This is a genomic window from Bradyrhizobium sp. SPXBL-04 (assembly GCF_051853035.1).
GTDB classification, from domain to species: domain Bacteria; phylum Pseudomonadota; class Alphaproteobacteria; order Rhizobiales; family Xanthobacteraceae; genus Bradyrhizobium; species Bradyrhizobium zhanjiangense.
Genome location: NZ_CP182472.1, coordinates 7,836,532 through 7,950,537, shown reverse-complemented (window position 1 = coordinate 7,950,537; position 114,006 = coordinate 7,836,532). Strand labels below are relative to the sequence as shown.

Genomic DNA, 114,006 nt, shown 5'->3' with positions numbered 1-114,006 from the left:
TCAATGTGTCGAGATAATGCCGTTCGGCGGCCGCGGCCATGGCGCCCGCGCCCTTGCCGGCGGCGAGGCAGATCACGCGTCCTTTGGGCGCGGGCCTTAAGTGCGGCGCCAGAATTGTGCTCGGATGGGCAGCGGCAACGGCGGCGTCGTAGAGCGCGCGGAGCAGGGGACGTCGGTCGATCATGACGAAGGCCTTGGGCAGACAGGGGAGATCGGCGGCATGCGCCGCCAGTTACATGCCTACCGCATCAGGTGCAAAAGCGTAAGCAGGCTTTGCGATCATTCGATTATGCAATCGCGTAATCACAATCGGCGCGCAAGCAAAAACCCCCTACGCGATCGGCGCAGGGGGCTTGTTATCGTCGCATGTTCAGGCGGCTAGCCGCCGGCGTCGGCGCTGATCACCTCGCCGAACAGTTCCCAGCGCTCGCCCTTGAACTTCTCGAGGCGGAGCTGGCTGATTGGCGCAAAGTCGTTCGACCCGGTGTTGATCTGGATACCCGGCAGCAGCGCCTCCGTGCGGAAGTTCTTCAGGCTGGCGGCCTGCTTCATGAGGTTCTCGCGCGTGAGATTATCGCCGCACTGCTTCAGCACCTGAACCAGCGTCTGCGCCACCGCGTAGCCGACGATGGTGCCCTTGTCGAGCTTGTCGCCGTCGGGGAAGTACTTGGTCATGAAGGCCAGAAACTCCTTCATGCCGGCATCGTTGCTCCATTCCGGATCCGACACGTCCTTCAGATAGTCGGCCGAGATGATGTCCTGGCCGTTCTCGAAGCCAGCGGGCTTCATTACGCTGCCGACGGAGGCCGAGACGTTGTTGAGGAAGTGCAGCGGCTTCCAGCCGATCTCGGCGTTCTTCTTGATCGCTTGCGCGGCGAATTTCGGCGTCGTGATGTTCATGAAGACGTCGGCACCGGTCGACTTCATCTTGACGATGTGGCTGTCGATGGTCGGCTCGGAGGTCTCGTAGCTCTCCTCGATGACGATCATCGAAGCGGCTTTCGCCCCTAGGCCGTCCTTGAGGCCCTTCAGATAGTCCTTGCCGTAGTCGTCGTTCTGGTAGAGCACGGCGATCTTGGCATCCGGCTTGTTCTTGAGCAGCCACTTCGCGTAGATCTGCGTCTCGCTCTGGTAATTGGGCTGCCAGCCCATGGTCCAGGGGAAGTTCTGCGGATCGTTCCATTTGGTGGCGCCGGTGGCGACGAACAGCTGCGGTACCTTCTTCGAGTTCATGTATTTCTGGATCGCCGTGTTCGGCGGCGTGCCGAGCGAGTTGAAGATGAACAGCACCTCGTCGCTCTCGACCAGCTTGCGCGCCTGCTCAACCGTCTTCGGCGGCGAATATGCGTCATCGTAGGAAACGAAATTGATCTTGCGGCCGTTGATGCCGCCCTCGTCGTTGATCTTCTTGAAATAGGCGGCTTCGGTCCGCCCGATGATGCCGTAGGCGGAGGCCGGTCCGCTATAGGGCATGATGTTGCCGATCTTGATCTCGGTGTCGGTCGCGCCGGTATCGTATTTTTTCTGGGCCGATGCAGTGGAGGCCGAGGCCGCAATGAGCGCGAGCGCCAGTGACGCGGCCGCAAGTTTGCCGGTGACAGCGGGCATTCCAATCTCCCTATTTTCTTGATGTGTGCGTCCTTCTTCTTGGCTTGATCGTTTTTGGTGACGCAGCCCGCAATTCAATACGATTTGCCCAAGAGCTTCAAGGAAAAGCCCCTGCGGCAAGGCCGCAGGAGCTTCGTCTTTAGTCGATCGGGGGTACGTCTTTAGCGATTGGTTAAGGTCAGCCGCCGACGTCGCCGCTCAAGATGTCACCAAATCGCTCCCAATGCTCGCCCTTGAAGCGGATCAGTTGCAGCTGCGAGAGGGGCGCGAAATCGGTGGCCGAGGTGTTGACCTTGATGCCCGGCAACAGGCCGGCCGGCTCGTAGTCCTTGATATTGGCGGCCTGCTTCATGATGTTTTCGCGGGTCAGATTGTCGCCGCAGGATTTCAGCACGTGCACCAGCCCTTGCGCGACGATGTAGCCGTACATCACCGAGGCGTCGGCGCGGTTGGCTTCCGGATAGTACTTATCCAGGAATTCGTTCCAGGCGATCATCGCCGGATCGCTCTTCCATTGTGCGTCGGTCGGGTCCTTGAAATATTGCGAGGAGATGATGTCCTGGGCGTTCTCGAAGCCGGCCGGCTTGATCACGCTGCCGATCGAACCCGATACGTTGTTGAGGAAGTGCAGCGGCTTCCAGCCGATCTCGGCATTCTTCTTGATTGCCTGTGCCGCGAATTTCGGCGTCGTGATGTTGAAAAACACGTCGGCGCCAGTCGCCTTCATCTTGACGATGTGGGAGTCGATGGTCGGCTCCGATACCTCGTAGCTTTCCTCCACCACGATCATCGAGGCCTTGGCGCCGAGCCCGTCCTTGAAGCCCTTCAGATAGTCCTTGCCGTAATCGTCGTTCTGGTAGAGCACGGCGATCTTGGCGTTCGGATGGTTCTTCAGGATGTACTTGGCGTAGATGATCGACTCGCTCTGGTAGTTGGGCTGCCAGCCCATGGTCCAGGGGAAGTCCTTCGGATCGTTCCATTTGGTGGCGCCAGTGGCGACGAACAGTTGCGGCACCTTCTTCTGGTTCATGTATTTCTGGATCGCGGTGTTCGGCGGTGTGCCGAGCGAGTTGAAGATCAGCAGCACCTCGTCGCTCTCGACGAGCTTGCGCGCCTGCTCCACCGTCTTCGGCGGCGAGTAGGCGTCGTCATAGGTGACGAAATTGATCTTGCGGCCGTTGATGCCGCCCTCGGCGTTGATCTTGCGGAAATAGGCCTCCTCGGTCTTGCCGATCACGCCGTAAGCGGAGGCTGGCCCGCTATAGGGCATGATGTTGCCGATCTTGATTTCGGTGTCGGATGCGCCGGTGTCGTATTTCTTCTGCGCCAGGGCTGTCGTGGACAGGGTGGCAGCCAGCACGAGGGCAGCCGAGAAGGCCCCCAATCGCACATGCATTGCAGGCATCTTGATCTCCCTAGGTAGGTTTGAATGTGCCGTGTTCTTGATCGGAAGCGATCGTTGCGCGTCGCTCTGGTAAGCATTCAATACCCTTCCCGGGCGGCCAGCAAGGAGAACGCCCCGCCGGAGCTGCCGCCGCGAGGCGATCTTTTTTGAGAGGACGTGGAATATTCCGGCGCTTGAGATGGGATGCGCTGTTAACCAGCTGCGCAGAAGTTGTCTTGTTAAATGTAGGCTATTTTGAATTGCGCGCTTGCGATGCTCAGTGTCCGATCTCGCTGGAGATGATGTCGCCGAACAGCTCCCACTTCTTGCCCTTGAAGCGCATCATCTGGAGCTGCTCGATCGGAGCGAAATTGTCCGGCGCGGTGTTGATCTTGATCCCGGGCAGCAGCGTATCGGGTTCGAAATCCTTCAGGCTCGCGGCCTGCTTCATGACGTTCTCGCGAGTGAGGTCGTCGCCGCACATTTGCAGCACCTTCACCATGGTCTGCGCGGCTGCATAGCCGAACACCACACCGGCATCGAGCTTGTTCGCCTTGGGCGCGTACTGGGCGAGGAAATTATAGAACTTCTTCATGCCGTCATCGGCGTTCCACTGCGGGTCGGAGCCGTCCTTGGTATAGCTCGCCGACAGGATGCCTTGCGAGATCTCGAGGCCCGCCGGCTCGATCACGCCGCCGACCGAGGCCGAGACGTTGGAGATGATGTGCATCGGATGCCAATTGATCTCCGCCGCCTTCTTGATGCCCTGCGCGGCAAATTTCGGGCTGGTGATGCTGATGAAGATGTCGGCGCCAGCCGCCTTCAGCTTTACGACGTGCTCGTCGATCGCCGGCTCGGAGGTATCGTAGGCTTCTTCCAGCACGATCATCGAGGCCTTGGACCCCAAGCCGTCCCTCAATCCGTTCAGATAGTCCTTGCCGAAATCGTCGTTCTGATAGAGGACGCCGATCTTTCCGTCCGGCTTCTCCTTCATGATGTATTTGGCGTAGATCCGCGCCTCGCTGACGTAGCTCGGCTGCCAGCCCATGGTCCAGGGATATTGCTTGGGATCGTTCCACTTGGAGGCGCCGCTCGCCACGAACAATTGCGGCACCTTCTTCTCGTTCATGTACTTGCGGATTGCGCTGTTAGTGGAGGTGCCGAGCGAGCCGAAGACCAGCAGCACCCCGTCGTTCTCGACCAGCTTGCGTGCCTGCTCCACTGTCTTCGGCGGCGAATAGGCGTCGTCATAGGAGATGAACTTGATCTTGCGGCCGTTGATGCCGCCCTCGGCATTGATTTTGTTGAAATAGGCCTCCTCGGTCTTGCCGATCGCGGCATAGGCGGAGGCGGGGCCGCTATAAGGCATGATGTTGCCGATCTTGATCTCGGTATCGGACGCGCCGGTGTCGTATTTCTTTTGCGCCAGCGCCTCGCTGCTCATTGCAGTGCACAACGCGAGTGCGGCAAAGAAGGCCGCAACCTGAAAACGAACGGCAATCATTGTTCTCCTACCCCGAGCTGGATCGGCGCCGCATTGAACAAGATTGGCGCTCGGCGTCAACAAAAAGCCCCCGCGGTCGCCCGCGGGGGCTTATCGACTTGAATTATTGCGTCAGCGTGTCATTCGGAGGCGACGTCGCCGCTGATGATCTCGCCGAAGAGTTCCCACTTCTCGCCCTTGAAGCGCTGCATCTGGAGCTGCGCAATCGGGGCAAAGTCGGTGGCGCTGGTGTTGATCTTGACGCCCGGCAGCAACGTGTCCGGAGCAAAGTCCTTCAACGACGCCGCCTGCTTCATGAGGTTGGCGCGGGTCAGATCGTCACCGCACAGTTCCAGGACCTTGGCCAGGGTCGACGCTGCGCCATAGCCGTAGACCATGGCGGTGTCGGTCTTGTCGGCACCCGGCATGTACTTGTCGACGAACTCGTTCCACTTCTTCATGCCGGGGTCGTTGTTCCACTGCGGATCCGTCGAGTCCTTGGCATAGGCAGCCGACAGCACGCCCTGAGCGTTCTCGAAGCCAGCCGGCTTCATCACGCTGCCGACCGAGATCGACACGTTGGTGAGGATCTGGAGCGGTTTCCAGCTGAGCTCGGCGGTCTTCTTGATGGTCTGGGCCGCGAACTTCGGCGTCGCATAGATCAGCAGCACGTCGGGATTGGCGGCCTTGATCTTGACGATATGGCCGTCGATCGACGGCTCGGACACCTCATAGCTCTCTTCCATGATGATCATGGACGAGGCCTTGGCACCGAGGCCGTCCTTGGTGCCCTTGAGGTAGTCTTTGCCGAAATCGTCGTTCTGGTAGAGGATCGCGACCTTGGCGTCCGGCTTCTCCTTCATCAGCCATTTCGCGTAGATCTGCGCTTCGCTCTGGTAGGAGGGCTGCCAGCCCATGGTCCAGGGGAAGTTCTTCGGGTCGTTCCACTTGGTGGCGCCGGTGGCGACGAAGAGCTGCGGGATCTTCTTGGCGTTCAGGTATTTCTGGATCGCGCTGTTCGACGGCGTACCGAGCGGGTTGAACACGGCCAGCACCTCGTCGCTCTCGACGAGCTTGCGGACCTGCTCGACCGCCTTCGGCGGCGAATAGGCGTCGTCATAGGTGACGAAGTTGATCTTGCGGCCGTTGATGCCGCCCTTGTCGTTGATCATCTTGAAATAGGCTTCTTCGGTCTTGCCGATGATGCCATAGGCCGACGCCGGACCGCTGTACGGCATGATGTTGCCGATCTTGATCTCGGTATCGGACGCGCCGGTGTCGTATTTCTTTTGGGCGAGTGCAGCGCCGGAGGTGAGGGCAATGGCCGCCGTTGCCGTGACCAGCGCGGCGGCTCGCAGTGTTCTTCCAAAAAGCAATTCGGTCTCCTTCGTTAAACGACTGTCGTGATGAGAGGTATTCAGGTCTTTCTGAGCTTGCCGGAAAGTTGCTGGCCCAGGATCGCGAGCTGCCTTGCGCCATGCGGCACGAGGTAGATGACGAGGAACAGGAGCACGCCGAACACAGCGCCGGAGAGGCCTTTGGAGATGCCCTCCGCGATGTTCGGCACGAAGATGATGAAGGCCGCGCCGACGAACGAGCCGGGCAGCCAGCCCACGCCGCCGACGACCATGCCGAGGAACAGCGAGATCGCGAGGTTGATCGTGAAGCTGTCCGGCGCCACAAACTGCACCGCGATCGCCCCCAAAGCGCCGGCGATGCCGGTGATGCCGGCGGACACGCCAAACGCCAGCGTCTTGTAGAGCGCGACGTTGACGCCCATCGAGGACGCCGCGATCTCGTTGTCGCGGATCGCCATGAAGGCGCGTCCCGAGCGGGAGCGCAGCAGGTTCACCGAGAAGACGTAGATCGCGAGCGTGACCGCAAGCGTGAAGTAATAGAGCCACATGTCCTGCGACATTGGCAGCCCGAACGGCGCGTCCGGCTTGGTGACGACGAGGCCCTGCACGCCGCCGGTCCAATGCTCGAGGAAGTTAAGCTTGAGCAGTTGCGGCATAGCTGTGGCGAGCGCGAAGGTCGCGAGCGCGAGGTAAACGCCGGAAAGCCGCAGCGCCGGCTGCCCGAACAGGAAGCCGAAGCCGAAGCAGACTACTCCGGCGATCGGCAGCGTGAGCGCGTAGTTGACGTTGAAGTACTCCATCAACACCGCGGTCGTATAGGCGCCGACGGCATAGAAGGCGCTCTGGCCGAGCGAGAACTGGCCGGAGCCGCCGGTCAGGATGTTCAGCGCCAGCACCGCAAGCCCGTAGATCAGCAGCATCGTCATCTGGAAGATGATGAAGTTCTTGACGAAGACGGGTGCGATCAGCAGCGCCGCGACCACCACCAGCGAGGTGGTCGTGCCCAGCGTCATGGCCCGCTTCGGAACGGCTTCGACCGTCTCGTGGCCTTCCGCGACGACTTCTTCTGCTGCGCTCATGATCAAACTCGCTTGACGATGTGCCGGCCGAACAGGCCAGCGGGTTTGACGACCAGGACGGAAATGATCAGCGCAAGCGCGATCGGAAGTTTTAGTTCATTGCCGACGCCGGGAATGTAGGTGCCGACGAGGTTTTCGAAGATGCCCATCAGGAAGCCGCCGACCACAGCGCCGAACGGGCTCGACAGACCGCCCAGCACCGCCGCAGCAAAGCCATAAAGCAGCACGCCGACCATCATGTTGGGCTCCAGGAACACGACCGGCGCGATCAGCATGCCGGCAATCGCGCCGATGGCAGAAGCCATGCCCCAGCCGAGCGCGATCATCCAGCTCGTGTTGATGCCGACGAGCCGCGCCGATTCAGGTAGCGAGGCGGCCGCCCGCATTGCGAGCCCGATCCGCGTGTACTGAAAGAAGAAGTAGAGCGCGACCAGGAGCAGCAGGGTGACACCGATCATGCCGGCCTGGTGGGTCGAGATCAGCTGACTACCCAGGAACGGCGAGGAGCCGAACGGGGTCGGGTACTGCTTGATGGTAAAATCCCAGATCAGGCCGGCCGAGGAGTTGATGATGGCGAACAGCGCGATGAAGCCGGCGACATTGGTCAGGATCGGCGCCTTGGCGAGCGGCTTGAACAGGATGCGCTCGATGGCGATGCCGCCTGCGAACGCGAAAGCCAACGTAAGGACGAAAGCGACCCAATAGGGCACGCCCCATTGCATCAACTGCCAGGAGATGAAGGTCGAGAACATCGCCATCTCGCCTTGCGCGAAGTTGAGATGGTCGATCGCCTGGTAGATCATGACCACGGCGAGCGCCATGCAGGCATAGATCGCGCCGGTGGCAATTCCGGCCAGGACCTGGTTGGTGAACAGCTCCATTGTCCCGGCTCCCTAAAACTTGCCCGATGTGATGTGAACTGCGACGGCGTCGTAGGTCCACCTCTCCCTTAGGGAGAGGTCGCGCCGAAGGCGCGGGTGAGGGGTCTTGGTCTCACGGTGAAGCTGCGGCCCCTCACCCGATTTGCTGCGCAAATCGACCTCTCCCCTGCGGGGAGAGGTATGCGGAGAGCGCGGATAATTCATTGCCATCATCCGCTCCCTCAGTAACCCAGATAGGATTTGCGGATTTCTTCGTTGTTCGCGATGTCCTTGGCTTTGCCCGACATCACGATGCGGCCGGTCTCGATCACATAGGCATGGTCGGCGAGTTCGAGCGCGAGCTGGGCGTTCTGCTCGACCACCAGGATCGTGACCTTGTCCTCGCGGTTGATCTTGCCGAGGATGCCGAAGAGGTCGCGGACCACCAGCGGCGCAAGGCCGAAGGAGGGCTCGTCGAGCAGCATCAGCCGTGGCCTCAGCATCAGCGCGCGGGCCACCGCGAGCATCTGCTGCTCGCCGCCGGACAGCGTGCCGGCCTGCTGGGTGTGCCGCTGCTTCAGCACAGGGAAATGCGCATACATGCGCTCGATGTCGGAGACGATGCCGGCGCTGTCCTTGCGGGTAATGGCCCCGAGCTGGAGGTTCTCCTCCACCGTCATGTTGGTGAAGGTGCCGCGGCCCTGCGGCACATGGGCGATGCCGAACCGCACGATGTTCTCGGTCGAGCGGTTGTTCAGCGGCTTGCCGTCGAACTCGATGCCGCCGGTCGAGCGCACCATGTTGCAGATCGCGCGCAGCGTCGTGGTCTTACCGGCGCCGTTGGCACCCAGCAGCGTCGTCAGCGAGCCCTCGTTGAGCGAGAAGGACAGGCCATGGAGCGCCTGGACCTGGCCGTAATAGGCGCGCAGGTCCTTGACGTTGAGCAGCGTCGTCATTGGTCCTTGCTCCCGAGATAGGCCTTGATGACGTCCGGGTCCGCCTGCACCTGGGCAGGCGTGCCTTCCGCGAGCTTCTTGCCGAAATTGAGCGCGACAACGTGGTCGGCGATCGACATCACGAGGCCCATGTGGTGCTCGACCAGCAGCACGGTCATGTGGCGATCGTCGCGAATGCGGCGAATGAGATCGCCGAGCACATAGACCTCTTCGTGATTGAGGCCGCCGGCCGGCTCGTCGAGCAGCAGAATCTTCGGATCGGCCGCCAGCGCACGGGCCAGCTCGACGCGCTTCTGTGTGCCGAAGGGCAGGCCGGAGACGACAGTGTGGGCGACATTCTCGAGGTCTAGATAGGCGAGGATCTCGTGCACCTTCTTGTTGACGCTGGTTTCGCTGCGGCGGACCCAGGCCAATTTCAGGGAGTCGCTGACGATGTCGCTGGAGGTCTTCGAATGGGCGCCGACACGGACATTGTCCATCACCGACAAATTCGGAAACAGCGCCACGTTCTGGAAGGTGCGGCCGATGCCGATCTCGGCGATCCGGTGCGGCGGCCGCGACAGGATGCTCACGCCTTCCATCAGGATGTCGCCGGACGACGGCTGGTAGAGCCGCGAAAGGCAGTTGAAGAGCGTGGTCTTGCCGGCGCCGTTGGGGCCGATCAATCCGAGGATCTGTCCCTTGTGCATGTCGAAGGACACGCCGTTGAGCGCGATGATGCCGCCGAACACGACGCTGACGTCGCGAACCGCGAGCAGGGGCGATGTCCCCCGCGCGAGCTGTGCCTGCGTCATCTCGTCTCGCCCACACTGAGCAGTGGGCGCAGGGGCGATGCGGACCGCTCCCGATGATGACAAAGGCTATCTGAATCCCTCGGCCACACGCGCAACTTTTCCTCCTGATTTCAGCTTTTTGCTGACGTCTTTTTTTGAATGCGGCATCAGACCCCCGAGTGCCGCTTCGATGTTCCTTACCATCGCAAGCAGACGCGGTCCAATGTCGTTGATCAAACGCTCTTCCGTGAAACGGAATGCGGGCGCGCCGCAATTGAATGCGTAGGGGCCGGTTCCGTCGTTGAGCTTGAGCGCGACGCCGGCGGCGCCGATGTCGTCGTGCCAGTCGCCGACGGAAATCGCAAAGCCGTATTTCGCCACGGTCTCGCCGGAGCGTTCCAATCCATCGCGCATCTTTGGCCAGCGGCTGCCGTAATGCTCGCGTAAGAGACGCGAGAGCTCTGCGCGATCGTCGGCGTCGAGCGCCCAGAAATAGGCGCGACCCATCGCACTGGTTGCAATCGGCACGCGCGAGCCGACGTCAAGTTGAACGCCGACCGTCTCGCTGCCGCGGCTCTGCCCGAAATAGATCATGCTGTGACGGTCGCGGCCGCCGACGGCAACCGCCCCGCCGGTCGCGCGCATCACTTCCTCGCGGAACGGCTCGGACAAATGCCGAACGCCGAGATTGGCGAGCGCGGCGTAACCAAGCGACATCGCCGCGGGTGCGAGCTGGTACTTCTCGAAACGGGGAACCGGCGTCAGATAACCGAGCTTCGTCAGCGTATAAGTCAGCCGCGACACGGTCGGCTTGGGCAGATTTGTCCGCGCCGCGATCTCCTGATTGCCGAGAAGGCCGTCATTGGGTTGGAATGCGCGCAATACGTCCAGTCCGCGGGAAAGCGCGACGACGAAATTCCGATCAGTCGCGGTCTTCTTTCCTGTACGCTTCATCCCTAATCTGCTTCTTGCGCGGAGTCGTTGACAACGTCCGTGCTTCAAAATAACCCTGCCGTCAAGATGCGGAATTAAATTCCGCACCGCGAAATCGAACAAAATTAAATCCCCACCAAGGAGGGACACCGTGAGCGAAGTGGTCAAGCTTGAGCGTCATGATGAAGTCGGGATCGTCACGGTCGACAGCCCTCCGGTCAATGCGCTGAGTGCCGCGGTCCGCGGCGGCATCTTGGAGTGCATCAAGGCCGCGGTCGCCGATCCCGCGATCAAGGGCATCGTTCTGACCTGCGCCGGCCGCACCTTCATTGCGGGCGCCGACATCACCGAATTCGGCAAGCCGCCGAAGCCGCCCGCCCTCAACGACGTGCTGTCCGAGATCGAGAATTCGCCGAAGCCGGTGGTCGCCGCGATCCACGGCACCGCGCTCGGCGGCGGCCTCGAGGTCGCGCTCGCCTGTCATTACCGCGTTGCGGTGAAAGAGGCCAAGCTCGGCCTGCCCGAGGTGAAGCTTGGCCTGTTGCCGGGCGCCGGCGGCACCCAGCGCCTGCCGCGCGCGGTAGGACCGGAACTCGCGGTCAAGATGATCGTCGGCGGTGATCCCATTGGTGCTGCGGAAGCGCTGAAGAACGGCCTGATCGAGGAGATCGTCGAGGGTCCGGCCTCGGGCGGCGAAGCCTTTGTGCGCAAGCTGCTGGCCGAGAAGCGCCCGCTGCGGCGCCTGCGTGACGACGATTCCAAGCTCGCGGCGGCCAAGGCCGACCGTTCGATCTTCACCAATGCCGTTGCGGCCATGACCAAGAAGTCGCGCGGCCTGGAGGCTCCGTTCGCGGCGGCCGACGCCGTCGGCTACGCCATTGACCTACCGTTCGACGAAGGTCTGAAGAAGGAGCGCGAGGGCTTCCTCAAGCTCGTCGCCAGCGACCAGTCCAAGGCGCAGCGTTATGCCTTCTTCGCCGAGCGCGAAGCTGCCAAGATCGCGGGTGTCCCTGACGGGACCAAATCGCGCTCGGTCAACCGTGTTGCCATTCTCGGCGCCGGCACCATGGGCGGCGGCATTGCTATGTCGTTTGCCAATGCCGGCATCCCCGTCACCCTGATCGAGACCGGCGAGGAGCAGCTCAAGCGTGGCATGGGCGTCATGCAGAAGAACTGGGAAGCCACCGCGGCGCGCGGCGGCATCCCGGCCGATGCACCCGCCAAGCGCATGGCTTTGATCAACGGCGTCGTTGGCATCGAGAATGTCGGCGATGCCGACCTCGTCATCGAGGCCGTGTTCGAGACCATGGCGGTGAAGAAGGAAGTGTTCGGCAAGCTTGACCAGTACGCCAAGCCGGGCGCGGTGCTCGCCTCCAACACCTCGTATCTCAACATCGACGAGATCGCCAAGTCGACCAAGCGTCCGCAGGACGTTTTGGGCATGCACTTCTTCTCGCCGGCCAACGTCATGAAGCTCTGCGAGATCGTGCGTGCCGACAAGACCGCGCCGGACGCGCTGGTGACTGCCGTCACCATCGCGCGCAAGATCGCCAAGGTGCCGGCCGTGGTCGGCGTCTGCGACGGTTTTGTGGGTAACCGCATGCTCGCCCAGCGCGGCAAGCAGTCGGAGAAGCTGCTGTTTGAAGGCGCGCTGCCGCAGCAGGTCGACGCCGTCGTGACCAAGTTCGGCATGCCGATGGGGCCGTTCGCGATGGGCGACCTCGCCGGCCTCGACATCGGCTGGCGCTCGCGGAAAGATCGCGGCATCAAGTCGGAGATCGCGGACGCGCTGTGCGAAGCCGGCCGCTTCGGCCAGAAGACCGGCAAGGGCTACTACAAATACGAAGCCGGCTCCCGCGCACCGCTGCCCGACCCGGAGGTCGAGAAGCTGATCGACGAGACGCTTGCCCGCCTCGGCCGCAAGAAGCGCGTCGTCAGCGACGAGGAGATCCTCGAGCGCATGATGTACCCGATGATCAACGAGGGCGCGAAGATCCTCGAAGAGGGCATCGCGGCGCGCCCCTCCGACATCGACGTGGTCTGGCTCTACGGCTACGGCTGGCCGATCTATCGCGGCGGCCCGATGTACTGGGCCGACACCGTCGGCCTCAAGCACATCGCCGACCGTCTCGCCTTCTACGCCAAGGAGACCAACGACCCCAGCCTCGAGCCCGCGCCGCTGCTGAAGAAGCTTGCCGCGGAGGGCAAGACGTTCGCCTCGCTCGCGGCGGCGTCGAAAGCGGCGTGATGGAGGCTTGCACTCTCGGCGTCATTCTCCGTTGCGCAATTGCGCAACGTAGATGGCCTGCAGGGCCAGGCCCGGAATCCATCTCGCCGCTGAGTGCGCTGCCAAATGGATTCCGGGCTCGCCCTTCGGGCGTCCCGGAATGACGGTTCATGTGGTTTCAAGGAAGCAATGACCCATCCCGGCGAACAGTTTTATCCCGATGGCGTGCGGTGGGACGACACCATCGTCCAGGGCACGCTTCCGGACTTGCTCGCAAAGGCCGCCGCTGACTACGGTCCGCGCACCGCGCTGGAGTTCCGAGACCGTCCGATCAGTTACACCGAGCTCGCCGCGATGGCCGAGCGCGCTGCCGCGGCGTTCCTGCGCGCCGGCTGTGGCAAGAACTCTTCCGTCGCGCTGTTCCTCGGCAACACGCCCGATCATCCCGTCAATTTCTTCGGGGCGCTCAAGGCCGGCGCCCGCGTCGCGCATCTGTCGCCGCTCGACGGTGAGATCGCGCTGACCCACAAGGTGTCAGACTCAGGCTCGCGCCTGCTGGTCACCTCCAACCTCGCAGCGCTGCTGCCGACGGCGCTGAAATTTTTGGAGAAGGGGCTGATCGATCGCCTGGTCGTCTGCGAGGACGATGATTGGGGCAAGGTCGGTACGCCGCAGGCCGCGATCCCCAGGGATCCCCGCGTCGTCACGTTCAAAGCCTTCATCGAGGGCGCGGCCGCACCGGCAGAGTGGCCATCAGTCACGGCCGACGACGTTGCGCTGCTGCAATATACCGGCGGCACCACCGGCCTGCCCAAGGGTGCCATGCTCACCCATGGCAATCTTACGTCCGCGGTGTCGATCTACGACGTCTGGGGCAGGCCGGCACGCGCCGCCCGCGGCGACGTGATCGAGCGCGTGATCTGCGTGCTGCCGCTGTTCCACATCTACGCGCTCACCGTCGTGCTCTTGTCCTCGCTTCGCCGCGGCAACCTGATCTCGCTGCATCAGCGCTTCGACGTCGAGGCCGTGATGCGCGACATCGAGGTCAAGCGCGCGACATATTTTCCGGGTGTGCCGACGATGTGGATTGCGATTGCCGCGCTGCCCGATCTCGACAAGCGCGACTTCTCCTCGCTCGCCAGCATCGGCTCCGGCGGCGCGCCGTTGCCGGTGGAGATCGCGAATTTCTTCGAGCGCAAGGTCGGCAAGAAGCTGCGCAGCGGCTGGGGCATGACCGAGACCTGCTCGCCCGGCACCGGCCATCCGCCTGTCGGCCCGGACAAGCCCGGCTCGATCGGCCTGATGCTGCCCGGCATCGAGCTCGACGTCGTCGCGCTGGACGATCCGAGACGCGTGCTGCCGCCGGGCGACGTCGGCGAGATCCGCATCAAGGGCCCGAACGTCACCAAGGGCTACTGGAACAAGCCGGAGGGATCGACTGATGCCTTCGTCGACGGCCGCTTCCTCACCGGCGACATCGGCTACATGGATGCCGACGGCTATTTCTTCCTGGTCGATCGCAAGAAGGACATGATCATCTCCGGCGGCTTCAACGTCTATCCGCAGATGATCGAGCAGGCGATCTACACCATTCCGGGCGTGCACGAGGTGATCGTGCTCGGCATCCCCGACCAGTATCGCGGCGAGGCCGCAAAAGCCTTCATCAAGATGAGGCCCGACGCAAAACCGTTCTCGCTCGACGAGCTCCGCACCCAGCTTACCGGCAAGCTCGGCAAGCATGAACTGCCGGCCGCGGTCGCCTTTGTCGACGATCTGCCGCGCACGCCGGTCGGAAAGCTGTCGCGCCACGAATTGCGCCAGCAGCAGAAGTCGTCACAATCCACCAAAACCGCATCAGGAGGTCGCTCTTGACCGACGCCGTCATCGTTTCCACCGCCCGCACCCCGATCGGCAAGGCCTATCGCGGTGCTCTCAACGCCACCGAGGGTGCGACCCTGCTCGGCCACGCCATCGGCGAGGCCGTCGCCCGCGCCAAGGTCGATCCCAAGGAGATCGAGGACGTCGTGATGGGCGCAGCCCTCCAGCAGGGCGCGACCGGCGGCAATATCGCGCGCAAGGCGCTGCTGCGCGCCGGCCTGCCCGTCACCGTTGCCGGCACCACCATCGACCGGCAATGCGCCTCGGGTCTGCAGGCGATCGCGCTCGCCGCTCGCTCGGTGATCTTCGACGGCGTCGAGATCGCGGTCGGCGGCGGCGGCGAGTCGATCAGCCTCGTGCAGAACGACAAGATGAACGGCTTCCACGCACAAGATCCGGCGCTGCTCAAGATCAAGGGCGAGGTCTACATGCCCATGATCGACACCGCCGAGGTCGTCGCCAAGCGCTACGGCATCTCGCGCGAGAAGCAGGACGAGTATTCGCTGGAGAGCCAGCGCCGCACTGCCGCAGCCCAACAGGGCGGCAAATTCAAGGACGAGCTCGCGCCGATCACCACGCAGATGGCGGTGACCGACAAGGCCACCGGTGCCGTGTCGATGAAAGAGGTCACGCTGTCGCAAGACGAGGGACCGCGCCCCGAGACCACGGCCGAAGGCCTTGCCGGCCTGAAGGCCGTGCGCGGCGAAGGCTTCACCATCACCGCCGGCAATGCCAGCCAGCTCTCCGACGGCGCCAGCGCCTCCGTCATCATGAGCGACAAGGAAGCTGCCAAGCGCGGCCTCAAGCCGCTCGGCATCTTCCGCGGCTTCGTCTCCGCCGGCTGCGAGCCGGACGAGATGGGCATCGGCCCGGTCTTCGCCGTGCCGCGCCTGCTCAAGCGTCACGGCCTCACCGTTGACGACATCGGCCTCTGGGAGCTCAACGAGGCCTTCGCCGTGCAGGTGCTGTATTGCCGCGACAAGCTCGGCATCGACCCCGACAAGATCAACGTCGATGGCGGCGCGATCGCGGTTGGCCATCCCTACGGCATGTCGGGCGCGCGCCTCACCGGCCATGCCCTGATCGAAGGCCGCCGCCGCAAGGCGAAGTACGCCGTCGTCACCATGTGCGTCGGCGGCGGCATGGGCGCGGCTGGGTTGTTCGAGGTGTTGCAGTAAGCGTCGTCCTGGCGAAAGCCAGGACCCATTACCCCGTGTCTTGATGTGAGGCACAGACGGCAGCCACCGACCGACACAATGACGGCCGGTGGTAATGGATCCTGGCTTTCGCCAGGATGACGAAGACATAATACGACGACGAGAGCACAGGAGGATCCGATGGATCTCGCATTCACGAAAGAAGAGCAGGCGTTTCGCGAGGAAGTGCGGCAGTTCTTCCGCGACAACGTGCCGCCGGACACGCGGCGCAAGCTGGTCGAGGGCCGTCACCTCAGCAAGGACGAGATGGTGACGTGGTGGCGCATCCTCAACAAGAAGGGTTGGGGCGTCAGCCACTGGCCCAAGCAGTATGGCGGCACCGGCTGGACCAGCGTGCAGCACTATATCTTCAACGAGGAGCTGCAGTCCTATCCGGCGCCGCAGCCGCTCGCCTTCGGCGTCAGCATGGTCGGCCCGGTCATCTACACCTTCGGCAACGAGGAGCAGAAGAAGAAGTACCTGCCGCGCATCGCCAACGTCGACGACTGGTGGTGCCAGGGCTTTTCGGAGCCCGGCTCCGGCTCTGACCTCGCTTCGCTGAAGACGAAAGCCGAGCGCCGTGGCGACAAGTGGATCATCAACGGCCAGAAGACCTGGACCACGCTGGCCCAGCACGCCGACATGATCTTCTGCCTCTGCCGCACCGACAACAACGCCAAGAAGCAGATGGGCATCTCCTTCATCGTGTTCTCGATGAAGTCGAAAGGCGTCACCGTGCGCCCGATCCAGACCATCGACGGCGGCCATGAGGTCAACGAGGTCTTCTTCGACGACGTCGAGGTGCCCGTCGAGAATTTGATCGGCGAGGAGAACAAGGGCTGGGATTACGCAAAATTCCTGCTCGGCAATGAGCGCACCGGCATCGCCCGCGTCGGCGTCTCCAAGGAGCGCATCCGCCGCATCAGGGATCTCGCCTCCAAAGTGGAATCCGCTGGCAAGCCGATCATCCAGGACCCCGCCTTCCGCGAGAAGCTCGCCGCCTGCGAGATCGAGCTGAAGGCGCTCGAGCTCACCCAGCTCCGCGTCGTCGCCGACGAGGGCAAGCATGGCAAGGGCAAGCCCAATCCGGCTTCGTCCGTGCTGAAGATCAAGGGCTCCGAGATCCAGCAGACCACCACCGAGCTCTTGATGGAAGTGATCGGCCCGTTCGCCGCGCCCTACGACGTGCACGGCGACGACGGCTCGAACGAAGCCATGGACTGGACCGCTCAGATCGCGCCGAGCTACTTCAACAACCGCAAGGTCTCGATCTATGGCGGCTCCAACGAGATCCAGCGCAACATCATCGCCAAGGCGGTGCTGGGGCTGTGATGGAGCGCGCAAGGCAATGACAGTGTCGTCCCCCGCGAAGGCGGGGGACCCAGTACGCCGCAGCAGTCGTGAGTACGGCCGGCGGCTGCGTTTACTGGATCCCCGCCTTCGCGGGGATGACGTCTGAGGGTGAGGCGACGGCAGGGCAATTCCCGCCGATTTGGAGAGAAACATGGATTTTGATCTGTCCGAGGAGCAGCGGCTTCTCAAGGAAAGCATCGACGGCCTCTTGACCGATTCCTACGATTTCGAGAGCCGCAAGAAGTACATGAAGGAGAAGGGCGGCTGGAGCAAAGCCGTCTGGCTCAAGCTGGCCGAGCAGGGTCTGCTCGGCCTGCCCTTCAGCGAGGCCGATGGCGGCTTCGGCGGCGGCGGCGTCGAGACCATGATCGTGATGGAGGCGCTCGGCAAGGCGCTGGTGCTCGAGCCTTATCTGGCAACGGTGGTGATCGGCGGCGGCTTCCTGCGCCACGCCGCCACCGACGCGCAGAAGGCCGCGCACGTACCTTCGCTTATCGATGGCAGCAAGACGCTGGCGTTTGCCCAGCTTGAGAAGAACTCGCGCTACGACCTCTTCGACGTCTCGACGACCGCGAAGAAGAAGGGCGACGCTTACGTCATCGACGGCGAGAAATTCGTCGTACTCAACGGCGAGAATGCCGATACCCTGATCGTCACCGCGCGCACCAAGGGCGAGCGCCGCGATCATGGCGGCATCGGCGTGTTCCTGGTCCCCGCCAATGCAAAGGGCGTAGCTAAGAAGGGCTACCCGACCCAGGACGGCCTGCATGCTGCCGACATCACCTTCACCGGCGTCGAGGTCGGCCCCGAGGCCGTGCTCGGCAATCCCGAGGATTCGCTCGCACTGATCGAGCGCGTCGTCGATGAGGCCCGCGTCGCGCTTTGCGCCGAGGCGGTCGGGCTGATGGACGAATCGCTCAAGACCACCGTCGAGTACATCAAGACGCGAAAACAGTTCGGCGTCGCGATCGGCTCGTTCCAATCGCTGCAGCACCGCGCCTCCGACATGTTCGTCGCGGCGGAGCAGGCGAGATCGATGTCGATGTTTGCGACCATGGCGAACGACTTCGAGAACGCTAGGGAGCGCAGCAATGCAATCGCGGCCGCTAAGGTGCAGATCGGCAAGTCGCTGAAATTCGTCGGCCAGCAGTCGATCCAGCTCCACGGCGGCATCGGCATGACCATGGAAGCGAAGATCGGCCACTACTTCAAGCGCCTCACCATGATCGAGAACAGCTTCGGCGACACCGACTACCACCAGCGCCGCGTCGCCGACGCGGGCGGGTTGATCTGACTGATCTAGACCACACGAAGACTGTCATGCCCCGGCTTGACCGGGGCATCCAGTACTCCGCGGCGGCAATTCGTTTACGCAACTTCAGCCGCAGAGTACTGGATCGCCCGATCAAGTCGGGCGATGACACCGAGTGTGCGGCCATAGCGGAGCCCAACAATGAAAAACACCCCGTTCGATCTCACCGGCAAGGTCGCCGTGGTCACCGGCTCCAGCCGCGGCATCGGCCGCTCCTCGGCTGAACTCCTGGCAAAGCTCGGGGCAAAAGTCGTGGTGTCCTCGCGCAAGGCCGACGCTTGCAAGGAGGTCGCCGACGGCATCATTGCAGCCGGCGGCGATGCCATCGTCATTCCCTGCAACATCGCGCGCAAGACCGAGGTCGAGGCGCTGATCGCGGGGGCGACCAAGCATTACGGCAAGATCGACATCCTCGTCTGCAACGCCGCGGTGAACCCGTATTACGGCCCGTTGCTCGACATCACGGATGAAGCCTTCGACAAGATCATGGGCAGCAACGTCAAGAGCAACATCTGGCTCTCCGCGCTCGCGATCCCGCAAATGGCCGAACGCGGAGGCGGCTCCGTCATCATCATCTCCTCGATCGGCGGCCTGCGCGGCTCCACCGTGATCGGCGCCTACGGCATCTCGAAAGCCGCCGACTTCGCGCTGTGCCGCTCGCTCGCGGGCGAATGGGGCCCGAAAGGCGTCCGTGTCAACTGCATCGCCCCAGGCCTCGTCAAGACCGATTTCGCCCGCGCGCTGTGGGAAGACGAAGCCATGCTCAAGCGCCGCACCGCCACCACGCCGCTCCGCCGCATCGGCGAGCCCGACGAAATCGCCGGCGCCGTCGCCTACCTCGCCTCGGACGCATCGAGCTTCATGACCGGCCAGACCATCGTCATCGACGGCGGCGTGACCACGGCGGCGGTGTAGGTCTTACTACTTGCAATTGTGCCGCGAGCACGCTTCCCTTACCCTACCCTGGAGGGGGAGGGTCGCTCGCGCAACGCGCGAGCGGGGTGGGGTGAAGCCGCACAAATGGTCTCAACATCGATCCGACGCGCCGCCGCGAAAAAGCTGAGAGCCAACACCACGCCGCACGAGCGGATGCTATGGCGCGCCCTCAAGGAAGTCCCGCTCGAAGGCTCGCACTTCCGCCGCCAAGCTCCAATCGGTCCCTACGTCGTCGACTTCTTCTTGCCAGCCAGGCGCCTCATCATCGAGTTAGATGGCGGACACCACAACGAAGACGATGTGGCTGAGCGCGATCGCGCACGGCAGAGCTGGCTCGAGAACGAAGGTTATCGCGTCATCCGATTCTGGAATTCGGAGATCGCTGCCGACCTGACTGCCGTGCTCGAACGCATCTATGTCGAGTTGTACGGGTCGCGCGAGGCAGAGACAGAACCCTTGAAACATCGCCGCCGGTAGCCACCCTTGTTTACCCTCCCCTGGAGGGGGAGGGTCGCTACGCATGCAGCGAAGCGAAATGCGTGGCGGGGTGGGGTGACAGACCATCCGCAGATGCGGTGCTCCCGTATGAACAGCGGCCTTCGTTCTGTCGACCTAAGCGAGACCGTCGTTGTGGCTTCACCCCACCCCGCCCGCGCGTCGCGCGGTCGACCCTCCCCCTCCAGGGGAGGGTAAGGAGAGCCGCCTTGACCTGTTGCCGGCAATCCCGTTTTCTTGCCGCGACACAATGATCCCCCTCCGGGATAACGCCAAGGTAAGCCGCTATGTCTTTCGTCCTCGCCATCGACCAGGGCACCACCTCCTCGCGCGCGATCGTGTTTCGCAGCGACATTTCCATCGCGGCGAAAGCGCAGCAAGAGTTTCCGCAGCATTTTCCGGCCTCGGGCTGGGTCGAGCACGAGCCCGAGGACATCTGGACCTCGACCGTGATGGTGTGCCGCGAGGCGATCGAGCAGGCCGGCATCACCGCAAAGGACATCGCTGCGATCGGCATCACCAATCAGCGCGAGACCACCGTGGTGTGGGACCGCGCCACCGGGCAGGCCGTGCACCGCGCAATCGTCTGGCAGGATCGCCGAACCGCCGACATCTGCGCCAAATTGAAAGCCAATGGCCGCGAGCCCGTGATCTCGCAGAAGACCGGCCTGATCATCGATCCCTATTTTTCCGGCACCAAGGTGGCCTGGATCCTCGACCACGTCCCCGGCGCGCGGGCGCGCGCCGCGCGCGGCGAATTGATGTTCGGCACCGTCGATTGCTATCTGCTCTGGCGCCTCACCGGCGGCAAGGTGCATGCCACCGACGCCACCAACGCCTCGCGCACGCTGCTGTTTAACATCCACACCGGCCAGTGGGACGACGAGCTCTTGGAGATCATCGGCGTGCCGCGCTCGATGCTGCCGGAGGTGAAGGATTCTTCCGCGCGCTTCGGCGAGAGCACGCCGGACCTGTTCGGCGGTGCCATCGCAATCTCCGGCATCGCCGGCGACCAGCAGGCCGCGACCATCGGCCAGGCCTGCTTCCGCCCGGGCATGATGAAGTCCACCTACGGCACCGGCTGCTTCGCGCTGCTCAACACAGGCACCACGCCTGTGGTCTCCAAGAACAAGCTGCTCACCACCGTCGCCTATCAGCTCGACGGCAAACGCACCTACGCGCTGGAAGGCTCGATCTTCGTCGCCGGCAGCGCGGTGCAGTGGCTGCGCGACGGCCTCGGCATCATCAAGCATGCCGCCGAGACCGGCCCGCTCGCGGATCAATCCGATTCCATGCAGAGCGTCTATCTCGTCCCCGCTTTCGTCGGCATGGGCGCGCCCTATTGGAATCCGCGCGTGCGCGGCGCGCTGTTCGGCCTCACTCGCAACACCGGCCCCGCCGAGCTCGCCCACGCCGCGCTGGAAAGCGTCTGCTACCAGACTTTCGACCTCTGGGCGGCGATGCGCGCGGACTGGCCGAGCTCGGAAACCGCCAGCGTCGTGCTCCGCGTCGACGGCGGCATGACGGCGTCGGACTGGACCATGCAGCGCCTTGCCGATCTGCTCGACGCGCCGGTCGATCGTCCCGTGATCCAGGAGACCACGGCCCTGGGTGCTGCCTATCTCGCCGGCCTCCAGGCGAGCGTCTATCCCGAGCCGACCAAATTCGCCGACAACTGGCGATTGGAGCACCGCTTCAAGCCGAACATGAGCGAGGCGACGCGGCAGCGGAAGCTCGCGGGATGGGCGCGCGCGGTGAAGGGCGTGCTGGCGAGCGACGAGGGGGAAGGGTAGGCACGTCCCCCTACTCGCATGGAGCGGAGCGCAATCGATTGCCTCCACACCGTCATTGCGAGGAGCCCTTGCGACGAAGCAATCCAGACTGTCTCCGCGGAAAGATCCTGGATTGCTTCGCTGCGCTCGCAATGACGGAGCGTGGACGCCGCCGTCCGCTCTTGCAATTGGCAGATCAATGCGCGCGGCCCGATGATGTCACCCTGAAGCTAGCCGTCGAAACTCACCGCCGTGGTGTTGGCGCCGCAGACCAGGACCGCGACGCGCTCACCGGGCGAGGGACGGTAGCGGCCGGAGAGCAGCGCGGCAAAGGCGGCTGCGCCGCCGGGTTCGGCCACCAGGCGCAGGTGCGACCACAGGGCGGCCTGTGCTTGCCGGATCGCATCATCGCTGACCAGGATGACGCGCTCGACATGAGCGCGCGCGATCGGAAACATCAATTCGCCGACGCGTCGCGGCGCAAGGCTATCAGCAGCGAGACCGCCCGCCGGTGCATCGACCGGGGCACCCGCCTCGAACGCATTATGCAGGGTGGGCGATTGCTCCGGCTCGACCGCCACGATGCGCGTCCGGCCGGCGAACCACGCCGCGATGCCGCCGATCAGTCCGCCGCCGCCGACCGCCACCAGCAGTGTGTCGATGCCGGGCGCGTCCTGTTCCAGCTCCAGGCCGACGCTGCCCTGGCCGAGCAGGGTCTCCGTCTGATCGTAGGCATGGACGGCCAGCGCGCCGGTCTGCGCGACATGGGCTTCGCTTGCGGCGAGCGCATCGGCATAGCGGCTGCCTGCGATCACGAGCTTGGCGCCATAGCCCCTGATCCGCTCGGCCTTGGCCGGCGAGGTGATGTCGGGCACGAAGATCGTAGCGGGAATGCCGAGCCGCTGCGCCGCATAGGCCACCGCCGCACCGTGATTGCCGCCGGATGCGGCGACGACGCCCGTCTCGGGCACCTGCCGCAGCAGCAGGTTGGCGAAGGCGCCCCGCGCCTTGAACGATCCGGAATGCTGCAGCATCTCCAGCTTGAACGTGACTGGCAAGGCCGCCAGGCCGAAATCCGCAAGATCGGCCTGAACGAGTGGCGTGCGCCTGATATGCGGGCGGATCACGGCCTCGGTCGCCGCAATCCGCTCCCGTGTGATGTTCGTTGTCGCTGTCATGATACCGTCCTTGATAGCGTATCGGAGGATTGACATCAATTAGGTAATTAGCAAAATGGCTAAATGAAATTTACCGTCGCCTTGCGCGCCCTCGCCAACGAGCGTCGCCTGCAGATCCTGGAATGGCTGCGCGATCCCAGGAAGCATTTTCGCGAGCAGGCCGATGGCGACCTGCTCGAGGACGGCGTCTGCGGATTGCTGATCGCCGAGAAGCTCGGCGTCAGCGCGCCGACGGTGAGCGAGCACATGCGGGTGCTGACGGCCGCAAAGCTGGTGCGCGCCAAGCGCATCAAGCAGTGGACGATGTATAAGCGCAACGAGACCGCGATCGCCGCCATCAAGCGCTCGATCCAGGACGGCCTTTGAGCGCGCGATTGCGAATGGTGCTGCCGCCGGTGCTATTGCAGCCGGCGCAATGCTCCATTTCCAAGATCTTCCTTGCGCGGCAGCGGTCTTGTCGTCGACACTGATCGGCCCTGCCGTGTCCAACCACTGGGAAGAGCGAGACCCATGTTCCTGATCGGCCAATATGATTCCCCCTTCGTCCGCCGCGTCGCGATCGCGCTGCGGCTTTACGGGCTCGCCTTCGAGCACAGGCCGTGGTCGACCTTCGGTGATGCCGACAGAATCGCGCCGTACAATCCGCTGCGCCGCGTGCCGACCCTGGTGCTCGACGATGGCGAGGCGCTGATCGAAAGCACGATCATCCTCGATTATCTCGACGATCTCGTCGGTCCCGAGAAGGCGATGCTGCCGCGCGGCGGCGCCGATCGCCGCAAGCACCTGCGCATCTGTGCGCTCGCCTCCGGTCTCGGCGACAAGGCGGTCAGCCTGCTCTACGAGCGCGTGCTGCGGAAGGAGCAGCTGGCGCTGTGGGTCGAGCGCTGCCAGGCGCAGATCGCGGACGTGCTCGCCGTGCTGGAGGCCGAGCGCGCCAAGGTGACGACGCCGTACTGGCTGGGTGATCGCATCGGCCATGCTGACGTCGCGGTCGCCTGCGTCGTCCGCTTCACCCGCGAGGCGCACCCGCAGCTGTTCGACGCGTCACGCTATCCGGCGCTGAGCGCGCATGCCGAGCGCTGCGAGGCACTGGCGCCGTTCAAGGAGATCGTGCAGCCCCTGGCCCCGCCGAAGGGGTGAGTTTCTTACCCTCCCCTGGAGGGGGAGGGTCGATCGCGCCCAGCGCGAGCGGGGTGGGGTGGTCTCTCACCACGGGCAGTGCGTGCGCGGACAGACCGTCACCCCACCTCGGTCCGCATTCCGCTTCGCTGCATGCGAACCGATCCTCCCCCTCCAGGGGAGGATGGGGACCGGGGGTGCAGGAAGAGTGAAAGGACACATCCGCTGGCGTTGCGTCACCGGGCACAGCAGCCGATGATGGAATATTACCCCTGTTTTGCCCGACGCCGCAACTCGTTTTCGGCAATACCGAAATTGTCCAGCCTTTTCAACCCCATCGCTACTGTGCATGGGGTTGTTTTCTCACTTTTTGTTTTGAGGCGCGCTTAACCGGCCCCCGCGCGCTTCTTCTGCCAGACGAGATGCACCGCGCAGGTGCAGCCCGGTGGATGCGAGGCGAGGTCTTTCGGCATCTCGTCATTCGCCGGTGTTGCCGCGAAGGCCTTGTCGATGCCCTGCTGCGAGGGAATGTAATTCAGCACCGGCGCCAGCCAGCGCTCGGCCTCCGCCACGCTCATCCCCTTGCGCGCGGCGTAATCCTCGACCTGGTCGCGCTCGATCTTGCCGACGCCGAAATAATAGCTCTGGGGATTGGCGAAATAGAGCCCGGACACGGATGAGCCCGGCCACATCGCAAAGCTCTCGGTCAGCTTCACGCCGGCGGTCGCTTCTGCATCGAGCAGCGCGAACAGCGTCGCCTTCTCGGTGTGATCGGGCTGCGCGGGATAACCGGGCGCGGGGCGGATGCCCTGATACTTCTCCAGGATCAGCTCCTCGTTGGTGAGCGCCTCGCTAGGTGCATAGGCCCAGAACTCGCGGCGCACGCGGGCATGCATGCGCTCGGCGAAAGCTTCGGCGAGGCGATCGGCCAGCGCCTTGCACAGGATCGAGGAGTAGTCGTCATTGGCTTTTCTGAAGCGGTCGGCGACCACATCCTCACCGATGCCGGCGGTGACGACGAAGCCGCCGACATAGTCGGGCACTCCGGTGCCGACGGGCGCGACGAAGTCGGCGAGCGCCGCGTTGAAGCGGCCCTCGCGCTTCTCGAGCTGCTGGCGCAGCGTGTGCAGCGTCGCAATGCTCTTGGTCCGGCTTTCATCGGCATAGAGCACGATGTCGTCACCTTCAGTATTCGCCGGCCAGAATCCGATGGTCGCACGCGCTCGGAACCACTTCTCCTTCACGATGGTGTCGAGCATCTTGCGCGCGTCGTCGTAGAGCGAGCGCGCGACCTCGCCGACCTTGGCGTCGTCGAGGATGGCGGGGAAGCGTCCGGCGAGCTCCCAGGTCTGGAAGAACGGCGTCCAGTCGATGTAAGGCACGAGCTCGGCGATGTCGTAGTCGTCGAAGCTCCTGATGCCGAGGAAAGTCGGCTTCACCGGCTTGTTCGCGGCAAAATCGACCGGCACGCGGTTGGCGCGGGCATCGGCCAGCTTCAGCCGCTTCTTGTCGGCCTGCGCGCGCAGATGCGCCTCTGAAATCTTCGCGTATTCGGCGCGCACCTCGGCGGCATAGGCCTCGCGCTTCTCCGGCGAGAGCAGCGCCGAGGCCACGCCGACGGCGCGGCTGGCGTCGTTGACATGCACGACCGGGCCGGCGCGATAGCTCGGGTCGATCTTCACCGCGGTATGCACGCGGCTGGTGGTGGCGCCGCCGATCAAGAGGGGCAGCTTGAGGCCTTCACGCTGCAATTCGCCGGCGAAGAACGCCATCTCGTCGAGCGAAGGCGTGATCAGGCCTGATAGCCCGACGATGTCGGCTTTCTCAGCTTTCACGGTCTCGACGATCTTGGCCGCCGGCACCATCACGCCGAGGTCGATGACCTCGAAATTGTTGCACTGGAGCACGATGCCGACGATGTTCTTGCCGATGTCGTGGACGTCGCCCTTGACGGTCGCGAGCACGATCTTGCCGGCGGACGAGGAGCCTTCGGTGCCGATGCCGCTGGCGAGGTTGCGCGCCTTCTCCTCCTCCATGAACGGCATGAGGTAAGCAACGGCCTGCTTCATCACGCGCGCGGACTTCACCACCTGCGGCAGGAACATCTTGCCGTCGCCGAAGAGGTCGCCGACCACGTTCATGCCGGCCATCAGCGGGCCCTCGATGACGTCGAGCGGGCGTGAGGACAGTTTTCGGGCTTCTTCGGTGTCCTGTTCGATGAATTCGGTGATGCCATGGACGAGCGCGTGGCTCAGCCGCTTCTCCACCGGCCATTCGCGCCAGGCGAGATCGGCTTCCTTAGCTTCCGTCTTCTTGCCGCGGAATTTTTCCGCCAGCGCCAGCAGGCGCTCGGATGCGCCGGCATCGCGATTGAGGACGACGTCCTCGCAGGTCTGGCGCAGCTCGGGGTCGATGTCGTCATAGACGATCATCTGCCCGGCGTTGACGATGCCCATGTCCATGCCCGCCTTGATGGCGTGATACAGGAACACCGAGTGCATGGCCTCGCGCACGGGCTCGTTGCCGCGGAACGAGAACGAGAGGTTGGAGACGCCGCCCGATACATGCGCGCCCGGCAGGTTCTGGCGGATCCAGCGCGTCGCCTCGATGAAGTCGACGCCGTAATTGTTGTGCTCCTCGATGCCGGTCGCGATCGCAAAAATGTTGGGATCGAAGATGATGTCCTCGGGCGGGAAGCCGACGCGGTTGACCAGGATGTCGTAGGCGCGCTTGCAGATCTCGGTCTTGCGCGCGAACGTGTCGGCCTGGCCGACCTCGTCGAACGCCATCACCACGACGGCTGCGCCATGGCGGCGGGCGATCTTCGCCTCGTGAATGAACTTGTCCTCGCCTTCCTTCATCGAGATCGAATTGACGACCGGCTTGCCCTGCACGCATTTCAGGCCGGCCTCGATCACCGAGAATTTCGAGGAATCGACCATCACGGGAACGCGGGCGATGTCGGGCTCGGCGGCGACGAGGTTGAGGAAGGTCACCATCGCCGCTTCGGAATCGAGCAGGCCCTCGTCCATGTTGACGTCGATGATTTGTGCGCCGTTCTCGACCTGGTCGCGCGCGACCTGCAGCGCGGCGGTGTAGTCGCCGGCGGTGATCAGCTTGCGGAAGCGGGCCGAGCCGGTGACGTTGGTGCGCTCGCCGACATTGACGAAGGGAATCGCATCCGTCAGCACGAACGGCTCGAGGCCGGAGAGCCGCAAGCGCGGCGCGATCTCCGGCACGATGCGCGGCTTGTGCGGGGCCACCGCGGCGGCAATCGCCGCGATGTGATCCGGCGTGGTGCCGCAGCAGCCGCCGACGATGTTGACGAGGCCGTCGCGCGCGAATTCGCCGATCAGGCGCGCCATGTATTCCGGGCTCTCGTCATACTGGCCGAACTCGTTCGGCAGGCCGGCATTGGGATAGGCGCACACGAGCGTGTCGGCGACGCGGCCGATATCCGCGATATGCGCGCGCAGGTCCTCGGCGCCGAGCGCGCAGTTGAAGCCGATGGTAACAGGCTTGGCGTGCCGCACCGAATTCCAGAACGCTTCCGGCATCTGGCCGGAGAGCAGGCGGCCGGATTTGTCGGTGATGGTGCCCGACACCATCACCGGCATGTCGATGCCGCGCTCTTCGGTGATCTCGGCGATCGCATAGAGCGCCGCCTTGGCGTTGAGCGTGTCGAAGATGGTCTCGACCAGCAGCAGATCGACGCCGCCGTCGATCAGGCCGCGGATCTGCTCGCCATAGGATTTGCGCAAATCATCGAAGGTGACGGCGCGGTAGCCGGGATTGGAAACGTCGGGTGAGATCGAGGCGGTGCGGTTGGTCGGTCCGATGGCACCGGCAACGAAGCGCGGCTTGCCGTCCTCGGCCTCGACGCGGCGTGCCGCGTTGCCTGCGAGGCGGGCGCCTTCACGCGCCATCTCGTAGACGATGTCGGTGAGGTCGTAATCGGCCTGCGCGATCGAGGTCGTCGAGAAGGTGTTGGTGGCGACGATGTCGGCGCCGGCACGCAAATAGGCGGCGTGGATGTCCTCGATCGCCTGCGGCTGGGTCAGGATCAACAAATCGTTGTTGCCGCGCAGGTCGCGATGAAAAGTCTTGAAGCGCTCGCCGCGGAAGGCCGCCTCGTCGAGCTGGAGATTCTGGATCATCGTGCCCATGGCGCCATCGAGCACGAGGATGCGTTCGCGCGCGGCGTTCAGCAGGGCAGTTCGCTTGGGAGAGGTGGCTACGGTCATCTGATCTTACGCAGCTTTCTGTGCGCTCTTGGCGCGAATGCCGAGCAAATGGCTGATCGCGAACACGAGATCGGCGCGGTTCATGGTGTAGAAGTGGAAGGTGTCGACGCCGTGCTTCGCCAGCTTCTGCACCTGGCCGGCCGCAACGGTTGCGGCCACCAGCTTGCGGGTCTCGGCGTCGTCGTCGAGGCCTTCGAATTTCGCGGCGAACCAGTCCGGCACGGTGGTGCCGGCGCGGGTGACGAAATTACGGGCCTGCTTGAAATTGTGCATGGGCATGATGCCCGGCACGATCGGGATGTCGATGCCGCGGGCGCGGACGCGGTCGAGGTAGCGGAAGTAGAGGTCGTTATCGAAGAACACCTGGGTAATCGCGCGCGTCGCACCCGCATCGACCTTGGCCTTCAGCGTGTCGATATCGGCGTCGAAGTCGCGCGCTTCGGGGTGCTTCTCGGGATAGGCCGACACGCTCACTTCGATATCGCCGTGCCGCTTCTTGATCCCCGCGACGAGCTCGGCCGAGCTCTGGTAGCCGTCGGGATGGCTGAAGTAGGGCGTGCCGATGCCGCCAACGGGATCACCGCGCAAGGCCACGATGTGGCGCACGCCGACCTCGTGATAGCGGTCGACGATCTCGTCGATCTCGCCGCGCGAGGCGCCGACGCAGGTCAGATGCGCCGCCGGCAGCAGCGCGGTCTCTTTCAGGATGCGGGCGATGGTGGAATGGGTGCGCTCGCGGGTCGAGCCGCCGGCGCCGTAGGTCACCGAGACGAATTTCGGGTCAAGCGGGGCCAGCCGGTTGATGGCGTCCCAAAGATTCCGCTCCATCTCCTCGGTCTTGGGCGGAAAGAACTCGAACGAGATCGCAGGCCGCTTCAGGTGCCCGTCTTGCCTGTTGTCTTGGCCAGGCGTCGTCACGTCAGTCATGGCACCACTCACTCCAATTTCAGGCGGCGATCCGTCTTGAGAGACCTAAAATACGGCAAAGCCCGTTTGATCGACAGCCCATCGATGATGGGAAATTGCCCACTACGGGGTGAACAGAAGGAATTTCGTTGCTATTTGCGATCTTGGTGGGAAATAGGTCGAGAGAACATAGTATTTTGATACAAAATGACTATTTCAAATAGTTGACTCTTCGGCGATCTCGATTTCGTCGGTGGGCAAGTCGAATTTAGTTATGCAGAAGTAATAATTGTCCCAACTGGACGTCTCAGCGTGTCCGCCGGTCCGTACACGTCAGGCCTGCGCAGCCTGCCGTTGCCGCTGCCCGGCACTCCATTACGTTAACGCGCCATGATCCCGCTCTCAGTCCTCGACCTCTCGGTCGTCACCACCGGCACCAAGCCCGCCGCGGCGCTGCGCAACAGCATCGATCTGGCGCGCCACGTCGATGGGCTTGGCTATGTCCGCTACTGGCTCGCCGAGCATCACAACCTCGCGTCCGTCGCGAGCCCCGCGCCCGACGTGATGATCGGGCAGATCGCGGCGGTGACGAAACACATCCGCGTCGGCTCCGGCGGCGTAATGCTGCCCAACCACGCGCCGCTGGTGGTGGCCGAGCGCTTCAAGATGCTGGAGGCGCTGTTTCCTGGTCGTATCGACCTCGGTCTCGGCCGCGCCCCCGGTACCGACGGCGCCACCGCCTACGCGCTGCGCAGCCGCCTCGATCGCCGCGAGGGCGACGATTTCCTGGAGCGGCTGCACGAGCTGATTTTGTGGGAGACCCGCGAATTCCCCTCGGGCCACCCCTACAACAATGTCGTCGCCATGCCCGACGACACCAGGCTGCCGCCGATCTGGCTGCTCGGCTCGAGCGATTATTCCTCCGAGCTCGCCGCAGAGGTCGGCATGGGCTTCGCCTTCGCCCATCACTTCGCCTCACACGATGCGATCGATGCGATGGTGCATTACCGCAACCGCTTCCAGCCCTCGGCCTGGCGCGCCCGCCCGCACGCAATCCTCGCGGTCGCGGCCATCACGGCCGACACCGATGAGGAGGCCGAAAGGCTCGCCAGCTCCTTCGACCTCAACCGCCTTCGCCGCGACCGCGGCCAATATCTTCCGCTGCCGAGCGTCGAGGAGGCGCTGGCCTATCCCTATACGGATGCCGAGCGCATCTCGATCCTCCGCAACCGCTCGCGCCTGTTCGTCGGCAGCCCGACAAACGTGCAGAAGAAGCTTCAGCCGCTGATCTATGCGAGCAAGCCGGACGAGCTGATGGTGATCACCGCCGTGTATGATCACGAGGCACGCAAGAAGTCGTATTCACTGCTGGCGGAGGCGTTCGGGCTGGCGAAAAGTGCGGCTTAGATCGTGCCCCGGACGTAGCGCAGCATGAAATGATGCGCTGCTGGGGCCGGGGCCCATCGCACGTCTGAGTATCGTGGGGCTGGGTCCCGGCTCGCGCTTCGCGCGTCCGGGACAGGAAGCTAATCCTGCGCCTCGCTGAACGTCGCACGGAACGGGTGCCCCGGATACACCCCGACGATGCGGAATTCGCGCGAGAAGAATTTCAGCTCCTCGATCGCGAAGGCGAGGCCCTTGTCATCGGGATGGCCGTCGACGTCGGCGTAAAACTGCGTGGCGAAGAAATTGCCGTCGACCATGTAGCTTTCGAGCTTGGTCATGTTGACGCCGTTGGTGGCAAAGCCGCCGAGCGCCTTGTAGAGCGCGGCCGGCAAATTGCGCACCCGGAAGACGAACGTCGTGACCAGCGGGCCCGAGCCTTGCGCGGCCCATTTCGGCTCGCGCGCCAGTACCACAAAGCGCGTGGTGTTGTGGGCCTCGTCCTCGACGTCCTCGGCGAGGATGTCGAGCCCATAGACCTTCGCGGCGAGGCGCGAGGCGATCGCCGCGACGGTCTTGTCCTTGCGCTCGGAAATGTCGCGGGCGCTGCCGGCGGTGTCGGCGTGCACGATCGGCTTGATGCCGAGCTTGCGGATGATGCGTCGGCACTGGCCAAGCGCATGGACATGGCTCTCCACGCTCTTGATGTCTTCTAGCTTGGTGCCCTTCACCGCCATCAGCTGATGCCGGACCGGCAGGAACCATTCGCCGATGATGAAGAGGCCGGAGGCCGGCAGAAGGTGATGGATGTCGGCGACGCGGCCGGCGACCGAATTCTCGATCGGGATCATGCCGAGATCGGCATCGCCCGACGAGATCGCCGACAGCGCGTCCTCGAAGGTGGCGCAGGGCATCGGCTCGGCGTCGGGATACGCTTCGACGATGGCGATGTGGGAATTGGCCCCAGGCTCGCCCTGGAATGCGATTTTCAGCTTGCTCATGGTCGGCCTTGTAACAGCGGCTCAGGATTTGGAAAGGATGCTACGCGCGGTTTCGAGATCGGGCGGCGTGTCCACGCCACGCGGCACGCTGTCGACGATCATGATGTCGATGCGCATGCCGGCTTCCACCGCCCGGAGCTGTTCCAGGCTCTCCTGGCGCTCCAGAGGCGATGGCGGCAGCGACACGAACCGTTCCAGCGCGGCGCGACGGTAGGCGTAAAGGCCGATGTGGTGGTAACGCGGTCCGTTGCCGTATGGGGCTGTTGCGCGGGTGAAATAAAGTGCCCGTAGCCGCCGCGGCCCGATCGGCGAGCCCACAGCCTTCACGACGCTCGGGGCGAGATCCTCCTCCTCGGTGTGGATCTGCGAGGCCAAAGTCACGATATCGACCGCAGGCTCGGCAAAGGGTGGCAGCACCTCGCGGATGGTCTGAGGCGTGATGGTCGGGAAGTCGCCCTGGAGATTGATCACGATCTCGGCCTTGCCGTCCGGATCGAGCTTTTGCATGGCCTCGTGGATGCGGTCCGAGCCCGAGGGGTGGTCCGGGCGGGTCATCACCGCCTCGCCGCCATGGGCGGTCACCACGGACGCGATCTCCGGCGTGTCGGTTGCGACCGCGACCCGGCCGATTGCAGCGGCTTCTGCGCGGCGCAGCACATGTACGATCATCGGCAATCCCGCGATATCGGCGAGCGGCTTGCCGGGCAGGCGGGTGGCGGCCATGCGGGCCGGGATCAGCACCAGGATGCGGGGATCGATCATTGGGTCAAGGGCCTGGAAACGGTGCGTTTTCCGCGCCGAGAAATGGAGTGGGGACGGGCTGAAAGCCGGGTCGCTTATACGGGTTGCCAGACCCCGGGCAAACCGATATCTCAATGGCAAAACTCGGGGAAACAATAAGGAACGTTTTGATTCTCCCGAGGCTCGTCCTGGCGGCCGCTTGGGCCGCTGTTTCCTTGTTGCGGTGGGGCCTGGCCGGAAATGGACTCTTTCGAACTCAATAAGATTCTCGGTGCCGTGCTCGGCACCTGTCTCGTTCTGCTGGTGACGAGCTTCACCGCCCAGGCGCTATTCTCCCCCAAGATGCCGGAAAAGCCGGGCTTCGAGATCGCAGTGAAGGAAGATGCCAGCCACGGCAAGGAAGGCGGCGGCGCCGCTGCCGCACCGTCCGAGCCGATCGAAAAGCTGCTCCAGACCGCCTCCGTCGAAAAGGGCGCGGCGGCCGCCAAGAAGTGCGGCGCCTGCCACACCTTCGAGAAGGGCGGCCCGAATCGCGTCGGTCCGAACCTCTATGGCGTCGTTGGCGAGCCGAAGGGGGAAGGCCGCGGCTTCAACTTCTCGGCTGCCATGAAAGCCAAGGGCGGGACCTGGACGTTCGACGACCTCAACAAGTTCATCGCCAATCCGAAGGGCTTCGTCCCTGGCACGGCGATGGGCTTCGCCGGTATCCCGAAGGATTCCGAACGCGCCGACGTCATTGCCTATCTGAATTCGCTGTCGGAGCATCCTCAGCCGCTGCCGACGGCGTCGAAGTAAGACGTCAAAAACCTATCTTGGAATACGCGGCCAGGCTGAAAAGCCTGGCCGTTTCCGTATCCGGGCCTCGCGGCGACGTTATCGGGGCTTTTGGCCGCATCTGAGAGGCAGTCCGGGCTTCCAAGATGAGGAAAAAGCAACATATTCGGTCGAAACCTCGCCTATATTGGGAACTTAAAGGAGTAGCCTCCTTCAAGACAGGAATGTTGATTTGGCCATCACCCGACGCGATCTCCTGCTCACCGGCACTGCGGCCGCAGCGCTCCCCGCCCTCGGTTCCGTGGGCAGCGTTTCCGTCATCGGCACGGCACAGGCGCAATCGGGTGAGCTGCCTTCGACTGGGCTTCCCTGGCGCCATGCGCTGTCGCTGTTCGGTGACATCAAGTATCCCGCCGACTTCAAGCGCTTCGATTACGTCAATCCGGATGCGCCCAAGGGCGGTGTCGCCCGCCTGATCTCGATCGGCACCTTCGACAATTTCAACCTCGCGGTCGCCGGCATCAAGGGCTCCCTCGCTCCAGCCGCGGCGATGATCTACGAAACGCTGATGACCCGGGCGCAGGACGAGGTGGCGACCGAGTACGGCGAACTTGCCGAGGCCGCACAACATCCGGACGATTTTTCCTGGGTGATCTATCGTTTACGCAAGGAAGCCCGCTGGCATGACGGCAAGCCGGTGACGCCGGACGACGTTATCTTCTCGCTGGAGACATTCAAGCAGCAGAGCCCGATGTACGCGTCCTACTATCGCCATGTGACCAAGGCGGAGAAGGTCGGCGAGCGTGACGTCAAGTTCAGCTTCGACGGGCCGGGCAACCGCGAATTGCCGACCATCGTCGGCGAATTGATCGTGCTGCCGAAGCATTGGTGGGAAGGCACCGACGCGCAGGGCCGCAAGCGCGATGTCAGCGCGACCACGCTGGAGATCCCGCTGGGCTCCGGCCCGTACCGGATCAAGGAATTCGTGGCGGGACGCTCGATCAAGCTGGAGCGGGTGAAAGATCATTGGGGTGCCAATCTCCCCAGCCAGATCGGCACCAACAATTTCGACGAGCTGCGCTTCGAGTTCTTCCGCGACAACATCGTGGCGCTGGAAGCCTTCAAGGCCGACCAGGCCGACTGGATCGCGGAAAACTCCGCCAAGCAGTGGGCGACGGCCTATGACTTCCCCGCGGTCGCGGAGAAGCGGGTGATCAAGGAAGAATTTCCGATCAACGATTCCGGCCGCATGCAGGCCTTCGTCGTCAACATCAGGCGCCCCCAGTTCAAGGACGCGCGGGTGCGGCGGGCCTTCAACTATGCCTTCGACTTCGAGGAGATGAACAAGCAGCTCTTCTTCGGTCAGTACAAGCGCATCAACAGCTATTTCGAAGGTACAGAACTTGCCGCGACGGGTCTGCCCCAGGGAGAGGAATTGCAGATCCTCGAAACCGTAAAGGACAAGGTGCCGCCGGAAGTTTTCACCACGCCTTACCAGAATCCAGTCGGCGGCACTTCGGAGGCCGTGCGCGCCAATCTGCGCGAAGCGGCAAAGCTGCTGAAAGAGGCCGGTTTCGAAGTGCGCGACCACAAGCTGGTGGACGCCTCGGGCAAGGTCCTGACGGTCGAAATCCTGGTGCAGGATCCCTCATCCGAGCGAATCGCACTGTTCTACAAGCCGTCGCTGGAGCGGATCGGCGTCAATGCGTCGGTTCGTACGGTCGATGATGCGCAGTACCAGAACCGGTTGCGCAGCTTCGACTTCGACATGATCATCGATCAGTGGGGCGAGTCGCTCTCGCCGGGCAACGAGCAGCGCGAGTTCTGGGGCTCGCAGGCCGCCGACATGCCTGGTGCGCGCAACACCATCGGCATCAAGAACCCTGCTGTGGATGCCTTGATCGAGAAGGTGATCTTCGCCAAGGATCGCGCTGGTCTCGTCGCCGCCACCCATGCGCTCGATCGCGTGCTGCTCTGGAATTTCTACGTGGTGCCTCAGTTCACCTATCCGTTCGCACGCTATGCCCGTTGGGATCGCTTCAGCCACGCCGAGCCAATGCCGAAATATGGACGGTCCGGCCTGCCGACGCTGTGGTGGTATGACGCCGAAAAAGCGGCGCGGAACGGAAAACGCGCTTGAGGGAGCCTTTGCGCATGGCGCAGCTTTCACGCCGGCAGGTACTTGCCCTGGGTGTCGCCGGCGCACTCGGTGCCGCCTGGCAGCGCGGCGCAACGGCGTCGGAAAGGCCGACCGAGGCCCACGGCATCTCGGCGTTCGGCGATCTCAAATATCCCGCCGATTTCCACCATTTCGATTATGTCAATCCGGGCGCGCCGAAGGGCGGCCCGTTCTCGCTCATCCCGTCGGTGAAATCGTATAATCAGTCCTACCAGACCTTCAACTCGCTCAACGCCTTCATCCTCAAGGGCGACGGCGCGCAAGGCATGGACATGACGTTTGCGCCGCTGATGGTGCGGGCAAATGACGAGCCGGACGCGATGTACGGGCTCGCCGCTCAATCCGTGCAGATATCGCCGGACCGGCTGGTCTATCGCTTCACGATGCGGCCCGAGGCGAAATTCCATGACGGCAGCAAGCTCACCGCCCACGATGCGGCGTTCTCGTTGAACGCGCTGAAGACCAAAGGGCATCCATTGATCATCGTGCAGATGCGCGACGTGGTGAGCGCTGAAGCGATCGACGATGCGACGCTCGTCGTGACCTTTGCCAAGGGACGTGCCCGCGACGTGCCGCTCTATGTCGCCGGACTGCCGATCTTTTCGAAGGCGTACTACTCGTCCCGCCCGTTCGATGAATCGACGCTGGATATTCCGCTCGGCTCCGGTCCGTACAAGGTCGGCAGGTTCGAGGTCAATCGCTACATCGAGTTCGAGCGGGTCAAGGACTGGTGGGCCGCCGACCTGCCGGTTTGCCGCGGCAGCTATAATTTCGACGTCGTGCGCTATGAATTCTATCGCGACCGCGACGTCGCCTTCGAAGGTTTCACCGGCAAGAACTATCTGTACCGTGAAGAATTCACCTCGCGCATCTGGGCGACGCGCTACGACTTTCCGGCCGCCAAGGATGGTCGCGTCAAGCTCGAGGTCGTGCCTGACGACACGCCCTCCGGTGCGCAGGGCTGGTTCATCAACACGCGACGCGAGAAATTCAAGGACCCTCGCGTGCGCGAGGCCCTGATCAACGCCTTCGATTTCGAGTGGACCAACAAGACCATCATGTACGGCGCCTATGCCCGTACGGTGTCGCCATTCCAGAACTCGGACCTCATGGCCGGCAACGGGCCTCCGTCGCCGGAAGAGCTGAAGCTGCTGGAGCCGTTCCGCGGCCAGGTTCCCGACGACGTGTTCGCGGCGCCCTTCACGCCGCCAGTCTCCGACGGCTCCGGGCAGGACCGCAGCCTGTTGCGCAAGGCGCAGCAATTGCTGAACGAGGCCGGCGTACCGATCAAGGACGGCAAGCGGGTGCTGCCGAATGGCGAGATCTTCAGGATCGAGTTCCTGCTGGACGAGCCCTCCTTCCAGCCGCACCATGCGCCCTACATCAAGAACCTGGGGACGCTCGGCATTGAGGCGAGCGTGCGCGTCGTCGATGCCGTGCAGCACAAGGCGCGCCAGGAAGATTTCGACTTCGACATGACGATCCAGCGTTTCAGCATGTCGGCGACGCCGGGCGATGCCATGCGCGCGTTCTTCTCGTCGCAGGTTGCCAACACCAAGGGCTCGTACAATCTCGCGGGCGTCGCCAGCCCGGCGATCGATGCCATGATCGAGAAGATCATGGCGGCCGACAGCCGCGAGGAATTGACGATCGCCTGTCGGGCCTTCGATCGCCTGTTCCGCGCCGGCCGCTATTGGGTGCCGCAATGGTATAACAAGACGCACCGGCTGGCGTATTGGGATCAGTTCAGCCATCCCCAGAAGCTGCCGCGTTACGCCAACGGCGTCGGTGCTCCCGACATCTGGTGGCATGATGGCGCCAAGGCGGCCAAGCTCGAGCAGGCGAAATAATCATGAGCGCCTATATTGCCCGCCGCATCCTCTTGATGATCCCGACGCTGCTGGGGATCCTCTTCGTGTCCTTCATCGTCGTGCAGTTCGCGCCGGGCGGCCCGGTCGAGCGCGTGATCGCGCAGCTCTCGGGCGCCGACACCGGCGGCAGCTCGCGCATTTCGGGCGGCGGCGATTTCGCGCAACGCGCCCCGGGGCAGTTAGGGGCCGGCGGCGATGCCATCAACTCGAAATATCGCGGCGCGCAGGGCCTCGATCCTGATTTCATCAAGAAGCTGGAGGCGCAGTTCGGCTTCGACAAGCCGGCGCCGGAACGCTTTCTCCTGATGGTGTGGAACTTCGCGCGCTTCGATTTCGGCAAGAGCTATTTCCGCGACGTCAGCGTGATCCAGCTGATCAGGGAGAAGCTGCCGGTCTCGATCTCGCTCGGGATCTGGCTTACGTTGATCACCTATCTGATCTCGATCCCGCTCGGCATCCGCAAGGCGGTCAAGGACGGCACGCGCTTCGACACCTGGACGTCGACCGTTCTCGTGCTTGGCTATGCCATTCCCGGCTTCCTGTTCGCTGTCCTTCTCATCATCCTGTTTGCCGGCGGCTCCTTCTTCAACTGGTTCCCCCTGCGCGGACTGACCTCCGACGGCTGGTCGCAGTTTCCCTGGTACTGGAAGATCATCGATTATTTCTGGCATCTGACGCTGCCGCTGATTGCCATGGGGCTCGGCGCGTTCACCACCATGACGTTCCTGACCAAGAACTCGTTCCTGGACGAGATTCGCAAGCAATATGTCATGACCGCGCGTGCCAAGGGGTGCGGCGAGGGCCGGGTGCTTTACGGGCATGTCTTCCGCAATGCGATGCTGATCGTGATCGCCGGTTTTCCCGGGACCTTCATCCACGCCTTCTTCTCGGGCTCGCTGCTGATCGAAACCATCTTCTCGCTGGACGGGCTCGGGCTGCTCAGTTTCGAGAGCGTGCTTAACCGCGACTATCCCGTGGTGTTCGGTACGCTCTACATCTTTTCGTTGGTCGGCCTCGTGATCAACCTGATCTCCGACCTGACCTATATGTGGATCGACCCCCGGATCGATTTCGAGGCGCGGGAGGTCTGATGACGATTACCGCGCCGACGCCCATCGAGACCACGACTCAATCCCCAATGGGGGAGGTCGTTCCGATCACGCGCAAGTCGTTCGCCCCTTCGCCGCTCAACAAGCGGCGCTGGCAGAACTTCAGGGCGAACCGCCGCGGCTACTGGTCGTTCTGGATCTTCATTATTTTGTTCGTGGTCTCGCTGTTCGCCGAACTGATCGCCAATGACCGGCCTTTCTTGATCAAGTTCGACGGCCGGCTCTATTGGCCCGCCTTCGTGACTTACTCGGAGACCACCTTTGGCGGCGATTTCGAGACGGCGGCCGACTACCGCGACCCCTATTTGCAGAAGCTGATCAAGGACAAGGGCGGCAGCATCGTCTGGCCGCTGATCCGCTATTCCTACGACACCCACAATCTCGATCTGCCGACGCCGGCGCCGTCGCCGCCGACCTGGATGCTGACCGAGAAGCAATGCAAGCCGGTGGTGGAGAAGAAGGGGCTGAAGAGCTGCCGCGACCTCGAATACAACTGGCTTGGCACCGACGATCAGGGGCGCGACGTGGTCGCGCGGCTGATCTACGGATTCCGCATCTCGGTGCTGTTCGGCCTGTGCCTTACCATTATCTCATCCGTCATCGGCATCGCGGCGGGGGCGGTGCAGGGCTATTTCGGCGGTCGGGTCGATCTCATCTTCCAGCGCTTCATCGAGATCTGGACAGCTATTCCCTCGCTCTACCTTCTCCTGATCCTGTCCTCGGTCCTCGTGCCCGGCTTCTTCGTGCTGCTGGGTATCCTGTTGCTGTTCTCCTGGGTCTCGCTTGTTGGTCTCGTGCGGGCCGAGTTCCTGCGCGGGCGCAATTTCGAATACATTCAGGCGGCGCGGGCGCTCGGTGTCTCCAATCCGGTCATCATGTTCCGCCATCTGCTGCCGAACGCCATGGTCGCGACCATGACGTTCCTGCCCTTCATCGTGTCGAGCTCGGTGATGACGCTGACGGCGCTCGATTTCCTGGGCTTCGGCCTGCCGCCGGGGTCGCCCTCTCTGGGCGAATTGCTGTCGCAGGCGAAAGCCAATGTGCAGGCACCTTGGCTCGGCTTCTCCGGTTTCTTCTCGGTCGCAATCATGCTGTCGCTCTTGATCTTCATCGGCGAAGCCGTGCGCGACGCCTTCGATCCGCGCAAGACGTTCAGGTAAACCAATGGACGCGATCAACCAGCCCCTGCTCAGCGTGCGCGATCTCTCGGTGACCTTCCACCAGGGCGGCTCCACCACGCTCGCGGTCGACAAGATCTCGTTCCAGATCAAGCGCGGCGAATGCGTCGCGCTGGTTGGCGAATCCGGCTCCGGAAAATCGGTCAGCGCGCTCTCGATCCTGAAGCTGCTGCCCTATCCGAACGCGTCGCATCCCTCGGGCAGCATCCGCTTCAAGGGCCAGGAGCTGATCGATCAGTCCGAGCAGCAGATGCGGGAGGTCCGCGGCAGCGACATTTCCATCATCTTCCAGGAGCCGATGACCTCGCTCAATCCGCTGCATACGATCGAGGCGCAGATCGGCGAGATCATCCAGCTGCACAATCCGACCAGCAATGCCGAGGCGCGCAGGCGGACGCTCGAATTGCTGACGCAAGTCGGCATTCCCGAGCCCGAGACGCGGCTGAAGAGCTATCCGCACCAGCTCTCCGGCGGTCAGCGCCAGCGCGTGATGATCGCAATGGCGCTCGCCAACGAGCCCGACCTCTTGATCGCGGACGAGCCCACCACGGCGCTCGATGTCACCGTGCAGGCGCAGATCCTGGCGCTGCTCGCCGAGATCCGTTCGCGGCTCGGCATGAGCCTGCTCTTCATCACCCACGATCTCGGCATCGTGCGCCGCATCGCCGACACCGTCTGCGTCATGAAGGGCGGTGTGATCGTCGAGCAGGGGCCGGTCGAGCAGGTCTTCAGGAGCCCGAAGCATCCCTATACGCGCGACCTGCTCGCGGCCGAGCCGAAGCCCGATCCGGCGCCGCCGCAGCCGGGTGCGCCGGTGGTGATGTCGGCCAATGAGCTGAAGGTGTGGTTTCCGATCAAGCGCGGCTTGATGCGCAAGACGGTGGGCCACATCAAAGCGGTCGACGGCGTCAGCGTCGCCGTGCGCAAGGGCGAGACCCTCGGCGTCGTCGGCGAGTCAGGTTCGGGCAAGACCACACTGGGACTCGCACTGCTGCGGCTGATCTCCTCGAACGGACGCATCGTGTTTCTGGGCAAGGACATCCAGGGCCTGCGCTTCAAGGAGATGCGGCCCTTCCGGCGCGACATGCAGATCGTGTTCCAGGATCCGTTCGGCTCGCTCTCACCGCGCATGTCGGTCGCCGACATCATCGCCGAAGGCCTCTCCGTGCATCAGCCGAATCTCTCGCGCGAGGAGCGCGAGGCGCGCGTGGTCAAGGCACTCGAGGATGTCGGGCTGAAGCCGGACACCCGCTACCGCTATCCGCATGAATTCTCCGGCGGCCAGCGCCAGCGCATCAGCATCGCGCGCGCGGTCGTGCTGGAGCCGGATTTCGTCGTGCTGGACGAGCCGACTAGCGCGCTCGACATGCTGTTCCAGGCGCAGATGGTCGATCTGTTGCGCGAGCTCCAGCGCAAGCGCGACCTCACCTACATGTTCATCTCGCACGATTTGCGCGTCGTCGCCTCGCTCGCCAGCCATCTCATCGTGATGCGCGGCGGCAAGGTGGTCGAGGAGGGACAGGCGGCCGAGCTCTTCAAGAACCCGAAGACGGATTACACCCGCGCGCTGTTCGCCGCGGCGTTCCGGCTGGAGACGGCCGGGAATGGGGCGGTTGCGACGTAGCGTTCGTCAGAGCCGCTTGATCGCGGCGACCTCGCTGCCGGCTTGCGTGATCCGCGCGAGCGCCGGCTCGATCGGCTCGATCACGGTCGCCATGTGGTGCGCATTGGCGTGAACCATGGAGCCGGCGTCGCGGACGATGGCGACATGGCCCTTCCAGAAGATCAGATCGCCGCGCACCAAGCTACCCCACTCATGCGGCTCCAGCGCGCGGCCGAGGCCGGCCTGCTGCATGTCGCTGTCGCGCGGGCAGCCGATGCCGGCAGCAGTGAGCGAGACCTGGACGAGGCCCGAGCAATCGATGCCAAAACTGCTCTTGCCGCCCCAGAGATAGGGCGTGCCGGCGAAGCGCTCGGCGACGGCGACGAAATCCGGCTCGCGATGATCGAGCGGGGCAAGATGCGTTTTCGGTAAGAACGTTCCTTCGCGCGTCACAGCGAAGGCCCCGTCCTCGCGCACGATCGTGAGCTTTGATCCCAGCACCAGCGTGTCCGCCGGCGGCAATTTGATCGAGGGGCCGGGGAAGGCAAATGTTCGCAGCGCGCTGACCACGTGGGTCGGGGCGGCCGCGGGCTTCATGAGCGCTGCATCCGGCAGCCAGCCCACATAGCCGTCGCCGTTGAGCTGGCCCCAGGCCCAGCCTTCGCCGTTGCGGTCGTAAATGGTGACGCGCTCGCCGCGCAGCGCCTCCGTCATCAGCGTCGCGTTCGACGATGGCTGCTCGCGCACCGGCGCGATCGCCTCGACCACCTCGAATTCCTCGCCGGTGACGAAGCGATCCGCCTCAACCTTGCCTTCGAGATATTTCGCGGCGATGTCGCCCCGCGCCGGCGTCAGCCGCAGGTCATGCATAGCGTTCGCTCAAGAGTGCGTAGATGGCGCGTGCGGCTTGGCACTCGCCGCCTTCGGGCCGCGCCGGCTTCGCCGACGGCGTCCAGCCATAGATGTCGACATGCAGCCAGCTTTTGGCATGCTCGACGAAGCGTTGCAGGAACAGCGCGCAGGTGATCGAGCCGGCGAAGCCGCCGGACGGCGCGTTGGTGATGGTCGCCGTCTTGGAGTCCAGCCAGGCATCGTAAGGCGGCCACAGCGGCATGCGCCACAACGGATCGTTCTCCTTCACTGCGCAACGCGCGACGTCGGCGGCCAGCGTCTCATCGTTGGTGTAAAAGGGCGGTAAATCCGGCCCCAGCGCAACGCGCGCCGCGCCGGTCAGCGTGCCCAGGTCGATCAGCAGCTCCGGTTTCTCCTCATCGGCCAGCGCCAGCGCGTCGGCGAGGACGAGGCGGCCTTCGGCGTCGGTATTGCCGATCTCGACCGTGATGCCCTTGCGCGAGGTGAAGATGTCGAGCGGGCGGAAGGCATTGCCGGCGACCGCGTTTTCCACGGCCGGTATCAGCACGCGCAGCCGCACCTTCAGCTTCGCATCCATCACCATGCGTGCGAGCGCGAGCACGTTGGCGGCGCCGCCCATGTCCTTCTTCATGATCAGCATGCCGCTCGACGGCTTCAGGTCGAGCCCGCCGGTGTCGAAGCAGACGCCCTTGCCGACCAGTGTCACCTTGGGATGAGCCGGATCGCCCCAGCCGATGTCGATCAGCCGCGGCGCGCGGCTGGAGGCCATGCCGACGGCGTGGATCAGCGGAAAATTCGTCTTCAGATCCTCACCGATGGTGCAGGCGAAGCTTGCGCCGAATTCGGCGGCGAGCGCTTGTGCGGCTGCGGCGAGCTGCTCCGGTCCCATGTCGTTGGCCGGTGTGTTGATGAGATCGCGCGCCAGCATCGCCGCATCTGCCATGCGATCGATTTCGGTCGCCTCGACGCCATCCGGCGGCACCAGCCGGACGTCGGGCCTGTCAGCCTTGCGGTAGCGGGAAAAGCGGTAGCTGCCGAGTGCGAAGGCGAGCGCCGCCAGCCGTGCATCGTGCGGCGCATTGGCAAAGCGATAGGTGCCCGGCGGCAGCAGGCCGGGCAGGGCGCCCGGCCGGAACAGGTCGCGCGATCTGGCGCCCTCGTCCTCGAGGCCGAACAGCACCTGTGCAATTGCGCCATCCGGCGCGGGCAGCGCGAGATAGCCGCCGGGCTTGGAGGCAAAGGCGCTCGCGGTGGCGAACTGGCGTTGCGCCGGCGGCAGCGCCTCAGCGACCTGATCCCAGCTCGATTTGGTAACGAAGGTGATCGGGATGGCGGTGGGCGACGTCTCGAAGACAGAAGGCATTGGCGGGTCCGGATCATCAGATCAAGCAGGTCGTAGGAACGAGACTTCGCAGAGTTTCGCCGCCGCCGCAATCGGCTTAGCTGTCACCGGTCAGCGAGCCGCTACTCGCAGTGCGGGGGCCATGCTAGGTTCCGAGGACGGCCGCCAGCTGTTGGAGTTCGCTGGCGGCCGACGAGCTTGCCGGGAGGAATTGCAATGGAATTCGTGTGGAGCGTGGTCACGTTCATCGGCCAGGCCATCGAGGCGATCTTCGGCTATGTCGAGCACCATCATTGGATCTTCGCGTTCCTCGCCGGCGGCTACGTCTTCTATCTCCACGACCGCTCCGTCCACGCGCGGTTCGATGCGCTGGACAAGCGCATCGATGAAATCCGCAAGCGGCTCGCCATCGAATATTGACCGGGCGGGACGAAGCCGCCGTCGGGCAGATCTCGTATTCACTGCGCGACGGAGAGTGCAATTGCCGCGGGACCTGAACGAACAGGTGAAGGTGCTCGGCCTCGATCTCGGGGCCGGCGGGAAGGTGCCGCCGCAGATGCTGCCGTGAGCGGCGTGACTTGGCCGATGTTAACTGGCCGTTAGGGTTAACAGTCTATTGCTGGCGCGTTCGGCTCGATCAATCGGCTCGAGAGTCAAAGCGTCATGCGTCAACGGTTCAGTCTTGCCCGGCTTCTTGCGTCCACCTCGCTGATCGCGGCAGTGGCTATGGGCCTCGGCGGCTGCACGGGCATGTCGAAGCTCTCCGAGGTCACGGGCTCGGTCGGGCCGCGGGCGGAAGCCGCTCCCGCCGATCCCGCGCGCGCTGTCGAAGTCTATGGCGAGCGCTATCGTGCCAATCCCAAGGATGCCGGCGCCGCGCTCGCCTATGGCCAGGCCTTGCGCGCCAACGGGCAGCGCGCCCAAGCCGTCGCCGTACTCGAGCAGGCGACCATCGCCAATCCCGGCAACAAGCCGCTGCTCGCCCAGTACGGCCGCGCGCTCGCCGACAACGGCAATTTCCAGCAGGCCTTCGACGTGTTGTCGAAGGCGCATTCGCCCGACAATCCGGACTGGCATCTGCTCTCGGTGCAGGGTACTGCGCTCGATCAGATGGGCCGGCACGAGGAGGCGCGCTCCTATTATGCGAGCGCCCTGAAGATCGCGCCGGGTGATCCCGGCGTCCTCTCCAATCTCGGCCTGTCCTACATGTTGACGAGGAACCTGCCCAAGGCCGAAGAGGCGCTGCGACAGGCTTACGCTTCGCCGCGCGCGAGCGCCCGGGTGCGGCAGAATCTCGCTCTGGTCGTCGGCCTCCAAGGACGCTTCGCCGAGGCCGAGACCATCGTCAAGGCGGACCTGCCGCCGGACCAGGCCGCGGCCAACATCGCCTATCTCAAGGAAATGCTGAACCGCAACGACGCCCCGCGCGGCGCACCGAAGCGGACCCCGGTCGCTTCGCTCAGCCAGCCCGATTGAACGGCCTGATCTTGAGCTTGACGTCGCCGGCGGACCGCGCGCCGGTCTCTCGCATCAGTGCAGCTCGGTGATCTTGATGCCCGTCGGTCCGAGAATGACGACGAACAGCACTGGCAGGAAAAACAGGATCATCGGCACAGTCAATTTCGGCGGTAGCGCAGCGGCCTTCTTCTCGGCCTCATTCATGCGCATGTCGCGGTTTTCCTGCGCCATGACGCGCAGCGAATGCCCGAGCGGCGTACCGTAACGCTCCGCCTGCTGAAGCGCGAGACAGACCGACTTGACGCCTTCGAGCCCGGTGCGCCGCGCCAGGTTTTCATAGGCCATCTTGCGGTCCTGCAAGTAGGACAGCTCGGCCGTGGTCAGCGCGAACTCCTCCGACAGCGCAATCGACTGGCCGACGATCTCGGTGGAGACCTTCCGGAACGCCATTTCGACCGACATGCCGGATTCGATGCAGATCAGCAGCAGGTCGAGCGCGTCGGGAAAGGCGCGCTTGATCGAGAGCTGGCGCTTGGAGATCGCGTTCTTGAGGAACAGCATCGGGGCCTGCAGGCCGAGATAGGCCGCGCCGACGCAGATGCCGATCTTGATCGGCATCGCCTGCTTCATGTGCGCGATCAAGAAGACGTAGACAGCGGCACCGACGAAGAGCCCGATCGGAGCGACCATGCGGGCAAACAGGAAGGTGATGTAGGGCGCCTGCCCTCGGTAGCCCGCCATGATGAGCTTGTCGCGGGCGGCTTCCTGCGCGAGCCATTTGGTGAGGTTGAAGTCCTCGACCACCTTGGAGACGAGCTGCTTCGGCGTCTGGCGCAGCGACACCTTCTCGCTCTTGTTGAGGCGCTCGCGCTCGCGCTGCCGCAGGCGCTCACGCTCGCTCGCCACCGCCTTCATGCGCTTGGAGAGTCCCTCGCCGGCAAACAGCGGCATCACCAGCGTATAGACGGTGGCGCTGGCGGCAATGGCCGCCAGCAGCATGGTCATGAAGCGGACGTCATGTAGCTTCGAAACGAGAAACTCGACCATACGGCACCGTCAGAAATCGAAGTTGATCATCTTCTTCATCACCATGACGCCGATCGACATCCAGACGACGCAGCCGACCAGCATCAGCTGGCCGGTCGGGTGGGTCCAAAGCAGCGAGATATAGTGCGGCGTCGTGAGATAGACGAGGAACATCACGATCGGCGGCAGCGAGCCGATGATGCCGGCCGAGGCCTTGGCCTCCATCGACATCGCCTGAATCTTCTCCTTCATCTTCTTGCGGTCGCGCAGCACCTTGGAGAGGTTGCCGAGCGCTTCGGAGAGGTTACCGCCCGACTTCTGCTGGATCGAGATCACGATGCCGAAGAAATTCGCCTCTGGGAGCGGCATGCGGTCATACAGCCGCGAGCAGGCCTCGCCGAGCGGCATGCCGATCGCCTGCGTCTCGATGATCTGGAGGAATTCGCTGCGCAGTGGCTCCGGTGAATCGGCGGCGACGACCTTGATCGACTCGAACAGCGGCAGACCGGCCTTGATTCCGCGGACGATCACGTCGACCGCATCGGGCAGTGCCGCCAGGAACTTGGTCTCGCGACGCTTCTTGAGGAAGCCCAGCGCCCAGCGCGGCAGGCCGAAGCCGCCGGCAAAGCCGAGGCCGGCGGCGCCGAGCAGGCCGCCTCCGACGAACAGAGCAGCCGCGAACAGCACGCCCGCCACGACGGCGGACACGACCCAGAATTTCTGCGGGGTCCAGTCGAGCCCCGCCTGCGAGAGGCGGACGCTGAGCGGGATTCTCTTCTCCTGCTGGCGCCGCGCCTCGAGATCCTTGAGCGAAGTCTCGACCTGCTCACGGCGCGATCGTTGGCTCTTCTCGGTCTGCTTGGCTGCGGGCGTGTCGGCACGCGCGATCGAAGCGCGGCGGTTTTCGGCCTTTTGCTCCCCTGACAGGAGTGGATAGAGGAAGACCCAGGCGATGCCGCCAACGGCGGCCGTGGCGAGAAAGGCGAGGGCGAGGACCTGCATGTTCATGACGCTGACCTGCTCACGTTGTCGGCGCCAATTCGGCGGCGTCGAGCGCGGCGGCAAGGCGCTTCTCTTCGCCGTAATAGCGGGCGCGTTCCCAGAATTTCGGGCGGCCGATGCCGGTCGAGCGGTGCCGGCCGATGATCTTGCCGTTGGCGTCTTCGCCGATCAGGTCGTAGAGGAAGATGTCCTGGGTGATGATGGTGTCGCCTTCCATGCCCATCACTTCGGTGATGTGGGTGATGCGGCGCGAGCCGTCGCGCAGGCGCGCGGCCTGGACGATGACGTCAATGGATGCGCAGATCATCTCGCGAATGGTGCGCGAGGGCAGAGAGAAGCCGCCCATGGTGATCATGGATTCGCAGCGCGACAGCGCCTCGCGCGGATTGTTGGCATGCAGCGTCCCCATCGAGCCGTCATGGCCGGTGTTCATGGCCTGAAGCAGGTCGAATGCCTCGGGTCCGCGGACTTCGCCGACGATGATGCGTTCGGGGCGCATACGGAGGCAGTTGCGCACCAGCTCGCGCATGGTGACTTGGCCTTCGCCTTCGATGTTGGGCGGGCGGGTTTCGAGCCGGACCACATGAGGCTGCTGGAGCTGGAGCTCGGCCGCGTCCTCGCAGGTGATGACGCGTTCGTCGTGCTCGATGTAGTTGGTCAGACAGTTGAGCAGCGTCGTCTTGCCCGAACCGGTGCCGCCGGAGATCAGCACGTTGCAGCGGACCCGGCCGATGATCTGGAGGATCTCGGCGCCTTCCGGCGAGATCGCGCCGAACTTGACGAGCTGATCGAGCGTCAGCTTGTCCTTCTTGAATTTGCGGATGGTGAGGGCGGGGCCGTCGATCGCGAGCGGCGGCACGATGGCATTGACGCGGGAGCCGTCGGCGAGGCGCGCGTCGCAGATCGGCGAGGATTCGTCGACGCGCCGGCCGACCTGGCTGACGATGCGCTGACAGATGTTGAGGAGCTGCTGATTGTCTCGAAAGCGGATTCCGGTGCGCTGGATCTTGCCCCCGACCTCGATGAAGACGGTGCCGGCGCCGTTCACCATGATGTCGGCGATGTCGTCGCGCGCGAGCAGAGGCTCCAGCGGGCCATAGCCGAGCACGTCGTTGCAGATATCGTCGAGCAGTTCCTCCTGCTCGGCGATCGACATCACGATGTTCTTGATCGCGATGATCTCGTTGACGATGTCGCGAATTTCCTCGCGGGCGGACTCGGAATCGAGCTTGGCGAGCTGGGCGAGGTCGATGGCCTCGATCAGTGCACCGAAGATGGTCGCCTTGACCTCGTAATAATTGTCCGAGCGCCGGCTCTCCATGGCGGGAGGCGGCGGCGCCTTGGCCGGGGCAAGCGATGGCGAGGCGACGGCCGGCGGGAGCGGGGCGCGCGACACCGTCGCCGCCGGAGCCTGGGAGGGCTCGGGCAACACGGCGCCGGGCTTGGGAGCCCGAAAGTCGGTGTCTGTTCCGCTACGCTTACCGAACACTTAACAACTCCATGCGGCGGCTTATTTTCCCCGCAACTTCTCAATCAGGGGTGAAAACAAGGACGACTTTTGTTTCTTCGTCTCGCTGCGGCCAGTCAGGCGCTGGGCGATCTGAAGGAACATCTCGATCGACTTGTGATTGGCCGAGATCTCCGCGATCATCTGGCCATTGTTGGCCGCCGAGCCGAAGATCTGCGGCTCGAACGGGATCGACGCGACCGGCTGGCTCTCGATCGCCTTGGCGAATTCCGTGGCGGCGATTTCGGGCCGTTTCGGGACACCGACCTGGTTCAGGCAGTAGAGCGGCGGCCGGTCGTTGGGGCGCGAGGCCTTCAACAGATCGAACAGGTTCTTGGTATTGCGCAAATTGGCGAGATCGGGCGCGGCCACGATCAGGATGTCGTCGGCTCCGATCAAGGCGCGCTTGGTCCAGCCCGACCATTGGTGCGGGATGTCGAGCACGATGCAGGGCATGGTGGAACGCAGCGTGTCGAACACGGCATCGAAGGCGTCGGAGCCGAAGTCATAGACCCGGTCGAGCGTCGCGGGCGCCGCCAGCAGGCTGAGATGGTCGGTGCATTTCGACAGCAGGCGGTCGATGAAGGCCGTATCGACGCGATCGGGTGAGAACACGGCGTCGGCAATGCCCTGTGGCGGGTCCTGGTTGTAGTCCAACCCGGCGGTGCCGAAGGCGAGGTCGAGATCGGCGACGACCGCATCCATCGCAAGATCGCGGGCGATCGCCCAGGCGACGTTGTGGGAGATGGTGGAAGCGCCGACGCCGCCCTTGGCGCCGACCACGGCGATGATGCGGCCGACCGCCTTGGCTTCAGGCGCCGAGAACAGGTTGCAGATCGAGCGCACGACGTCGATCGCGCCGACCGGCGCGAGCACGTAGTCGCTGACGCCACGGCGCACGAGCTCGCGGTAGAGCATGACGTCGTTGATACGGCCGATCACCACCACGCGGGTGCCGGCATCGCAGACGGTAGCGAGCTGATCGAGCCCGCCCAGGAGGTCGCTGCGACCGTCGCTTTCGAGCACGATCACGTTCGGTGTCGGGGCGGAGCGATAGGCTTCGATCGCCGCCGCCATGCCGCCCATCTGGATCTTCAGATGGGCCTTGCCGAGACGGCGATCCTCGCCGGCCGACTGCACCGCGGCAGCGGTCTCCACGGTCTCGCAGAAAGCCTGCACCGAGACACGCGGCGAGGGCGCAATATGCTCCTCGACCGGCGGGGGCGGTGTTTCCGGCTGCTCTTCTTGAGGCTGGCGAGCGTAGCTGATCATTTGCCGGTGTCGCTGAGTTTGGCCTTGTCGGCTTCGGGATGGAGGGTCGCCGTCGTCGTCCCCTTGCGATACTTCTCGAAGGTCGTGGTGCGACGCGCTAGATAGGGCGGTGTTTCAGCCCTCGGTTGCTCGAGGTCCGACGGATTGTCGACCATCGCCGCGAGGTTGCGCTGATAGGCGCAGCCGTAATTGTAATAGTCCTTGTTCTCGAACCAGCTCTTGTTCTTGATCGAGGGACCGATATCGTCCGGCCACAGGCCGCAGGGACCCGCGACCGCGGCGATCTTGGAGTAAGTGAGTCGGATCGGCGGCAGGAAGCGCTTGTCTTCCGGCTGGTAGGGGCGAACGATGACGCCGCGCGGCGGAACGCCTGCCGCCGCCAGCATCGCCTGGATCTCTCGCATGGTGTCCGCGACCGGTCGCGCGTTGGGCGTGCCGGATGGCACGTCGATGCGGATGGCGCCGGTGCCCTCGTGCAGCCAGGCCGAGGCAACGCCCATCACGTCGGCGCGCTGGGCAGCGGTCAAGCCGCCGCGCGCGTGGCCGACGAAGACGACGATCGAGCGGTCCTGCTCCTCGATCGCGATCGGATGGCGCTGCTTGTAATCGTCGGGAATGGAGGCGGTGACGGCTTCGTCGTGCTGGCAGCCGCCGAGCGCGAGCGCCATGCCGACGAGCGCGCCACCGAGGCGGATGGCGCGTTTGCGAAGCTGGGGTGGTCTTGTGATCATCGTGAAGTCCCCGTTCCGCTTCAGTCGGTGATGAAGCCGTAGGTGCCGCGGTAATTCCTGGCCGGTTCGGTCCGGCCGGGCACGCCGTAGATGCGGTTGATGTTGCCGAGCAACTCGACCTGCGGATCGGCAGGGGCGGCGAAGCCGTCATCCGGCCGCGACAGGTCCTTTTGCGCGACCGCGCGAACGACATAGGGCGTCACGATCACGACCAGTTCGGTTGCGTTGTTGACGAAGTCGCGGCTGCGGAACAGCGTGCCGAGGACCGGGAGCTGCATCAGCCCCGGCAGTCCGCTGACCGCCTGCTTGGTCTGCTGCTGGATCAGGCCGGCCATCGCCATCGCGCCGCCCGAGGGAATTTCCAGCGAGGTCTCGGCGCGGCGGGTCCGGATCGAGGGCACCGTCAGAGAGTTCACCGACGTCGCGCTCACGGCCTGGGACAGCGTGATCGCATTTTCGTTCGACAGTTCCGAGACCTCGGTCATCACGCGCAGGCTGATCTTGCCCTCGCTCAGAACCACGGGGGTGAAGTTGAGCGAGATGCCGAACTTCTTGAAGCTGATCTGGGTGGTACAGACATGCGTGACGGGATCGCAGGCATAGCCTGCCGGCACCGGGAATTCACCGCCGGCAATGAAGGTCGCCGACTCGCCGGAGATCGCGGTCAGGTTCGGCTCGGCCAGCGTACGGATCACGCCCGCGGTCTCCATCGCGCGCAGGGTGGCCTGCACGGTTGGCGTCGCGCCGAACTTCGTGGTCAGGTTGTTGCCGTCCACGAGGTTCTTGCCGAGAGCCGTGAACGGATTCGAGTTGGAGAAGCTCACCACAGAGGTGCCGTAGTTCAGGTTCGCGGAGAGGTCGATGCCGAGCTGCTTGACGATGTTGCGCTGGACTTCGGCCACCGTCACCTTCAGCATGACCTGGTCGCGGCCACGGACCACGATCGAGTTCACCACCTTGTCGGCGCTGCCGGCGAGTCGTGCGGCGAGATCGTTGGCCTGCTGCGCTTCCAACGGGTTCGCCGCCGTGCCGGTCAGGACGATGCCGTCGCCGAGGCCGTCGATCTGGATGTCGGAATTGGGCAGGATCTGCTTCAGCGCGGCCCGGACGCCGTTGAGGTCGCGCTTGACCGCGATGTCATAGGCCGCAATCTGCTGGCCAGCGGAATCGAAGAACACGATGTTGGTCTGGCCGACGGTGGCGCCGATGATGTAGGCGCGCTGCGCCGAGCGGACCACGGCATTGGCGATCTTGGGATCGGCGACCAACACGTCCTTGATGTCGCGCGGCAGGTCGATCACGACAGACTTGCCGATGCCGAGCGAGAGGAAACGCGCGTTCATCTGGCCGTCGGCCGCGACCGGCGCCACGGGACGGTAGTCGGCGGCGACCACCGGGCTGAGGGCCGGGTTTAGCGTCAGCGCGAGGGCGGCCGAAAACGACAGGGCGCGAACCAGTGAGGTTCGCATCGTCGCCAGATTTGCCCTGCATTTCATATCGACTGCCTTCATCTTGCTTTCGTTGTCTGACTTGGAATGCCGTAGCGAATGATCGAAACGCCGTCGCGCTTCTGTGCGGATTCGTCGAGCGTGATCTCGCTCATCTTGACGTCGGCTATGCTGCGCAACGCCAGCGACAGCGTTCCGGCCTGGCGGGCCGACGAAAGCGCCTGGGTCTGCGCGGGATTGAGCTCCAAGGTCACGGTCTTGCCGACCACCGTGTTCTGGCCGTCCTTCTCCTTCGGCGCCTGGTCGATGGCCAGGACGCGGATGTTGGTCAGGATGATCTCGGAGGTGACGATGTCCGGAGCACCGTTGCTCTGGTCCGGATTCTTGAGGCGGCGCGTGAGGATCACATCGACGCGGTCGTTGGGCAGGATGAAGCCGCCTGCGCCGGTCTCCGGCGAGATCTCGGTCGAGATCGCCCGCATGCCGCTCGGCAGGATGGCCGCCATGAAGCCGGAGCCCTCGGCCTTGACCAGCTTCTGGTCGCGGATCGGCTCACCCTGAATGAAAGGAGCGCGCGCGATCGAGCCGGTCACCTGGGTCACGCCCTCGGGACGTTCGTTGCGGCGGATGAAAGTAGCGCTGGCGGTCGCGGCCGGCCAGGTCTGCCATTGCACGTCTTCCGGCTTCACGGTCTGGCCGAGACCGATGTCGTTCTTGGCGACCAGGACGTCGACGGTCGGAAGCTGTGCGACCGGAGCCGGAGGCGGCGCAGAATTGTCCGTGCCGCTCGCCAGGTACGCGGCGACGCCGCCGGCGCAGATGGCGACGGTCAGGACGACAATGCGTGCCCTATTCATACGCTTCACTTTCCAACAAAACGCCGCGACGCTGCCGCCGCCGTGATCGGCAGTTGACCAGCTATTCGTCAAAGCATGGTTAATGAGGCGTATCTAAATCGCCTTAACGCCGGGTTTACCCGGTGCATTCAGCGCAGCGCGAGGTGAGCGAGATCGATCGCCTTCACCCATTCGGTCTCCGGGTAAACCATCAGCGCGCTCAGTGCGAGCGCGATGCCGTAGGGAATGCCGCTCTCCTTGGCGTGCAGCCGTGCGAGCCAGGCCTGGCCCGCCAGTCCGTAGGGCAGCGGCCATTGCCGGAACTGGAGCAGGAGCAGCGTCAGCGCCCCGCCGAACAGCGAGGCGTAGAGCAGAAAGTTCATCAGATGCGCAAAGCCGAACCAGAGTGCGACGGAGGCCGCGACCTTGGCATCGCCGCCGCCGACCCAGCCCATCGCAAAGCAGGTGAAGGCCACGACGAGCAGAAGTGCGCCGGCACCGACATGGCTCAGCATCTCATAAGGTGCCATGCCACCGGCGAGAGCGAGGGCGAAGAAGCCGGCGACCAATGCCAGCGACACGCGGTTCGAGATCGTCATCGTGAAGAGGTCGCTCGCGGCGGCGAATGCCATGAGAGCCGGGAAGAGCAGAAGGCGCGCAAAGTCGAGGATCATGGGCTGCGTCTTGAGGCCTGGTTGTGTCGCCGAAGCTGGCGGCGCGGATGCTAGCCGGCAGTGCTAAACAAACCGACAACGGCAGCCGAGTGGCGAGGCTGGCTCCGCCGCGAGCGTGCTCACCAGAGGCTGGCAATGCGCACGGCGAGCGCGACCGTCGCAAGCAGCAGCGCAAGGCAGACCCAATAGGCCGGCGAGCCGGTCTGCGCCGCCTCCGCCTCGTTCGCCGCGACCGCGGCATCAGTTCTGTACTCGCGCAACGCCACTGGAACTCGCCGTCTTCAGAAAAACAAAGGCCCCGGAGGTCCGGGGCTTTTGCGAATCGCTCGTCGGGTACTTACTTCAGCGACGAGCTGATCGAGCCGAACTTGGTGTTCAGCGAGCTGCCGAGATTGTTGACGACCGTGATGATGGCCAGCGCGATGCCGGCGGCGATCAGACCGTATTCGATGGCGGTGGCGCCGGATTCGTCCTTCGCGAAACGCGCAATCAAGTTCTTCATGAACAAAACTCCTTCTGGGTGGGATCGCCTCGTTCGGCGCTGTCTTTGACGCGACGAAGATGAGAGCCGAGCTCTTTCGGTAGCGTTAATTCAATCGCGCAAATCCGCTTGTCGCGCGATGCTTTTGGCCAGAGTGAATTTCGTCTTAAGGCGGCCGTTGAATTCGGCCCGGTTCCGAATGCAGCGCACGCGCCGGCCGGCTTCACCCTCCCTTAAATCTAGCGGAGTAGGCCTAGGCGGGACCAGCAATTCGGAAGTGAGGCGACGATGTCGAGCCTGCCCATGCAAGTCGCCCTGATGCTCGGCGAGACCATCGCGAAGGTGGTTCCCGTCACCCTGGTGCTCGCGGCAGTCTTCACCGTGCTCGAGCATTTCTGGGCCTGCAATCCCGGCGCGCCGTGGTGGCGCAAGCGGGAGATCATCACCGACATCTGCTACTGGTTCTTCGTTCCGGTGTTCGCGCGCACCATGCGGATCGGACTGCTGATCGTCGGCGCCGGCGTCGTCTTCAACATCCATGATGCCGACGAGCTCATCGCCTTCTACGACAATGGCCATGGCCCGCTGTCACAGCTGCCGCTGTGGGTGCAGGCCGTGCTGTTCCTGGTGCTGTCCGATTTCATGCTGTACTGGCTGCACCGGCTTTTCCATGACGGCGGGTTCTGGAAGTACCACGCAATCCATCATTCGTCGGAGGAGATCGGCTGGATTTCCGCGGCGCGCTTCCATCCCGTCAATCTCATGCTCGGGACGATCAGCGTCGACGTCGTGCTGCTGATGGCCGGTATCTCCCCGAACGTCATGATCTGGGTCGGCCCGTTCACCACCTTCCATTCGGCCTTCGTGCACGCCAACTTGAACTGGACATTCGGACCGTTCAGATACGTGCTGGCGACGCCGGTGTTCCACCGCTGGCACCACACCTCGCTGGAAGAGGGAGGCGACACCAATTTTGCCGGGACGTTCCCGATCTGGGACGTGCTGTTCGGCACCTTCCGTATGCCGGAGGGCAGGCTGCCGCAGGATTACGGCAAGGACGAAGCGACCATGCCGAAGGAAATCGGCGGCCAGCTCGCCTATCCGTTCCGCCACTAGGGCGGCGTCAACGTCTCCAGTGGGCTACAAAGCGCCGGTCCCTTCAAACAATAGTCGGCGAGTTTGCGGAACGTTCACGAATTAAGGGCAGGTTAGCCGGGTCGGGCACCGGCTCCGCTGTATCTGATCGTTTCTGCCGGTTTGTGACGTCCCGGGGGTAAGTATGCGTAAAGAATTGCTGCGCCGTCAGGCGCGCGTCTGCCTTCTGGTTGCGGCTGCGATGCTGGCATCGCCTGGTGCCGGCCTTGCCGAGCCCACCGCCGACACCATTGCCGTCAATGTCGACCAGGCCAAGCTGGTCCGGCTCCCCGGCAAGGTCGCGACCATCGTGGTCGGCAATCCCCTGATCGCGGACGTCACGCTGCAGCCCGGCGGCATGATCGTCGTGACCGGGAAGGGTTATGGTGCCACCAATTTCATCGCGCTCGACCGGGGCGGCGAGATCCTGGTCGACCGCCAGATCCAGGTCGAAGGTCCGAGCGACCGGCTCGTCACCGTCTATCGCGGGATCGAGCGCGAGTCCTACAGCTGCATGCCGCTTTGCCAGCGTCGCTTGACGCTCGGCGACAGCGACGCCTACTTCAACCACACGATGACCCAGGCAGGCTCGCTGAGCAACAATGCCAGCGGGGCTGCTGGCGGGGCCGCCAAGACCAACTAGCAGGACCGATTGGCGCTCTGCCCGGGCAGGATATCCGTGCCGCGTACGGAGAAGTCTTCGAACATGAAAAGGCCGTGCGTTGCGCACGGCCTTTTTTAATTCCTTGGCTCGCCTGAGCCGGCCCGGGTCAGTATCCGGGGGCCCGGAGGCTCAGCCCGCGGCGCGGAGGTTGTCCGCTGCCGACTTGCCGGAGCGGCGGTCGGCCACGATCTCGTAGGAGACCTTCTGACCTTCCTGCAGCGAGCCGAGGCCCGCGCGCTCGACGGCGCTGATGTGAACGAACACGTCCTTGCCGCCGTCGTCGGGCTGGATGAAGCCATAACCCTTGGTCGCGTTAAACCACTTCACGGTTCCCATGCTCACTGGGGTAGTCCCTTCTAGATAGCACAATGTAAGAGCCTGCTCGCGCAGGCAGGTTAGATCGAATTTTTGGAAGGGTCGTCAGCGTGTCTGAACCGGCTGTACCGGTGGATGCTAATGTCGTCCGGCCGAAAATCGATTAATTCATTTTATCGGAATTAAGGCCTCAAAACAATCCTGACACGCACGATTTTTTGATCCGCCGTGATGCCCACGGCGGATCAGCATACAGATCAGAACTTTACTTCCGCGCTCGCGCGCCGGGAGGCGACTAACGGCGGCGGAACTGGCCGCCGCGCTGCGCCCCACCCCGCGGCGGGCCGCCGGGCGTCGAGGGACGTTCGTCCTTGTGACGGAAAATCAGTCGGCCCTTCTCGAGGTCGTAGGGCGACATCTCCACCGTCACGCGGTCGCCCGCGAGTGTCTTGATGCGGTTCTTCTTCATCTTGCCGGCGGTGTAGGCAACGATCTCGTGTCCGGCGTCGAGCTGCACGCGGTAGCGGGCGTCGGGGAGGATTTCGGTGACCAGTCCTTCGAACTGGATCAGCTCTTCCTTGGCCATGTGGTTGTCTCCAGGTCGTGGACGACTAGTGCGAATGAGGATTGCGATTCGGTCGGCCGTTGGGACGACTCTCGCGACGCAAAAAGGCAACGCCTTGTATTCCATCAGGCTTGCCGGCGCTATGCGCGGGACGCTGTTCCGACCGATCGGCTGGTGAGGAATTCATCTTACCACCGGAATGGCGGCGGCGGCGAGACCCCTTCGACGTGTTGTGGTTCTCACCGGACCTGCCATCAACAGGCCGGCCCTCGACATGCCGTCCTTCGCCATGCCGTCCATCAGCATGTCTTGCGCCGTGCGGGCGCTGGCCGGGACGGCCTGGCCGGCCCGAGCGATGCTGCGCAGCAGCAGGCGCCTGGGCGGCCTCGCGGCCGGCGTCGGTGCGGTGATCCTCGCGCGGCAGCGCCACCCGGATCAGGCGCTCGATATCGCGGAGATAGCTGAGCTCTTCGCCGCCGGCCACGAGCGAGATCGCGGTGCCGTCGGCGCCGGCGCGCGCGGTGCGGCCGATGCGGTGGACATAGGTCTCGGGCACGTTGGGCAGATCGAAATTGATGACGTGGCTGATGCCGTCGACGTCGATGCCGCGGGCGGCGATGTCGGTGGCGACCAGGGTGCGGATCGCGCCCGAGCGGAACTGGGCGAGCGTGCGCTCGCGATGGTTCTGCGACTTGTTGCCGTGGATGGCGTTGGCGGCGATGCCCGCCTTGGCCAGCGTCTTCACCACCTTGTCGGCGCCGTGCTTGGTGCGGGTGAAGACCAGCGCGCGGTTGATCGGCTCGTCCTTCAGCAGCTTGGTGAGGAAGGCGGGCTTGGCCGAGAAATCGACCTGGAGTATGCGCTGGTTGATCCGCTCGGCAGTGGAGGAGACCGGGGTCACCGCGACGCGGGCGGGATCACGCAGCATGGCATCGGCGAGCTCGGCGATGTCCTTCGGCATGGTGGCCGAGAAGAACAGCGTCTGGCGCTTGATCGGCAGCTTGGCGACGATTTTGCGGATATCGTTGATGAAGCCCATGTCGAGCATGCGGTCGGCCTCGTCGAGCACGAGGAACTCGACGCTCGAGAGCTTCAGACCGTTGCTCTGCACGAGGTCGAGCAGGCGGCCGGGGGTGGCGACCAGAACCTCGACGCCGGGCATCAGCGAGCGGACCTGCCGGCCCATCGGCACGCCGCCGATGGCGAGTGTCGAGGACAGGCGGATGTGGCGGCCATAGGCGTTGAAGCTGTCGAGGATCTGGCCGGACAGTTCGCGGGTGGGCGACAGCACCAGCACACGGGCCGTCTTGGGCTGCGGCTTGATGCGGTTCTCGAGCAGGCGATGCAGGATCGGCAGCGCGAAGGACGCGGTCTTGCCGGTGCCGGTCTGGGCGATGCCGACGACGTCGCGGCCGGTCAGCGCCAGCGGGATGGTCTGGGCCTGGATCGGGGTTGGGGTGACGTAGTTCTCTTCACGAAGAGCGCGCGCGATGGGTTCGGCGAGGCCGAAATCCTGAAACGAAGTCAAAAGAGGGTACTTTCCATGTCAACAGCGGGCGCCCGGCGCATTCGGCGCGGCGCGCGCATAGGGTGTCGAGAAGACACCTGCGTGTTTGGGGTGTCGGATGGGCTTGGGAGATATGGGGCAAGCCAGAGGCCGGTAGGGCCTTAAGAACACGCAGCTCGCAACGACGGCTTGATTCGCAAGCAGTCTCGAGCGTTCATATGGAACATCGTAGGGGCGCTTTCAAGGCAAGCTCGCCTCAAACGGCGGTTGCGGTGCAGAAATAGTTATGCCGGAAATTTAGCCAGAATTGGCAATTTGCATAAAAAATAGACTGCCTGCCGCTTTCGCATACATTTCAGTTGCCTATGGTTTAGGCGGGCAGACTGCGGCTAAGCTTGGAATTCTGGTTATTTTATAAGTAAATCCAATGGCTTGAGAGGTGCTCAGTCCATGGCATGGTTCTTGCGAATCCGTTAATCGCAGGCGGCCGTGGGGCCGTTTCGCAGCGTTTTCACGTCTGCGTCAGGGAGATGACACACTCATGCTTAGCAAATCCACTCACGATATAGCGGCGTCATTTAGCCGCCGCGGGGTCCTCGCTGCGACCGCCGGACTGATGCTCGGTCTGGCTTCATTGACCGGCGCCAAGGCCGCGGACGACACCATCAAGGTCGGCGTGCTTCACTCCCTTTCCGGCACCATGGCCATCAGCGAGACCACGCTGAAGGACACCATCCTCTTCCTGATCGACGAGCAGAACAAGAAGGGCGGCGTGCTCGGCAAGAAGCTCGAAGCCGTCGTCGTCGACCCCGCTTCCAACTGGCCGCTGTTCGCCGAGAAGGCGCGCGAGCTGATCACCAAGGACAAGGTCTCGGTCGTGTTCGGCTGCTGGACCTCGGTCTCGCGCAAGTCGGTGCTCCCGGTCTTCAAGGAGCTGAACAACATCCTGTTCTACCCCGTGCAGTACGAGGGCGAGGAGAGCGAGCGCAACGTGTTCTACACGGGTGCTGCGCCGAACCAGCAGGCGATTCCCGCCGTCGACTATCTGATGAAGGAAGAGAAGGTGAAGCGCTGGGTGCTCGCGGGCACCGACTACGTCTATCCGCGCACCACCAACAAGATCCTGGAAGCCTATCTGAAGTCCAAGGGTGTCGCCCAGGAAGACATCATGATCAACTACACGCCGTTCGGTCACTCCGACTGGCAGACGATCGTGGCCGACATCAAGAAGTTCGGCTCGGCCGGCAAGAAGACCGCGGTGGTCTCGACCATCAACGGCGACGCCAACGTTCCCTTCTACAAGGAGCTCGGCAACCAGGGCATCAAGGCCAAGGATATCCCGGTGGTCGCTTTCTCGGTGGGTGAGGAAGAGCTCGCCGGTATCGACACCAAGCCGCTGGTCGGCCATCTCGCCGCCTGGAATTACTTCGAGTCGATCAAGACCAAGGACGGATCGAACGAGAAGTTCATCAAGGACTGGAAGGCCTATACCAAGAACCCGAAGCGCGTGACCAACGACCCAATGGAGGCGCACGTGATCGGCTTCAACATGTGGGTTAAGGCAGTCGAGAAGGTGAAGTCGACCGATCCGGACAAGGTGATCGACGCGCTTCCCGGCATCGAGGCGCCGAACCTGACCGGCGGCGTGTCGAAGATGCTGCCGAACCACCACATCACCAAGCCGGTGTTCATCGGCGAGATCAAGGGCAATGGCCAGTTCGATGTGGTCTGGAAGACGCCGGGCCTCGTTGCCGGCGATGCCTGGTCGAAAGAGCTGGACGGTTCCAAGGACCTGATCGGCGACTGGGTCGGCAAGAAGTGCGGCAACTTCAACACCAAGACCAACAAGTGCCTCGGTTCGGGCTCCTAATCCCGACCTGACGCTCCATGACACGATCGGAGAGGGCGGCGATCCCGCCGCCTTCTCCAACCATTTCTGCCGGGGTCATTCACAGTGCCAGCCCATTTGTCTGCCCGTCTCTGCTCGCTTGTGCTTTCGCTGTTTCTGATCGCGTTCGCGCTGCCGGCCTTCGCCGGTCCGTTCGAGGATGCGGTCGCCAAATTCGCCAATGACGATTTTTCCGACACGGAGGAGGCGATCGGTGCGGTCGCGAGCAGCGGCAATGCGCTGGCATTCCCGATCATCAGCGCGCTGCAGGACGGCCGCCTCATGGCCGATCCGGATAGCAAGAAGGTTTACGTCACCGGCGCCGACGGTAAGTCGATCGACGCCGCAACAGGCCAGTCCGTGGCCAGCGTTCCCGACAGCGCGAGCGCGGTTCGCCTCAACAACCGCCTGCGCCGCAGCGTGGACGCCGCGCTCGGCAGCCTGACGCTTCAGTCGCCCGATCTGTCGACGCGCCTCCAGGCCGCACAGTCGGTGTTCAAGTCGCATGAGGAGGCCGCGCTCGAGGCGGTCGAGGCCGCGCTGGCCAAGGAAGGCAATAGATCCGTCAAGACCGCGCTCGGCGAAGCCCGCGCGGCCATCCTGCTGTTCAAGTCGGACGCCACCGAGGTTGAGAAGCTGGAGGCCGTTGCCACCCTCAAGGCGCGCGGCGACCAGGAGGCGCTGGCGCTGCTCACCGGCATGGGCGACCAGCCGGCCTCGGTGAGCAAGGCTGCCGCGAGCGCGATCGGCTCGATCCAGAACTCGCTTGCGGTCTGGTCCATGGTGCAGAATGCCTGGTATGGCCTCTCGCTCGGCTCGGTGCTGCTGCTCGCGGCGATCGGCCTCGCCATCACCTTCGGCGTGATGGGCGTGATCAACATGGCCCATGGCGAGATGGTGATGATCGGGGCCTACACCACCTTCGTGGTGCAGGAGGTGATCCGCATCCGCTATCCCGGCCTGTTCGACTATTCGCTCTTGATCGCGGTGCCGCTCGCCTTCCTCGTCGCCGGTGCCATCGGCGTCCTGATCGAGCGCAGCATCATCCGCTTCCTCTACGGCCGTCCGCTGGAGACGCTGTTGGCGACCTGGGGCCTGTCGCTGGTGTTGCAACAGGCTGTGCGCACCATGTTCGGCCCGACCAACCGCGAGGTCGGCAACCCCTCCTGGATGAGCGGCGCGTTCGAACTCGGCCAGATCACTATCACCTATAACCGGCTCTGGATTCTCTGCTTCACACTCGCCGTGTTCGCGATCCTGCTCGCGATGCTGCGCTATACCGCGCTCGGCCTCGAGATGCGCGCAGTGACGCAAAACCGCCGCATGGCGGCTTCGATGGGCATTGCGACCTCGCGCGTCGATGCGCTCACTTTCGGGCTCGGCTCGGGCATTGCCGGCATCGCCGGCGTGGCGCTATCGCAGATCGACAATGTCAGCCCCAATCTCGGCCAGAGCTATATCATCGACAGCTTCATGGTCGTGGTGTTCGGCGGCGTCGGCAATCTCTGGGGCACCCTGGTCGGCGCCTTCACGCTCGGCATCTCCAACAAGTTCCTGGAGCCGGTCGCCGGCGCCGTGCTCGGCAAGATTGCCATCCTGGTTCTCATCATCCTGTTCATTCAAAAGCGGCCGCGCGGCCTGTTCGCGCTCAAGGGCCGTGCGGTGGAAGCATGACTCCTCACATGCTGACGCGCTCGCTGGACCGCAGTGCGACGATCTTCCTTGCTGTCGTCGCAGCCTGCGGCATCCTCATCCCGCTCTCCAACCTGCTGCTGCCCGCGGGCTCGTTCCTGCAGGTGCCGACCTATCTCGTCGCGCTCTGGGGTAAATATGTCTGCTACGCCATCCTCGCGCTCGCGATCGACCTGATCTGGGGCTATTGCGGCATCCTCTCGCTCGGCCACGGTGCGTTCTTCGCGCTCGGCGGCTACGCCATGGGTATGTACCTGATGCGGCAGATCGGCACCCGTGGCGTCTACGGCAACCCGATCCTGCCCGACTTCATGGTATTCCTGAACTGGCAGAAGCTGCCCTGGTACTGGTACGGCTTCGACATGTTCTGGTTTGCGGCCCTGATGGTGCTGGTCGTGCCGGGCCTGCTCGCGTTTTGCTTCGGCTGGCTCGCCTTCCGCTCCCGCGTCACCGGCGTGTATCTGTCGATCATCACGCAGGCGATGACCTATGCACTGTTGCTCGCCTTCTTCCGTAATGATTTCGGCTTTGGCGGCAACAACGGCCTGACCGACTTCAAGGACATCCTCGGCTTCAACGTGCAGGCGGAGGGTACGCGTGCCGCATTGTTCGCGCTGAGCTGTCTGGCGCTGATTGCAGGTTTCCTGATCTGCCGCGCCATTGTCTCCTCCAAGCTCGGCAAGGTGCTGATCGCGGTGCGCGATGCGGAATCGCGCACGCGCTTCCTCGGCTACCGCGTCGAATCCTACAAGCTGTTCGTGTTCACGGTGTCGGCCTGCATGGCCGGTGTCGCCGGCGCGCTCTACGTGCCTCAGGTCGGCATCATCAATCCATCCGAATTCGCGCCCGGCAATTCGATCGAGGCGGTGATCTGGGTCGCGGTCGGCGGCCGCGGCACCCTGGTCGGTGCTGCGCTCGGCGCCATCGTCGTCAATTACGCCAAAACCTTCTTCACCTCCGGCGTGCTGGCGCCGTACTGGCTGTTCATGCTGGGCGCGCTGTTCATCCTGGTGACGCTGCTGCTGCCCAAGGGCATCGTCGGCACCTTCAATGCCTGGTGGGACTCCTCGAGGGAAAAGCGCACCGCTGCAGCCATTGCGAGCGCTGCGGCCGAAGACGGCGTCACCGAACCCAAGATGGCGGAGTAGGGCGATGAACGTCATGGACACCCGCGCAACCTCCGCAATGCTCTACCTGGACGGCGTGCACGTCTCGTTCGACGGCTTCCACGCCATCAACAATTTGTCGCTGACGCTCGAGCCCGGCGAGATGCGCGCCATCATCGGTCCGAACGGCGCCGGCAAGACCACGATGATGGACATCATCACCGGCAAGACCAAGCCGGACGAGGGCACCGTGCTGTTCGACGGCGTCACCGATCTGACGCGGCTCGACGAGACCCGCATCGCCGAGCTCGGCATCGGCCGCAAGTTCCAGAAGCCGACCGTGTTCGAGAGCCAGAGCGTGCAGGACAATCTCCTGCTCGCGCTCAACGTCGATCATTCGGTTCGCGGCACGCTGTTCTGGCGCGGCAGCAAGGCGGAATCCGAGCGCATCGACAAGGTGCTGGAGACGATCCGCCTCACCGAGGCCCGCAACCGCCTCGCCGGCAGCCTCAGCCACGGTCAGAAGCAGTGGCTCGAGATCGGCATGCTGCTGGCGCAGGATCCGAAGCTGCTCCTCGTCGACGAGCCGGTCGCAGGGATGACCGACGTCGAGACGCATCTCACCGCCGAGCTGCTCAAAGAGATCAACAAGACCCACACCGTGATGGTCGTTGAGCACGACATGACCTTTGTGCGCGAGCTCGGCGTCAAGGTCACCTGCCTGCATGAAGGCACCGTGCTGGCGGAAGGCACCATCGACCAGGTCTCGTCGAACGAGCGGGTCATCGAAGTCTATCTGGGACGCTGAGCGATGCTTGAGGTCAAGGACATCAACCTGTTCTACGGCGCTGCCCAAGCGCTGCGCGGCGTCTCGATCTCGGCCGAGCCGGGCAAGGTGACTTGCGTGCTCGGGCGCAACGGCGTCGGCAAGACCTCGCTGTTGCGCGCCATGGTCGGGCAATATCCGATCTCCTCGGGCGCGATCGTGCTCGACGGCAGCGACATCACGGGCCTGAAGCCCTATGAGCGGGCGCGCAAAGGCATCGGCTTCGTGCCGCAGGGCCGCGAGATCTTTCCGCTGCTCACGGTCGAGGAGAACCTCAAGACCGGCTTCGGCCCGCTCAGGCGCGAGGACAAGCACATTCCGGACGACGTATTCTCGCTCTTCCCCGTGCTGCAATCCATGCTCGGCCGGCGCGGTGGCGACCTCTCCGGCGGCCAGCAGCAGCAGCTCGCGATTGGGCGCGCGCTGGTGATGCGACCAAAGCTGCTGCTGCTCGACGAGCCGACCGAGGGCATCCAGCCCTCGATCATCAAGGACATCGGCCGCGCCATCTCTTACTTGCGCAACCTAGGCAACATCGCGATCGTCCTGGTCGAACAATATCTCGACTTTGCCTGCGAACTCGGCGACAGTTTCGCGGTGATGGATCGCGGCGCGGTGAAGTTCACCTGCGACCGCTCCAATCTCGACGCGAGCGAAATCAGCCGCCAGATGGCGCTGTAAGCCATTCTGCCGCGACCGGCTGGGGAGGCGGATGCGCAGCGACGTTTCGGTCACAGCAACGGTTTTCGAGGCCAACCGCGCCCGCGGCGCGGTACGCTTCGACGTCCATGCACGCGATGGCATGACGCGGCGCGGGACCTTGCATGAATCCGGCTCCCTGCGCGTGCGCTTTCCCTCGCCGGAAGGCGAGGGGCTCTCCGGCGTGTTCGTCAACACGGCCGGAGGTGTCGCCGGCGGCGATCGCTTCGACATTGACATCACAGCCGCTGACGCTGCGCGGCTGACGCTGACGACGGCGGCCGCAGAAAAGGTCTATCGTGCGCAGGGCAAGGCGGCCGAGCTCAATATCGCGCTGAGGGTCGGCGCAGGTGCGCATCTGTCCTGGCTGCCGCAGGAAACGATCCTGTTCGACCGGGCTCGAGTTCATCGACGCTTCGACATCGCGCTCGATGAGGCAGCTTCGCTCCTGCTCTGCGAGATCGTGGTGTTCGGTCGCACCGCCATGGGCGAGCGGATGGAGCAGGGCGAGTTCGTCGACCGTTGGCGGCTCTCTCGCGGCGGCGGGCTGGTGTTCGCCGAAACCGTCAGGCTGGATGGTCATATCGGTGAAAAATTGGCGCGATCCGCCGTGGCCAAGAGTGGCGCCGCGATCGGCACGGCCCTGATCGTGCCTGGCGACGAGGCGTTGGTCGAGCGCATTCGCGAGGCCTCGGAATCGTTCGCCGGCGAGGTCGGGATATCCGCCTGGAATGGCTTTGCAATGGCGCGGTTCTGTGCCCAAGATGCGGCGCGTTTGCGCGCCGACATGATGGCCGTGCTGGCGCGCACCGGCGCGGCCCTGCCGCGGCTCTGGCTGAATTGACGTGTTGAACGGAAGAGATGTCGCATGAATCTGTCTCCCCGCGAAAAGGACAAGCTTCTGATCTCGATGGCGGCCATCGTGGCGCGCCGTCGGCTGGACCGCGGCGTCAAGCTCAACCATCCCGAGGCGGTCGCGATCATCTCCGACTTCATCCTCGAAGGCGCGCGCGACGGCCGCACCGTCGCCGAGCTGATGCAATCCGGCGCGCAGGTGCTGACCCGCGACCAAGTGATGCCCGGCATCCCCGAGATGATCCACGACATCCAGGTCGAGGCGACCTTTCCGGACGGCACCAAGCTCGTCACCGTGCACGAGCCGATCAGGTAGGAGCGAGAAGCATGATCCCCGGCGAACTCTTCATTCAGGACGGCGAGATCGAGCTCAATGCCGGCCGCAAGACCGTGACGCTGACGGTTGCCAACACCGGCGACCGCCCGATCCAGGTCGGCTCGCACTACCATTTCTTCGAGACCAACCCGGCGCTGAAGTTTGACCGCAAGAAGTCCCGCGGCATGCGCCTCGACATCGCCGCCGGGACCGCCGTCCGCTTCGAGCCCGGCCAGACCCGTGACGTCCAGCTCGTCGCCATGGCCGGCAAGAAGACCATTTATGGCTTCCGCGGCGACGTGATGGGGAAGCTGTGATCTCCGAAGGAACGAGCCTGGTGCGGCACGGTTGAGGCGAAAACGGAGGTCTTTGCCATGCTGACACCGATCCGCCTTGTCTCCGAAGCTGCCGAGCTCGCTGCGCATCGCCACAACGGCATGGCGCGCAAGGGGCGCGGCAACGAGCCTTATATCAATCATCTCGCCGAGGTCGCGAACCTGCTGGCGACCGCGACCGAGGGTGCCGATGCCGAGCTGGTCGCGGCCGGCTGGCTGCATGACGTGATCGAGGACACCGACACCACGCGCGAGGAGCTGGCGCAGAGATTTTCCGCGCGTGTCGCTTCCCTCATCGCGGAATGCACCGACGACATGAGCCTGCCAAAGGCCGAGCGGCGGCAGCTTCAGGTGCTCGAAGCGCCGAAGAAATCCCCCGGCGCAAAACTGATCAAGATCGCCGACAAGATCAGCAATACAGAGGCGCGCATTCAAACCGACCCGAGCGCCGAGGAGCGGGACGATCTCGCCGATTACATCGGATGGGCCACGCAGGTCGTTGCAGGCTGCCGCGGCGGCAATGCGTGGCTCGACGAGAAATTCGATGATGCCGTGAAAGCAGCGAGATCCTTGCTGTGACTGACCAGATATTCAAACGCAATCGGGGCTTGTGATGTCCGTCAAGATCAAACGTTCCGTCTATGCCGACATGTTCGGCCCGACCACCGGCGACAAGGTGCGGCTGGCCGACACCGACCTCATCATCGAGGTCGAGAAGGATTTCACCACCTACGGCGAGGAGGTGAAGTTCGGCGGCGGCAAGGTGATCCGCGACGGCATGGGGCAGTCGCAGGTCACCAACCGGCAGGGCGCGGCCGACACCGTCATCACCAATGCGCTGATCGTCGACCATTGGGGCATCGTGAAAGCCGACGTCGCGATCAAGGACGGCATGATCTCCGCGATCGGCAAGGCCGGCAATCCCGATATCCAGCCCGGCGTCACCATCGTCATCGGCCCCGGCACAGATGTTATCGCAGGCGAAGGCAAGATCCTCACCGCCGGCGGCTTCGACAGCCACATCCATTTCATCTGCCCGCAGCAGATCGAGCACGCGCTGATGAGCGGCGTCACCTCGATGCTCGGGGGCGGCACCGGTCCCTCGCACGGCACCTTCGCCACCACCTGCACGCCGGGGCCGTGGCACATCGCGCGGATGATCCAGTCGTTCGACGCGTTCCCGGTCAATCTCGGCATCTCCGGCAAGGGCAACGCCTCGCGGCCCGCCGCGCTGGTCGAGATGATCAGAGCCGGCGCCTGCGCACTGAAGCTGCACGAGGATTGGGGCACGACGCCGGCGGCAATCGACAACTGCCTGTCGGTCGCCGACGATCACGATATCCAGGTGATGATCCACACCGACACGCTGAACGAATCCGGCTTCGTCGAGGATACAATCAAGGCGTTCAAGGGCCGCACCATCCATGCCTTCCACACCGAAGGCGCCGGCGGGGGTCATGCGCCTGACATCATCAAGGTCGCCGGCCTGAAGAACGTGCTGCCGTCCTCGACCAATCCGACGCGGCCGTTTACGCGCAACACCATCGACGAGCATCTCGACATGCTGATGGTGTGCCACCACCTCGATCCCTCGATCGCGGAAGACCTGGCTTTCGCGGAAAGTCGCATCCGGAAAGAAACCATCGCCGCCGAGGACATTCTGCACGATCTCGGCGCGCTCTCGATGATGTCCTCGGACTCGCAGGCCATGGGCCGTCTCGGCGAGGTCATCATCCGGACCTGGCAGACCGCCGACAAGATGAAGAAGCAGCGCGGGTCGCTGCCGCAGGACAGAGGCAAGGACAACGACAATTTCCGCGTCAAGCGCTACATCGCCAAATACACCATCAATCCCGCGATCGCCCATGGCGTGTCGAAACTGATCGGCTCGGTCGAGAAGGGCAAGCTCGCTGATCTCGTGCTGTGGTCGCCGGCCTTCTTCGGCGTCAAGCCGGACTGCATCGTCAAGGGCGGCAGCATCGTCGCGGCGCCCATGGGCGATCCCAACGCCTCGATCCCGACGCCGCAGCCGGTGCACTACCAGCCGATGTTCGGCGCCTTCGGCAAGGCGCGGACGGCGTCCTCGGTGGTGTTCACCTCGAAGGCCGCGGTCACCGGCGGTCTTGCGCGAAAACTCGGCATCGACAAGAAGCTCTATGCCGTCCAGAACACCCGCGGCAAGATCTCCAAGAAGAGCATGATCCACAACGACGCCACGCCCAATATCGAGGTCGATGCGGAGACCTATGAGGTCCGCGCCGACGGCGAGCTGCTGACCTGCGCCCCCGCCGAGGTGCTGCCGATGGCGCAGCGATATTTCATGTACTGAAATAGCACCTCAACGTATGTCCCCGGATCAAGTCCGGAGACGGCTTTTCCGCTGTTGCGTTCGATCCGGCCTGGTCTAATGTCCGGCCCGGTATCGTACCCTGAGAAGAAAAGCCGGGAGGATTTCTCGTGATCTATGTCGTTGCCACCTTGACCATCAAGCCCGAAACGCGCGCCGAATTCATTGCAGCCGCCACCGCCTGCATCAAGGAGACGCGGAAGGAGCCCGGCAATATCGCCTACGATTTGCACGAGAGCGTCACCGATCCCAGCAAGATGGTATTCGTCGAGCAATGGGAGAATGCCGAGGCGCTGGTGCCGCACCGCGCCATGGAGCACATGAAGACGTTCGGCCGCGTCGCGGTGAAGTGCTTCACGGCGCCGCCGAAGATCGAGGTGATCACGCCCGAGAAGGTCGAGACACGGTAACGAGGTAAACGCATGATCCGGGCGACGCAGGTCAAGGGGCAGCACCGCTTCACGGAACCCCCCGCGGATACGGTCGTGCTCGATTTCGACGATCGACACCGCCGCCGCATGGCGATGACGGGGACGCGCGGGCTCGAATTCCTGCTCGACCTGGAGCACGCCGTCGCGCTGCGCGGCGGTGACGCGCTGGTGCTGGAGGACGGCCGGCTGGTGGAGGTGGTGGCGGCGCCCGAGCCGCTGCTGGAGATCCGCGGTCGCGATCCGCACCATCTCATCCGCGTCGCCTGGCATCTCGGCAATCGCCATCTGCCGACGCAGATCATGGCCAAAGCCTTGCGCATCCGCCGCGACCACGTCATCGAAGCCATGGTGAAGGGTCTTGGCGCCCGCGTGATCGAGATCGAGGCGCCGTTCGATCCCGAGGGCGGCGCCTACGCCGATGCCGGCCACGCGCATGGGCACGACGATCATGCGCATCACGATCACGGCCATCACGATCACCATGATCATCACGGTCATGATCACCACCATCATGGCCATGCCGCGCATGACCATGATCACGATCATCACCATCATCACGACGAGCATTGCGACCACCCCGACCATCACCACGGCCACAAGCATGCTCATGAGCACAAATGAGCCGGTCAGCCCCGCTGACCTCGCCAGGCGCGAGGCGGCGGCGCTGTACCGGTTGATGACCTGGCTGTCGCCGGCATTCCCTGTCGGCGGGTTCTCCTATTCCAGCGGCATCGAATGGGCGGTCGAGGCGGGCGATATCACGGACACCGCGACGCTGGCGGACTGGCTCGACGCGATGCTCGGCGACGGCTCGGGCCTTTGCGATGCGACGTTCCTGGTCCATGCCTATCGCGCCGCGGAAGCGGGCGAGACCACCACTTTGAATGATATCGCCGAGCTGGCCGCCGCCTTCGTGCCGTCGCGCGAACGACAGCTGGAAACGACCTCGCAGGGCCGTGCCTTCATCGACATCGCCCGCGCTGCGTGGGATGCCGATGGCCTGGATGCCATGGTTGCGGCATGCCGTACGCCCCTGGTCTATCCCGTCGCGGTCGGCGTGGTCGCCGCGATGCACGGGGTGCCGCTGGCGCCGACACTCCACGCCTTCTTGCATGCGCTGGTCTCGAACTGGATTTCCGCGGCCAGCCGTCTCGTTCCGCTCGGCCAGACCGACAGCCAGCGTGTGCTGGTGAGGCTGGAAGCCGCCGCCGCCGCGACCGCCAATCGTGCGCTGAATGCGACATTGGACGATCTCGGCAGCGCGACCTTCCGCGCCGATCTCGCCAGCCTGCGGCACGAGACACAATATACGCGGCTGTTCCGATCGTGAGCTTGCTGCGCCACATTCAGCCGTCGTCCCGGCGCAGGCCGGGACCCATAACCACGAATCTTCGTGGAGATGGAGGGATGCGGCCACAGCCCGCCCTATCAACCGGGTTCGGTGGCTATGGGTCCCGGCCTGCGCCGGGACGACGTTAGGAAAGAGCGAGCGACATGTCGAAATCTCACGGACCCTTGCGCGTCGGTGTCGGCGGCCCGGTCGGATCGGGCAAGACCGCGCTGATGGACCTGCTCTGCAAGACCATGCGCGAGCGCTATGACATCGCCGCGATCACCAACGACATCTACACCAAATGGGATGCGGAATACCTCGTGCGTTCGGGCTCGCTGACGCCGGACCGCATCGCGGGGGTCGAGACCGGCGGCTGCCCGCACACCGCGATTCGCGAGGACGCCTCGATGAATCTCGCGGCGGTGGCGGACATGCGCGCGAAATTCCCGGACCTCGATCTCGTGCTGATCGAGTCCGGTGGCGACAATCTGGCTGCCACTTTTTCCCCGGAGCTGGCCGACCTCACCATCTACGTGATCGACGTTGCCGCCGGCGACAAGATCCCGTCCAAGGGTGGCCCGGGGATCACCCGGTCAGACCTTCTTGTCATCAACAAGATCGACCTGGCACCGCATGTCGGAGCCTCCCTGGAAAAGATGGAGACGGATGCCAAGCGCATGCGCGGCCAGCGTCCCTTCGTCATGACCAACCTGAAGAAGAGCCAGGGTCTCGATCGCATCGTCGGCTTCATCGAGACCAAGGGTGGCTTAAAACGGGACGCTTAAAACGCCGGGGCCCGACGGACGCGACGACTTAGCGCAGGCGTTTTTGCCCCAATACCCCGGGGCAGGGCCGCAACCGCGGAACAAATTTCGGACACGGCGATTAACTACCTCTTGGCCCCCAAGGGGCAAATCCATGCCGGCCGGACCATCGGCCGGACGGATTAAGCTTTTCAGCCGACCTACGTTGCGTACTGATGCCTCCTCCTCCATTATCTCCGCCACTGGGGGTTCACCCTGTTTCGGCACATGGCCGTTCGAGCGGCATTCATATGCTCCGTGTTTATTGCCGACCTCCTGCATTCGCCTGAGTAGTCGAAGTGGTCCGGCTGGGTTTCATCATTGGCTTCATCGCTCTGCTCGGAGCCTTGCTCTCCGGGCTTGCGGCCTATCGCGTTCACGATCAGGAGCTGGCGCTGGACCGGATCGCGCTCGCGCGTGCGATCGACGTTCACGCAAGCCTGGTCCAGGATCGCCTCACCGAGCGGGAGCTGCTCGCGCGTGTCGCCTCCGGCCTGTTCCGTGCGCCATCCGTGATCAAGCCGAGCATGCTGGAGCCGCTGCGCTCGGCCATCTACGCCTTCAAGACCGACTTCGTGGTGGCCGGCTGGATTGCCCGGTTGAAGCCGAACGAGCTTACGGCGGCGCAGGCTGCCATTGCCGGCGCCGGCTTCCCCAATCCGCGGATCCGCATGTTTGACGACAAGCCGATCAATTCCGCCGATGTCACCCAGCCGATCGACGTGCTGATGGACCTCGAGCCGCGCAGCAACGAGACCAAGGCACTGCCTGGCCGCAGCTACGATCAGGATCCGGTTCGCAGCGCCATGCTGACGCGTGCCCGGGTCGAGAAGCGGTCGATCGCCTCAGACCCGATTCCGCTGCTCCGCGGCAACGGCCCAATCGGCGTCATCGTGGCCGCGCCCGTCATTCCCGAAGGTGCAACGGAGCCGGCCGGGTTCGTCACATTTTCCTACGAGCTTGCTTCGCTGATGTTGACCAATGACGACATGTCGTTGTTCTCGGTCGCGCTCAGGGATCCGCGCAGGGACGGCGGCGAGCTCGTTGCCAATGACCAGGGCGTGGTCTCCACGCGTATGACGGCGGCGGACGGACTGGCGCCGTCGGCCATGCGCACGGTGAGCTTCGGTGGCCGTGACTGGCAGCTCGCCTATTACGCGAAGACCAATTCGGCGCGTCGCGCCGAGCAGACCGCCATCATCGTCGCGGCGATCGGCCTCGCCATCACCGCGATGGTGTGCGGCCTGTTCGGCTATGTCGCCTACAACAATCTGCGGCTCAGCCGGGAAATCCAGGTGCGGATCGGCTTCGAGCGTCGGCTCACCGCTGTCATCGACGAGCTCAACCACCGGGTCAAGAACATCCTGGCGGTGATCCAGTCGATCGTGACACGCACGCTGCGCCACGGCTCGGATATCGACGTCGCGCGCGAGCTGCTGATCGGCCGCATCCACGCCATGTCGAACGTGGTCTCGCTGCTCAGCGAGAGCCAGTGGCAGGGTGTCAAGCTGAAGGGCCTGTTCGAAGCGCGCGCCATCCCGCATGCCGATCGCATCGCCGTCACCGGTCCCGACATCGCGGTCAGCGCGCGCGCGGCGCAGAGCCTGTCGCTGCTGTTCTTCGAGCTCGCCTCGCATTCCGACGAAGGCCTGTCGCTGGTCGGCAAGCATCCGCACATCACGGCCAATTGGACGGTGACGGGCGAGGAGCCCGACGAGATTTTCAATTTCCGCTGGGAGGAGTTCAACACCAGCGAGGCGACGCGCCGCCCGGATTCCGATTTCGGCCTGATCCTGCTCGACCGCGTCGCGCCCGAGGCGCTCGGCGGCACCGCCAAGCGCTACTTCACCGACGTCTCCTACGTCTACGAGCTCATCGCGCCGATGGAGACGGTGGTCGACATGACCGAGCGCGATCGTACCGACAAGATTTCGGCCCCGGTCAGGCCCGTGCGGTGATGCGAGGTCAGCCCTTCGGTCGCAGCACCAAATCGACCAGATTGCGCGCGTAAGCCGGCGTGATCGGTGCGATGCCGAAGACATAGCGGTAGAACAGGCCGCCATAGATTGCGTCGTAGAGATCCTCGGGCAGTCCCTCGGCCAGGATGCTGCCGTCCTTCTGGCCCGCCGCGATCATCTCGACCAGCGCGTCGCGGCGGAACTGCAGATAGCGGGCGTAGAACAGCTCGGCGGAGCCGGTCCTCGAAATACATTCGGAGATCACGGCGAGCTGCACCTTGCCGAACTCGCCCTGGAGCGCCTCGGCATAGGCCGCGGCATGGCGGCGTGCACGCGCCGCGGGCGTTCCGGAGCTCACCGGCGGCAGCGGCAGCATCTGCGCGGCGTGGTGGAGAAAGGCGTCGATCAGAAGCGCCTCGCGGGACGGCCACCATTTGTAGATCGTCATCTTGGAGACGCTGGAGTGCCGCGCGACCGCGTCGATGGTGGTGGCGGCAAGGCCGGTGGTGGCCATCAGCGCATAGGCGCTTTCGAGAATGGCGTTGGTGGTCTCGATCGATCGCGGCCGGCCGCGCCGGGGCGCGCCGTCGGCCTCATCACCCTCGCTGTTCGCCGTCACCACGTCCGGTCTCCTTGCAACCCGCTTCTGCTCCGCATAGCGCAGCCGCGGCCGCCGGCCTAGAGCATGATCCGGAAAAGTGTGTAGCGGTTTTCCGAAAAGATCATGCTCAAACAATAACCTAAAGTGCGATGACGATTCATCCTGATCTCACTCGCTTTAGTGGAATCGGATGCGCACCCGCTAGGCCTGTTGCCGCAAGGCGGCGGGCAGGTCCTGCCACTTCGACCAGGCGATGTAATAGGCGACCGCGGTCATCGCGGCGAAGCCGGCGAGGCTCACGACGACCTGCATCACCACCATATTGGGCCCGGTGATCAGGATGAGATGACCTGCAAAGGACAGGAATACGCCGACGCAGAACACGGCGAGCCATTCCTCGCCGCACCTGATGACCGCCTGTAGCGGCTTCAATTGCAGGCCGGGATGATCGGCCGGAATGAGATGGGTCGCGAGGAAGGCGAGCGCAAGGAAGTGAAGCACGCGATAAGGCGCGAGGTTTTCCTTGTCGGTCGGCGCGATGCCGTTGAGGAGGACGTCCGGCAGATAAGCGGCAAGCGCCGGTGAATGGCGCATCAGGGTGACGGCCATCGCGAAGACGAGATAGGTCCCGGCGAGGATCCGCAGCCAGGGCATGCCGCGCAGCGCCCGCCCGGGCGCGCCCGTCACAGCGAACCAGCCGCCCAGCACCATCAGCATCTGCCAGCAGAGCGGATTGAAGGTCCACTCCTGGTCCGGATAGACCCGGAAATTCCAGTCGAACCAGCGTGCGGCAAGGTACAGCGCGACCGATGCCGCGAGCGTCACGTTCGGCCGCCGCAACAGGCCCCACAGCACAAGCGGAAAGAAGGCCATCAGCGGGACCATCAATTGCAGGAGGTCGAGGTTCAGCGGCTCCTCCTGGAGCACGAGACCGCGGATCAGGATGCGCAGCGGATGCTCGAGAATCCCCGAGATGTTGTATTCGTGGATGATTTCCGGTGCCATCGATTGCGAGGCGACATAGGCGATGGCGTCGATATAGATGACGAACAGGACGACGTAGGCGGCGTAGAGCCGCCAGACGCGTCGAAAGATGCGCGTCGCCGCGACGACGTAGCCGCGCTCCAGCGCCATCCGGCCGTGGATGATGGCGACGCCATAACCGGCCACGAACACGAACAAATCCGCGGCGCCGCTGAAGCCGAAGTTTCGCAGCGTCAGCAGGTTGACGACGTTGTTCGGGATGTGATCGACGAAAACCGACCAGTTGGCGATGCCGAGTGTCAAATACAGTCTGGCGTCGGGTTGAAATGCGGCGAGGTTCGCCTTGACGGACGGTTTCATCACGAAAAAACTTTTGGAATCAGGGGCGACGCTTTTAGCGGCAACCGCCTGCCCATCCGAGTAGCGTTTGCGTGATGGCGGGGGCATTCGTGCCGGATGGCGCAAAATTGCGTGGGACCGCCCGGACCGATTTGCGATAGATGGGGTCGGAGGACTTACGACGAAATTTTCTAACCCGCTCTGACCATTATTCGGCAGGTTCGGCCGACGCCTCGTCTGCTGCGCCAGCACGGCTCGCCATGATTCCGAGTGCGACCCCACCGATCGCGAGTATCGGCAACAGCCGCTTCACACCGATGGCACGCACGATCTGAAGTCCCGTAGCGAGCAGCATGGGGTCCGCAAGCATGCTCTGTGCCATCGACTTCGCGGCGCGCTCGGCCGCGATCTGGGCGCGCTTCTGCACCTCGCGCTTGTAGCCCCAATAGCTGCCGGCAGCGGTGAGCGTCAGCAGGAAGAAGATGCCGGCCCCCGCGAGGCAGGCCTGAACCGGGCCATATTTCTCCAGGACCGAAATGAAGGCCGCGGCGCAGAGGAAGCACGTGGTGATGAAGAGCGCGAATGCCGTGCCTGCGGCCAGCGAGGTCAGTCGCACAGTGGTGCCGGTGGATGCACTGATCCCATCGATGATGCGCTGAAACATGGCCTTGCTCCTCAAATCCCCCACAAGCCGAACCGCCACACGCCGGCAACGGGCGCGGCAGCGCCGCCGTCTCGAGATCCGTTCCGCAAACCTACCGCCGCCAGGCGGCGCCGATCAGGAAGCCGATGCCGAGGGCGAGCCCGACGGTCGCGAGCGGCCGCTGCGTGATGGCCTCTTCCAGCGTCTCCTCGATCGAACCGTAGGCGTCTTGCGCAGCCTCCATCATCGCGCTGCCGCGGTCGGACATGTCGTCCATCGCGGAATCCATGTTCTCGCGCGCCTGGCGATAGCCGCGGCGAGCCTGCCTGCTGGTGGAATTGGCGAAGGTATTGAGCGCGTCGGTGATCTGTTCGGTGAGGGCGGCGATATCGCTTTTCACGGCTGCTACATCCTTCTCGAGGCGTTCCCTGGTGGCTTTGTCGGTCCAGTCCTTCATCCCGGCTTCGGCATTGGTCGTGGACATCGGGAGCTCCAAACTGTTGACGGCTGAGATAGCCGGAGAACGTTTCGTGGTCGGGGAAGTTCCGTTCACGGAAACCGCTCAGGCCTGCGGCAACTGCGGCGAATCCGCCGGCAACAGATGCTCCTTGAGGATCAGGCCAACGATCAGGAACGGCGACGCCAGGAATGCGCCCATCGGGCCCCACATCCAGGTCCAGAATGCCAGCGCGAGCAGGACCGCAAGCGCATTCAGCGCCAAGCGCCGGCCGATGATGGTCGGGGTGATGAAGTGCCCTTCCAGGAAGGTGAGGCCGCCGAAGGCGAGCGCCGCCATCAGCGCGCCGCTGATGGTCGGGAAGGCGACCAGCCCCACCATGACCAGTACGGCGAACATCGCGATCGGCCCGATGATCGGAATGAAGTTGAGCGTTGCCGCAAGTGCGCCCAGGCCGGCCGGATTGGGCATGCCAGTGAGCGCGCAGATGAGGCCGGTGGCGACACCGACACCGATATTGATGACGGTGACGGTCAGGAGGTAGTTGCCGAGATGGACCTCGATCTCGTTGAGAATACGCAGTGTACGCAGCCGCGCGTCGTGATTGCTGAAGTTCATGATCATCGCCCGCCGCAGGTCGCGCCAGCTTGCGATGAACAGAATGAGGGTGACGAAGAACAGCAGAAATTCAGTAAAGGTCGGCGACAGAAATTCCAGCGTCGGCTGCACCCACTCGATCTTCGGCAACTGGAAGCTGGGGAATTCCTCCGAGCCGCCGACCATGGCTTGCAGCTCGCGCCACAGCGCCAATGGCCGGTCGAACACGTGCAGCTTGTCCTTCAGTTGCGCGCCGAGCTCCGGCAGGTGCGTGCTCCATTCCATCACAGGCGAGGCGATCAGCGCGACCGCGAACGCGACCACTGCCGTCCCCGCGATAACGATCAGGACGGCACCGAGCGCGCGCGGCACCTTGCATCGCTCGAGGAAGCTCGCCGCCGGCGACAGCATGGTGCCGATGACGAAGGCCATCACCACGGGCAGGAAGAACGCTTTTCCGACATAGAGCACGGTGACGACCGCAATCAGCAGGAGGCCTGCGAGTGCGAAAGCGACGAACTCGGTGCGGCGGATGACCGGTGGCAGCTCACTATGGCTGTCGGGAAGCGGTTCACCGTCGCTGTTGCCGGGAATCAGACGTTCGCTGGGAAGGACGCGCACAATATCTCTCCCGCACGCGCAACTCGCGATCCGCGCGCCCATCGACGATCCGACAACGTGCTGGCTGAGCAAGGGTTCCGTCGCGGCTTCGTGAAGACGCGCTCGCTTGACTGTGACGTCGCTGCCGCAGAGTTCGGCGGAACCTGAGTCGGCCCGGTCGCGTTTGTTGGCGACAGCATCACCCAGATGCACACATCCAACGGGGCAGCTCATGACAAGGTTCTCTCTCGTCCGCCGCTTCTCACCGCGCGCCGTCACTGCGTTTGCCTTCGCAAGCGCACTGCTCATCATGCCCTTTGGCGGCGCGCGTGCGCAAACCCTCGGCTTCGTGCCGATGCAGCCGCAGTCGTATCCACAGGACCAGAGCTATTCACAGGCTTATGGAAGCGAGGCACCGCAAGCCGCAGACGAGGACGCCCGGCTGCCCGATCGGCTGCGCAGGCAGATCGTCAGCTTCGACAGGAGCGAGCCGGCCGGCACCATCGTCATCGATACCAACAACACCTATCTCTACTACGTGCTCGGCCAGGGACGCGCGATCCGCTATGGCGTTGGTGTCGGCCGCGAGGGCTTTACCTGGGCGGGCGTTCAGAGCATCAGCCGCAAGGCCGAGTGGCCGGACTGGCATCCGCCGGCCAAAATGATCGCGCGCCAACCCTATCTGCCGCGCTTCGTGGCGGGCGGTCCGGGTAACCCGCTCGGTGCCCGTGCGATGTATCTCGGCTCGAGCGAATACCGCATCCACGGCACCAACGATCCCAGCACCATCGGCAAGTTCGTCTCGTCCGGCTGCATCCGCTTGACCAATGAGGACGTCATCGACCTGTTCGGCCGCGTCAATGTCGGGACGAAGGTCGTGGTGCTGCCAAAGAACGCGCCGCTGATGGCCAAGGGAAGCGACAAGGGAGGCGATTCCGTGCGCAAGCACCCGGCCATGACGACGCTGCCCTCGGGCCACCAGGCGCTGAACATCTCGGCGTCGTCGGTGAACTGAGAGTTGAGTGAGGCTACATGAAAAGACGTTCGTTCGGTAAACTGGTCGGTGGTGCGGCGGCCTTGTTCACCGTCACCGCCCTCGGCCTCGCGTTGACGCCGTCGGCGCATGCGGAGGATTTCTTCTCGGCGCTGTTCGGCGCGTTCGGCGCACGGCCTCCCCAGATCCGGACGCCGTTCCCAAACGATGACATGCCCCGCTACGACATGCCGCGCCAGCGAGCCGCCTATGGTGGCGGCGCCGCCTATTGCGTGCGCGGATGCGATGGCCGCTATTTTCCGGCGCAAGGAACGGATGCCGAAAGCAAGGCGCAGTCCTGCAAGAGCTTCTGCCCGGCGTCCGAAACCTCGCTGGTCTATGGCAGCAACATCGACGATGCCACGACGGAGAACGGAAAGTCCTATTCCGATCTGCCGAACGCCTTCCGCTATCGCAACGAGATCGTCGCGGGCTGCACCTGCAACGGCAAGGATCCGGTCGGGCTCGCCCAGGTCAAGGTCGAGGACGATCCCACCTTGCGCAAGGGCGACATCGTCGCGGGCGCTGGCGGCCTCGTGGTCGCAACTCGCAACGCAAACGACCGCCGCGGCGTCGCGATGAATTTCTCGCCGCTGCCGGAATCCGTCCGCGCCAGATTCCGTCAGGTGCCGGTGGTGGCGAAGGAGTAGGGGGCGAGTGAGCGACGGCTGGTGCTTCAATCTCCGCCGTCGTCCCGGACAAGCGCGCCCAAAGCGCGCGCCGATCCGGGACCCATAACCACAAGATTGGGTTTGGCGAAGATTCGTGGTTGTCGGCTCGCGCCAAACCACTCCCTCCCGGCCCCCCGCGCGCAACTGCGCACTCGGCCAGGACGACACGGAAGATGTGGCGCCAGTCCCGACTCCAATCAGCCCTACGCCGCCCGGATCTTGCCCAGGAAATCGCTGACCTGCTGACCGAGTTGGCGGCTCTGCGTCTCGAGCGTCTCGGAGGCCTGCTTGACGTTCTCGGCGGCACCGGCCGCGGTGTCGGCATCGGCCTTCACGCCAGTGATGTTGTCCGAGACGTTCTTGGTGCTCTGCGCCGCATATTGCGTGCTGCGGGTGATCTCCTGGGTCGCTGCACCCTGTTCCTGCACGGCGGCGGCGATGGCGGTGGCGACCTCGTTCACTTCGCCGATTATGCCACCGATGGCCTGGATCGCATTGATGGCATCGCCCGCGACCTTCTGGATGTCGGCGATCTGCTCGGAGATTTCCTCCGTTGCCTTCGCGGTCTGGCTCGCCAGTGACTTCACCTCGGACGCCACCACGGCAAATCCGCGCCCCGCTTCGCCGGCACGGGCGGCCTCGATCGTGGCATTGAGCGCGAGCAAATTGGTCTGCGCCGCGATGGTGTTGATCAGCCCGACCACCTCGCCGATGCGCCCCGCCGACTGCGCCAGCCCTTGCACCGTGCTGTCGGTTTCGCGCGCTTGGTTGACGGCGCGACTGGCGATGCCTGCGGCATGTGCGGCCTGCTGGCTGATGTCATTGATTGAAGCGGAGAGCTCCTCGGCCGCTGCCGCGACGCTCTCCACACTCGTAGAGGCATCGTTCGAGGACTTGCCGGCGACCTCGACGCGTTCATTGGTCTGGCGCGATACCGCCGACAGATCGCCCGAGGTCTTGCGCATCTCGCCGGACGCCTCGCTCAACTCGCCCAGCGATTTGCGCACCACGCCCTCGAACTCGCCGACATAGGCCTCCATCGCACGCTGACGTGCGGCGGCGCCGGCGTTACGTTCGCGCTCCTGCGCCTCGATCTTGAGCTTGTCGATCGCCTGCTGCTTGAAGGTTTCGAGCGCGCCGGCAAGCGAGCCGATCTCGTCCTGGCGGTCGAGATAGCCGGGATCGACGGTGAGGTCGCCGCCGGCGACCTTGAGCATCGCGTCGCGGATCCGGTGCAGCGGCGTGATCACGCGGCGGCTGACCGCCAGCATGGCCGCGCCCGTGAACAGAATCGCGGCAATCAGCAGCACAAGCTGGGTCAGCAGCGATTGCAGCGCCTGCGCGCGCTGGCTGGTGGAATGGTCCCTGGCGACGCCAAGCGCGGTATCGGCGAGCTTGATCGCGCTCGCCATCCGGCCGACCGAGTAGGGGCTCCACTGATTGGCAGTCATCGACGCCTTCTCGCCCTTGGCGATTGCGGCGATGATGCCGTCGCGCGTGGCGAGATATTGCGGGTCGAAATAGAACGATTTGGTTTCCGCCATGGCCGCAGCCAGCGCCGGCGGCAATTGCATGCCCGATGCGGCGAGCTCGGTCGCGCTCCAGGCCGTCTCGGTGCCGCCGATCCATTTGGTGAAAGCGAGCTGGACCTCGGGCGAGATCTTGCCGCTGTTGAGCGCGTTGCCGACGATCAGCGAGGATTCACCCGCGTTGACGCGCAACAGCCAGGCCATCTGCTTGATCATCAGCAGTTGATCGATCATTGCGTCCTGATGATTGACGCTCGCGGCCAGCACGGGCGACAGCTTTTCGAGGATGGCCATCAGCCCGTCCTCGCTCTCGAGATACTCTTTGACAAGCGCCGCGCGACGCGATGCTCTGGGCTTGGCGACCTCAGTCCAGAACTCAGCCTGCTGCGCCAGCAGCGCCTTGTTCAGCCGGTCGAGATCGGCAACCACCGTCCTACCCAGAGGCAAGTCGATCGAGGGTAAAATCTCGATCGCACGTGCCAGGGCGGGCATCAGCTCGTCGCGGATGCCGCGGATGTATGTCTCGATTTCCTTGTCCATCTGGATATCGGAGATCAGCTGACGGCTGCTGGTCGAGCGGTCGGAGCGGATGTTCGCCATCGCCTTGAACACATCGGCGGAGGCCGCTGCTACCGCGACGATCCGGTTGGCCTGCTGAAGCCGGATCCACGAATTCCATGCGCTGATCGAGGAGCCGATTACGACGACGAGTGCGGTGGACAGGATCACCGCTTTCAGCAACGTGGATACGGTCAGGCGGTTGAGCATCGGATCCCCCCGGTACGCGTTTCGAAGTTCGTGGCCCCCAACGGCAGCCCCCTTACGAACTTCGAACGACCAAAGGGATGCGCGCAGCAAAGGCGCCGGCCGGTTGGCAGGCGCCTGAAGCGCATTTGGCCTCAAAAGGGTAAAAACTTAGACAGTGATGCTGCCGTAAAATTACGGGGGCCTTTGCTGCGTCGGGCAAATACCTGAGATTGCAAAGGGTTGCAGAGGCGGAACCCGCGCGCCTTACAGGCGTTAGGACGAGGCAGCCATTTGCCTGAAGGGGGGTCCTAGCGATGCTGGTCGGCGTACTCGTCACCTTTCTCGTCGTTATTCTCGTACTTTATCTCATCAACATGCTGCCGATGGACGGCCGCGCCAAGCAGATCGCGCGCGTGATCGTCATCATCATCGGCATCGTGTCGCTCCTGAAATATCTTGCGGTGTTCTAGCGGACCCATCCAAACAAAAAGCCCCGGCCTGGGCCGGGGCTTTTTCGTGCTGCCTCAATGCAGCGACTTGAGCCAGTCGTCGACGTCCTGACGAACCTGGTCCTTGGCCTTGCCGTAACGTTCCTGGAGCCGGCCCTCGAGCTGCTCGCGACGCCCCTCGATCAATCGGAGGTCGTCGTCAGTGAGCTTGCCCCATTTCTCCTTGGCCGAACCCTTGAACTGCTTCCAGTTTCCTTCGATGCGATTCCAGTCCATGACCATCTCCATCGCGTTGATGGCCTACAACGCAAGCGGCGCGCAGCCGTTCCGCTGCGCGCCGCGACGTTTCGCCCTTAACCCGCTGCCTTCGCCTCGCGGCGGCGGGCGGTGAGGATGTATTCGGTGTAACCGTTCGGCTGCTCGCGGCCCTTGAAGATGAGGTCGCAGGCCGCCTTGAAGGCGACGCCGTCGAAGGCGGGCGCCATCGGCTTGTAGATCGGATCGCCCGCGTTCTGTTTGTCGACGACCACGGCCATGCGCTTGAGCGATTCCATCACCTGCGCTTCGGTGATGACGCCCTGGTGCAGCCAGTTGGCGAGATGCTGGCTGGAGATGCGTAAAGTAGCGCGGTCTTCCATCAGACCGACATCGTGGATGTCGGGCACCTTCGAGCAGCCGACGCCCTGGTCGATCCAGCGCACGACATAGCCGAGGATGCCCTGGCAATTGTTGTCGATCTCCTGCCTGACGTCGTCAGGCGCCCAGTTCGACTTCGACACCGGGATGGTGAGAATGTCTGCGAGCTTTGCGCGCGGACCGCCCTTGGTCAGCTCCTCTTGGCGCGCGATGACGTTGACCTGGTGGTAGTGCAGCGCGTGCAGCGTCGCGGCGGTCGGCGAGGGCACCCAGGCGGTGGTGGCGCCGGCCTGCGGATGGCTAAGCTTCTGCGCCAGCATGTCCGCCATCTTGTCGGGCGCGGCCCACATGCCCTTGCCGATCTGGGCATGGCCGGGCAGGCCGTCGATCAGGCCCATGTCGACGTTCCAGTCCTCATAGGCCTTGATCCAGGCCTGCGCCTTCATCTCGTTCTTGCGGATCATCGGACCTGCTTCCATCGAGGTGTGGATCTCGTCGCCGGTGCGGTCGAGGAAGCCGGTGTTGATGAACATGATGCGCTTGGAGGCGCGCTGGATGCAGGCCTTGAGGTTGACGGTGGTGCGCCGCTCCTCGTCCATGATGCCGACCTTGAGCGTGTTCTCTGGCAAGCCCAGCATCTTCTCGACGCGGTCGAAGATCTCGCAGGTCAGCGACACCTCGTCGGGGCCATGCATCTTCGGCTTGACGATATAGGCAGATCCCGTGCGGCTGTTCTTGACCTTGGAATTGCCCTTGAGGTCGTGAATGGCGAGCAGGCCCGACACGGCCGCATCGAGCAGGCCTTCCGGAATTTCCTCGCCGGTCTCGTCCAGCACCGCGTCGGTGAACATGTGGTGACCGCAATTGCGCATCAGGAGCAGGCTGCGGCCGTGCAGCTTGAGCTCGCTCTTACCATCCGGCGTCTTGTAGCTGCGGTCGGCGTTCAGCGCGCGCGTCAGCATCTTGCCGCCCTTCTCGAAATCGGCCGACAGCGTGCCGTTCATCAGGCCGAGCGTGTTACGGTAGACCAGCACCTTGTCCTCGGCATCGACTGCGGCGACGGAGTCTTCCATGTCCAGAATGGTCGAGACCGCGGCCTCCATGATCATGTCGGCGACGCCGGCCGGATCGTCCTTACCGATCGCGCTGCTGCGGTCGATCTTGACGTCGATGTGCAGGCCGTTGTTGACGAGCAGCACGGCGGACGGCGCGGCCGCATCGCCCTGGAAGCCTGCGAACTGCGCCGCGTTCTTCAGCGCGGTGGCATTGCCGCTCTTCAGCTTCACCGCGAGCTGGCCCGCGACGACGCTATAGGCGGTAACGTCGGTGTGGCTGCCGGTCGCCAGCGGCACGGCGGTATCGAGGAATGCCTTGGCCTTGGCGATCACCTTGTCGCCGCGCGCCTTGTTGTAGCCCTTGCCGCTCTCGGAAGGATCATGCGGAATGGCGTCGGTGCCGTAGAAGGCGTCGTAGAGCGAGCCCCAGCGCGCATTCGCCGCATTCAGCGCATAGCGCGCATTGGTGAGCGGCACGACGAGCTGCGGGCCGCAGATCTTGCCGATCTCCTCGTCGACATTGGTCGTCTCGACCTTCTGCGTCGCCGGCTCCGGGACGAGATAGCCGATCTCCTTCAGGAAGGCGGTATAGGCGTTGAGGTCGAACGCCTTGCCCTTGTTGGCGCGGTGCCAATCGTCGATCTTGGCCTGCAGCGTGTCGCGGAAAGCGAGCAACGACCGGTTCTTTGGCCCCAGCTCCTTGATGATGGCGGCAAGCCCGGCCCAGAACGCATCCGGCGCGATCCCCGTTTTCGGGGCCGCTTCCTTGGCGATGAAATCGAACAGGACGGGAGCGATCTTCAATCCGTGGGCATCGACGCGTTTCATGATGGGCTTTCTTGTTGGAAATGGCTGCTTTTGGCTGCTTTTGACCCGACAGCAGCAAAATGCGCCCATAGAGGGCGGCTTTCGGAGGCCTATTAGCCCCAAAATCAAGGCCGTGAGAAGACCCCTAGGGGGTTGTCAAAATGTCAAGGAAGGGTGGGGGACCGGTCGGGCCGCGACTTGCGATAGCCGTCGGGTGCTATCCCTCACCGATGTCGTCCCGGCCTAGTGCGCAATCGCGCACCGGGGGCTGGGACCCATTACCCCAGGGAGGAGTTTGGCGAAGATTCGTGATCCGGGACTGCTGTAGAGCCCGATCGATAGATCACGCGGTATGGGTCCCGGCCTTCGCCGGGACGACACCGTTGGTGTGGCGTGGAGTGTGCTCCTTAAGCGGAGCTGTGCCTCAAATATTCGCGGCGAGGTCCACGACTTCGTCGAACAGCACGCCGGTGGTCTTCAGCATGCGCTCGATCTCGTCGGCGGCATCGGCGACGGTCCGTGCCGACGTATCGATCACGAGCTCGGCGGCCTGCGGCGCCTCATAGTCGTTGCCAATGCCGGTGAACGAGGTGAGTGCGCCGGCGCGGGCCTTCTTGTAGTGGCCCTTGGGGTCGCGCTCCTCGCACACGCCTGCAGGCGTCGCGACATGGATTTCGCGGAACGCGGTGTCGGCGATCCGGCGCGCGGTGGCGCGGTCCTCGCGCGCTGGTGAGACCGCGGCGACGATCGCTATGTGGCCGTTGCGGGCGAGGTGCGTCGCGACTTCCGCGAGGCGGCGGATGTTCTCGCTGCGATCAGTGGCGGTGAAGCCGAGATCGCTATTGAGCCCGGCGCGCAGCGTGTCGCCGTCGAGCAGGATCGGCGAGCCGCCATTGGTGAACAGCCGCCGCTCCAGCGCCTTGGCCAGGGTCGACTTGCCGGAGGCGGGCAGACCCGTGAGCCAGACCACGGCACCGTTATGGCGGTAGCGCGCGGAGCGCTCGTCAGGGCGCAGCGCCGATTCCACCGGCACGATGTCGACCGGCACGGCGCGCTGGCCGGCATCGACCGACAGCACCAGGCCCCCGCCGGCGATGCGCCCGGACACCTCGATCACGAGACGTCCGGTGCGCGGATTCTCGGTGTAGGGATCGGTGGCAATCGGGCTCGACAGAGAGATGTCGATCTCGCCGACATGGTTGCGGCCGATCGCCTTGTTCTCGCTGCTTTCGAGCTCGCCGGGATCGACCGCCTTCTCGATCGCCACCACGGTGGCGCGGCTTTCCTTCGGCCCGCAGCGGACCAGGAGCTGATCGCCCTTGGCGAGCGGCTTGTCGTGCAGCCAGAAGATGCGCGCGCGCAGACGGCGCGTCTCGCGCGGTGCGGTGCCGGCATGCGCGATGATGTCGCCGCGCTCGATGAACAATTCGCGGTCGAGCGTGATGCCGACCGAGCGGCCGGCGCCCTGCCGGCCCGCGACCGGTGTCACCGGCCAGCTCTCGACCGTCTTGATCTTGGCGATCTTGCCGGCCGGCATGATCACGATCTCGTCGCCCGCAATCAGGCTGCCGGATTCGATCCGGCCCGCGACGATGCGGCGGTCGTCGAACTTGTAGATCGCCTGCACCGGCAGCCGCAGGGCCAGCGTCTCCAGCGGCCGCGCCGGCTCGAGGGCGTCGAGCGCCTCGACAACCGTCGGGCCCTTGTACCAGCCGATCCGGTCGGTGCGCTCGGCGACGCCGTCGCCATCGCGCGCCGAGATCGGGATCACTGCGGTCGGCTTCACGCCGAGGCCGTTGAGATGCGCGGAAATCTCGTCGCTGATCTCCTTGAAGCGATCGGCGGAGAAGTCGACCCGGTCCATCTTGTTGACGACGATCGCGACCTGCTTCACGCCGAGCAAATGTAGGAGATAGCCATGACGCCTTGTCTGGTCGCGCACGCCTTCGAGCGCGTCGATGATCAGCACCGCGCCGTCGGCCTGCGAGGCGCCGGTGATCATGTTGCGCAGGAATTCGGCGTGGCCGGGTGCATCGATCAGCACGATGTCGCGCGAATTGGTGCGGAAGCGGATCTGCGTGGTGTCGATGGTGATGCCCTGGTCGCGCTCGGTCTGAAGTGCGTCGAGCAGGAACGACCATTCGAACGGCATGCCGCGCCGTGCGCTGACGGCTTTCAGCATGTCGAGCTTGCCGTCGGGCAGGCTGCCGGTCTCGTGCAGGAGGCGGCCGACCAGCGTCGACTTGCCGTGGTCGACATGGCCGACGATGACGATGCGCACTTGCGGACGCGTGGTGCCGTTCGGAGTTGCCGGCGAAGCCGTGGTGACGATCATGTTCATGCGACGCTCGCGTCCTTGGGAATCAGAGATAGCCGGCGACGCGCAGGCGCTCGAAAGCGTCCTCGGTCTCGTGGTCGAGCGCGCGCCCGGCGCGCTCCGGCACCTTGGTCTGTTCGAGCTCGATCAGGATTTCGTCGATGCTGACGGCGGTCGAAGCGACCGGATTGGTGATGTCCTGATCGCCCAGCGAGCGATAGCGCTTGCCGTCCTTGGCGAGATACAGCGGGATGATCGGGATGTTCTCGCGCTTGGTGTAAGCCCAGATGTCGGCCTCGGTCCAATGCAGGATCGGGTGGATGCGCAAATGCGCGCCTTGCGGCGGCGAGGCATTGAAATGATCCCAGAACTCCGGCGGCTGGTCGCGCACGTCCCAATTGCCTTCCAGTCCGCGCGGCGAGAACACGCGCTCCTTGGCGCGCGTTGCCTCCTCATCGCGGCGAATGCCGGCGATCAGGCCGTCAAAGCCATACTTGGCGAGCGCCATCTTGAGGCCTTCGGTCTTGCGCGCGGCGGAACGCGCGGCCGGCGGCAGCGTCGGGTCGACGGCATCGATCGGCGGGCAGGGCTCGACGCGCAAGTCGAGGTCCCACTCTTTGCCGTAATGATCGCGGAAGCGATACATCTCCGAAAACTTCTTGCCGGTGTCGACATGAAGGGCCGGGAACGGCATCTTGCCGAAGAAGGCTTTCCGCGCCAGCCAGATCATCACGTTGGAGTCCTTGCCGAGCGACCACAGCAGGGCAATCTTCTTCAGCCGAGCGAAGGCCTCGCGGAAGATGTAGATGCTCTGCGCCTCGAGCTGGTCGAGATGATCCATGCTTGGGGCAAGCTCGGCAGAAAATTCTTGCGCGCGCACACGCTCAGCCAGTGCCGGATTGCTCAGTCGATCAGCAGCGGAATCGTCCTTGAGAAGATGCATCTCTGCCACTTTGCGTTTGGAGGCGAAAATTCTATAGTTGCAGTGCGGAAGAGAAGAAAAAATTTTCTCTTTGCGCGCTCGAAACGAGACATATATAGAAAATAATTCCAGTCAACCCCGTTTGTGGGGAAGCGGGTATCGCATGCGGTTCTTGCCGGTGTTTCTCGATCTCAAGACCGGTCCGGTGGTTCTCATCGGCGCGGGTGAGCTTTTGCGCGCCAAGCTGCGCGTGCTCACGGCTGCCGGCGCGCGCATCCGCGTGCATGCGATCGATGGCGATCGTGATCTGAGCCTCAGCTCCGAGGACGCCGCACGCGTTGAATTCGCATCTGATGATCCGCTGGCAGCCGATCTCTCGGGCGTCATCGCTGTCGTCTGCGCCGGCGCAGGTGATGTCGGTGTCGCGATGTCGGTTCGCGCCAAGGCACTGGGTCTGCCCGTCAACGTGATGGACGATCTCGAACATTCCAGCTTCATCTTCCCGGCGATCGTCGATCGCGGCGACGTCGTGGTCGCGGTCGGCACCGGCGGCACCTCGCCGGTGGTGGCGCGGCGCGTGCGCGAAAAAATCGAGGCGCTGCTGCCGGCCCGCATCGGCGAGCTCGCCGAATTCATCGGCGGCTTCCGCAAATCCATCAACGAGCGCATCGCCGAATTTCCGCTGCGCCGCCGCTTCTGGGAGCGCGTCATCGACGGGCCGATCGGCGCTGCCGTGCTCGCCGATCGCAAGAACGAAGCGGCTGCGGCGCTCAAGGCTATTGCTGATCCCTCCGCCTTCGCGCACGCCGACAAGCCGGAAGGCTCGGTCGCGCTGGTCGGCGCCGGGCCCGGCGATCCCGATCTCCTCACCATCAAGGCGCTGCGCGCGCTGCAGGATGCCGATATCGTCTTTCACGACGAGCTGGTCTCGCCCGAAATTCTCGACCGCATCCGCCGCGATACCACGCGCGTTGCCGTCGGCCGCCGTGTCGGCAAGCCCGGCATCGGCCAGGATGCCATCAACAAGCGCATGATCGAGGCCGCGCAATCCGGCCAGCGCGTGGTGCGGCTGAAAGGCGGCGATCCCTTCGTGTTCGGCCGCGGCGGCGAAGAGATGGAAGCCTTGCGCGCCGCCGGCATCGCCTATTCGATCATTCCCGGCATCACCGCAGGTATCGGCGGTGCCGCCGATTTCGAAGTGCCGCTCACTTACCGTCATGAAGCAACTCGCATCACCTTCCTCACCGCGCACAAGGCGCGCGATGCGGAAGTCGTCGACTGGTCGACGCTGACCGACACCAAGATGACCGTCGTCGTCTACATGGGCACGACTGCCGCACCCGCCATACGCGCCGGCCTCTTCGCCGCCGGCCGTTCGCCGGAAACCCCGGTCGGCGTGTTCGCCCGCGTCACGCGCCCCGATGCGCAAGGCGCGATCGGCACGCTCCGCGACCTGCCCGAGCTCGTGCGGCGGACCAATGGCGGTCCTGCCATTCTCATCATCGGCGAGGTGGTCCGGCATGCCGGCTCGCTTCGCCGCCAAACTCCCAACCAAATCATCTCTGACCTCCTGGATGCAGCCGAATGACCTCCCCGCTTGAACAGAAGAAGATCAAAATCGCCGGCCCCTCGGTCGTGACCGCCAACCGCACCTGGGACGGCATTGTGGTCTATCGCACCGCCGCCAAGGGCTGGTCCGCGGACCTGTCGGAAGCCGCGATCGTGCGCAACTCCGACGAGGCGAAGGCGTTGCTTGCTGAGTCCGTCGCCGATGACGTCGGCGCGATCGGTCCCTATATCGCGCCGGTGCAGATCGGTGCGGACGGCAAGGTCCAGCCCGGCAATCTGCGTGAACAGATCCGCCGCACCGGCGTCACCATCGGACAGCCGGCCCAGCTTTAAGGCGCTTTCTTATGTATGCTTACGACGAAATCGACCGCACGCTCGTCAACGAGCGCGTCTCGGAGTTCCGCGACCAGGTGAAGCGGCGCCTCTCCGGCGAGCTCACCGAGGACGAGTTCAAGATCCTGCGGCTCCAGAACGGCGTCTATCTGCAACTGCACGCCTACATGTTCCGCGTTGCGATCCCCTACGGAACGCTGGCGACCAACCAGCTGCGGGCACTCGCCCATGTCGCGCGCAAATATGATCGCGGCTACGGCCATTTCACCACGCGGCAGAACATCCAGTTCAACTGGATCAAGCTTGCCGAGCTGCCGGACGCGCTGGCTGATCTCGCCAAGGTCGGCATCCATGCGATGCAGACCTCCGGCAACAACATGCGCAACGTCACCTCGGATCAGTGGGCCGGCGTCGCGCCGGGCGAGATCGAGGATCCCCGCATCTGGTCGGAGCTGATCCGCCAGCACACCACGCTGCATCCGGAATTCTCGTTCCTGCCGCGCAAGTTCAAGATCGCGATCACTGCGTCCGATCATGACCGCGCCGCGATCAAGATCCACGACATCGGCCTCCGGCTGATCAAGAACGAGAAGAGCGAGACCGGCTTCGAAGTGCTGGTCGGCGGTGGCCTCGGCCGCACGCCGTTCATCGCCAAGACCATCAAGCACTTCGTGCATGGCCGCGACATCCTCAGCTACATCGAGGCTATCTTACGCGTCTACAACCAGTACGGCCGCCGCGACAACATCTACAAGGCGCGCATCAAGATCCTGGTGCACGAGCTCGGCATCGAAAAATTCTCGCGCGAGGTCGAGGATGAGTGGCAGCAGATCCGCAACTCCTCGCTCCAGATCGACGACGAGGTGATTGAGGACATCCGTTCGCGCTTCACCTATCCGGCCTACGAGAAGCTGCCGCACATGCCGGACGAGCTGCGGCAGGCCGCAGCCGATCCTGACTTCGAGGCATGGCGCAAGAACTCGGTCGCCCCGCACAAGGTGCAGGGCTATTCGATCGTCACGATCTCGCTGAAACCGACCGGCGGGCCGCCGGGCGATGCCACGGCCGAGCAGATGGATGCGCTGGCCGATCTCGCCGATAAATACTCCTTTGGGGAGATTCGTGTCGGCCACGAGCAGAACCTGGCGCTGCCGCATGTCGCCAAGCGCGATCTGCCGGCGCTGTGGAAGGCGCTCGACAAGCTTGGCCTCGCGACGCCCAATGTCAACCTGATCACCGACATCATCGCCTGCCCGGGACTCGATTATTGCTCGCTGGCGAATGCGCGCTCGATCCCAATCGCGCAGGAGCTGACGCGGCGGTTCGCCAATCACGAGCTGGCCAACCTGATCGGGCGTCTCCACATCAACATCTCCGGCTGCATCAATGCCTGCGGCCATCATCATGTCGGCCATATCGGCATTCTCGGCGTCGAGAAGAACGGCGAGGAGGTCTACCAGATCACCATCGGTGGCCGTGCCGACGAGAACGCCGCGCTCGGCACCCTGATCGGTCCCGGCGTCAAGTTCGACGAGGTCGCCGACGTCGTCGAGGACATCGTGGAAGCTTATCTGGCGCTGCGCGAGCGGCCCGAAGAGCTGTTCATGGACACGGTGAAACGCCTCGGCGTCGAACCCTTCAAGGAGCGCGTCTATGCCACTCGTTAACGGCGGAAAGATCGTCGACGACAGCTTCGTCAAGCTCGCCGTCGATACGCCGCTGCCCGAGAGCGGCGACATCCTGGTGCCGGCCGAGCGCTTCCTCGGTGAGGCGGAAGGCCTGCTCAAGCGCGCCGGCAAGGTCGGCGTGATCTGGCCCAACAATCGCGACATCGCCGAGCTCGTGCCCTATCTTGGCAAGGTCGCCACGGTCGCGCTGGTGTTTCCGACTTTCCGCGACGGCCGTGCCTACAGCCAGGCCCGGCTGCTGCGGGAGCGCTACAATTACCGCGGTGAGTTGCGTGCCACCGGCCAGGTGCTGCGCGACCAGTTCGTATTCATGCTGCGTGCCGGCTTCGATGCCTTCGAGGTCAAGAAGCAAGCCGACGCGGAAGCCTTCATGCAGACCGCCAAGCGCTATTCGGTGTTCTACCAGCCGACCGGCGACGGCCGCATCACGGCCCTGCACCGGCGCATGCAGTTGCGCCATTCCGAAGGTGTCGGCACGTGAACGCGATCGCGCCTCAGGTTTCGTCCATCTCTGCGCTGCCCCCAGCGGACGAGCTCGATCGGAGCTTACGCGATGCCTCGCCCGCGGAGGTCATCGCCGCAGCGCTGAAGACGGTCGGGCGCGACAAGCTCGCGCTGGTGTCGTCCTTCGGTACGGAATCGGCGACGCTGCTCAAGGTGATGGCGGACGTCGACCCGGCGATCCCGGTGATCTTTCTCGACACCGGCTGGTTGTTCGAAGAGACGCTCGCCTATCGCGACACTTTGATCGCGACGCTGGGCCTGAAGGACGTCCGTTCGATCAAGCCGGCCGAGGAAACGCTATCGCGCGACGATCCCGACCGCGAGCTCTGGTTCTCCAATCCCGACGCCTGCTGCCGCATCCGCAAGGTGGAGCCGCTGGCGCGTGCGCTCAAGCCGTTCTCGGCCTGGCTCAACGGCCGCAAGCGTTTCCAGGGCAACGCACGCGCCGACATTCCGGTCGTCGAGCACGACGGCGCGCGGTTGAAGTTCAACCCGTTCGCCAATGTCTCGCGCGAGGAACTCGAGGCCATCTTCGTCCGCGCCAAATTGCCGCGTCACCCTCTCGTCGCCTCCGGTTTCCTGTCGGTTGGGTGTATGCCTTGCACGAGCAGAACGGCCGAAGGCGAGGATTCTCGCGCCGGTCGCTGGCGCGGCCGGGCCAAGACAGAATGCGGCATTCACACGATGAAGACTTCGTAGCACAGTCGGGCTGCGACATCGCGAACAAGAAAATCCGGTTCCGTTGACTTAAGCGCGTTTCGACCCGAGTTATGCCTGCACGCCTTCGCTGACACCGACGTCAACGAAGTGAATGGAGATGGACATGATGCGCCGTATCGTTCCGCTCGCTGCAGGACTTCTCTGGGCAAGCTCGGCTCTCGCCGCTGACATCAATCTGCTGAACGTGTCGTACGATCCGACGCGCGAGCTCTATGCCGAGTTCAACAAGGCGTTCGCGAACGCCTATCAGAAGGAAACCGGCAAGAGCGTCGAGATCAAGCAGTCGCATGGCGGCAGCGGTTCGCAGGCGCGCGCGGTGATCGACGGATTGCAGGCCGATGTGGTGACGCTCGCGCTCGCCTATGACATCGACGCCATCGCCGCCAAGGGCCTCACCACAGCCGATTGGCAGAAGCGGCTGCCGCAGAATTCATCACCCTACACCTCGACCATCGTCTTCCTGGTGCGCAAGGGCAATCCCAAGGGCATCAAGGACTGGGACGATTTGATCAAGCCGGGCGTCGCGGTGGTCACGCCGAACCCGAAGACATCAGGCGGCGCGCGCTGGAATTACCTCGCGGCTTGGGGCTTTGCGCAGAAGAAGTTCGGCTCGGCCGACAAGGCCAAGGAGTTCATCGGAAAGCTTTATCAGCAGGTGCCGGTGCTCGATACCGGCGCGCGCGGCGCCACCGTGACCTTCGTCGAGCGCGGCGTCGGCGACGTGCTGCTCGCCTGGGAGAACGAGGCGTTCCTGGCGCTGAAGGAGTTCGGCGCGAACAAGTTCGAGATCGTGGCGCCGCCGCAGTCGATCCTCGCCGAGCCGCCGGTCGCCATCGTCGACAAGGTTGCCGATAAAAAAGGCACCCGCAACGCCGCCGATGCCTATCTCCAATATTGGTACACCAAAGAGGGGCAGGAGATCGCCGCGCGCAATTTCTACCGCCCGCGCGATCCCGAGGTCGCCAAGAAGCACGAAAGCGCCTTCGCCAAGGTCGAGCTGTTCACGATCGACGACGTCTTCGGCGGCTGGACCAAGGCGCAGCGGGAACATTTCGCCGACGGCGGCGTCTTTGATCAGATCTACAAGAACTGATCGAGCGCTGTCTTTGGGCGGTTTTTAGCAGGGGGCCTGGTGAGCGCACTCGCAGTACGACGCCGGACATTGCCGGGCTTCGGTCTCACCATGGGACTGACGCTTTCCTGGCTGTCCGTCATCATCCTGATTCCGCTCGCCGGTCTGTTCCTGAGATCGCTTGAGCTGAGCCCGGAACAGTTCTGGAATATCCTTTCCAGCCGCCGCACGCTGAACGCGCTTCGCGTCTCCTTCGGCCTCGCCTTCGTGGCGGCCTGCGTCAATCTGGTGATGGGCAGCATCATCGTCTGGGCGCTGGTGCGCTACCGCTTTCCCGGCCGGCGGCTGTTCGATGCCATCGTCGACGTGCCCTTCGCGCTGCCCACCGCGGTCGCCGGCGTCGCGTTGACTGCGCTGTTCGCCGAGAAGGGCTGGTTAGGGGCGCCGCTCGCGGCGCTCGGCATCAAGGTGGCGTTCACGCCGGTCGGCATCTTCGTTGCCATGATCTTCATCGGCATTCCCTTCGTGGTGCGCACGGTGCAGCCGGTGCTCCAGGATCTCGACCCCGAGATCGAGGAGGCCGCGGGCAGCCTGGGCGCCAGCCGCTGGCAGACCATCATCCGCGTAATCCTGCCGTCGCTCGCACCAGCGCTGCTCACCGGCCTTGCGCTCGCCTTCGCCCGTGCGGTCGGCGAATACGGCTCGGTGATCTTCATCGCCGGAAATCTGCCTAATGTCTCCGAGATCGCGCCGCTGCTGATCGTGATCCGGCTGTCCGAATTCCGCTACGCCGATGCGACCGCGATCGCGGTGGTCATGCTCGTCGTCTCCTTCGTCATCATCTTCGCCGTCAACCGGCTCCAGCGCTGGGCGCAGAGCCGGATCCCGGAGCGCTGAGGGGGATGCGATGACGTTGCAGATCGCAGAATCCGCTTCGCTGGTCTCGCCCGATGCGCGCGCACGTGCGCATGCGGCCGCCGCGCGCGACAGCCTGCGGACCGAACCCAGGGCGGTGCGCATCACCATCATCGCGCTGGCGATGATCTTCCTCACCGTCTTCGTCGTGCTGCCGCTCGTCGTGGTGTTCGCCCAGGCGTTCTCGAAAGGAATCCTCGCCTATCTCGCCGCGCTGGCCGAGCCGGAGGCGCTGGCTGCGATCAAGCTGACGCTGCTGGTCGCTGCGATCTCTGTCGGCCTCAATCTTGTCTTTGGTCTCATCGCGGCCTGGGCCATCGCCAAGTTCGACTTCAGGGGCAAGACCTTCCTGATCACGCTGATCGACCTGCCGTTCTCGGTCAGCCCGGTGATCTCGGGCCTCGTCTTCGTGCTGCTGTTCGGCGCGCAGGGCTATTTCGGTACCTGGCTGCGCGAGCACGACATCCAGATCCTGTTCGCGGTTCCCGGCATTGCGCTCGCCACCACCTTCGTGACCTTTCCCTTCGTGGCGCGCGCGCTGATCCCGCTGATGCAAGAGCAAGGCACGCAAGAGGAGGAAGCGGCGATCTCGCTCGGCGCCTCGGGCCTGCAAACCTTCTTCCGTGTCACACTGCCGAACATCAAATGGGGCGTGCTCTATGGCGTGCTGCTCTGTAACGCGCGCGCGATGGGTGAGTTCGGCGCGGTCTCGGTCGTCTCCGGCCATATCCGCGGCGAGACCAACACCATGCCGCTCCTGGTCGAGATCCTCTACAACGAATACCAATTCGTCGCCGCCTTCGCGATCGCCTCGCTGCTGGCGATGCTGGCGCTGATCACGCTGATCGCAAAAACCGTTCTCGAACGTCATCTGGACGAAGGACAAGACGCCCGTGACCATTGAAGTCAGGAATCTCGTCAAGAAGTTCGGCAGCTTCAAAGCGCTCGACGGCGTCGATCTCAAGGTCGACAATGGTGAGCTGGTCGCGCTGCTCGGGCCATCAGGCTCCGGCAAGACCACGCTGTTGCGGATCATCGCCGGCCTCGACTGGCCCGACGCTGGCGACGTGTCCTTCAACGGCGAGGACGCGCTGGCGCAGGGCGCGCGCGAACGGCATGTGGGCTTCGTGTTCCAGCACTACGCGCTGTTCCGCCACATGACCGTGTTCGAGAACGTCGCCTTCGGCCTGCGCGTGCAGCCACGCGCGGTCCGGAAAGACGAAGCCACGATCCGTGCGCGGGTGAAGGAGCTACTCGATCTCGTGCAGCTCGACTGGCTCGCCGATCGCTATCCGAGCCAGCTTTCCGGCGGTCAGCGCCAGCGCATCGCGCTCGCCCGCGCCCTCGCGATCGAGCCGCGCATCCTCTTGCTCGATGAGCCCTTCGGTGCGCTCGATGCCAAGGTGCGCAAAGAGCTGCGCCGATGGCTGCGCTCGCTGCATCACGAGATCAACGTCACCTCGATCTTCGTCACCCACGATCAGGAGGAGGCGCTGGAAGTCGCCAACCGCGTCGTGGTGATGGACAAGGGCCGGATCGAGCAGATCGGCTCGCCCGACGATGTCTATGAAAGCCCGGCGACCGCTTTCGTCCACGGCTTCATCGGCGAATCCATCGAGCTCCCGGTTGAAGTGAACGGCGGCGTGATCCGGCTCGGCGACCGACCGCTGCGGCTTGCTGCGGATGGGCTTGTGCCTGGCGCGTCAAAACTGTTCGTGCGGCGACATGACATGCTGGTCGGCCCGCCCGGCTCCGGCGCCTTCGAGGGCGCGGTTCAGCATGTTCGCAATTTCGGCCCCGTGCAGCGCGCCGAGGTCGCGCTATCAGGCGGCGAGACCATCGAGATCGACGCGCCCCGCGATAGGGAACTGCGCGCCGGCGACACGATCGGGCTCGAACCGCGCCGCTACCGGATATTTGCGGGCTAGATCCCCGTCATTCCGGGATGGTCCGAAGGACCAAACCCGGAATGACACCGAGCACATTTTCCTCAAAATTCACCTTTCAGCCACGGTTGGTATGCAACAACGGCCCCTCATTTGGGGGCCTGATTCATGCGCGCTGCGGCCGCAATATCAATCACTTTGCTTTTGGCCGGCTGCGCCGGCAACGAAGCGCCGGTCCAGCAGCCGTCCATGTATACCGACATGGCGGTCCCGGGCGCCAAGCTCGATGCACAGGCAGCCGCCGTGATGATCTCGCAATACCGCCAGAACAACGGGCTCGGTACCGTCGTGATCGATCCCGATTTGATGCTGCTCGCCGAATCCCAGTCCCAGGCCATGGCGGCCGCCAACAAGATGGACCATGACGTTCGCGCGCCGCTCGCCAAGCGGCTCGCCGGCGGCGGCTATCCCGCGACCGTGGCGGTCGAGAACGTCTCGGCCGGCTATCATACGCTGGCGGAAGCGTTTTCCGGCTGGCGCGACTCGCCGCCTCACCGTGCCAACATGCTCAAGGGCGGTGTCACAAAATTGGGCATCGCGGCGGGCTATGCTCCCGGCACCAAATACAAGGTGTTCTGGACCATGATCCTGGCTTCGACGGACCCGCGATAAGCCAGACTTGATCCCGGGATGCATTGACGCCGCGGCGGACTGTCGCCACGGTGGCTCGCCTTTTGCTATTGTTCCCTCATGACAGATCATAGTCCGGACTCCGCCAGCATCCCCGCGAATGCGCAACGCGTCCTGGTCCTCCAGGGCGGTGGTGCGCTCGGCTCGTACCAGGCCGGCGCCTTCCAGGCGCTGTGTGGCTACGGCTTCGAGCCGGAATGGGTCGCCGGCATCTCCATCGGCGCCATCAACGCCGCCATCATCGCCGGCAACGAGGGTCGCACCCGCGTCGAGCGGCTGAAGGAATTCTGGGAGATGGTGTCGGCGCCGGTGCCGTGGAAGCCGGTCGGCAAGAGCGATCACAGCCGCGAGCTCTTCAACTCGACGAGCGCAGCGCTGATCGCGACCTTCGGCGTGCCCGGTTTCTTCGTCCCGCGCGTTCCGCCGGCACCGCTGTGGCCGCCGGGTCACCCTGAGGCGGAGAGCTATTACGACACCGCGCCGCTGAAGAAGACGCTGGAGCGTCTGGTCGATTTCGACCGCATCAACGATGTGAAGACGCGCCTGTCGATCGGTGCGGTCGGCGTCACCTCCGGCAACTTCAAATATTTCGACAATTACGAGTTCAAGAAGCTCGGCAAGAGAATCGGCCCCGAGCACATCATGGCCTCCGGCGCGCTGCCGCCGGGGTTTCCGTCCGTCGTCATCGATGGCGAGCACTATTGGGACGGCGGTATCGCCTCCAACACGCCGCTCGACTACGTGCTCGACGCCGAGCTTGCCCGCGACATGCTGATCTTCCAGGTCGACCTGTTTTCCGCGCGCGGCGACCTGCCGACCTCGCTGCTCGAGGCCGCCGAGCGCGAGAAGGACATCCGCTATTCCAGCCGCACGCGGATGAACACCGACAAGAACAAGCAGCTGCACAACGCCCGCCGGGCGGTGCGCGATCTCATCAGCAAGTTGCCGGATTATCTCAAGAACGATCCCTCCGTCGAATTCCTCGCGAAAGCGGCGCGCGAAAGCACGGTCACGGTGGTGCACCTGATCTATCGCAGCAAGAACTACGAATCCTCGTCCAAGGACTACGACTTCTCGCATGTCGCCATGGTCGAGCATTGGGAAGCCGGGGTGCGCGACGTGCATCTGTCGATGCGCCACAAGGACTGGCTCGAGAGGCCGCAGTCCGGCGAGACCATGGTCACCTACGATCTCACGGGGGACGTCACCGCACCCTCGGCAAAAAGGAGCGAATGAAATGGGTAGTCTGTCAGGCAAGAACGCCGTCGTGACCGGATCGACCAGCGGCATCGGGCTCGCTTACGCACGCGCCTTCGCCGCCGCCGGCGCCAACGTGGTCATCAACGGCTTCGGCTCGCCCGAGGACATCGAGAAGGAGCGCGCCAAGATCGAGTCCGATTTCAAGGTCAAGGCGATCTACTCGCCCGCCGATATGACCAAGCCCGCCGAGATCGCCGGGATGATCGCGCTCGGCGAGAAGACGTTCGGTTCGGTCGACATCCTCGTCAACAATGCCGGCATCCAGTTCGTCTCGCCGATCGAGGAGTTTCCGCTCGAGAAGTGGGACCAGATCATCGCCATCAACCTGTCGTCGGCCTTCCATGCCATCCGTGCCGCCGTGCCCGGCATGAAGAAGAAGGGGTGGGGCCGCATCATCAACACGGCGTCGGCGCACTCACTCGTCGCCTCGCCCTTCAAATCGGCCTATGTGTCGGCCAAGCACGGCATCGCCGGTCTCACCAAGACCGTGGCGCTGGAAGTTGCGACCCACAAGATCACCTGCAACTGCATCAGCCCCGGCTATGTCTGGACGCCGTTGGTCGAGAAGCAGATCCCCGACACGATGAAGGCGCGCAATCTGACGCGCGAGCAGGTCATCAACGACGTGCTGCTCGATGCGCAGCCGACCAAGGAGTTCGTCACCTCCGAGCAGGTCGCCGCGCTCGCTCTGTTCCTGTGCAGCGACGATGCCGCGCAGATCACCGGCACCAATCTCTCGATCGATGGCGGCTGGACCGCGGAGTAAGCGCTCGATGCCGCAGGGTGGGCAAAGGCGCGTCAGCGCCGTGCCCACCATTTTTCCGCGCTTGAAAGAAGCGGTGGGCACGCTTTCGTTTTGCCCACCCTACGAAAGTGAGAACGAGGCGGCAGCCTCTCGCTCAATGCGTCCAGGCCAGCGCCGTCACGAAGGCCGTCGACAAATTCAGCTCCGCAAACATGATCTTGCCGGCGACTACGAACAGCACGCTGGCAAGCGTCAGGCGCAGCACCGTCTCAGGGACGCGCGTCGCGCTGAAACTGCCGACGATGATGCCGGGCAGCGAGCCCAGCAGCAGCACGGCCATCAGCGCCCAGTCGACGTCACCGAGCGCCCAGTGTCCGATGCCGGCAACCAGCGTTAGCGGCACGGCATGGGCAATGTCGGAGCCGACGATGGTCGCCATCGGCAAGCGCGGGTAGAGCAGCAGCAACACGGTGACGCCGACCGCACCGGCGCCGACCGACGAGATCGAGACCAGCGCGCCGAGTACGATTCCGGTGATCACTGTCGCAATTGCGGTGGTGCGCGCGTCGACCTGCTCGAGGCGCTTCCGGTAGCGATCCATGAGCGACTTGCGGAAGATCAGCGACGTCGCAGTCAGGATCAGCGCGAAGCACAGCACGAGATTGACCAGGCTGCGCTCGGTATCGCTCTTGAGGTCGAGCTTCCACAACACCAGCAGCGTCACCGCGCTCGCCGGAATGCTGCCGGAAGCGAGCCGCAGCACCGCCGGCCAGTGCACGCTGCGCGACCAGCCATGGACCACGCTGCCGCCGGTCTTGGTGGCGGCGGCATAGAGCAGGTCGGTCCCGACCGCCGTGGAGGGATGAACGCCGAACAGCAGGATCAGGAGCGGCGTCATCAACGAGCCGCCGCCAACGCCGGTCATCCCGACAAGCAGGCCGACGCCGAAGCCAGAGGCGACGTAGAGTGGATCAAACATGTCCGGGGAATCTTAGGTTGGTCTCGTCGGTTGGGCAATACGACGTAGAATGAACTTTCTCCGGCATGCAACTGTTTGGATCAAATAAGAAAAATCATGCTGCAGGTGGGAGATGCATAGCCATTTTGCCCTGTTCAGCTGCGTCTTGCGAAACCGCCGTTCCCCAACGGTCAGGCAGCCGCATGGCCTATTTTCCAAACGCCAGCACGTGCAGGCCGAGGCGCTGCCGCACGATCCAGAACAAGAGCACCGTCTCGAAAGTGAGCGAGATCGAGGTCGCGGCGGCGGCGCCGAGGCCACCGTAGCGCGGTACCAGCGCGATGCAGAGCACGACGTTCATCACGAAGGCCAGCGCATAAGCGAGCGCGCAGACTCTTTGCTGGCCGAGCATGTTGAGCAGCCGCTCGACCGGCCCTATCGCGGAGCGCACCACCAGCCCGATCGCGGCCACGAACATGATGTCGTAGCCGACCACAAATTGCGGCCCGAACAGCCAGAGCAGCGGCTTGCCGAGCGCAAGCAGCACGATGGTCGCCGCCAGCGACGGCCAGAACGTCCAGCTGATGGCGTGCGCCACATAGGCCGACAGCCGCGCTTTGTCGCCGCTTGCGTTGTATTCGGCGAAGCGATGCGCGGTCGTTGCCGACATCGCGTAGTGGATGAAGGAAACCAGCGCCAGCGTCTTGACCACGGCAAAATAGACGCCGACCTCGTCGGAGGGGCGGAACTGCTGCAGCACCAGTACGTCGGTGTAGGACAGCAGCAGGTAGAAGCTCTCGACCAGCAGGATCGGCAGCGAGATGGCGAGCCAGCCGCCGATGTCATAGGCCCTTGGGCCCGGCTCGATTTGATCGGTGAGCTTGCGGTTCAGCACCACCATCTGCCCGGTCATCGCGATCCACACCGCGCCCAGGCTCGCAACCATCGCGGCGATCGCGCCGAGATGATAGCCGAGCAGGAAGGCAGAGGCCGTGATGCCGATGATCAGCGCCTGGCGGATGATGAATTGCGGCATCAACCCGAGCTGCATCCAGTCATGCGAGCGCGCGATGCCGTCCTGGGTGTTGGCGACGACGAAGGCCGGCAGCGTCATGCAGCCGATATAGAGCGGCAGCACCTCGGCCGGATCGATCCAGGGCGAGAGCAGCCTGACGATGCCGGCGAGGCCGAGCGACACCAGCGCGGAGACGGCAAAGGTCAGCCAGCGGCTGCCGGAGAGAAAGCCGCGCAGCAACGCATGCTCGCCGCGGGCGCGGTACTCCGGAATGATCTTTTGCGCGGAAGCGGAGATGCCGAAATCCATCATGCTGCCGAGCAGCAGCACCCAGGTCCAGACATAGACGTAGACGCCGTAGTCGGACGTGCCCATCCAGCGCGCGAGCAGCACCTGCGAGACATAGGCGAGGCCTGCGCTGATGACGCGGATGACGAAGATGGTGCCGGCCAGCCGCCGCGTCAGCGAGGCCTCGCGCGAGCCTCCCGTCAGCCTGCCGCGCAGCCGCGCGATCAACCCGGCCGGTCCGGTCGTTGCGGGTTGTGCATCCATCACGGCCAATTCGAGATCCCCAGGGGGTTCCGCATGCTGCGGCATGCCCGGGAATTAGCAACCATTCGTTAAGATTCGGTTGGGTGGGAGTGCTGTCGCAACCCCAACGTCGTCCTGGCGAAAGCCAGGACCAATTACCCCAGGGAGAAGTTGGACGAAGGCTCGGGGCTACGAGTTCGCGCCACCACTACTCCCTGGGGTAATGGGTCCTGGATCTGCGCTCCGCCCTGGACAACGCTATGCGTTGCCAAGAGCTGCGCTTGTCCAGGACGACCGCTGGGGTTGCGACGACGGCTCACTCCAAATTCGTATTGAACTCGTACGACTTGTCCGGCCCGACCAGCGTGAACTTCAGCGCCGCACCGTCGGGCTTGGCGCCCGGCGGCAGCCCCTCGAGCTCGAAGGAGAATCGCTTCACATCTGCCGGGCTGGACTGGACCGGGGCCGGAATCGGCAGCGCCCAATCGGGCGTCGGCCCTTCCACGAACAGATTGACGTTGCGTGCCTCCGCCGGCGCGACCACGTCGACGACCACCTTGTTGCCGTCGCGCTTGACGTCGCGGATGGTGAGCGGGTTGGGGTCGCCGATATTGGCGGGCTTGGGCACGGTGTCGAGCGCGGCGCGCAGATTGGCGTCCTCGGTCGAGGCGACGCTGTTGAAGCCAAGCTCGGCGCGGGCCTCGACGGGAATGCAGAGCTTCTCGCACACGGCATAGTTGATCTCGGCGCGCAAGGTCACCGGCTTGTCGGCGGCCTTGGCGACGATGCGCAGGGGCAGCACGATCTGGTCGCGATAGCCGATCGAATGACCGCCCGCGCCGTCGTCGAACTTCAGCGGGGCCGGCCACATGATCGTCACTGCCTCGACATTGTCCGACTTGGAGAAGTCGAACCGCGGCGGAACGCCGGAGTCGCCGGGCGTACGCCAGTAGGTCTTCCAGCCCGGCTGGAGCTGGAAGGCGATACCGCCAAGCAGGACGGCGCCGCTGCGTGACCCCGCGACTAGCCGCACTGCGGAATGTCCGTCGCGCTGCCACGGCGAAGCGTCATCGGCACGGGCTGCGAAGGCCAGCGACGACGCGAGCAGGGTTGTCGCGACGCCAATCGCCGCACGCAAGGGAACTATGCTGGACATGGCACGTCTTTACAGGGTGGCCCCGGGGCAAACCATTGAATTGCTTGTGATGGATGCATCTGAATCAAGTCTCTGCAAGCCTTGATTTGACAGCCGCCGGGCCCGACATCAGGATAGGAATTGAAACCGGAGTGCTTCACCATGGCTCCTACAGGTAAAAGGACGGGCGAGAGCACCCGCAGCGCAGGCCCCGCGCTCCCCAATTCGGCCGGTTATCTCGACGGCCGGCTCCTGATTGCGATGCCCGTGATGGGCGATCCCCGTTTCGAGCGCTCCGTGATCTATCTCTGTGCCCATTCTGCCGAAGGCGCGATGGGCATCATCGTCAATCAACCCGCCGGCTCCATCGACTTCCCCGAGCTCCTGATGCAGCTCGGCATCATCAAGAAGGGCGAGCACATCAAGCTGCCGGAAAATGCCGAAAGCATGAAAGTGCTGCGCGGCGGCCCGGTCGACACCGGGCGTGGCTTCGTGCTGCATTCCAGCGACTTCTACATTGAGAACGCGACGCTGCGGATCGACGAGGGCGTGTGCCTCACCGCGACCGTCGACATCCTGCGCGCGATCGCCAACGGCTCCGGCCCCAAGCACGCCATCCTCGCGCTCGGCTATGCCGGCTGGGCGCCGGGTCAGCTCGAGACCGAGATCCAGAGCAATGGCTGGCTGCATTGCGACGCCGACACTGACTTGATCTTCGGCGACGACGTCGACGACAAATACAACCGCGCCTTGCAGAAGATCGGCATCGATCCCGGCATGCTCTCCAACGAGGCCGGGCACGCGTAGTTCTCGTCGTCCTGGCGAAAGCCAGGACCCATTACCACGGGGTGTGGTTGCTGAAGAAGGCTGGCAACCACCAGCCTTCGTCAAACTGCGCTCGGTGGCAATGGGTCCTGGATCCGCGCTCGCTCCGCTCGCTGGTCCAGGACGACGATGGTGTTGACACCGTCGCTCCGCCCTCCAGCGTCGTCCCGGCGAAGGCCGGGACCCATACTCCTAGGGAGCGGTTATCAAGGCGAACTGGCAACCACTAATCTTCGCCAAACTACATTCGGTGGCTATGGGTCCCGGCCTTCGCCGGGACGACGAAAAACTACTCCGCCGCCTGCTGCTGCACCGTGGGCTCCGTGCCGGCCACCGTCGCGCGGCGCATGTCGCGCGGTTGCGACTGGTCGTAGCGGCGGACGCGGTGCATGGTCTGGCGGTTGTCCCACATCACGAGATCATGCAGCTTCCATTTGTGGATGTAGACGAACTCTGCTTGCGTCGCGTGCTCGTTCAGATCGCGCAGCAGCAGCCGGCCCTCAGGCACGCTCATGCCGACGACCTTGCCGGCATGCGATGAGAGATACAGCGATTTGCGCCGATGCACGGGGTGCGTGCGCACCAGACGTTGCAGCACCGGCTTGAACATCTCCTTCTCGTCGTCGCTATATTCGGTGAAGCCGAGCGATCCCCGCGAATACATCAGCGAGTGCTCGCAGACGAGATTCTCGATCTCCGCCTTGGTCTCGTCGTCGAGCGCGTCATAGGCGGCGCGCATGTCGGCGAATTCGGTATTGCCGCCCTTCGGGTTCACCACGCGCGCGGACAGCAGCGAGAACTTTGCCGGAATGGGGCGGAACGAGCTGTCGGAATGCCACAGGCAATTGCCGAGGTTGAACAGATGCGTGCGACTGTCCTTCGCCAGCGGCTTGCCGTCCTTGCCAAGGTTCGAGACATCGTTCAGGCCGGATTGCAGCCGATAATCCTTCTCCTTGGTAACGGTGCCGCCGCGCGCATCCTCGCGCTGGCCGAAATTCAGCGCGAACGCCATCTGCTGCTCGTCGGTGATGTCCTGGTCGTGGAAGACCAGCACCGCGTATTTGTCCATGGCGGATTCGACCTCGCGCGCCTCCTCCGGCGTGAGCGGCTTTCGCAGGTCGAGGCTCGACACCTCACCGACGAAATGCTTCTGAAGCTGCCGGATGGCGATCGTCATGGCGTTTTCTCCCGCATCTGCGAGCGGTTTCCCCGCTCTGTTTGCGGAAAAAATGACTCCCGCGTCCGGCGATGTCAACGCGCCGCGCGCATGGCTCTCACGCGTTGCGCGCCATCAGCCCGCCGTCGACCGGGATCACCGCGCCGGTGAGGAAAGAGGCGGCCGGCAGGCACAGGCTGAGCGTCATTTGCGCAACCTCTTCAGGATCGCCGTAACGGCCGAGCGCAGTGCGGCGCTTGGCGTAGATCGTCTTGTGCTCCTCGGAGATACGATCGGTGATTGCCGTGCGGATCGGACCGGGACAGATGCAGTTGACGGTGATGCCCTCGCGGCCGAGCTCCACCGCCAGCGAACGGGTGAGGCTCGCAACGCCGCCCTTCGCCGCCGAATAGGGGCTGTGCAATGCGGTGGCGCCGAGCGCCTCGGTCGAGGCGATGTTGACGATGCGCGGGCTCTTCGACTTGCGCAAGTGCGGCAGCGCGGCGCGGATGACGCGCGGATGCGCCGTCAGCATCACGGCGAGGCCCTTGGCCCATGCGTCCTCATAGGTCTCGTCGTCGATCGCGACCCGCACGGAGATGCCGGCATTGTTGACGACGATGTCGAGCCCGCCGAAATGCGCCGCGACATCATTGACTACGCGCTTGATCTCGCCGGCATCGGCAACATCGAGCTTCCACGCCTTCGCTGTCCCGCTGTTTGCCGAGATCTCCCTCGCGACCGCATCGGCGCCGCGCTCGTCATAATCGGTGACGGCGACGTTCGCACCTTCAGTGGCGAACACGCGCGCGGTCGCGCGTCCCATGCCGCTGGCCGCGCCGGTGACGAGGACGGTCAGGCCCTTCACGGACCGACTGAGCTGTTTGAATTCGGACATGCTGTTTCCTCGCGCGCTGCTTGTTCTTGTTATGATTGACAAGGCTGGCATCGATCCGCAGACAGGTCAAACAAGCAAAACAAGGGGAGGCCGCGATGAACGAGCTCGATTTCTCAGGCAAGCAGGTGCTGGTGGTCGGCGGTTCCAGCGGCATCGGCAACGGCATCGCGCAGGCCTTTCGCGCCAGGGGTGCGCATGTCGCGGTTTGCGGCACGCGTGCGCGGCCTGCGGACTATTCCATCGAGGACGGCTCCGATCTCACGGGTCTCGCCTACGCGCAGCTCGACGTCAGCGATGCCGGTGCGATCGAAGCGTTCGAGCCGCCCTTCGAACGGCTCGACATCCTGGTGCTCGCGCAGGGCGCAGTGATCTATCGCCGCGGCGAATTCGAGATGGCGGGTTTCCGCAAGGTCGTCGAGGTCAACCTGATGAGCCTGATGGCGTGCGCAACGCGGTTTCATTCCATGCTGCGGGATGCGAAGGGCTCTCTGATCATGGTGTCCTCGACTGCTGCCTATCATTCCACCATGGGCAATCCCGCCTACAACGCCTCGAAGACCGGCGCGGTCGGATTGACGCGCACGCTGGGCGAGGCCTGGGCCGAGGACGGCATCCGCGTCAACGGCATCGCGCCCGGGCTCGTCGACACCAAGATGACGAAGGTGACCACCGACAATCCCAAGCGGCTCGAAGGCGCGCTAGCGCGCATTCCGCTGCGGCGATTGGGCACGCCGGCCGACATGGCGGGCGCGGCGCTGTTCCTGGCTTCGCCATTGTCGTCCTACATCGTCGGCCAGACGTTGGTCGTCGATGGCGGCCTAATCTTGTAGCCTGGATGAGCGAAGCGACATCCGGGACTTTGCTTGCGCGTTCCCGGGTATCGCTGCGCTCACCCGGGCTACGCGTTCTACACTTTCTTAAGCGCAAGGAACTGCGCTGCTTCTGATCGGTTACTTCGGCTGATCACCGAGGAGGATTATCATGGACGCGGATCGGATCATTGGATCAGCCAAGGAAATGGCGGGCGGCGTGGAAGGCACCGTGGGCGAGATGGCGGGAGACGCAAAAACGCAGGCCTCAGGCAAGGCACGCGAAGCCGCGGGGACAGTGCAGAATCTATACGGCCAGGCGAAGGACGCAGCGCGCGAAGCCGCGGACACGGCCACCAGCTACGCCAAGGATGCCTATGAGGCGAGCGGCGATACGTTCCGCGACGGCTCGCAGGCGATTGCGCGGAAGGTGCATGACAACCCGCTCGGCGCGCTGCTGATTGCCGGCGGCATCGGCTTCGCGCTCGCGCTTCTGATGTCGCGCCCCGCGCGTCGCCCGCCGCCGCGCTGGCGCTATTACGGCTAACAGCCAAGCCAATCATTCCGGGGCGCGCGCTACGCGCCCCGGAATGACATCTCAAATCAAAAGAGAAAAATTACCGGAACATTTCGGCCGATCGCCCGACATTAGCCGGCGGCCGCGGAATCGCGGGGTTCAGATTCGGATTGCGGGGGCCAGGGGGCGGCGCCAGTTGACGCGGTGGCTGCGGCGAGCCGAAGCCGAAGAAATCCCGGAATGACGGCGCTGCCTGTGCCGGCTGCTGCGGCGGGAGCTGCAGCTTCTTCGGCGCGAGTTTTGGCGGGGCGACCGCGGCGGCCGCTCCCGGTGAGCCGTGAGCAACGCTGCTGTCCGGCGTCGTCGCCGCCATCGGCGTATCGCCCTTGGCCTGCTCGCGGCCAACTTCGCGGTGCGGCCAGGCGTAATCATCGGCACGGCCGGCCGGAGCCGTCAGCGGCTCGCCTTTCACCATCGTCTTCGCAGCGAGTGCGTCGACGGCGGCGGGACGCGAGCCCGGCCCGCCCAGCAATTGATCGGTCGAGATCGAGGCCGCAACCAGCGGAACGATCGGGCCGGCCAGCGGCCGCGGCGCGGGCTTGCCTGGCTCGGCGCTGGTGTCGGGCGTCGCCGGCTCGCTCGGCAACGCGATCGGGCCGGAGCGGCCCGCCAGCAGGCGCGTGATCTCGCGCTCGACATAGTGCGCGAGCTTGCGCGCGCCGGCTTTGGTGAAATAGACGCCGTCAGAGCTGCGGAGCTGACGGATCTGGCCTTCGAAGTCAGGACCCTTCTGAAGGAAGCGACCGGCCTCGTCGACAAAACCGTCCCAGACATCGACATAGGTGATGCCGGCCTTGGCTGCGCCTTCACGGTAGAGGGAATCCAGGAACAGCATGTCCGCCGTGCCCTTCTGCCCGCGGATGGCAGGTAGGCCGACCCAGAGCACCGGAACGCCCTTGGCCTTGAGGACGTTGGCCAGCTCCTCGATCTTCTTGCCGTAGAGCTCGATCCAGCGCTCGTCGCGGAATTCGTAGAGACCATTCGGATTGCGCGCCGTCTTCTCCGGCGCGGCGGCCGCCGGCGTATCGGCGTTGTCGGCATCATCCTGCGGCAGGTCAGGATCCGCTGCGGGTTTGTCCTCAGGCTTGGCGGCGGCGTCGGGCTTGGCTTCGCCGGGCTTGCCCGGTGGCTTGCCGCGCGCGCCCTTGTCGTTCTTCTTGTCCTTGTCAGAGGCCTTGTCCGACTTGTCGGCCGCAGGCTCGCGGATCGCGATGCGGTCGCTGAGGCCGAGCATGACGACGATGATTTCGGGCTTTTCGGTTTCGAGGATACCTTTCGCCGCAGCCGCCCAGTCCGACGGCTCGCCCTTCGGCTGGTACTTGATCAAGCCCGAGGTGGTCTTGTGCTTGCGGATCACGCCCATGTCGGGCTGCTCGGTGTAGGCGTCCTCGAGGCCATAGGCGAGCCAGTCGGCCATGGCGTCGCCGATCACCAGCACGTTCTTGTCGGGTACGGTGTCGCGCTTGGCCGGTGCCGGCGCGCGCGAGAAATCCTGGCGCGGCGCTTGCGGCTGTTGCTGCTGGAACGGTGCGAAGAAGTCGCCGCCGAACCAGCCACCTCCACCGCCGCCCCGTGGTGGCGGCGGGGCCGCGCGCTGCGGCGGGCCGCCGAAGCCGGGGAAGTTGAAGAACTGCGCCGAGGCCGGGCCCGCGACCGACACCAAGATCGCAAGCGCCGTCCCCAGCGCGATCAGCGGGCCGGTCTCGGTCAGCGCCTTGAACAGGGACTTCTTCGACATGCGATCTCGGACACGCGCAACAGGATTGGAAGTGGCTTGGATATAATAACGGAATCAGGCGCCAAACGGGCAGATTCTCTCGCAGATTCTTCCGCCATACACCGGGGAACAGTCACTCAGGTCAAGGCTGCCTGCCAAAATCCCCGTTCACGGTTACTTTCGGCGCGATTTACCGCCCGCGTAGCCGGTCCAGCACGTCGGACGACGCAAATCCGTCGGCGGGCACCCCGATCGAGGCCTGGAAGTTGCGCAGGGCTTCCCGGGTCTGGCCGCCGAACTGGCCGTCCGGGGTGCCCTTGTAGAAGCCGCGCTGGGCCAGCAGCTGCTGCAGTTCCAGCCGCTCGGTGCGCGACAGCTCCCGCTCCTGGCGCGGCCAGGGCTGCACGAAGGGCTGGCCCCCGCGCAGGCGGTCGGCGAAATGGCCGATCGCGAGTGCATAGGCCTCGGCCGGGTTGTACTTCATGATGACGCGGTAATTCTGCAGCATCAGGAAGCCCGGCCCCTGCGCGCCGGCCGGCGCGAGCAAATAGGCCTTCTCCGCCGGGTGCGGAAAGGGCTGGTTGTTCGGGCGCTTGAGTCCGAGCTTCTCCCACTGCGCGATCGTCATCGCCTTGGCGCGATCGGCCAGCATGTAGTTGAATCCCTCCGGCACAACGACTTCAAAGCCCCAGGTCTGGCCGGCCTGCCAGCCGTCCTTCTTCAGATTGTTGGCGGTCGAGGCGATCAGGTCGGTGGGATTGTCGACGACGTCGCGCCGTCCGTCGCCGTCGCCGTCGACGGCAAATCGTTTGAATGCGGTCGGCATGAACTGGGTCGGGCCGAAGGCGCCGGCCCAGGAGCCGCGCATCTGCTCAGGCCTGAGATCGCCGCGGTTGAGGATCTCCAGCGCGGAGAGGAACTCGTCCTTGAAATAGGCCTGGCGACGTCCGATGCAGGCGAGCGTCGCGGTCGATTGCAGCACGCTGCGGTCGCCCATCTGCGTCGAGTAGTTGGACTCGATGCCCCAGATCGAGGCGATGATGTAGCGGTCGACGCCGGTGGCCTTTTCGGTGGCGTCGAACTGCGCCTTGTATGTGGCGAGGATCTCGCGGCCCCTGGCGAGGCGGTTATCGTTCACGAGGATGTCGAGATAGTCCCAGATCGACTTGGTGAACTCCGGCTGCGAATCCATGAGGTCCATGATGCGCAAATCGGGGCTGAGGCCTGCGGTGAGGCGCTGGAAATTCTCCTGCGTGATGCCGCGCCGTGCGGCATCGGGCCACATCGCGGCGACGCAATTGTTGAAATTGCCGGCGGCCTCGCGGATCGCGGCCGCCGTCATCAGCGGATGGCCGGAGGCGCCGTCTTCGCCGCTCCAAGGTTGCGCACCGCCATTGCCGGGCGGGGCTTGCGAGGGGGCGGGATTGGGGCCGGAGAAGATGCCGCCGAACAGATTGGAAAGGCCATTCTGGGCTTGCGCGTGCGCGCAAGCCGGCAGCAGCAAAGCCGCCGCAATCATCGTCGCGGCGGTCACGGAGCTAACCCGTTCCGCCAGTCGTGCCACTGATTGCATCATCTCCCACCCGTCGGCCTGAAATTCCGCCATCAGGAGGCCTGGTAGGCGTTGCCAATAGCTTAACAAAGGTGAAATTTTGGTGACGGCGTTTTTCTTAACTCTGACGGGGCGAGGCCCCACATCCGCCTTTGTTGGCGGCTGCAAACAGGCTAGCAAGATGCCATTGCTCCGTTCACGTCCTCAGGTATTCGATCGATCCCATGAAAATTCGCAAAGCCGTATTCCCCGTCGCTGGCCTCGGCACCCGCGTCCTGCCCGCCACCAAGGCGATGCCGAAGGAAATGCTGACCATCGTCGACAAGCCCCTGATCCAGTACGTCTATGACGAGGCGAGGGAGGCCGGCATCGAGCACTTCATCTTCGTCACCGGCCGCAACAAGAATGTCATCGAGGATCATTTCGACCGGATGTTCGAGCTCGACGCGACGCTGGCTGCGCGCGGCAAGAAGGGCGAGCAGGAGATCCTGGCGCAGAACCAGCCCGATGCCGGTGCCGTCAGCTTCACCCGCCAGCAAGCGCCGCTCGGCCTCGGCCATGCGGTCTGGTGCGCGCGCGACATCGTCGGCAACGAGCCGTTCGCGGTCGTGCTGCCCGACGAGCTCGTGCTCAACACGCCCGGCTGCCTAAAGCAGATGATCGAAATGGCGGCTTCGCTCGGCGAGAAATCCAATTTGGTCGCGGTCGAGGCGGTGCCCGAACATCTCACCCATCAATACGGCATCTGCGGTGTCGGGAAACGCACCGGCAAGATGTTCGAGGTCGACGGCATGGTCGAGAAGCCGGCCAAGGGCACCGCGCCCTCCAACCTCTCGATCACCGGCCGCTACATCCTCCAGCCGGAGATCTTCAAGATCCTGGAAACCCAGGAGCGCGGCGCCGGCGGCGAGATCCAGCTCACCGACGCCATGATCGGCCTCGCCAGGTCGCAAAAATTCTACGGCGTCGAGTTCGAGGGCGAACGCCACGATTGCGGCTCCAAGCCGGGCTTCCTCCGCGCCAACATAGCCTATGGCATGAAGCGCCCGGAGCTGCGCGACGGGCTGATCGCCGAGATGAAGAAGTATCTGGGGCAGTAGCTGCTCCGCGTCGTCCTGGACAGGCGCAGCGCCGATCCAGGACGACACGAGAATTAGGCACTCTACTCGCCGCCGATGACAGTCGCCTCACGCCACCAGCGACAGCTGCGGCAGGCTCGCGACCACCGACTGGTTGCGCCCGCCGGCTTTCGCGGCATAAAGCGCCTTGTCGGCGGCGGCGACCAGGATGGACGGGTCCATGCCGGCGGTGGGGACCAGGCTGGCGATGCCGCAGGAGACCGTCGTGCTCGCCTGATCGTCGGACCAGCCCTGCACCTTGAGGCGGATCGTCTCGGCGACCTTGAAGGCGTCGGTGACCGAAATGTTCGGCAGCAGCACGGCGAATTCCTCGCCGCCATAGCGCGCGGCGCAGTCGCCGGCGCGGCTCACCGAGTCGGAGATGCAGATAGCGATGCCGACCAGCACCTGGTCGCCGGCCTGATGGCCGAACGTGTCGTTGTAGGCCTTGAAGTGATCGGCATCGATCATCAACAGCGCGACCGGCGTCTTCTGGCGCATGGCGCGGCGCCATTCGACGTCGATGACGGAATCGAACTTGCGGCGGTTCTTCAGGCCGGTGAGCGCGTCCGTCGTCGCCATCTCCTCGAGCTTGCCCTCGGCCTCGGCGCGCCGGCCGATCTCGCGCGCGAGTACCAGCGTCGAGGCCAGCATGAACAGGATCAGCGCCAGCACCACGGCGCCGATGCGATAGGCTTCCCTCTGCCAGAGCTCGAACACGGCGGTCAGCGGCTTGCCTGCCACCACGAACATCGGACCTGTGCTGGTGCTGCGCACGTAGAGACGCGGGGTCGGGTCCACCGGACCCTGGCCGGCGTAGGATCCGCCGGCCTTGAGATTGTCGGCCCTCCAGTTCTGGCGCTCGTTCAAATTCCTACCGATGATTTCGAGATCGAACGGCCGCCGCATCATGATGGTGCGGTCGCGCTTCAGCACGGTGATGGTGTCGTCGCGGTCGAGGTTCAGCCGCTCGAACAATTCGTGGAAATAGCTGAACCGGATCGAGCCGGCGACGACGCCCATGAAGCCGCCGTCGGTATCGCTGATGCGCCGGCTCAGCACGATGGAATAGGCGCCGCGAAACAGCATCGGACGGCTGATGAAGAGCCCGATGTCGGGATTGTCGCGATGAACCCTGAAATAGTCCTCCTCGCTCCTGACCTCCGGCAGCGGATCGAGCGTGGAGGCGTCGATGGTCAGCCGGCCCTCGGTATCGAACACCTGGATGGCGCCGAAATGCTTGGCGGTTATCGCATGGTCGAACAGGATCAGTTGACGGATCGGCTTCGACACCGTTGCGAGCTCCGGCAGCAACATGCTGCTGGCGACCGCCTTCAGTGACAGGTCGTAGATCTCGATGTTGCGGTTGACGTCGGACTCGATGGTCGTCGCCAAATTCTCCAGCGTCTGGCGGGCGAGCGCCTCCTCGCCGCGGCGCATATCCAGCATCACGTTGACGCAAATGGCGGAGAAGCCGATCACTGTCACCACGGACGAGATGATCAGCAGCTTCGCCGAAATCCGCCACGGCCGGCGGGCCGTGACTTCGCGCCATCCAGACAGCATCGCTCGCTCCCGATCCTAGTGGATGCGCCCGAAAGCTTGAGTAGTGTTTAAGGCGGGACGGCGCTGCCGCAATGAGTTAAGAATCGGTTTATGCGGCGCACGGTTTTTGGCAGCCTCATGTGACCGGGACGAGAGGACGATTGTGAACGACTACCACGCGTTGCGCGACTATCTATTGCGGCAGAAGCAGGACGAGTTGGTGTTGAGCTTCGAGCAGATCGAGGAGATCATCGGCGCGGCCCTGCCGCGCGCGGCGCATCGTGCCTCCTGGTGGGACAGCCTGCGCAGCCCCGACATCCAGATGCCGCAACGCGAAGCCTGCCTCGCCGCCGGCTTCGTGGCGACGCGCACGCCGGATGGCCAGAGCGTGCGGTTCAGGAAGCAGAAGAGCGACCGGCGGCGATAGTATCGCTGAGGAGCACTCTTCCTTGTGGGAGAGGGTGGCTCGCCGCGTAGCGGCGAGACAGGTGAGGGGTCTCTCTCCGCGCGCCAATCTCTTGCAGTTGAACCCGCGGAGACAACCCCTCATCCGGCGCTTCGCGCCACCTTCTCCCACAGGGGGAGAAGGAACAAGAGAGCGATCAGCTCGCCGCTTCCAGCCGCACTTCCGTCAGCAGCCGCATCGCCGCGTCGGCGTCCATCGGCTCGCCGAAGGCGAAGCCTTGGGCGTATTCGCAACCCATCTGGTAGAGCTCGACCGCATCGGAATCGGTCTCGGCGCCCTCGGCCACCACGTCCATGCCGAGATCGTGCGCGAGCGCGATGATCGACTTCAGAATCACCGGGCGGGTGCCGCGGCTGGTGGTGCGCACGAAGGACTGGTCGATCTTGATGGTGTCGAACGGGAAGCGCTGCAGATAGGCCAGCGAGGAATGGCCGGTGCCGAAATCGTCGAGCGAGAGCCCGGTGCCGAGCTCGCGGATCCGCGTCAGCATCTGCGCTGCGTGCTCCGGATTCTCCATCACCAGCGATTCCGTCAGTTCCAGCTTGAGCGTGCCGCGCGCCACCGAGGAGCGTGACAGCACGGTGCGGATGTCGTGGATCAGATCGTGGCGCAGCAATTGCCGCGACGACACGTTGACGGAGGCGAAGATCGGCTCGCGCGAGCGCATCGCGCGCTGCCACACCGCGAGCTGTTTTGCGGTCTGGTCGAGCACGAACATGCCGAGATCGACAATCAGCCCGGTCTCTTCCGCGATCGTGATAAATTCCGACGGCGCCATGCGCCCGAGCTTCGGATGGTCCCAGCGCGCCAAGGCCTCGAAGCCCGCGATCGAACGATCCTCCAGCCGCACGATCGGCTGGTACAGGATCGTGATCTCCTTCCGCTCGATGGCGCGGCGCAATTCGCTCTCCAGCGTCAGCCGGTCGGTCTTCCGCGCACGCATCGCCGGCTTGTAGACGTCGATACGATCGCCGCCGATGCGCTTGGAGTGATACATCGCAAGCTCGGCGTCCTTGATGATCTCGTCCGTCAGTTGGGTCTGCGGATCAGACAAAGCGAGGCCGATCGAAGCCGTGAGGAATATCTCGCGGTCGTTGAACGCGATCGGCGCGCGGATGGTCTTGCGGATGGTCTCGGCGAAGGCGGTGATCCGGGCGGGATCCTGCTCCGACAGCAGGATCAGGCCGAACTGGTCGCCTGCCATCCGCGCCAACGTGTCCTGCGGCTTCAGGATGCGGGTAAGGCGGCGCGCCAGCGTTAGCAGGATGGAATCGCCGACCGCGATGCCGACAGAATCGTTGACCTGCTTGAAGCGGTCGAGGTCGATCACCATCAGCGTCGGCCGCAGCGTCGGCATGCTCTTGGCGAAGTGTGCCACCGCACCCAGCCGGTCCATGAACAGTTTGCGGTTGGGCAGGCCGGTGAGGTTGTCATGCACGGAATCGTGCAGCAGACGTTCTTCCGCGTTGCGCAGCTCGGTGACGTCGGTGAGGGTGCCGACTACGCGCGAGACCTCGCCGTCCGACCCGACCACCGGGCGCGCCTTCAGCGCGAACCACATGAAGTGGCCGTCCGGGGTGCGCAGGCGGAAATCCTGCACCAGGCGGCCGCGGCGCTGGTCG

At 64.2% G+C, this 114,006-nt stretch carries 105 protein-coding genes (2 of these 105 cut by a window edge); 56 read left to right on the top strand and 49 right to left on the bottom strand.

Translation table 11 applies throughout. The features are described from left to right. The 10 genes from ACNJX8_RS37880 to ACNJX8_RS37835 form a co-directional block, all read right to left on the bottom strand. A protein-coding gene (locus tag ACNJX8_RS37880; protein WP_128940004.1) for a glycerate kinase type-2 family protein crosses the window boundary here: on the bottom strand, positions 1-184 show its start. The gene continues 1,100 nt to the left of window position 1, outside the view; only the first 184 of its 1,284 coding nucleotides appear in the window; it begins with the start codon at positions 182-184; the stop codon falls past the left edge of the window. 194 nt (positions 185-378) lie between these two features. Then, positions 379-1,608 carry an ABC transporter substrate-binding protein gene (locus ACNJX8_RS37875; protein WP_128936675.1) on the bottom strand — a complete coding sequence of 410 codons (1,230 nt, stop codon included), beginning with the start codon at positions 1,606-1,608 and terminating at the stop codon, positions 379-381. A 178-nt stretch (positions 1,609-1,786) separates the two neighbouring features. Next, positions 1,787-3,013, bottom strand: a complete 1,227-nt coding sequence (locus ACNJX8_RS37870; RefSeq protein ID WP_128936674.1) for an ABC transporter substrate-binding protein — start codon at positions 3,011-3,013, stop codon at positions 1,787-1,789. Between the two features lie 256 nt (positions 3,014-3,269). Continuing rightward, positions 3,270-4,496 carry an ABC transporter substrate-binding protein gene (locus tag ACNJX8_RS37865; RefSeq protein WP_439358774.1) on the bottom strand — a complete coding sequence of 409 codons (1,227 nt, stop codon included), beginning with the start codon at positions 4,494-4,496 and terminating at the stop codon, positions 3,270-3,272. A gap of 119 nt (positions 4,497-4,615) precedes the next feature. Beyond that, positions 4,616-5,851, bottom strand: coding sequence for an ABC transporter substrate-binding protein (locus ACNJX8_RS37860; protein ID WP_439358773.1), 1,236 nt, complete (start codon positions 5,849-5,851; stop codon positions 4,616-4,618). Positions 5,852-5,892: 41 nt separating this feature from the next. Continuing rightward, complete coding sequence (locus tag ACNJX8_RS37855; protein ID WP_128936671.1) at positions 5,893-6,912, bottom strand: branched-chain amino acid ABC transporter permease; 1,020 nt, start codon at positions 6,910-6,912, stop codon at positions 5,893-5,895. A 2-nt stretch (positions 6,913-6,914) separates the two neighbouring features. Further along, positions 6,915-7,793 carry a branched-chain amino acid ABC transporter permease gene (locus tag ACNJX8_RS37850; protein WP_091890393.1) on the bottom strand — a complete coding sequence of 293 codons (879 nt, stop codon included), beginning with the start codon at positions 7,791-7,793 and terminating at the stop codon, positions 6,915-6,917. A gap of 221 nt (positions 7,794-8,014) precedes the next feature. Next, positions 8,015-8,728, bottom strand: coding sequence for an ABC transporter ATP-binding protein (locus tag ACNJX8_RS37845; protein WP_091890390.1), 714 nt, complete (start codon positions 8,726-8,728; stop codon positions 8,015-8,017). Beyond that, positions 8,725-9,522 (bottom strand): ABC transporter ATP-binding protein, encoded by a 798-nt coding sequence (locus ACNJX8_RS37840; protein ID WP_091890387.1) that lies wholly within the window; start codon positions 9,520-9,522, stop codon positions 8,725-8,727. Before ACNJX8_RS37840 ends, ACNJX8_RS37845 begins: the two co-directional genes overlap by 4 nt. Before the next feature lie 66 nt (positions 9,523-9,588). Continuing rightward, positions 9,589-10,455, bottom strand: a complete 867-nt coding sequence (locus tag ACNJX8_RS37835; RefSeq protein WP_164934744.1) for an IclR family transcriptional regulator — start codon at positions 10,453-10,455, stop codon at positions 9,589-9,591. A 130-nt stretch (positions 10,456-10,585) separates the two neighbouring features. Between ACNJX8_RS37835 and ACNJX8_RS37830 the strand changes: the two genes are divergently transcribed. The 8 genes from ACNJX8_RS37830 (at position 10,586) to glpK (ending at position 21,624) form a co-directional block, all read left to right on the top strand. Further along, entirely contained in the window at positions 10,586-12,682 is a 2,097-nt protein-coding gene (locus ACNJX8_RS37830) for a 3-hydroxyacyl-CoA dehydrogenase NAD-binding domain-containing protein (RefSeq protein WP_439358771.1), read from the top strand. Between the two features lie 168 nt (positions 12,683-12,850). Further along, positions 12,851-14,533: a dicarboxylate--CoA ligase PimA gene (gene pimA, locus ACNJX8_RS37825; protein ID WP_439358770.1), complete on the top strand. Its 1,683-nt coding sequence runs from the start codon at positions 12,851-12,853 to the stop codon at positions 14,531-14,533. Next, positions 14,530-15,717, top strand: a complete 1,188-nt coding sequence (locus ACNJX8_RS37820) for an acetyl-CoA C-acyltransferase (protein WP_249758264.1) — start codon at positions 14,530-14,532, stop codon at positions 15,715-15,717. Before pimA ends, ACNJX8_RS37820 begins: the two co-directional genes overlap by 4 nt. A 159-nt stretch (positions 15,718-15,876) precedes the next feature. Further along, entirely contained in the window at positions 15,877-17,067 is a 1,191-nt protein-coding gene (gene pimC, locus ACNJX8_RS37815) for a pimeloyl-CoA dehydrogenase large subunit (RefSeq protein ID WP_439358769.1), read from the top strand. 172 nt (positions 17,068-17,239) lie between these two features. Then, complete coding sequence (gene pimD / locus ACNJX8_RS37810) at positions 17,240-18,382, top strand: pimeloyl-CoA dehydrogenase small subunit (protein ID WP_128936666.1); 1,143 nt, start codon at positions 17,240-17,242, stop codon at positions 18,380-18,382. A 159-nt stretch (positions 18,383-18,541) separates the two neighbouring features. Further along, positions 18,542-19,315, top strand: a complete 774-nt coding sequence (locus ACNJX8_RS37805; RefSeq protein WP_128936664.1) for an SDR family NAD(P)-dependent oxidoreductase — start codon at positions 18,542-18,544, stop codon at positions 19,313-19,315. Positions 19,316-19,420: 105 nt separating this feature from the next. Next, a complete protein-coding gene (locus ACNJX8_RS37800; protein ID WP_439358768.1) occupies positions 19,421-19,813 on the top strand; it encodes an endonuclease domain-containing protein in 393 nt (130 codons plus the stop codon). Between the two features lie 305 nt (positions 19,814-20,118). Continuing rightward, entirely contained in the window at positions 20,119-21,624 is a 1,506-nt protein-coding gene (glpK, locus tag ACNJX8_RS37795; RefSeq protein WP_439358767.1) for a glycerol kinase GlpK, read from the top strand. 209 nt (positions 21,625-21,833) lie between these two features. Here glpK and ACNJX8_RS37790 read toward each other — a convergent pair whose 3' ends face one another. Next, positions 21,834-22,817, bottom strand: coding sequence for a threonine/serine dehydratase (locus ACNJX8_RS37790; RefSeq protein ID WP_439358766.1), 984 nt, complete (start codon positions 22,815-22,817; stop codon positions 21,834-21,836). 27 nt (positions 22,818-22,844) lie between these two features. Here ACNJX8_RS37790 and ACNJX8_RS37785 point away from each other — a divergent pair, with 27 nt between their 5' ends. Together ACNJX8_RS37785 and ACNJX8_RS37780 are read left to right on the top strand one after the other, a co-directional pair. Next, positions 22,845-23,147 carry an ArsR/SmtB family transcription factor gene (locus tag ACNJX8_RS37785; RefSeq protein WP_439358765.1) on the top strand — a complete coding sequence of 101 codons (303 nt, stop codon included), beginning with the start codon at positions 22,845-22,847 and terminating at the stop codon, positions 23,145-23,147. Between the two features lie 144 nt (positions 23,148-23,291). Continuing rightward, the gene (locus ACNJX8_RS37780; protein ID WP_439358764.1) at positions 23,292-23,921 is read left to right on the top strand and encodes a glutathione S-transferase family protein; all 630 of its coding nucleotides are present in this window, start codon (positions 23,292-23,294) and stop codon (positions 23,919-23,921) included. A 365-nt stretch (positions 23,922-24,286) separates the two neighbouring features. On the opposite strand, the gene metH is transcribed toward ACNJX8_RS37780, so the two are convergent. Next, the gene (gene metH / locus ACNJX8_RS37775; RefSeq protein ID WP_439358763.1) at positions 24,287-28,144 is read right to left on the bottom strand and encodes a methionine synthase; all 3,858 of its coding nucleotides are present in this window, start codon (positions 28,142-28,144) and stop codon (positions 24,287-24,289) included. 6 nt (positions 28,145-28,150) lie between these two features. Continuing rightward, positions 28,151-29,071 (bottom strand): methylenetetrahydrofolate reductase [NAD(P)H], encoded by a 921-nt coding sequence (metF, locus tag ACNJX8_RS37770; RefSeq protein ID WP_164934715.1) that lies wholly within the window; start codon positions 29,069-29,071, stop codon positions 28,151-28,153. Positions 29,072-29,440: 369 nt separating this feature from the next. On the opposite strand from metF, the gene ACNJX8_RS37765 reads away from it, so the two are divergent. Beyond that, complete coding sequence (locus ACNJX8_RS37765) at positions 29,441-30,457, top strand: LLM class flavin-dependent oxidoreductase (protein ID WP_439358762.1); 1,017 nt, start codon at positions 29,441-29,443, stop codon at positions 30,455-30,457. A gap of 119 nt (positions 30,458-30,576) precedes the next feature. Here the strand turns inward: ACNJX8_RS37765 and ACNJX8_RS37760 are convergent, their stop codons facing one another. Together ACNJX8_RS37760 and ACNJX8_RS37755 are read right to left on the bottom strand one after the other, a co-directional pair. Next, positions 30,577-31,434 carry a prephenate dehydratase gene (locus ACNJX8_RS37760; protein ID WP_128940022.1) on the bottom strand — a complete coding sequence of 286 codons (858 nt, stop codon included), beginning with the start codon at positions 31,432-31,434 and terminating at the stop codon, positions 30,577-30,579. Positions 31,435-31,455: 21 nt separating this feature from the next. Next, positions 31,456-32,196 carry a 3-deoxy-manno-octulosonate cytidylyltransferase gene (locus ACNJX8_RS37755; protein WP_091890342.1) on the bottom strand — a complete coding sequence of 247 codons (741 nt, stop codon included), beginning with the start codon at positions 32,194-32,196 and terminating at the stop codon, positions 31,456-31,458. Between the two features lie 219 nt (positions 32,197-32,415). Here ACNJX8_RS37755 and ACNJX8_RS37750 point away from each other — a divergent pair, with 219 nt between their 5' ends. From ACNJX8_RS37750 to ACNJX8_RS37725, 6 genes are all read left to right on the top strand, one after another. After that, a complete protein-coding gene (locus tag ACNJX8_RS37750; protein WP_128955548.1) occupies positions 32,416-32,970 on the top strand; it encodes a c-type cytochrome in 555 nt (184 codons plus the stop codon). Positions 32,971-33,181: 211 nt separating this feature from the next. Next, entirely contained in the window at positions 33,182-35,089 is a 1,908-nt protein-coding gene (locus tag ACNJX8_RS37745; RefSeq protein WP_128940024.1) for an extracellular solute-binding protein, read from the top strand. 14 nt (positions 35,090-35,103) lie between these two features. Beyond that, a complete protein-coding gene (locus ACNJX8_RS37740; RefSeq protein WP_439358761.1) occupies positions 35,104-36,978 on the top strand; it encodes an extracellular solute-binding protein in 1,875 nt (624 codons plus the stop codon). A 2-nt stretch (positions 36,979-36,980) separates the two neighbouring features. Further along, on the top strand, positions 36,981-38,090 hold the full coding sequence (locus tag ACNJX8_RS37735) for a microcin C ABC transporter permease YejB (protein ID WP_128940026.1): 1,110 nt from the start codon (positions 36,981-36,983) through the stop codon (positions 38,088-38,090). After that, a complete protein-coding gene (locus ACNJX8_RS37730; protein WP_128936650.1) occupies positions 38,090-39,268 on the top strand; it encodes an ABC transporter permease in 1,179 nt (392 codons plus the stop codon). Before ACNJX8_RS37735 ends, ACNJX8_RS37730 begins: the two co-directional genes overlap by 1 nt. 4 nt (positions 39,269-39,272) lie before the next feature. Continuing rightward, positions 39,273-40,910: an ABC transporter ATP-binding protein gene (locus tag ACNJX8_RS37725; protein WP_439358760.1), complete on the top strand. Its 1,638-nt coding sequence runs from the start codon at positions 39,273-39,275 to the stop codon at positions 40,908-40,910. Positions 40,911-40,916: 6 nt separating this feature from the next. On the opposite strand, the gene ACNJX8_RS37720 is transcribed toward ACNJX8_RS37725, so the two are convergent. Together ACNJX8_RS37720 and ACNJX8_RS37715 are read right to left on the bottom strand one after the other, a co-directional pair. Then, positions 40,917-41,759, bottom strand: a complete 843-nt coding sequence (locus ACNJX8_RS37720) for a C40 family peptidase (protein WP_439358759.1) — start codon at positions 41,757-41,759, stop codon at positions 40,917-40,919. Continuing rightward, positions 41,752-43,125 (bottom strand): leucyl aminopeptidase family protein, encoded by a 1,374-nt coding sequence (locus ACNJX8_RS37715; RefSeq protein ID WP_439358758.1) that lies wholly within the window; start codon positions 43,123-43,125, stop codon positions 41,752-41,754. The genes ACNJX8_RS37720 and ACNJX8_RS37715 overlap by 8 nt, the downstream gene beginning before the upstream one ends. Before the next feature lie 195 nt (positions 43,126-43,320). Here ACNJX8_RS37715 and ACNJX8_RS37710 point away from each other — a divergent pair, with 195 nt between their 5' ends. Together ACNJX8_RS37710 and ACNJX8_RS37705 are read left to right on the top strand one after the other, a co-directional pair. Continuing rightward, positions 43,321-43,524 (top strand): hypothetical protein, encoded by a 204-nt coding sequence (locus ACNJX8_RS37710; RefSeq protein WP_128936646.1) that lies wholly within the window; start codon positions 43,321-43,323, stop codon positions 43,522-43,524. Between the two features lie 243 nt (positions 43,525-43,767). Next, positions 43,768-44,580, top strand: a complete 813-nt coding sequence (locus ACNJX8_RS37705) for a tetratricopeptide repeat protein (RefSeq protein WP_439358757.1) — start codon at positions 43,768-43,770, stop codon at positions 44,578-44,580. Positions 44,581-44,634: 54 nt separating this feature from the next. Here the strand turns inward: ACNJX8_RS37705 and ACNJX8_RS37700 are convergent, their stop codons facing one another. The 10 genes from ACNJX8_RS37700 to ACNJX8_RS37655 all read right to left on the bottom strand — a co-directional run bounded on the left by ACNJX8_RS37700 (position 44,635) and on the right by ACNJX8_RS37655 (position 53,560). Further along, positions 44,635-45,609: a type II secretion system F family protein gene (locus tag ACNJX8_RS37700; RefSeq protein WP_128955540.1), complete on the bottom strand. Its 975-nt coding sequence runs from the start codon at positions 45,607-45,609 to the stop codon at positions 44,635-44,637. A gap of 9 nt (positions 45,610-45,618) precedes the next feature. Then, positions 45,619-46,596 (bottom strand): type II secretion system F family protein, encoded by a 978-nt coding sequence (locus ACNJX8_RS37695; RefSeq protein ID WP_128936642.1) that lies wholly within the window; start codon positions 46,594-46,596, stop codon positions 45,619-45,621. A 13-nt stretch (positions 46,597-46,609) separates the two neighbouring features. Then, positions 46,610-48,079 carry a CpaF family protein gene (locus tag ACNJX8_RS37690; RefSeq protein WP_091881232.1) on the bottom strand — a complete coding sequence of 490 codons (1,470 nt, stop codon included), beginning with the start codon at positions 48,077-48,079 and terminating at the stop codon, positions 46,610-46,612. Between the two features lie 21 nt (positions 48,080-48,100). Then, on the bottom strand, positions 48,101-49,369 hold the full coding sequence (locus ACNJX8_RS37685) for an AAA family ATPase (protein WP_091881234.1): 1,269 nt from the start codon (positions 49,367-49,369) through the stop codon (positions 48,101-48,103). Then, positions 49,366-50,100: a CpaD family pilus assembly protein gene (locus ACNJX8_RS37680; protein WP_439358756.1), complete on the bottom strand. Its 735-nt coding sequence runs from the start codon at positions 50,098-50,100 to the stop codon at positions 49,366-49,368. The genes ACNJX8_RS37685 and ACNJX8_RS37680 overlap by 4 nt, the downstream gene beginning before the upstream one ends. A gap of 20 nt (positions 50,101-50,120) precedes the next feature. Continuing rightward, positions 50,121-51,596: a type II and III secretion system protein family protein gene (locus ACNJX8_RS37675; RefSeq protein ID WP_439362034.1), complete on the bottom strand. Its 1,476-nt coding sequence runs from the start codon at positions 51,594-51,596 to the stop codon at positions 50,121-50,123. 11 nt (positions 51,597-51,607) lie between these two features. Continuing rightward, positions 51,608-52,405 (bottom strand): Flp pilus assembly protein CpaB, encoded by a 798-nt coding sequence (gene cpaB, locus ACNJX8_RS37670; protein ID WP_439358755.1) that lies wholly within the window; start codon positions 52,403-52,405, stop codon positions 51,608-51,610. Between the two features lie 128 nt (positions 52,406-52,533). Continuing rightward, positions 52,534-53,058, bottom strand: a complete 525-nt coding sequence (locus ACNJX8_RS37665; RefSeq protein ID WP_439358753.1) for an A24 family peptidase — start codon at positions 53,056-53,058, stop codon at positions 52,534-52,536. 119 nt (positions 53,059-53,177) lie between these two features. Next, on the bottom strand, positions 53,178-53,324 hold the full coding sequence (locus ACNJX8_RS37660; RefSeq protein WP_439358752.1) for a hypothetical protein: 147 nt from the start codon (positions 53,322-53,324) through the stop codon (positions 53,178-53,180). A 71-nt stretch (positions 53,325-53,395) separates the two neighbouring features. Continuing rightward, the gene (locus tag ACNJX8_RS37655; RefSeq protein WP_014498224.1) at positions 53,396-53,560 is read right to left on the bottom strand and encodes a Flp family type IVb pilin; all 165 of its coding nucleotides are present in this window, start codon (positions 53,558-53,560) and stop codon (positions 53,396-53,398) included. A gap of 267 nt (positions 53,561-53,827) precedes the next feature. Here ACNJX8_RS37655 and ACNJX8_RS37650 point away from each other — a divergent pair, with 267 nt between their 5' ends. Next, positions 53,828-54,655 (top strand): sterol desaturase family protein, encoded by an 828-nt coding sequence (locus ACNJX8_RS37650; protein WP_439358751.1) that lies wholly within the window; start codon positions 53,828-53,830, stop codon positions 54,653-54,655. A 163-nt stretch (positions 54,656-54,818) separates the two neighbouring features. Next, positions 54,819-55,316 (top strand): pilus assembly protein N-terminal domain-containing protein, encoded by a 498-nt coding sequence (locus tag ACNJX8_RS37645; RefSeq protein WP_128936635.1) that lies wholly within the window; start codon positions 54,819-54,821, stop codon positions 55,314-55,316. 150 nt (positions 55,317-55,466) lie between these two features. Here ACNJX8_RS37645 and ACNJX8_RS37640 read toward each other — a convergent pair whose 3' ends face one another. From ACNJX8_RS37640 to ACNJX8_RS37630, 3 genes are all read right to left on the bottom strand, one after another. Next, positions 55,467-55,679 carry a cold-shock protein gene (locus tag ACNJX8_RS37640; RefSeq protein ID WP_091881246.1) on the bottom strand — a complete coding sequence of 71 codons (213 nt, stop codon included), beginning with the start codon at positions 55,677-55,679 and terminating at the stop codon, positions 55,467-55,469. 268 nt (positions 55,680-55,947) lie between these two features. Further along, entirely contained in the window at positions 55,948-56,238 is a 291-nt protein-coding gene (gene infA, locus ACNJX8_RS37635; protein ID WP_128936634.1) for a translation initiation factor IF-1, read from the bottom strand. Positions 56,239-56,263: 25 nt separating this feature from the next. Further along, positions 56,264-57,745 carry a DEAD/DEAH box helicase gene (locus tag ACNJX8_RS37630; protein WP_439358750.1) on the bottom strand — a complete coding sequence of 494 codons (1,482 nt, stop codon included), beginning with the start codon at positions 57,743-57,745 and terminating at the stop codon, positions 56,264-56,266. Positions 57,746-58,265: 520 nt separating this feature from the next. On the opposite strand from ACNJX8_RS37630, the gene urtA reads away from it, so the two are divergent. The 15 genes from urtA (at position 58,266) to ACNJX8_RS37555 (ending at position 72,313) form a co-directional block, all read left to right on the top strand. Then, positions 58,266-59,594, top strand: a complete 1,329-nt coding sequence (gene urtA, locus ACNJX8_RS37625; RefSeq protein ID WP_439358749.1) for an urea ABC transporter substrate-binding protein — start codon at positions 58,266-58,268, stop codon at positions 59,592-59,594. Positions 59,595-59,678: 84 nt separating this feature from the next. Next, positions 59,679-61,286, top strand: a complete 1,608-nt coding sequence (urtB, locus tag ACNJX8_RS37620) for an urea ABC transporter permease subunit UrtB (protein WP_439358748.1) — start codon at positions 59,679-59,681, stop codon at positions 61,284-61,286. Beyond that, on the top strand, positions 61,283-62,452 hold the full coding sequence (gene urtC, locus ACNJX8_RS37615; protein WP_128936630.1) for an urea ABC transporter permease subunit UrtC: 1,170 nt from the start codon (positions 61,283-61,285) through the stop codon (positions 62,450-62,452). The genes urtB and urtC overlap by 4 nt, the downstream gene beginning before the upstream one ends. 4 nt (positions 62,453-62,456) lie before the next feature. Next, positions 62,457-63,218: an urea ABC transporter ATP-binding protein UrtD gene (gene urtD, locus ACNJX8_RS37610; protein WP_128936629.1), complete on the top strand. Its 762-nt coding sequence runs from the start codon at positions 62,457-62,459 to the stop codon at positions 63,216-63,218. A 3-nt stretch (positions 63,219-63,221) separates the two neighbouring features. Beyond that, positions 63,222-63,917, top strand: coding sequence for an urea ABC transporter ATP-binding subunit UrtE (urtE, locus tag ACNJX8_RS37605; protein WP_128936628.1), 696 nt, complete (start codon positions 63,222-63,224; stop codon positions 63,915-63,917). A 31-nt stretch (positions 63,918-63,948) separates the two neighbouring features. Beyond that, complete coding sequence (locus tag ACNJX8_RS37600) at positions 63,949-64,779, top strand: urease accessory protein UreD (protein WP_439358747.1); 831 nt, start codon at positions 63,949-63,951, stop codon at positions 64,777-64,779. Between the two features lie 24 nt (positions 64,780-64,803). Next, positions 64,804-65,106: an urease subunit gamma gene (locus ACNJX8_RS37595; protein WP_027553946.1), complete on the top strand. Its 303-nt coding sequence runs from the start codon at positions 64,804-64,806 to the stop codon at positions 65,104-65,106. Positions 65,107-65,117: 11 nt separating this feature from the next. After that, a complete protein-coding gene (locus ACNJX8_RS37590; RefSeq protein ID WP_035708642.1) occupies positions 65,118-65,423 on the top strand; it encodes an urease subunit beta in 306 nt (101 codons plus the stop codon). Between the two features lie 57 nt (positions 65,424-65,480). Continuing rightward, a complete protein-coding gene (locus ACNJX8_RS37585) occupies positions 65,481-66,020 on the top strand; it encodes an HD domain-containing protein (protein ID WP_439358746.1) in 540 nt (179 codons plus the stop codon). A gap of 34 nt (positions 66,021-66,054) precedes the next feature. Further along, positions 66,055-67,770 carry an urease subunit alpha gene (gene ureC / locus ACNJX8_RS37580; protein ID WP_439358745.1) on the top strand — a complete coding sequence of 572 codons (1,716 nt, stop codon included), beginning with the start codon at positions 66,055-66,057 and terminating at the stop codon, positions 67,768-67,770. Positions 67,771-67,898: 128 nt separating this feature from the next. After that, complete coding sequence (locus tag ACNJX8_RS37575) at positions 67,899-68,198, top strand: putative quinol monooxygenase (RefSeq protein ID WP_027553941.1); 300 nt, start codon at positions 67,899-67,901, stop codon at positions 68,196-68,198. Between the two features lie 12 nt (positions 68,199-68,210). Next, positions 68,211-68,840, top strand: a complete 630-nt coding sequence (locus ACNJX8_RS37570; protein WP_439358744.1) for an urease accessory protein UreE — start codon at positions 68,211-68,213, stop codon at positions 68,838-68,840. After that, entirely contained in the window at positions 68,821-69,549 is a 729-nt protein-coding gene (locus tag ACNJX8_RS37565; protein ID WP_439362033.1) for an urease accessory protein UreF, read from the top strand. The genes ACNJX8_RS37570 and ACNJX8_RS37565 overlap by 20 nt, the downstream gene beginning before the upstream one ends. Positions 69,550-69,713: 164 nt before the next feature. Next, complete coding sequence (gene ureG / locus ACNJX8_RS37560; protein ID WP_128936621.1) at positions 69,714-70,337, top strand: urease accessory protein UreG; 624 nt, start codon at positions 69,714-69,716, stop codon at positions 70,335-70,337. Positions 70,338-70,654: 317 nt separating this feature from the next. Next, positions 70,655-72,313 carry a CHASE domain-containing protein gene (locus tag ACNJX8_RS37555; protein ID WP_128936620.1) on the top strand — a complete coding sequence of 553 codons (1,659 nt, stop codon included), beginning with the start codon at positions 70,655-70,657 and terminating at the stop codon, positions 72,311-72,313. A gap of 7 nt (positions 72,314-72,320) precedes the next feature. On the opposite strand, the gene ACNJX8_RS37550 is transcribed toward ACNJX8_RS37555, so the two are convergent. From ACNJX8_RS37550 to ACNJX8_RS37530, 5 genes are all read right to left on the bottom strand, one after another. Beyond that, on the bottom strand, positions 72,321-72,935 hold the full coding sequence (locus tag ACNJX8_RS37550) for a TetR/AcrR family transcriptional regulator (protein WP_128936619.1): 615 nt from the start codon (positions 72,933-72,935) through the stop codon (positions 72,321-72,323). Between the two features lie 180 nt (positions 72,936-73,115). Continuing rightward, entirely contained in the window at positions 73,116-74,258 is a 1,143-nt protein-coding gene (locus tag ACNJX8_RS37545) for an OpgC domain-containing protein (protein ID WP_128937619.1), read from the bottom strand. 187 nt (positions 74,259-74,445) lie between these two features. Continuing rightward, on the bottom strand, positions 74,446-74,901 hold the full coding sequence (locus ACNJX8_RS37540; protein WP_249758237.1) for a hypothetical protein: 456 nt from the start codon (positions 74,899-74,901) through the stop codon (positions 74,446-74,448). Positions 74,902-74,992: 91 nt separating this feature from the next. Next, on the bottom strand, positions 74,993-75,364 hold the full coding sequence (locus ACNJX8_RS37535) for a DUF883 family protein (RefSeq protein WP_091882036.1): 372 nt from the start codon (positions 75,362-75,364) through the stop codon (positions 74,993-74,995). 78 nt (positions 75,365-75,442) lie between these two features. Further along, entirely contained in the window at positions 75,443-76,555 is a 1,113-nt protein-coding gene (locus tag ACNJX8_RS37530; RefSeq protein WP_439358743.1) for an AI-2E family transporter, read from the bottom strand. Between the two features lie 211 nt (positions 76,556-76,766). Here ACNJX8_RS37530 and ACNJX8_RS37525 point away from each other — a divergent pair, with 211 nt between their 5' ends. Both ACNJX8_RS37525 and ACNJX8_RS37520 read left to right on the top strand, forming a co-directional pair. Then, positions 76,767-77,549, top strand: a complete 783-nt coding sequence (locus ACNJX8_RS37525; RefSeq protein WP_439358742.1) for a L,D-transpeptidase — start codon at positions 76,767-76,769, stop codon at positions 77,547-77,549. 17 nt (positions 77,550-77,566) lie between these two features. Beyond that, complete coding sequence (locus tag ACNJX8_RS37520; protein WP_128940048.1) at positions 77,567-78,217, top strand: DUF2865 domain-containing protein; 651 nt, start codon at positions 77,567-77,569, stop codon at positions 78,215-78,217. A 224-nt stretch (positions 78,218-78,441) separates the two neighbouring features. Here the strand turns inward: ACNJX8_RS37520 and ACNJX8_RS37515 are convergent, their stop codons facing one another. Continuing rightward, positions 78,442-80,535, bottom strand: a complete 2,094-nt coding sequence (locus ACNJX8_RS37515; RefSeq protein WP_439358741.1) for a methyl-accepting chemotaxis protein — start codon at positions 80,533-80,535, stop codon at positions 78,442-78,444. 293 nt (positions 80,536-80,828) lie between these two features. Here ACNJX8_RS37515 and ACNJX8_RS37510 point away from each other — a divergent pair, with 293 nt between their 5' ends. Next, positions 80,829-80,984, top strand: coding sequence for a Thivi_2564 family membrane protein (locus ACNJX8_RS37510; RefSeq protein WP_008546817.1), 156 nt, complete (start codon positions 80,829-80,831; stop codon positions 80,982-80,984). 54 nt (positions 80,985-81,038) lie between these two features. On the opposite strand, the gene ACNJX8_RS37505 is transcribed toward ACNJX8_RS37510, so the two are convergent. The 4 genes from ACNJX8_RS37505 to cysD form a co-directional block, all read right to left on the bottom strand. Continuing rightward, positions 81,039-81,239 (bottom strand): CsbD family protein, encoded by a 201-nt coding sequence (locus ACNJX8_RS37505; RefSeq protein WP_164934719.1) that lies wholly within the window; start codon positions 81,237-81,239, stop codon positions 81,039-81,041. A gap of 77 nt (positions 81,240-81,316) precedes the next feature. Next, positions 81,317-83,482, bottom strand: coding sequence for a malate synthase G (locus tag ACNJX8_RS37500; RefSeq protein ID WP_439358740.1), 2,166 nt, complete (start codon positions 83,480-83,482; stop codon positions 81,317-81,319). Between the two features lie 403 nt (positions 83,483-83,885). Next, complete coding sequence (gene cysC, locus ACNJX8_RS37495) at positions 83,886-85,802, bottom strand: adenylyl-sulfate kinase (protein WP_439358739.1); 1,917 nt, start codon at positions 85,800-85,802, stop codon at positions 83,886-83,888. Between the two features lie 22 nt (positions 85,803-85,824). Next, complete coding sequence (gene cysD / locus ACNJX8_RS37490) at positions 85,825-86,619, bottom strand: sulfate adenylyltransferase subunit CysD (protein ID WP_091882044.1); 795 nt, start codon at positions 86,617-86,619, stop codon at positions 85,825-85,827. Between the two features lie 244 nt (positions 86,620-86,863). On the opposite strand from cysD, the gene cysG reads away from it, so the two are divergent. The 12 genes from cysG (at position 86,864) to ACNJX8_RS37430 (ending at position 98,103) form a co-directional block, all read left to right on the top strand. Beyond that, positions 86,864-88,288 (top strand): siroheme synthase CysG, encoded by a 1,425-nt coding sequence (gene cysG / locus ACNJX8_RS37485; RefSeq protein ID WP_439358738.1) that lies wholly within the window; start codon positions 86,864-86,866, stop codon positions 88,286-88,288. Next, positions 88,285-88,602 carry a DUF2849 domain-containing protein gene (locus tag ACNJX8_RS37480; protein ID WP_439358737.1) on the top strand — a complete coding sequence of 106 codons (318 nt, stop codon included), beginning with the start codon at positions 88,285-88,287 and terminating at the stop codon, positions 88,600-88,602. Before cysG ends, ACNJX8_RS37480 begins: the two co-directional genes overlap by 4 nt. A gap of 11 nt (positions 88,603-88,613) precedes the next feature. Then, the gene (locus tag ACNJX8_RS37475; protein WP_439358736.1) at positions 88,614-90,269 is read left to right on the top strand and encodes a nitrite/sulfite reductase; all 1,656 of its coding nucleotides are present in this window, start codon (positions 88,614-88,616) and stop codon (positions 90,267-90,269) included. Beyond that, entirely contained in the window at positions 90,256-90,771 is a 516-nt protein-coding gene (locus tag ACNJX8_RS37470) for a DUF934 domain-containing protein (RefSeq protein ID WP_438104645.1), read from the top strand. The genes ACNJX8_RS37475 and ACNJX8_RS37470 overlap by 14 nt, the downstream gene beginning before the upstream one ends. After that, entirely contained in the window at positions 90,768-91,493 is a 726-nt protein-coding gene (locus tag ACNJX8_RS37465; protein ID WP_439358735.1) for a phosphoadenylyl-sulfate reductase, read from the top strand. Before ACNJX8_RS37470 ends, ACNJX8_RS37465 begins: the two co-directional genes overlap by 4 nt. A gap of 124 nt (positions 91,494-91,617) precedes the next feature. Continuing rightward, a complete protein-coding gene (locus ACNJX8_RS37460; protein WP_164934720.1) occupies positions 91,618-92,607 on the top strand; it encodes a sulfate ABC transporter substrate-binding protein in 990 nt (329 codons plus the stop codon). A 39-nt stretch (positions 92,608-92,646) separates the two neighbouring features. Next, entirely contained in the window at positions 92,647-93,483 is an 837-nt protein-coding gene (gene cysT, locus ACNJX8_RS37455; RefSeq protein WP_439358734.1) for a sulfate ABC transporter permease subunit CysT, read from the top strand. 10 nt (positions 93,484-93,493) lie between these two features. Next, entirely contained in the window at positions 93,494-94,405 is a 912-nt protein-coding gene (gene cysW / locus ACNJX8_RS37450) for a sulfate ABC transporter permease subunit CysW (RefSeq protein ID WP_128955519.1), read from the top strand. Further along, positions 94,395-95,429, top strand: a complete 1,035-nt coding sequence (locus tag ACNJX8_RS37445; RefSeq protein ID WP_439358733.1) for a sulfate/molybdate ABC transporter ATP-binding protein — start codon at positions 94,395-94,397, stop codon at positions 95,427-95,429. Before cysW ends, ACNJX8_RS37445 begins: the two co-directional genes overlap by 11 nt. A 126-nt stretch (positions 95,430-95,555) precedes the next feature. Beyond that, a complete protein-coding gene (locus ACNJX8_RS37440; RefSeq protein WP_128940057.1) occupies positions 95,556-96,059 on the top strand; it encodes a CAP domain-containing protein in 504 nt (167 codons plus the stop codon). 78 nt (positions 96,060-96,137) lie between these two features. After that, complete coding sequence (locus tag ACNJX8_RS37435) at positions 96,138-97,313, top strand: DUF3734 domain-containing protein (protein WP_128936602.1); 1,176 nt, start codon at positions 96,138-96,140, stop codon at positions 97,311-97,313. 1 nt (position 97,314) lies between these two features. After that, entirely contained in the window at positions 97,315-98,103 is a 789-nt protein-coding gene (locus ACNJX8_RS37430) for a 3-hydroxybutyrate dehydrogenase (RefSeq protein ID WP_091881341.1), read from the top strand. A 133-nt stretch (positions 98,104-98,236) separates the two neighbouring features. Here the strand turns inward: ACNJX8_RS37430 and ACNJX8_RS37425 are convergent, their stop codons facing one another. The 3 genes from ACNJX8_RS37425 to ACNJX8_RS37415 form a co-directional block, all read right to left on the bottom strand. After that, on the bottom strand, positions 98,237-99,061 hold the full coding sequence (locus ACNJX8_RS37425) for a sulfite exporter TauE/SafE family protein (RefSeq protein ID WP_439358732.1): 825 nt from the start codon (positions 99,059-99,061) through the stop codon (positions 98,237-98,239). Between the two features lie 187 nt (positions 99,062-99,248). Next, positions 99,249-100,616, bottom strand: a complete 1,368-nt coding sequence (locus ACNJX8_RS37420; protein ID WP_439358731.1) for a flippase — start codon at positions 100,614-100,616, stop codon at positions 99,249-99,251. 286 nt (positions 100,617-100,902) lie between these two features. Then, a complete protein-coding gene (locus ACNJX8_RS37415) occupies positions 100,903-101,742 on the bottom strand; it encodes a protein-disulfide reductase DsbD domain-containing protein (protein ID WP_439358730.1) in 840 nt (279 codons plus the stop codon). Positions 101,743-101,883: 141 nt separating this feature from the next. On the opposite strand from ACNJX8_RS37415, the gene ACNJX8_RS37410 reads away from it, so the two are divergent. Further along, positions 101,884-102,528 (top strand): YqgE/AlgH family protein, encoded by a 645-nt coding sequence (locus ACNJX8_RS37410; RefSeq protein WP_128936598.1) that lies wholly within the window; start codon positions 101,884-101,886, stop codon positions 102,526-102,528. Positions 102,529-102,835: 307 nt separating this feature from the next. Here ACNJX8_RS37410 and ACNJX8_RS37405 read toward each other — a convergent pair whose 3' ends face one another. Both ACNJX8_RS37405 and ACNJX8_RS37400 read right to left on the bottom strand, forming a co-directional pair. Then, the gene (locus tag ACNJX8_RS37405) at positions 102,836-103,723 is read right to left on the bottom strand and encodes a TauD/TfdA dioxygenase family protein (RefSeq protein ID WP_439358729.1); all 888 of its coding nucleotides are present in this window, start codon (positions 103,721-103,723) and stop codon (positions 102,836-102,838) included. A 97-nt stretch (positions 103,724-103,820) separates the two neighbouring features. Then, positions 103,821-104,600 carry an SDR family NAD(P)-dependent oxidoreductase gene (locus ACNJX8_RS37400; protein ID WP_439358728.1) on the bottom strand — a complete coding sequence of 260 codons (780 nt, stop codon included), beginning with the start codon at positions 104,598-104,600 and terminating at the stop codon, positions 103,821-103,823. Positions 104,601-104,695: 95 nt separating this feature from the next. On the opposite strand from ACNJX8_RS37400, the gene ACNJX8_RS37395 reads away from it, so the two are divergent. Further along, positions 104,696-105,430: an SDR family NAD(P)-dependent oxidoreductase gene (locus tag ACNJX8_RS37395; RefSeq protein WP_439358727.1), complete on the top strand. Its 735-nt coding sequence runs from the start codon at positions 104,696-104,698 to the stop codon at positions 105,428-105,430. Between the two features lie 151 nt (positions 105,431-105,581). Continuing rightward, on the top strand, positions 105,582-105,956 hold the full coding sequence (locus ACNJX8_RS37390) for a CsbD family protein (protein WP_091881369.1): 375 nt from the start codon (positions 105,582-105,584) through the stop codon (positions 105,954-105,956). A gap of 70 nt (positions 105,957-106,026) precedes the next feature. Here the strand turns inward: ACNJX8_RS37390 and ACNJX8_RS37385 are convergent, their stop codons facing one another. After that, positions 106,027-107,724, bottom strand: coding sequence for an SGNH/GDSL hydrolase family protein (locus tag ACNJX8_RS37385; RefSeq protein WP_439358725.1), 1,698 nt, complete (start codon positions 107,722-107,724; stop codon positions 106,027-106,029). 169 nt (positions 107,725-107,893) lie between these two features. Continuing rightward, on the bottom strand, positions 107,894-109,279 hold the full coding sequence (locus ACNJX8_RS37380) for a lytic murein transglycosylase (protein WP_206734324.1): 1,386 nt from the start codon (positions 109,277-109,279) through the stop codon (positions 107,894-107,896). A gap of 200 nt (positions 109,280-109,479) precedes the next feature. Here ACNJX8_RS37380 and ACNJX8_RS37375 point away from each other — a divergent pair, with 200 nt between their 5' ends. Further along, positions 109,480-110,355 carry a UTP--glucose-1-phosphate uridylyltransferase gene (locus ACNJX8_RS37375; protein WP_439358724.1) on the top strand — a complete coding sequence of 292 codons (876 nt, stop codon included), beginning with the start codon at positions 109,480-109,482 and terminating at the stop codon, positions 110,353-110,355. A gap of 87 nt (positions 110,356-110,442) precedes the next feature. On the opposite strand, the gene ACNJX8_RS37370 is transcribed toward ACNJX8_RS37375, so the two are convergent. Continuing rightward, positions 110,443-111,939, bottom strand: coding sequence for a sensor domain-containing diguanylate cyclase (locus ACNJX8_RS37370; RefSeq protein ID WP_128940066.1), 1,497 nt, complete (start codon positions 111,937-111,939; stop codon positions 110,443-110,445). A 142-nt stretch (positions 111,940-112,081) separates the two neighbouring features. Here ACNJX8_RS37370 and ACNJX8_RS37365 point away from each other — a divergent pair, with 142 nt between their 5' ends. After that, positions 112,082-112,345, top strand: a complete 264-nt coding sequence (locus ACNJX8_RS37365; RefSeq protein ID WP_439358723.1) for a DUF7662 domain-containing protein — start codon at positions 112,082-112,084, stop codon at positions 112,343-112,345. 175 nt (positions 112,346-112,520) lie between these two features. Here ACNJX8_RS37365 and ACNJX8_RS37360 read toward each other — a convergent pair whose 3' ends face one another. Then, positions 112,521-114,006, bottom strand: partial view of an EAL domain-containing protein gene (locus ACNJX8_RS37360; RefSeq protein WP_164934725.1) — the 3' portion only. It continues 1,391 nt past the right edge of the window; the window shows 1,486 of its 2,877 coding nt (coding positions 1,392-2,877); the start codon falls outside the window, past its right edge — the gene reads right to left on this strand; the stop codon is at positions 112,521-112,523.

Excerpts from the sequence above, each read along its gene's own strand:
- ACNJX8_RS37380 (WP_206734324.1), bottom strand. The coding sequence starts at position 109,279 with ATGATGCAATCAGTGGCACGACTGGCGGAACGGGTTAGCTCCGTGACC.
- ACNJX8_RS37750 (WP_128955548.1), top strand. The coding sequence starts at position 32,416 with ATGGACTCTTTCGAACTCAATAAGATTCTCGGTGCCGTGCTCGGCACC.
- ACNJX8_RS37395 (WP_439358727.1), top strand. The coding sequence starts at position 104,696 with ATGAACGAGCTCGATTTCTCAGGCAAGCAGGTGCTGGTGGTCGGCGGT.
- metH (WP_439358763.1), bottom strand. The coding sequence starts at position 28,144 with ATGACCGTAGCCACCTCTCCCAAGCGAACTGCCCTGCTGAACGCCGCG.
- ACNJX8_RS37855 (WP_128936671.1), bottom strand. The coding sequence starts at position 6,912 with ATGAGCGCAGCAGAAGAAGTCGTCGCGGAAGGCCACGAGACGGTCGAA.
- ACNJX8_RS37865 (WP_439358774.1), bottom strand. The coding sequence starts at position 4,496 with ATGATTGCCGTTCGTTTTCAGGTTGCGGCCTTCTTTGCCGCACTCGCG.
- ureG (WP_128936621.1), top strand. The coding sequence starts at position 69,714 with ATGTCGAAATCTCACGGACCCTTGCGCGTCGGTGTCGGCGGCCCGGTC.
- ACNJX8_RS37760 (WP_128940022.1), bottom strand. The coding sequence starts at position 31,434 with ATGAGCAAGCTGAAAATCGCATTCCAGGGCGAGCCTGGGGCCAATTCC.
- ACNJX8_RS37650 (WP_439358751.1), top strand. The coding sequence starts at position 53,828 with ATGTCGAGCCTGCCCATGCAAGTCGCCCTGATGCTCGGCGAGACCATC.
- ACNJX8_RS37545 (WP_128937619.1), bottom strand. The coding sequence starts at position 74,258 with ATGAAACCGTCCGTCAAGGCGAACCTCGCCGCATTTCAACCCGACGCC.
- ACNJX8_RS37765 (WP_439358762.1), top strand. The coding sequence starts at position 29,441 with ATGATCCCGCTCTCAGTCCTCGACCTCTCGGTCGTCACCACCGGCACC.
- ACNJX8_RS37460 (WP_164934720.1), top strand. The coding sequence starts at position 91,618 with ATGATGCGCCGTATCGTTCCGCTCGCTGCAGGACTTCTCTGGGCAAGC.
- ACNJX8_RS37535 (WP_091882036.1), bottom strand. The coding sequence starts at position 75,364 with ATGTCCACGACCAATGCCGAAGCCGGGATGAAGGACTGGACCGACAAA.
- ACNJX8_RS37780 (WP_439358764.1), top strand. The coding sequence starts at position 23,292 with ATGTTCCTGATCGGCCAATATGATTCCCCCTTCGTCCGCCGCGTCGCG.
- ACNJX8_RS37835 (WP_164934744.1), bottom strand. The coding sequence starts at position 10,455 with ATGAAGCGTACAGGAAAGAAGACCGCGACTGATCGGAATTTCGTCGTC.
- ureC (WP_439358745.1), top strand. The coding sequence starts at position 66,055 with ATGTCCGTCAAGATCAAACGTTCCGTCTATGCCGACATGTTCGGCCCG.
- ACNJX8_RS37390 (WP_091881369.1), top strand. The coding sequence starts at position 105,582 with ATGGACGCGGATCGGATCATTGGATCAGCCAAGGAAATGGCGGGCGGC.
- ACNJX8_RS37805 (WP_128936664.1), top strand. The coding sequence starts at position 18,542 with ATGAAAAACACCCCGTTCGATCTCACCGGCAAGGTCGCCGTGGTCACC.
- ACNJX8_RS37675 (WP_439362034.1), bottom strand. The coding sequence starts at position 51,596 with ATGAAATGCAGGGCAAATCTGGCGACGATGCGAACCTCACTGGTTCGC.
- urtC (WP_128936630.1), top strand. The coding sequence starts at position 61,283 with ATGACTCCTCACATGCTGACGCGCTCGCTGGACCGCAGTGCGACGATC.
- pimC (WP_439358769.1), top strand. The coding sequence starts at position 15,877 with ATGGATCTCGCATTCACGAAAGAAGAGCAGGCGTTTCGCGAGGAAGTG.
- ACNJX8_RS37715 (WP_439358758.1), bottom strand. The coding sequence starts at position 43,125 with ATGCCTTCTGTCTTCGAGACGTCGCCCACCGCCATCCCGATCACCTTC.
- ACNJX8_RS37540 (WP_249758237.1), bottom strand. The coding sequence starts at position 74,901 with ATGTTTCAGCGCATCATCGATGGGATCAGTGCATCCACCGGCACCACT.
- ACNJX8_RS37725 (WP_439358760.1), top strand. The coding sequence starts at position 39,273 with ATGGACGCGATCAACCAGCCCCTGCTCAGCGTGCGCGATCTCTCGGTG.
- ACNJX8_RS37570 (WP_439358744.1), top strand. The coding sequence starts at position 68,211 with ATGATCCGGGCGACGCAGGTCAAGGGGCAGCACCGCTTCACGGAACCC.
- ACNJX8_RS37710 (WP_128936646.1), top strand. The coding sequence starts at position 43,321 with ATGGAATTCGTGTGGAGCGTGGTCACGTTCATCGGCCAGGCCATCGAG.
- ACNJX8_RS37375 (WP_439358724.1), top strand. The coding sequence starts at position 109,480 with ATGAAAATTCGCAAAGCCGTATTCCCCGTCGCTGGCCTCGGCACCCGC.
- ACNJX8_RS37740 (WP_439358761.1), top strand. The coding sequence starts at position 35,104 with ATGGCGCAGCTTTCACGCCGGCAGGTACTTGCCCTGGGTGTCGCCGGC.
- ACNJX8_RS37695 (WP_128936642.1), bottom strand. The coding sequence starts at position 46,596 with ATGAACATGCAGGTCCTCGCCCTCGCCTTTCTCGCCACGGCCGCCGTT.
- ACNJX8_RS37400 (WP_439358728.1), bottom strand. The coding sequence starts at position 104,600 with ATGTCCGAATTCAAACAGCTCAGTCGGTCCGTGAAGGGCCTGACCGTC.
- ACNJX8_RS37515 (WP_439358741.1), bottom strand. The coding sequence starts at position 80,535 with ATGCTCAACCGCCTGACCGTATCCACGTTGCTGAAAGCGGTGATCCTG.
- ACNJX8_RS37655 (WP_014498224.1), bottom strand. The coding sequence starts at position 53,560 with ATGAAGAACTTGATTGCGCGTTTCGCGAAGGACGAATCCGGCGCCACC.
- ACNJX8_RS37475 (WP_439358736.1), top strand. The coding sequence starts at position 88,614 with ATGTATGCTTACGACGAAATCGACCGCACGCTCGTCAACGAGCGCGTC.
- ACNJX8_RS37870 (WP_128936674.1), bottom strand. The coding sequence starts at position 3,013 with ATGCCTGCAATGCATGTGCGATTGGGGGCCTTCTCGGCTGCCCTCGTG.
- pimD (WP_128936666.1), top strand. The coding sequence starts at position 17,240 with ATGGATTTTGATCTGTCCGAGGAGCAGCGGCTTCTCAAGGAAAGCATC.
- metF (WP_164934715.1), bottom strand. The coding sequence starts at position 29,071 with ATGACTGACGTGACGACGCCTGGCCAAGACAACAGGCAAGACGGGCAC.
- ACNJX8_RS37440 (WP_128940057.1), top strand. The coding sequence starts at position 95,556 with ATGCGCGCTGCGGCCGCAATATCAATCACTTTGCTTTTGGCCGGCTGC.
- cysG (WP_439358738.1), top strand. The coding sequence starts at position 86,864 with ATGCGGTTCTTGCCGGTGTTTCTCGATCTCAAGACCGGTCCGGTGGTT.
- ACNJX8_RS37590 (WP_035708642.1), top strand. The coding sequence starts at position 65,118 with ATGATCCCCGGCGAACTCTTCATTCAGGACGGCGAGATCGAGCTCAAT.
- ACNJX8_RS37410 (WP_128936598.1), top strand. The coding sequence starts at position 101,884 with ATGGCTCCTACAGGTAAAAGGACGGGCGAGAGCACCCGCAGCGCAGGC.
- ACNJX8_RS37685 (WP_091881234.1), bottom strand. The coding sequence starts at position 49,369 with ATGATCAGCTACGCTCGCCAGCCTCAAGAAGAGCAGCCGGAAACACCG.
- urtA (WP_439358749.1), top strand. The coding sequence starts at position 58,266 with ATGCTTAGCAAATCCACTCACGATATAGCGGCGTCATTTAGCCGCCGC.
- ACNJX8_RS37730 (WP_128936650.1), top strand. The coding sequence starts at position 38,090 with ATGACGATTACCGCGCCGACGCCCATCGAGACCACGACTCAATCCCCA.
- ACNJX8_RS37370 (WP_128940066.1), bottom strand. The coding sequence starts at position 111,939 with ATGCTGTCTGGATGGCGCGAAGTCACGGCCCGCCGGCCGTGGCGGATT.
- ACNJX8_RS37700 (WP_128955540.1), bottom strand. The coding sequence starts at position 45,609 with ATGGTCGAGTTTCTCGTTTCGAAGCTACATGACGTCCGCTTCATGACC.
- ACNJX8_RS37790 (WP_439358766.1), bottom strand. The coding sequence starts at position 22,817 with ATGTCAATCCTCCGATACGCTATCAAGGACGGTATCATGACAGCGACA.
- ACNJX8_RS37585 (WP_439358746.1), top strand. The coding sequence starts at position 65,481 with ATGCTGACACCGATCCGCCTTGTCTCCGAAGCTGCCGAGCTCGCTGCG.
- ACNJX8_RS37435 (WP_128936602.1), top strand. The coding sequence starts at position 96,138 with ATGACAGATCATAGTCCGGACTCCGCCAGCATCCCCGCGAATGCGCAA.
- urtE (WP_128936628.1), top strand. The coding sequence starts at position 63,222 with ATGCTTGAGGTCAAGGACATCAACCTGTTCTACGGCGCTGCCCAAGCG.
- ACNJX8_RS37680 (WP_439358756.1), bottom strand. The coding sequence starts at position 50,100 with ATGATCACAAGACCACCCCAGCTTCGCAAACGCGCCATCCGCCTCGGT.
- cysD (WP_091882044.1), bottom strand. The coding sequence starts at position 86,619 with ATGGATCATCTCGACCAGCTCGAGGCGCAGAGCATCTACATCTTCCGC.
- cpaB (WP_439358755.1), bottom strand. The coding sequence starts at position 52,405 with ATGAATAGGGCACGCATTGTCGTCCTGACCGTCGCCATCTGCGCCGGC.
- ACNJX8_RS37565 (WP_439362033.1), top strand. The coding sequence starts at position 68,821 with ATGCTCATGAGCACAAATGAGCCGGTCAGCCCCGCTGACCTCGCCAGG.
- ACNJX8_RS37385 (WP_439358725.1), bottom strand. The coding sequence starts at position 107,724 with ATGTCGAAGAAGTCCCTGTTCAAGGCGCTGACCGAGACCGGCCCGCTG.
- ACNJX8_RS37600 (WP_439358747.1), top strand. The coding sequence starts at position 63,949 with ATGCGCAGCGACGTTTCGGTCACAGCAACGGTTTTCGAGGCCAACCGC.
- ACNJX8_RS37755 (WP_091890342.1), bottom strand. The coding sequence starts at position 32,196 with ATGATCGATCCCCGCATCCTGGTGCTGATCCCGGCCCGCATGGCCGCC.
- infA (WP_128936634.1), bottom strand. The coding sequence starts at position 56,238 with ATGGCCAAGGAAGAGCTGATCCAGTTCGAAGGACTGGTCACCGAAATC.
- ACNJX8_RS37845 (WP_091890390.1), bottom strand. The coding sequence starts at position 8,728 with ATGACGACGCTGCTCAACGTCAAGGACCTGCGCGCCTATTACGGCCAG.
- ACNJX8_RS37705 (WP_439358757.1), top strand. The coding sequence starts at position 43,768 with ATGCGTCAACGGTTCAGTCTTGCCCGGCTTCTTGCGTCCACCTCGCTG.
- cysW (WP_128955519.1), top strand. The coding sequence starts at position 93,494 with ATGACGTTGCAGATCGCAGAATCCGCTTCGCTGGTCTCGCCCGATGCG.
- ACNJX8_RS37720 (WP_439358759.1), bottom strand. The coding sequence starts at position 41,759 with ATGCATGACCTGCGGCTGACGCCGGCGCGGGGCGACATCGCCGCGAAA.
- cysC (WP_439358739.1), bottom strand. The coding sequence starts at position 85,802 with ATGAACATGATCGTCACCACGGCTTCGCCGGCAACTCCGAACGGCACC.
- ACNJX8_RS37520 (WP_128940048.1), top strand. The coding sequence starts at position 77,567 with ATGAAAAGACGTTCGTTCGGTAAACTGGTCGGTGGTGCGGCGGCCTTG.
- ACNJX8_RS37510 (WP_008546817.1), top strand. The coding sequence starts at position 80,829 with ATGCTGGTCGGCGTACTCGTCACCTTTCTCGTCGTTATTCTCGTACTT.
- ACNJX8_RS37405 (WP_439358729.1), bottom strand. The coding sequence starts at position 103,723 with ATGACGATCGCCATCCGGCAGCTTCAGAAGCATTTCGTCGGTGAGGTG.
- ACNJX8_RS37785 (WP_439358765.1), top strand. The coding sequence starts at position 22,845 with ATGAAATTTACCGTCGCCTTGCGCGCCCTCGCCAACGAGCGTCGCCTG.
- ACNJX8_RS37430 (WP_091881341.1), top strand. The coding sequence starts at position 97,315 with ATGGGTAGTCTGTCAGGCAAGAACGCCGTCGTGACCGGATCGACCAGC.
- ACNJX8_RS37645 (WP_128936635.1), top strand. The coding sequence starts at position 54,819 with ATGCGTAAAGAATTGCTGCGCCGTCAGGCGCGCGTCTGCCTTCTGGTT.
- ACNJX8_RS37850 (WP_091890393.1), bottom strand. The coding sequence starts at position 7,793 with ATGGAGCTGTTCACCAACCAGGTCCTGGCCGGAATTGCCACCGGCGCG.
- ACNJX8_RS37840 (WP_091890387.1), bottom strand. The coding sequence starts at position 9,522 with ATGACGCAGGCACAGCTCGCGCGGGGGACATCGCCCCTGCTCGCGGTT.
- ACNJX8_RS37875 (WP_128936675.1), bottom strand. The coding sequence starts at position 1,608 with ATGCCCGCTGTCACCGGCAAACTTGCGGCCGCGTCACTGGCGCTCGCG.
- ACNJX8_RS37470 (WP_438104645.1), top strand. The coding sequence starts at position 90,256 with ATGCCACTCGTTAACGGCGGAAAGATCGTCGACGACAGCTTCGTCAAG.
- ACNJX8_RS37525 (WP_439358742.1), top strand. The coding sequence starts at position 76,767 with ATGACAAGGTTCTCTCTCGTCCGCCGCTTCTCACCGCGCGCCGTCACT.
- ACNJX8_RS37665 (WP_439358753.1), bottom strand. The coding sequence starts at position 53,058 with ATGATCCTCGACTTTGCGCGCCTTCTGCTCTTCCCGGCTCTCATGGCA.
- urtD (WP_128936629.1), top strand. The coding sequence starts at position 62,457 with ATGAACGTCATGGACACCCGCGCAACCTCCGCAATGCTCTACCTGGAC.
- ACNJX8_RS37480 (WP_439358737.1), top strand. The coding sequence starts at position 88,285 with ATGACCTCCCCGCTTGAACAGAAGAAGATCAAAATCGCCGGCCCCTCG.
- pimA (WP_439358770.1), top strand. The coding sequence starts at position 12,851 with ATGACCCATCCCGGCGAACAGTTTTATCCCGATGGCGTGCGGTGGGAC.
- ACNJX8_RS37425 (WP_439358732.1), bottom strand. The coding sequence starts at position 99,061 with ATGTTTGATCCACTCTACGTCGCCTCTGGCTTCGGCGTCGGCCTGCTT.
- glpK (WP_439358767.1), top strand. The coding sequence starts at position 20,119 with ATGTCTTTCGTCCTCGCCATCGACCAGGGCACCACCTCCTCGCGCGCG.
- ACNJX8_RS37800 (WP_439358768.1), top strand. The coding sequence starts at position 19,421 with ATGGTCTCAACATCGATCCGACGCGCCGCCGCGAAAAAGCTGAGAGCC.
- ACNJX8_RS37735 (WP_128940026.1), top strand. The coding sequence starts at position 36,981 with ATGAGCGCCTATATTGCCCGCCGCATCCTCTTGATGATCCCGACGCTG.
- ACNJX8_RS37415 (WP_439358730.1), bottom strand. The coding sequence starts at position 101,742 with ATGTCCAGCATAGTTCCCTTGCGTGCGGCGATTGGCGTCGCGACAACC.
- ACNJX8_RS37505 (WP_164934719.1), bottom strand. The coding sequence starts at position 81,239 with ATGGACTGGAATCGCATCGAAGGAAACTGGAAGCAGTTCAAGGGTTCG.
- ACNJX8_RS37500 (WP_439358740.1), bottom strand. The coding sequence starts at position 83,482 with ATGAAACGCGTCGATGCCCACGGATTGAAGATCGCTCCCGTCCTGTTC.
- ACNJX8_RS37595 (WP_027553946.1), top strand. The coding sequence starts at position 64,804 with ATGAATCTGTCTCCCCGCGAAAAGGACAAGCTTCTGATCTCGATGGCG.